The organism is Streptomyces sp. NPDC014801 (assembly GCF_043082085.1).
In the GTDB taxonomy this organism is placed as follows: domain Bacteria; phylum Actinomycetota; class Actinomycetes; order Streptomycetales; family Streptomycetaceae; genus Streptomyces.
In genome coordinates this window covers 56990-154112 of sequence record NZ_JBIBXG010000017.1, presented here as the reverse complement: position 1 = coordinate 154112, position 97123 = coordinate 56990, and the positions used below count along the sequence as shown (strand labels likewise).

Below are 97123 nucleotides of genomic sequence, written 5' to 3'. Positions count from 1 at the left end.
CGCCGATGCTCCGCATCGACTCCCTCCTCCGCCTTGCGATGCACGGCACCAGACGCCGCTCCCTGATCCGGCCTGATCGACGAGACACCCCCTAGCCCCCGGCGTTCCCGGCGTCTGTGGTCCCTGCCTCGCCGCGTCCGCCGTGTCCGCCGTGTCCGCCGTCCCGCGCCCTGCGACCTCTCGCACGACCTCCTGCTCGACGGAGTCGGCGAGCGTGTCCACGACCGCGCCCACGGCGGGGGAGAGGCCGGGCCCGAAGCAGGTCTCGGCGCCCTCCACGGCGTAGACCACGAGATGGTCCGGCAGCATGCCGAGCGCGGCGGCGAGCCGGACGGCCTCGCCCAGCCCCAGGCCGTGGGAGCTGGTGGCGGAGGTGCGGGCGAGGCTGTCGCCGTCGAGGGCGAGACGGTGCACGCGTCCCGGAGTGCCGGGGTGCGCGTGGGCGGCGTCCACGACCACGGCGAGCGCGGCGCCCTCCCACAGCCCGATCAGACGCCCGGGGTCGCCGTCACAGGTGGCCAGCTCGATGCCGGGCGGCAGCGCCCTCCCGGCGGCGCGTTCGCGCAGCCGGCGCACCACGGCCCAGCCCACGCCGTCGTCCCGACGGAAGTCGTTGCCGACCCCGATGACCACGACCCGTTCGCGCGCCTCCATGGCGCCGATCCTGCGCGGCCGACCGCCGTCCCCCCAGGGGCCGAACGGCCCGGCGCCGGACCTGGCGGCCCATGGCGGGACGGGCCGTCCGGCGCGACGCTGGAGAGGAGGAGTGGCGCGGCGCGGGCGGCGCACCGCGGCACCACAGGCACGGCGCGCGGAGCGCCCCGGCGCGGACAGGCGCCCCCGTCGGAGGCCCTGGCCGTGGAGCCGGACGAGCGGCCGATCCCGACACGACTGAAAGGCCGAACGCGATGAGCACGCCCACGAAGTACGTGTACGCCTTCGCCGAGGGCAGCCGGGACATGGCCGCCCTGCTCGGCGGCAAGGGGGCCGGGCTCGCCGAGATGACGCGGCTGGGCCTGCCCGTCCCACCCGGGTTCACGGTCACCACCGAGGCCTGCAAGGTCTATCTCGCGACCGGCGCGGAGCCGCCCGAGCTGGGCGTGGAGGCCGGCCGCGCGCTGGCGGACCTGGAGCGGACCATGGGCCGGGCCCTGGGCGCCCCCGACGATCCGCTGCTGGTCTCGGTGCGTTCGGGCGCCCGCTTCTCGATGCCGGGGATGATGGAGACGATCCTCGACATCGGCCTCAACGACCAGTCCGTCGCGGGACTGGCCAAGGTGTCGGGCGACGAGCGGTTCGCCTGGGACTCCTACCGGCGGCTGGTGCAGATGTTCGGCCACACGGTGATGGGCGTGGACGGCGACCTGTTCGAGGAGGCGCTCGCGGCGCGCAAGGCCCACCGCCGGCTGTCCGGCGACGACGAGCTCGACCCCGACGAACTGGCCCTGCTCACCGAGGAGTTCCGGTGCATCATCCGGCGCGAGACCGGTGAGGACTTCCCGACGGATCCCGCCGAGCAGCTCACCCGCGCGATCCGCGCCGTCTTCGACTCCTGGAACGTCGAACGCGCCCGCGTCTACCGCCGCCGCGAACACATCCCCGACGACCTCGGCACGGCCGTCAACGTCCAGGTCATGGTCTTCGGCAACCGCGGCCCCGACTCCGGCACCGGCGTCGCCTTCACCCGCGATCCGGCCACCGGCGAGAAGGGCGTGTACGGCGACTACCTGCCCGACGCGCAGGGCGAGGACGTCGTCGCCGGCGTCCGCAACGCCCTGCCGCTCACCGACCTGGAGGGCATCGACCCCCGCGCCTACGCCGACCTCCGCCGCCACCTGCGCACCCTGGAGGACCACTACCGGGACCTGTGCGACGTCGAGTTCACCATCGAACGCGGCACCCTGTGGATCCTGCAGACCCGCGTCGGCAAGCGCACCGCGGAGGCCGCCTTCCGCATCGCGCACGACCTGCGCGAGGAGGGCACCATCGGCGCCGACGAGGCCCTGCGCCGGGTCGACGGCACCGCCCTGACCCGGCTGATGTTCCCGCGCTTCGCCGTCACCCCGGACGACGTCCCCCTCGCCCACGGCGTGCCCGCCTCACCGGGCGCGGCCGTCGGCGCCGCCGTGTTCGACTCCGCGGAGGCGGTACGGCGGGCCGCCGCCGGCGAGGACACCGTCCTGGTCCGCCGGGAGACCACCCCCGACGACCTGCCCGGCATGATCGCCGCCCGGGCCGCGCTGACCAGCCGCGGCGGCAAGACCAGCCACGCGGCCGTCGTGGCCCGCGGGATGGGCAAGGTGTGCGTGTGCGGCGCCGAGGAACTGTCCGTCGACACCGCCGCACGCCGCTTCACCACCGCCGCCGGAGCGGTCGTCCACGAGGGCGACACCCTCTCCGTCGACGGCACCGCCGGGACCGTCCACCTCGGCGCGCTCCCGCTCACCGCCTCCGACGTCGGCCGCGCCCTGGAGACGGGCACCGCCGCGGGCCCGCTCACCGCGGCCGTCCTGGAGACCCTCGGGCACGCCGACGCCGTGCGCCGGCTGCAGGTGCGGGCCAACGCCGACACCCCCGAGGACGCCGCCCGCGCCCGCGCGCTCGGCGCCCAGGGCATCGGGCTGTGCCGTACCGAGCACATGTTCCTCGGCGAGCGCCGGGAGCTGGTCGAGGCGATGATCCTGGCCCGCGACGAGCAGGCGCGGCAGCACGCCCTCGCCGCGCTCCTGCCGCCGCAGCGCGCCGACTTCACCGGCATCCTCGCCGCGATGGACGGCCTGCCGGTCACCATCCGGCTCATCGACCCGCCGCTGCACGAGTTCCTGCCCGACCGTACCGACCTCGCCGTCCGCATCGCCCGTGCGGACCGGCCGGACCCGCACGACGAGGAACTGCTCGCCGCCGTCGAGCGCATGCACGAACAGAACCCCATGCTCGGACTGCGCGGCGTCCGCCTGGGCCTCGCCGTCCCCGGACTGATGGCCATGCAGGTGCGCGCGATCGGCGAGGCGGTCGTGCAACGGCTGCGCGACGGCGGCCGGCCCCACGCCGAGATCATGATCCCGCTCGTCGGGACGGTCGAGGAACTGCGCCTGGCCCGCGCCGAGGCCGAACGCGTCCTGGCCGAGGTCACCGCCGAGACCGGGACACCGCTGGACTGCCCGATCGGCACGATGATCGAGCTGCCCCGCGCCGCGCTCACCGCCGGACGCATCGCCGAGGCCGCCGACTTCTTCTCCTTCGGCACCAACGACCTCACCCAGACCACCTGGGGCCTGTCCCGCGACGACGCGGAGGCCTCCTTCTTCCCGCTGTACCTGGACAAGGGCGTCTTCGCCGTGTCGCCGTTCGACTCGCTCGACCAGCAGGGCGTGGGCCGCCTCGTCGAGGTCGCCGTGACGGAGGGCCGCGCCGTACGCCCCGGCCTGCAGACCGGCGTGTGCGGGGAACACGGCGGCGACCCGGACTCGATCCACTTCTTCCACCGCACCGGACTGGACTACGTCTCCTGCTCGCCGTTCCGCATCCCGGCCGCGCGCCTGGAAGCGGGCCGGGCGTCCCTGGCGGACGGCGACCGCGGCGGGAACGGATCCTCGTCGTGAACGACATGGCGGCAAGCCGCTTTCCCGCCGGAGTGGCTGTGACGCCGCCGCGGCGGAGCGAAGCGCGCGCGGGCGGGGAGGTGACCGAGACGACCAGGCCGATCGTCGTCGGCGTGGCCGAGTCGCACGGAGCCTGGGGAGCGCCCGACTGGGCGGCCAGAGAAGCCCTGCGACGCGATCTGCCGCTGCGGCTGGTCCACGCCTGGGAAGCGGGCCTGCCCGAGGAGACGACGCCGGCGGAGCCGGAGGCGTCCCAGGCGCACGCCCGGCACGTACTGCGCGGCGTGCGGAACCGGCTGCGCGAGCGGTACCCGCGGCTGGACCTCACGGCCGAGCAGGTGCACCGGCCGCCCGTGCCCGCCCTGATCGCCGAGGCGGAGAACGCCGAACTGCTGGTCGTCGGCGCCCAGGACCGCTCGGGCCTCGGGGGCTTCCTCTCCGGCTCCCTCGCCCTGGCCACCGCGGCCCGGATCGACCGGCCGCTCGTCCTGGTCCGCGGCGGCCAGAGCGCCGAGGACGAACACCTCCCGGACGCGGACGGCCGCCCCTCGCAGCGCACCCCGCTCCGCGATGTCGTGGTCGCCGTCGACATCGACGGCTCCTCCCACGAGGTGCTGCAGGCGGCCTTCCACGCCGCCGAGCTGCGCCGCGCGCCGCTGCGGGTCGTCCACGCCTGGCACGCGCCGTTCCCGCACGGCTACGACAGCGCCGCCGAACACCGGCGGGCCCGCGAGCGGGCCGACCGGGAGCTGGCCGAGCTGCTGGAGCCCTGGCGCGACCGGCACCCGGCCGTGTACGTCAAGGGTGAACTGCACGAGGGGCGTCCCGCGCACGTGCTCGTGCACGCGACCGCCGGGGCCGGTCTGGTCGTCGTGGGGCATCGCACCCGACGGGCGGGCACGGGACCGCACACCGGAGCGGTCGCCCACGCCCTGATCCACCACGTCCACGGCCCGGTCGTCCTCGTCCCGCACGGCTGACGTCCCATGGACCGGCTGACGTCGCATGAACCGGTTGACGTCCCGTGGACCGGACCGGCCTTCATGGCCTTCACCCCGCCACGTCACGCAGGGCGAGGCCCTTCGGGCCGGTCGGAAGAGGGAGGCCCTTCGGGCCGGTCAGCTGGCGGCCCGCCCCCACTGCGACGCGACCTTCCGCCATTCCGCGTCCCACGCCCGGCTGCGGCGCCGGTCCAGGGCCACGCGGATCCCGCAGAAGCCGGCGCCCGCCGCCGCGCCGACCGCGACGAACGAGGCCGCGCCGAAGAAGGCGGCTTGCAGGTCGGCTTCCGGCGCCGAGGGCGGTTCGGGCGCGAGCCGGTTGCGCGCGTCCGTCCAGACGGTCACCCGGTCCCCGGCCTTGCGGCCGCTGTCGACCAGGGTCCGTCCCGCCGAGGTCCTGCCGTCCGGCGCGGCCCAGCGCACGTCGGCGAAGACTCGCCCGTCGGTGGTGCCACCGCCGGCGGCGTTCGGGGCGTCGTGGACCAGTGTGGCGGTGGCCGGGTGGCGCTCGGCGCGCTGCCGGGCGAGTGTCTCCACGGTGGCCCGGGCGCTCAGCGCCCCGGCCAGCGGCCCCATCACCGCCACGATCAGGACGGCCGCGAGGAGCGCGCAGACCTCCCACACGTCCTCGCGGCGGCGCAGCGGACTGCGGCGCCAGCGCCGGGGGAAACGTCGTACCACTGCGCCGGTCACCATGAGGCCCACCTCCGGCCGTCTCGTACGGCAGCGATCCGTGTCGCGTCAGGAATCACGCGCCGGGCGGGCCGGGCCGTCCCAGGCTCCCGAAGGGGAAGGTCAGCTCCGCCGTCACGGACACCACCCCGTCGACACCGAGACACAGCCGCTCGACGACGGGCACCAACTCCCCGTTCTCCACATGGCCCTTGAGGCTGACGCGGCCCTCGCGGACGTCGACCGCCACATCGGTGGGCGCCAGCCCCAGGGTGGTGCCGAGGACGTCGCCGACGATCTCGTCGTGCAGCGCCTCGTCCCGGCGCAGGAAGACCCGCAGCAGGTCGGCCCGGCTGACGATCCCCACCAGGAGATCCGTCTCGTCGACCACGGGGAGCCGTTTGACCCCCTCCGAGTCCATCACCCGGGCGGCTTCCACGACCGTCCACTCCGGGCGCGCGCACACCGCAGGCTCCGACATCAGGTCCCCGGCCGTGAGACGGCCGTCCCCGGGCCGGCTTCCGTTGAAGCGCGGGGGCACGAGCGGCTGCCCCGCGGGGTCCGGCCGCGCCGCGACCGTCCGCAGCACATCGGCCTCCGACACCACGCCGACGGGGTGCCCGAGACCGTCGACCACCGGCAGGGCGGTCACATCGTGGTCCGCGAGCAGCTGGACGACCGCCTTGAACGGCGTCTCCCGTTCCGCCCGGACCACGCCACGGGTCATCAGATCTCCTACCGTACGGTGCCGCATGGCGCTCTCCCTTCGCTCCAGCGGCCGGCCGCGATGGTGAGGCTGCGGTCGTCCGGCTCCTCGACCTCTCCAGCCTGTCAGCGGACGCGGGCGCCGGGCTTGGGCCGTTGCGCAGGCAAGTGGGGCCGTCCCGCCCCGGGTCCCGGGGACGTTCGTCCCCTGGTGGGGGCCGGGTCTCGGGCCGACGCTGCGATGCAGATGCCGAGGAGGTGACGGCCATGTACGCGCACGTGGGCGACCGGCTGATCGTCGAGAGTCCCGTCACCGGGGCCACCCGGCGGGACGGGGAGATCGTCGGAGTGCCGCACGAGGACGGCACACCGCCGTACGACGTGCGGTGGTCGGACACCGGGCACGTCACCCGGGTCTTCCCCGGACCGGACGCACGGGTCCACCACTACGGCGGCAAGGCCCCCTTCAGGGCACACGAACCCGTCGCCGCGGCGCCGGGCGAGGGGGGAGCCGGCCTGGAGACGTGACATACCGACGGCCCGGAGACGGCCACGGCCGTCCCGCCGCCCCTGGTGTGCGCACGCGGCGGCCCGCCGCCGGGCGGTCACCCGGCGTGTGCGGTCACCCGGCGTGTGCGGTCGCCGGGCGGGCGCTCAGTGGGCCGGGTCCTTGTGCTGGCGGACGACGACGACGGGGCAGTCGGCGTGCTGGGCGCAGCGCTGGCTGACCGAGCCCAGCATCGCCCGGGCGAAGCCGCCCCGGCCGCGGGCGCCGACGACGAGGATCTCCGCCCCGTGCGAGGCCTGGATCAGCACCTCCGACGGGTCGCCCTCGACGAGGCGCTCCGTCAGACGCGCGGGGCGACCCTCCGGGAAGACGGCCCGCAGCTCCTCCGCGAACCGCTCCCTGGCCTGCTGCAGGTCGAAGTCGGGATCGATCGCGGGGCCGCCGCTCCAGCTGTGCTCGGAGGGGGTTTCCCAGGCGTGGATCGCCTCCACGACGCCGCCGATGAGGCGGGCATGGCGGTCCGCCCAGCGCAGCGCCGCGTAGGACGAGGGCGACCCGTCCACGCCCACGACCACTCGGGGTTCCGGCTCTGAGGTCTGCATGGTCACCTCGCTCGGGCAGTCGCAGTGTGCGCACTTCCACGCTGCCCGGCGGCGGGCCGCCGCGCCAGCCGGGACATCTTCGGGGCGGCCGGCAGGGGAGGCGCTGCCCGGCTGCCCGGCTGCCCGGCAACCCGGCTGCCCGGCACCCCGTCCGGCCGCTGGGCCCCTGGGCCGAAGGTCCCTGTCCGGGGCCGAACCGCTCCTGTCCGCGAGGGGCGCCCGGTGCGACGGTGAGAGTGAACACCCCTGCTGCCCGGTGGGGCAGCCCGAGAGAAGGCGGTGGGGTCATGGAACTGCCCCTGGTCGTGGGCGTCGACGGATCGGACGGCAGCCTGCTGGCCGTCGACTGGGCGGCGGACGAGGCCGCACGTCACGGTCCGCCGTTGCGCGTGGTGCATGCCTCCCCCTGGGAGCGGTACGAGGAGTCGCTGCCGACGGTGAGCCGGGACCGCTCCTCGCAGCGGGTGCTGGCCGAGCACATCGCCGCGTCCGCCGCGGAGCGCGCGCAGCGACGCCACCCCGATCTCAAGGTCTCGGCCGACACCCTGCCCGCGGATGCCGTGTCCGCGCTGCTGAGGGAGTCCGAGAACGCCTCGGTGCTGGTCACGGGCTCGCGGGGGCGGGGAGCCGTCAAGGGCGCCCTGCTCGGCTCGGTCGGGCTTGAGGTCGCGGCCCGGGCGGCCTGCCCGGTCGTCGTGGTGCGCGGTGACCAGGCCGGCCTGGCCGGCACGCACGAACGGGTCCTGCTCGGCCTGAAGGATCTCGGCACCAGCACGGAAGCGGTGTGGTTCGCGTTCCGCGAGGCCGAGGCCCGCGACGGCGAGCTCGACGTCGTGCACGCCGTGAGCGCCGACCCGGCGGAGCAGGCAGCGGGCGGCGACAAGCCCTCCGCGGCCTTCGACACACTGGTCGCGGAAGCCGCCGCCGAGCATCCGCGGGTACGGGTGCGCCGTACGACGGTCGCGGGCCCCGCCGGCAAGGTGCTCGCGGACCGCTCGGCCGCCGCCGACCTGGTGGTCGTGGGCGCCCGGCGCGACGCGGGCACCCACCGGCTCGGCGGAGTGCCCCGGCACCTGCTGCACCACGCGGCGTGCCCGGTGGCGGTCGTACCGCAGCGTGCCTGACGACCGGCCGCCGGCGCCCGGCGAGCGCGGTACGGCGCCCCCGGGAGGCGGCGGCCCGCGGCCCCCGCCCCGCACCACCGGCGGGGCGGGGCTTTGCGGGTGACACTGGACCGGCGGGCACCGACCGCCGGGGTACCCGCCCTCGCGAGCGGCGAAGGGGGCCACCGCGCATGACGGGCTGGACCTGGGAGTACGAGGGGTACGACCCCGCGGACGAACGCCTGCGGGAGTCACTGTGCACGCTGGGCAACGGCTGCTTCGCCACCCGCGGGGCGCTGCCCGAGTGCGCGGCCGACGACGTGCACTACCCCGGCACCTACGCGGCGGGCTGCTACAACCGGCTCACCTCCGTCGTCGCCGGGCGCCCCGTCGAGAACGAGGACATGGTCAACCTGCCCGACTGGCTGCCGCTGCGCTGCAGACCGGCCGGCGGTGACTGGCTCACCCCGGACACCGCGCCGGTCCTGGAGCACCGGCAGGTCCTGCACCTGGAGTCCGGGCTGCTGGAGCGCACCACCCGCTACGGCCTCGGCCCGGGACGCACCCTGTCCGTCCGCCAGGAACGCCTCGTGCACATGGCCGATCCCCATCTCGCGGCCCTGCGCACCGAGTTCACCGTGGAGGGCACGACGACCGAGCTGGAGGTCGAGGCGGCCCTGGACGGCGGCGTCACCAACGCCGGGGTGGCGCGCTACCGCGGCCTCGACGGACGCCACCTGACCCATGTGCACACCGGCAGCGCCGCCCCGCACACGGTGTGGCTGCGCTGCCGCACCCGCACCTCGGACATCCGCATCGGCATGGCGGCCCGGCTGCGCGCCGACGCTCCGGTCACCGACGCCCACGAACACCCCCGCGCCGTACAGCGGGCGCGTCTGGTGCTGCACCCCGGCCGTCCCGTCACCGTCGACAAGACGGTCGCGCTGCACACCTCCCGCGACCCCGCCATCAGCGATCCGCTGCAGGCGGCCGTGGACCGCGTGCGCGCGGCGCCCGGTTTCCAGGACCTCCTCAGGTCCCACCGCACCGCGTGGAAGCAGCTGTGGCGCCGCGCCCGGATCGACGTCCCCGGAGAGGAGGGGGCCATCCTGCGCCTGCACCTCTTCCACGTCCTGCAGACCCTCTCGCCGCACACCGCGGACCTCGACGTCGGCGTGCCCGCCCGGGGCCTGCACGGCGAGGCCTACCGCGGGCACGTCTTCTGGGACGAGCTGTTCGTGCTGCCCTACCTCGACCTGCACTTCCCCGAGGTCTCCCGGGCCCTGCTCCGTTACCGCCACCGGCGCCTGGAGCGGGCGTGCGCCGCGGCACGGGCCGTCGGCCGGCGGGGCGCGATGTACCCGTGGCAGAGCGGCAGCGACGGACGCGAGGAGACGCAGCGGCTGCACCTCAACCCCCGCTCGGGCCGCTGGCTGCCGGACCACACCCGGCTCCAGCTCCACGTGGGGTCGGCCGTCGCCTACGACGTGTGGCAGTACTGCGAGGCCGGCGGGGACACGGAGTTCCTGCACACCAAGGGCGCCGAGATGCTGCTGCAGATCGCCCGCTTCTGGGCGGACTCGGCCGTCTGGGACGCCGGCCTGAGCCGGCACCGCCTGCGCGGAGTGGTCGGCCCCGACGAGTACCACGACGCCTACCCCGGAGCGACGGCACCCGGCCTCGACGACAACGCGTACACCAACGTCACCGCGGCCTGGGTGCTGGCCCGGACCCTGGACGTCCTGCGCGACCTGCCCGAGCCGCGCCGGCGGGACCTCTTCGAGCGCACCGAGGCGGACGGCGGCGAACTCGAACGGTGGGAGGAGGTCTCCCGCACCCTCCACGTGCCCTTCCACCAGGGCGTCATCAGCCAGTTCGAGGGGTACGGCGACCTCGCCGAACTCGACTGGGACGGCTATCGCAAGCGCTACGACGACATCCGCCGGCTCGACCGGATCCTGGAGGCCGAGGGCGACTCCGTCAACCGCTACCAGGCGTCCAAGCAGGCGGACGTCCTGATGCTCGGATACCTGTTCTCACCGGCCGAACTGCGGGCGCTCTTCAAGCGGTTGGGCTACCGGCTGGACGACGCCACCTGGCAGCGCACCGTCGACCACTACCTGGCCCGCACCAGCCACGGCTCCACCCTGAGCGGCCTCGTGCACGGCTGGGTGCTCGCGCGCGCCCGGCGCAGCGAGGCGTGGGCGTTCTGCCTGGAGGCCCTGCGCGGCGACGTCGCCGACCTCCAGGGCGGCACCACGGGGGAGGGCATCCACCTCGGTGCGATGGCCGGCACCCTCGACCTGGTCCAGCGGGGCCTGACGGGCCTGGAGACCCGCGACGGGGCGCTCTGGCTGGACCCGGTCCCGCTGCCCGGGCTGTCGTCGTACGGCTTCTCGCTGCACTACCAGGGGCACTGGGACGTGCGGGTGCGGATGGAGAGCGAACGGCTGGAGATCACCGTCCCGCCCTCCGACCTCCCCCCGATCGACGTCCGCCTCCCGGACCGCACGGTCACCGTCGCACCGGGGACGACGAGCCGCCTGCTGCTGCGCGACTGACGCCCGGGCGGCCACCCGCGACACGGGCGACCGGCCCGGCGCCGAGAGGGCGGCCCCCCTCGGCACCGGGCCCCGGCCCGAAGGACGGGGCCCGGCCACAGACCGGAGCGTCAGGCCTCGACCGGACCCGCCGGCGCGACGATGTCGTCCGCGGCCACGTCGTGCGGACGGATCGCCAGGTCCTCCAGGGCACGGCTGGCGGCGAGTTCGTCGCCTATCCCGGGCCGTGCTGACGACGGGGGACACCGCGTATGTGACGGGCCGGGGTGCCGCCCGGCGCAATCCGGTCGACCGGCCGGTGCCGGAGTGCCGAACGGCCCTTGTCCCTCACGGCGCGAGGGAGAAGTAGCTCTCCTCCTCCTGCGCGAAGTGCAGGCGCAGCACGGTGTTCAGGCCGTACAGGCTCGCGCGCAGGTCGTCCAGCTGCGACGGCTCCAGGCCCCCGTGGGCGCGGGCCAGGTCCAGATGGGTGGCGACCCGGCGGGAGAGCCGCTCGATCTCCGCGTGGGCGCGGCTCATGGTCGAGGTGGCCTCGGGGCCGCCGAGCGCGGGCGCCAGCGCGGGGTAGAGCCGGTGCTCCTCGGCGTACTCGTGCGGCAGGAGCCGCTCGGTGAGCAGCCGGTGGGCCTCCTCGACGGCGGCCAGGGCCCGCGGACCGGGAGGACCGGAGAGCGCGTCGGCGGCGTCCCGCACGGCGTCCAGGACGTCCCGCAGATCGTCGTGCTCGGCGGCGAACCGGTGGATCAGCGCCTCGGCGTCGGGGGTGAGCGCCGCACGCGCGGTGCGGTCCGCCCGCAGCGCGCGCAGGGCGTTGAGGATGACGGCGACGTCGATGGCCTCCTGCAGCAGGGCGCCGGCGGCGGGCGGCAGCGCCCCCGCGGCGGCCGCGGCCATGGCCGCCAGGGACATCAGCATGCCGCCGAGCGCGCTCTGCACGGCGATGCGCCGGGCCCGCACCGCCAGGGCGACGGCATCACCCAGGCGGTCCACGCGATCGGTGGTCAGCACGATGCCGGCGGCCTCGGAGGAGGCGGTGGAGCCGCGCGCGCCCATGGCCACACCGACGTCGGCGGCCGCGAGGGCGGGAGCGTCGTTGACTCCGTCCCCGACCATGACGGTGACGGCGCGCTCCCGCTCGGCGCGCACGGCCGCCACCTTCTGCGCGGGTTCGAGCTCCGCGCGCACCCCGTCGAGACCGAGGACGGCGGCGACCTCCTCGGCCGGCGCGGCCCGGTCCCCGGTGAGCATCAGCAGCCGGCGGATGCCGGACGCCCGCAGATGGCGCACGGTGCGCGGGGCGTCTTGGCGCAGCGGGTCGCGCAGCAGGACGGCACCGGCCGGGGACCCGTCCACGGTGAGCCAGGCAACGGCGGCCCCGTCGAGCAGGGCGCGGTTCTCCACCGCCGCGGCCCAGCGCGGACGTTCGCCGGAGGTGTCGGCGCGGCCGACGCCGACGCGGCGTCCGTCCACCAGCCCCGCGGCGCCCCGGCCCGGCTCCTCCGTGACGTCCGAGGGCGCCGACAGCCTCAGGCCACGGTCCCCGGCCGCGGCGACGATCGCCTGGGCCAGGACGTGCGGCGAGTACTGGTCCACCGAGGCGGCCAGGCGGAGCACCTCGGCCGGTGTGAGACCGGGGGCGGCGGCCACCTCCAGCACCCGGGGGCGCCCCCGGGTCAGGGTGCCGGTCTTGTCGAGCAACAGCGTGCGGGCGTGGCCGAGGGTCTCCAGCGCCGCCCCGTCGCGGATCACCACGCCCATGCGGGACGCGCGCGAGAGACCGGAGACGATCGCCACCGGCGCGGCCAGCAGCAAGGGGCAGGGGGTCGCCACCACCAGCACGGCGACCGCCCTGACCGCGGAGCCGGCGGCCAGTCCGGCGGCACCCGCAACCACCAGGGTCAACGGCAGGAACCAGGCCGCGAACCGGTCCGCCAGCCGCACCACGGGCGCGGACTCCGCTCCGGCCTGCCGGGCCAGCCGCACGATCCCCGCGTACGTGCTGTCCCGAGCGGTCGCGGTGGCGCGCACCGCGAAGGCTCCGCCCGCGTTCACGACACCGCTGCGCACCGCCTCACCGCCGGCTCGCTCGACGTGCAGGGGCTCCCCGGTGAGCACGGACTCGTCCAGCACGGCGGCGGCGCCCTCCACCGTGCCGTCGACGGGTACCACCTCGCCCGGCCCCACCACCAGCAGGTCGCCCACGGCCACCTCGTCGAGCGGCACCGTGGCCACCCCGGCGCCCGTGCGGCGCCGGGCCGAGCGCGGCGCGTGTTCCAGCAAGGCGCGCAGGTCGTGGGAGGCGCGGCGCCGGGCGGCGGCCTCCAGGGTGCGGCCGGTGGCGAGCATCAGCGCGATCAGCGAGCCCGCCAGGTACTCGCCGACCGCGAGCGTGCCCCCCAGCGCCAGCACGGCGATCAGGTCCACGCCCGCGTGCCCGCGGCGCAACGCGGCCAGCACCCAGCCGAACGCGGGCACGACGGCCGCCACGGTGCCCAGCGCCCACAACAGGTCCGCGAGCCCGTCCGCCCCGAGGAGCAGGGCGAGACCGCCGCCGGCCAGCGCCGCGCCGGTCACCAGCAGGAGCGCCGGTTCCAGCCGTGCGGAGACGCCCGCCGCCGTGGTGCGGGGCGTGGCGTCGGTGCCGGACGAGCGCTGCACGGGGCCTCCGCCTCACAGGTGGGGGACCACGGCCACCGGGCAGGGCACGTCGCGCGTCACCGCGTGCGTCACGGGCCCGATGTGCGCGCCGGCCCGCCGGGGGCGGATCCCGCGGCCGACCACGAGCAGACACGCGTCGGCCGACGCGTGGAACAGCTGCTGCGCCGCCCTGCCGTAACGGACCGTCTCGCGCACCGCGACCGTGGGGTACTTCTCCCGCCACGGCCGCACCACCGCCGCCAGGGCCCGCTCGGCGGCCGCCCGCGAGGTGACCTCCGCCCAGGTGTCCGGGGTGCCCGGCGCGTGGCCGTAGGCCAGCCGCCAGGTGTGGACGATCCACAGGGGAGCGGACCGCAGCGCGGCGCTGTCGAAGGCGAAGGCCACGACCTCCTCGCAGGGGCCCGCCGGATCCACACCCGCCACCACGTGTCGGTGGGCGGCAGGGGAAGCCGAGCCGGGCGGAAGGGGCAGCCGCTCGTCCGCGGCCGTCACACCGGCGCGGACGAGGACGACGGGCCGGGTGACCCGGCCGAGGGCGGACAGCGCGACCGAACCGGCCAGCACCCCGCCGACGCCGCTGAAGGCCCGGCTGCCCAGGACGAGGAGCTCCGCCTCGGAGCACGCCGCGGCCAGGGCCTCGGCGGGAGGCCGGGCGACCAGCACGGCCGTCGTGCGCACCCGCGGGTGGTGTTCGGCGAGCAGCGCGGTGGCCTCGCGCAGGATCTGCCCGGCACGCTCGCGCGGGGCGTCGAGTTCGGGCAGGTGGGACGGGCCGGACGCCAGTCCCTCGACGGCGTGCAGCATCCGCAGCGGAACGCCGCGACGCTCGGCCTCCCGGGCCGCCCAGCCGGCGGCGGCGAGGCTCTCGGGCGAACCGTCCAGACCTACGACGACGGGGTGAGCCACGGCCGGCACCTCCCGGAGTGGATGTCCGCGCACGGCGGCGGGCCTGCACTCAGGATCCCCCTGCCCGGGGGACGGGCCCAGAGCCGCCGGACCCCGCCGACGGGGCCGAACGGCCCTGGCGGAACAGGGGCCGACGGCGGTGGGGGAGGTCGGCGGCCGGCGGTGGGGGAGGTCGGCGGCCGGTCGGCGCTGGGGGAGTTCGGCGGTCCGCCGATGGTGGGGACGCCGGCGGGTGCCTTTCGGGGCAGAAGGGCCTCCCCCGGCGGCAGCACCGGGTGCCCCTCGTCCGCCGGTGGTCCGGTGGGCCTCTCCGGAGCATGCGTCGCCGCCGGCTCGTCCTGGCCCCGACGGTGGCATGCGCCGCAGCCGATTCGCTCCCGGCCCTGACGGTGGCATGGAGGGGCGCCGCCCGGCCGCCCCGCCGAGGGGGAGGGGTCCCCGGCGCGACCGGAGCGTCCTCCCGCCCCCGAGCGAGGGGCCGTCACGGGCCGCCGCGGTCGAGGTGCAGGGCCAGGCGGGGGCATGCGGCGACGGCTCGCCGGGCGTGGCGGCGCAGCCGGTCGGGTACGGCCGGGTCCCGCAGGACGGGGTAGCCCCATTCGTCGAGGTCGACGAGTTCGGGTAGGAGCTCGGCGCACAGTCCGCGGCCGTCGCAGGCGATCCGGTCGACGCGCAGGGTCCGTCGCGGGCGGTTCATCGCCAGGTCTCCGGGGGCACGGCGGGCGGTACGGCCGTCGTCGCCGGGCGGCGGGCCCCGGCGCAGGGGAACCCGGCGAGGTGCCGGCCGGCGTCGTCGGCGAAGGTCCGCAGGGCGGAGGCGGCGAGGCGGGCGGCGCCGTCCGGATGGCGGCAGGCGCCCCGGTCCGGCAGCAGCGCGGTCCGCCGGTGCAGCCGGGCCGGCAGTTCCGGGTCGGTCCGCCCGGCGGCCAGCAGGGCGAAGTCCCCGGCCACCGCGGGCAGTCCCAGACGGCAGGGGCCGCACTGGCGTGCGCTCTGGGCGGCCAGATAGGCCAGCATGCGTGCGGTCTCGGCGAGGCCGCACGCCCCTTCGGGGAGGACCACCAGCACGCCCGCGCCCGGGGAGGCGCCCCACGGCGCGAGGTCGCGCCGGGTGAACGGCGTGTCCAGGGCTGAGGCGGGCAGCCAGGCGCCGGCGAATCCGCCGAGAAGGACGGCCTGCGGGGCCCGCGCGGCGCCTCCGGCCCGGTCGAGGAGCAGGGCGACGGGCATGCCCGTCGCGCTCTCCAGGACGCCGGGTGCCGCGACCGCTCCCGAGACGGTGACCAGGACGGTGCCCGGTTCCTCGCAGGTGCCCGCGCCGCGGAACCAGGCCGGCCCGTGCCGGGCGATCAGGGCGACATGGGCGAGCGTCTCGGCGTTGTGGACGAGCGTGGGGCGGCGGCCCACACCGCGTTCGTACGAGCGGGGCGGGGTGCCCCGCGGGCGGGCCGGACCGCCGTCGAGCCAGCGCACCAGGGACGTCGACTCGCTGGAGACGTAGGCGTGCGGGAGGGCGTGCAGCCGCAGCCGCACCGGGTCCAGGCGGGCCCTTCGGCGTTCACCGAGAGCGGCCTCGAGCCGGCGGAACTGGGCGGGCCGGGCGCGGGAGACACACACGTGGACGACGTCGGCGTCCACCGCCCCGGCGGCCAGGACGGCCCCGTCGAGCACGAGGTGCGGGGCGACGGCGAGCAGGACCGCGTCCTTGCGGCTGGCGGGTTCGCTCTCCATGGCGTTGACGACGACCACGGCACGGCGGGCACGGGCCGCCACCGAACGCAGCTTCCGGCCGGCCGGGAAGCCGGCGCCGCCGCGCCCGGTGAGCCCGGCCGCCTCCACCGCTTCCACCAGGGACGGCTGCGCGGGGAGCGGCCCATGGCGCCGGAGGTGGTCGACGAGCGCGTCCGCCCGCCCGGTGGCGTACCAGCCCGCCAGCAGCCGGGCGCCGGACCCGGACGCGGTGACGCCGGGCGACGGGAGCGCGGGGACGGGACGCGTCATCGTCCACCTCCCAGGAGGAACGCGGTCGTCGCGGCTCGGTGGGCCCAGCCCGGTTGCAGGGGCCCGTCGGCCAGGAACACGGTCAGCGCCACCGGTACGGCGGCCGCCGTCACGGCGGCGGTCACGCGGCCGGCGAGACGTCCCGGCCCGGCGGTCGCCAGGCGCAGGCCGACGGCTCCGGCCACCGCCGCCACGCATCCGGCGTAGAGCCACAGTTGCAGGGGCAGCCGGGTGTCGGTGCCCGTCCCGGCGGCGTGGAAGACGGCGAGCGGCCAGGCGGCGTAGGCCAGCCGGTGCACCGCTTTCCAGCGCCGCACGCCCAGCCGCCGGCGCAGCGCGGTGGTGATCAGCACCGCGAGCAGCAGGTCGCAGGCGACCGTGCCCAGCCCCAGCCACAGCGGACGGTACGACGCGGCGAACGGCACCACGGCCACCGCCCACCCCAGACGCACGAACGGATCGAGCACCGCCGTCACGACGTGCAGGGCGAGAAACGCCGATGCCAGCAGGGCGACGTTGCGGTGCAGCAGCCCGAGTTCGAACCGGCCGATCCGGCGCGGCGCCCCCCGGCCGCCCGCCACGATCCCGAGCACGACGGAAGCGGTGAGCAGCAGCAGGGCGAGCGTGCCGCCCGCCCGGGCGGCGTACCACAGCGGGCTGCCGGTCACGGCGAGGGCGTTCATCAGGAGCCTCCGAACGGTGTGGCCGCCCGGTCCCGGGGCCAGCCGCCGAGCGGGACGACGCGGCCGTCCAGGCGCACCAGACGAGCCGGCAGGCCCAGGGCGCGCAGCCAGGGGACGGCCCGGTCGCCGAGCACGATCGCGGCCGTGCCGGCGGTGTTGGCGTCCACGCAGGTGGCCGCCGCGACGGTGACGGTGCGCCACACCGGCGCGGCGGGCTCACCGGTGGCCGGGTCGACGATGTGGTGCACCACGCGTCCGCCGCGCCGCCAGGTGCGGACGCGGATGCCGGAGGTGGCCAGCGCCCCGCCGGTCACGGCGACGGCGGGCTCGCGGCCGGTGACGGGCCGGGCGTGGTCGTCGGCCAGGGCGATCCGCCAGCCGCCCTCGGGGGCCGGCCCGGCCGTCGCCAGGTCGCCCCCGAGGCCGACCAGCACTCCGCAGCCGGTGGCCGTGGCGGCGGCCCTCGCCGCGCGGTCGGCGGCGAGGGCCTTGGCGGTGGCGCCCAGGTCCAGCAGGGTGCCCCGGGGCAGGCACAGCCGGCGGGTGTGCGGTGCGAAGGCGATGTGCTGCCAGCCGCTCGCGGGGCGGGCGGTGGGCAGGGGCCGGGCGTCGTCGGGGCGCAGGGAGGCGAAGGTGCGGTCGTAGCCGAGCGCGATCACCGCGGCGCCCACGGTCGGGTCCACCGCGCCGGCGGTGAGCCGGGCGGCGCGCAGCGCGGCCTGCAGGGCGGTGGCGAAGTAGGCACTGACCGTGGTCGGGGTGCCGGCCGCGAGGTTCACCCGGCTCAGTTCGGAGTCCGGCCGGAACCGGCTGCAGGCGGCGTCCACGGCGGTGAGTTCGGCGCGCAGCACGGACCGTGCGGTGGACAGGGCGCGGGGATCGGTGACGAGCAGGACGGCCGTGGTGCCGAGGGCCGGGAAGACGGCCCGCGCGGGGGACGGCGCCGGTGTGCGGGTGGTCATGACGCCCCCGTCGTGGTGTGCGGTTGCTGTGTCGTCGTGGTGGGCGGGGCGATAGGTGCCTGCGGCGTGGCGGGAGCGGCGGTCCCTTCGCCGGCGTCGTCCTCGTGACCGGATGCCGAGCCGCCGTCGTCCCCCGAAGCGCCGGTGGGGGAGGACACCGCGGGCCGCGGCCCGGCGGGCCCGGCGGGCGCCGGGGCGGTCTGGCCGCCCGGCAGCAGGTGGGTGTAGAGGCCGCCCAGCGCTGCCGCGCCCGCGACGGCGCCGGCGGCGATCCACCGGGTGAGCAGGCGCACCCGGCGCAGGCCGCGGTCGCGCCCGGCGGGGGAGCGCTCGGGGCAGGGGGGCGGGGGCTGGGGGAAGTCGTCCGGCGGTGGTGCCATGGCGGTGGCTCCTGGTGTCGCGGCGGCCCGGATCGGCTGCGTGCATCTCCAGGCTGGTCCCCCGGCAGTCGGGAACCCGCTCACGTCTTCTTCAGAACCGGTAAAGATCTGGCGCCGCTGCCTGGTGTCCGCAACGGGTGAGGGGCCCGCCCCCGGTGACGCACCGGCATCTCCCGGCGTCACGACCACCGCGGCAGATCCAGTACGACGGTGAGGCCGCCGCCCGGAGTGTCCCGCAGCCGTGCCGTACCGCCGTTGGCGGTGACGAGCCGGTGGACGATGGCGAGCCCCAGGCCGGTGCCCCGGGCCCGCGGGTGGCCGAACCGCCGGAACGCGACCGCCTTCAGCTCGTCGGGCATCCCCGGCCCGTCGTCGGTCACGCTCACGCGGACCACGCCCGGCTCGGGCCGATGGCCGACCGTGACGCTCCCCCCGGCGGCGGCCGCCTCCACGGCGTTGGCGATCAGGTTGTCGAGGATCTGCTCCAGATGTCCGTGGCCCAGCGCCGCGCACACGTCCGGTCCGGCACGCGCGGCCAGCCGGACGCCGCGTTCCTCCGCCACCGGGGCCCAGGCCGCCACCCTTTCGGCGACCACCTCGCCGACCCGCACGGCGGCCGGGCGGGGCGTGGCCTGCTCGGCGCGCGCCACCGCCAGCAGCCCGTCGACCAGGCGGGACAGCCGCGCGACCTCCTCCTGGGCGGCCGCCAGCTCCGCGGCGGTGCCGCCCTGCGCCCCGGCGGCCAGCACGTCGAGCCGCAGCCGCAGCGCGGTCAGCGGGGTGCGCAACTGGTGGGACACGTCCGCGATCACGGCCCGGTGGCCGTGCAGCAGGGCCTCGGTGCGGGCGGCCATGGTGTTGAACGTGGCGGCCAGCCGGCGCACCTCCGGGGGGCCGCCGCCGACGTCGGCGCGTTCGTCCAGGGCGCCCTCGCCCAGCTTGCGGGCCGTGGTGTCCAGAGCCGACAGGGGGCGGCTCACCCAGCGGGCCAGCCGGACGGACAGCAGGACCGACGCGCCCAGCCCCGCGGCGGTGATCACGGCGGCCCAGCCCCAGATCGCGGCGACCCGGGCGTGGTACGGGGTCGCCGAGCGCGCCAGCACGACCGCACCGGCGGGCCGGTGGACCTCGCCGGCCGGTTCGGCGGTCAGCAGCCGGCCCTCGTTCTCCGGTCCCTCCGGCTCGTGCCCGGCCAGCACCCCCGTCACCAGCTCGCGCGCCTCCTCGCCGACGGCCGCGCCGCAGGACGTTCGGGCCACGAGCCGGGCCGAGGCGTCGTACACGGCGGCGCAGTCGCCCGCGCGGGCGGCGGCGGTCAGCTCCCCGCGCAGCGCGCCGGGCGGTCTGTGGTCGGACAGATGCTCCTCGGCGGCCGCGGCGATCACCCGGGTGGCTGCCCGCTGGCTGTCCCGGAAGGCGACGCGCTCGCGCGCCGTCAGCGACACCGCGAGGGGGACGACCGCCAGGACCAGCAGGACGGAGGTCAGGACCAGGAGTGTCCGGGTGATCCGGCGCGTCACGTCCGCTCCCGGTGCTCCCGGACCGATCCGAGCCGGAACCCGTGCCCGTAGACCGTCTCGATCAGCCCGGGCACCCCGAGCTTGCGGCGCAGGGACGCCACATGGACGTCCAGCACCTTGGTCGGCCCGTACCAGTGGGCGTCCCAGGCCCGTTCGAGGATCTGCTGCCGGCTCAGCACCCGGCCCGGGTCCGCGGCCAGGCACTCCAGGACACCGAACTCCTTCGGGGTCAGCGCCACCGGCCGGCCGTCCACGGACACCTGCCGGGTGCGCAGATCCAGGGTCAGCGGCCCGTGCCGCACGGTCTCCGGTTCCGCCGGGCGCCTGCGGCGCAGCACCGCGCGGATCCGGGCCAGCAGTTCCGCCAGCCCGAACGGCTTGACCAGATAGTCGTCGGCGCCCTGGTCGAGGGCCACCACCCGGTCCGCCTCCTCACCGCGGGCGGTCACCGCGATGATCGCGGCATCCGACCGGGCCCGCAGCCTGCGGCACACCTCGACGCCGTCCACGTCGGGCAGTCCGAGGTCCAGGAGCACGACGTCGGGGGTGGGCGCCGCCAGCGCCGCCCGCCCGGTGGGGACGCCCTCGGCCGCGTACCCGGCCTGGAGCAGGCCGCGCACCAAGGACTGCGCGATGCCCCGGTCGTCCTCGACGACCAGCACCCGCGTCCGTCCGCCCGTGCCGGCGGCGGCCTCGGTGTCCATGTCCCTGCCCGCCTCCCGGTCGGCGCGCCGCACGGCGCCGCCACTCCCAGCGTGCGATCTCACCCGGTGCCGGCGTCAGGGGCCGTTCGTCCCGACGCACGGCCGGAAGGGGCGGGCCGACCCCTCACGCCGCCCTGACGAGGCGGTTGGCCAGCGTCGACATCGTGTACGTGCCGATGCCGAAGACGACTTCCAGGGCGTTGCGCTCGGTGTAGCCGTGGGCCAGGAGGGCCTTGATCCCGTCGTCGTCCACGGCGCCGGCGGTGGCCAGGACGTCGAGGGTGAACGCGCGAAGGGCGGCGAGGCGTTCGTCGGCGGGAGCGCGTCCCTCGCGCAGGGCGGTGACGAGGTCCGGCGCCGCGCCGAGCGCGCGCAGCTTGCCGGTGTGCAGGGCGATGCAGACATGGCAGTCGTTGCGTACGGCGACCGTCATGACGACGGTCTCCCGGGACAGGGCGTCGAGGGTGCAGCTCTCGAAGCTCGCGCTCATGGCCAGGAAGCCGTTGAGGAGTTCGGGTGACGTGGCGAGCCGGGCCACGGCGTCCGGGACGGTCCCGTCGAACCGGGCGGCGACGGCCTCCATGGCGGGCCGGGAGTCGTGCGGGGCGCTTTCCACGGTGTGTGCGGCGAACATGGCGCTCCTAAGATGGTCAATATGGTTGACGACAAGATGGTAAACCAGGTTGTCGATATCGGCAAGGGGGCGGACGCGCCCTCCGCTGACGACGGCCGCCGCAGGGCCGGCTACGAGCTGCCCCTGCTGCTGTTCGCGGGCTTCCGCACGCTCATCGACGCCCTGCACGCAGAACTCGCCGAGCAGGGGCACCCCGAGGTGCGCCCCGCGCACGGCTTCGCCCTTCAGGCGATCGGCCTCGAGGGCAGCGCGGCCAGCGACATCGCCCGCCGGCTGGGCATCTCCAAGCAGGCCGCCGGCAAGACCGTCGACCGCCTGGTCGCCCTCGGCTACGCCGAGCGCGCCGACGACCCCACCGACGCCCGCCGCAAAGTCGTACGGCTCACCGCGCGCGGCATCGACGTCCTGGCCCGCTCGGCGCGGATCTTCGAGCGCCTGCGCGCCGACTGGGCCGCCCGGCTGGGCGAGGACCGGGTGCGCGCCGTCGAGGACGACCTGGCCGTCGTGGTCGCTCCCGGAGCGTTCCGGCTGGACGCGGCGGGATGGATCGGCGCCACGATGTGAAGGCGGCGGGCGCGGAGCCGCTCACCTCGCTCACGGACGCGCCGGACGGGGGCAGGGGGGCCACGCCTGCTTCCCGCCGCATGTGACACCTGTCGCTTACTGTGACCTTTGGTGGGATACGTCCCCGAAGGGAACGGAGTCGACAGCGTGCCGTTCGCGGAGCCGGCCCGGGGCGACGGGCCCGACGCCGCCCGGGTGCCGGCCCCGGGGTCCGGGCGGCGGTCCTGGGCGCCGCTGCTCGCGGTGTGCGCCGGGTACTTCATGGTGATCCTGGACGTCACCATCATCAACGTCGCCGTGCCCGTGATCGGGCGGGAGCTGGCGGCCTCGCTCACCGGCATCCAGTGGATCACCGACGGCTACACCCTCGTCTTCGCCGGTCTGCTGCTCACCGGGGGAGCGCTCGGCGACCGGCTCGGCAACCGCCGGGTCTTCTGCTCGGGCGTGGCCGTGTTCACCGCGGCCTCGGCCGCCTGCGCCCTCGCGCCGAACGCCGGCTTCCTGGTCGCCGCCCGGCTCGTGGAGGGGCTCGGCGCCGCGCTGATCGTGCCCGGATCGCTGGCCCTGCTCCAGCAGGCCTACCCCGAGCCGGCCGCGCGCTCGCGCGCCTTCGGGCTGTGGGGCTCGATGGCCGGCATCGCCGCCTCCGCCGGGCCGCTGCTCGGCGGCCTGCTCGTGTCCACGGTGGGTTGGCGCTGGGTGTTCCTCATCAACCTGCCCGTCGGCGCGGTGTGCCTGCTGCTGACCCTGCGCAACGTGGCCCGCTCGCCGCGGCGCGCCACCCGCTCCCTGGACTGGCCCGCCCAGTGCGCGGTCGTCGCGACGGTGGCCCTGCTCACCGCCGCGCTCAACGAGGCCGGACGGCGCGGCTGGTCCGACCCGGCGGTCCTCGCCGGGCTGGGCCTGGCCGCGGTGGCGGCCGCCGCCTTCGCGCTGCGTGAGCGGCTGGCCCGCTCACCCGTCCTGCCCCTGGGCCTGCTGCGCGCCCGCGCGATGAGCGGCGGCGCCGTTGTCGGCCTGCTGTTCAACTTCGCCTTCTACGGCATGGTGTTCACGGCCAGCCTGGAGTTCCAGCACCAGCGCGGCTTCAGCGCGCTGGCCACCGGGCTCGCCCTGTTCCCGGCGGTGGCCATGACCACGTTCGCCTCCGTCCTGTCCGGGCGGCTGAGCGGCCGTACCGGAGACCGCCCGCTCGTCGTGTGCGGCATGCTCCTGGCCGCGCTCGGGCTCGCGGGCTGGGCCGCGGCGGGCGACGACCCCGCCTACCCGCTGCTGATCGCCCCCATGATGGCCGCCGGGTTCGGCACGTCCTTCGCCCTCACCGGCTCCACCACCACCGTCATGGGCGCCGCGCCCCCCGCCTACGCGGGCGCCGCCTCCGCCCTGTTCAACACCACCCGCCAGATCGGCAGCGCCACCGGCGTCGCGCTCGGCGGCAGCCTCCTCGCGGCGGCCGCCGACTACTCCAGCGGGCTGCGCACCAGCATGGCCGTCGGAGCGCTGGCCTACCTGACGGCCGCGGCCCTCGCCTGGCGGAGCGTCCCGGTACGGGCCCGGCCGGCGTCGTAGGGCGGGCCGCGTCGGCGTGTCGTAGAACAGGGGGAGGAGGCGTCCCGCCGGGAAAGGAGCGCGGTGTGCGTGAGATCCTCCCGGCGCTGGACCGCTGGTACACCGCAGGTGCCGCCTTCGGGCTCGCCACGGTCGTCGCCGTCAGCCGCAGCGCGCCGCGCGGACCGGGCGCCGCCATGGCGGTGGGGCCGGACGGCGAGGTCGTGGGCAGCGTGTCCGGCGGCTGCGTGGAGGGGGCGGTGTACGAGCTCGCGCAGCAGGTCGTGGCGAGCGGCGAGGCCCGGCTGGAGACCTTCGGCTACGGCGACGAGGACGCGTTCGCGGTCGGCCTGACCTGCGGGGGCGAGATCACTCTGCTGCTGCGGCCGGTGACGCCCGCGAGGGACGCGACGTTCGGCGCGGTGGCCGCGTCCGTCGCCGCCCGTGAACCGGTGACCGTGGCGACCGTGACCGACGGACCCGCCCCGCGCGGAGCCACCCTCGCGGTGTGGCCGGACCGGGCGGCCGGCACCCTCGGGACGCCCGGGCTGGACGCCGCCGTCACCGCCGACGCGCGCGGCGAACTCGCCCTGGGCGCCACCGTCCTCAGGCACTACGGGCCGCGCGGCGAGCGCCGGGAGGACGACGTGGCGGTCTTCCTGCAGTCCTTCGCGCCACCCCCGCGCATGCTCGTCTTCGGCGCGATCGACTACGCCGCCGCCGTCGCCCGGATCGGCGACTTCCTCGGCTACCGGGTCACCGTGTGCGACGCCCGCGCCGTCTTCGCCACCCCCCGGCGCTTCCCGCCGGGCGTCGAGATCGTCGTCGCGTGGCCGCACCGCTACCTCGCCGGCACCGTCACCGACGAGCGCACGGTGATCTGCGTCCTCACCCACGACCCGAAGTTCGACGTCCCGCTGCTCCAGGAGGCACTGCGCCGGCCGGCCGCCTACATCGGCGCCATGGGCAGCCGCCGTACGCACGAGGACCGTCTGCTGCGGCTGACGCGGGCCGGCCTCACGGCGGACGAGCTGTCCCGGCTGCGGTCGCCGCTCGGCCTCGACCTCGGCGCCCGTACACCCGAGGAGGTCGCCGTGTCCGTCGCCGCCGAGATCGTCGCGCTCAGGTGGGGCGGCACGGGCACGCCGCTCGGCGCGACCACCGGGGCGATCCACCCGCGGCCGGGCGGCGCCGGCCGGGGCCGGGACCGGCGGGAGCGGCCCGAGGTCCCCGACCCTGAGCGGCCCGAGGCCCCCGGACCCTGAGCGGCCCGAGGCCCCCGGACCCTGAGCGGTCCGGGGGCCTCGGTGGAGCTGCCTCTCCAGGTCAGGCCGGGCGGGTCACGGCGTCGGAGTCTTCCAGATGCCGCGGCCGTGCGTGGCGACGTACACCTGGCCGCCGTCGGGGCTCGGCGAGAGGTAGACCGCCGGCGCGGTGGGCAGGTTCGTGCCCAGGCGCGCCCAGTGGCCCGCCGCCGTGCTGGTGAACACGCCCAGGTCGGTGGCGACCACCAGCGTGCCGTCCCGGGTGATCAGCGCCGCGTTGGCCGGGGCGTCCGGGAAGGAGTCCGTGGCCGCCGGGTCACCGCTGACGTCCGTCCAGGTCGCGCCGCCGTCGGTGGTCCGCCACACATGGCCGTAGCCGGCGCCGGGGCCCTCGTTCCAGTGCCGGGAGAAGCCGTTGACGACGGCGTAGACCGTCCTGCCGGAGGCGTCGGACGGGTCGATGGTCAGCCCGGAGATGTAGCGGTTCGGGAAGGCGGCGGGCAGGCTCACCTGGTGCCAGGTGCCGCCCTGGTTGGTGGCGATGCCGCGCCCGAACGTCCCGTCGACGGCGGAGCAGGTGCCGCACCAGGCCGCCCAGACGACATGGCCCCGGCTGGTGACCGCGGAGGCGGAGCGGCCGGCGCCGAGGTCGTACAGCTTGGTCCAGTCCGCTCCGGAGGTGCTGTGCCAGGTCTTCGTGTTGCCCCACACGTACTGCCCGCCCGCGACCCACAGGCCGTCGGGGTCGGTCTCGTCGGCGCCGAACGGGGCGATGAAGCGGGCCCCCGGGTCGCCGGGCGCGATGTCGGTGATCACGTCCTCGGCGCCGTCGTCGCTCGCGGTGTAGCCGCAGTTGTTCGTGATCTGCAGCGCGAGGTCGACGTACTCGCCGACGGTCTGGCAGCCGTTGGCCGGGTTGACCAGCTGGTCGCCGCCGTCACCACCGAAGGGGGACACCATCTCGCCGTCCGGGGCGAGCGGCGCGCCCTGGTAGGTGGCGCCCCGGGGCGCGAGCAGCGAGACGCCGTTGTCCTGCAGGCCGCCCCAGACGGCGTCGCCGCTGCCGTCGGTCATCCTGCCGGCCCGCACCGAGTAGTACTGCAGGGTGCGCAGCGTGCCCGACTCGTTGAGGTTGCGCCAGCCGGCGGCGGTCTGTGTCGTCGGGCGGGCGTAGGCGCCGCCGTCGTTGCCGACGAACACCTCCGGGGTGGTGCCCGGCCACCGGGAGATGGCGAGGGCGTGCTGGTCGGAGTGCATCACGTCGCCGTCGCAGGTGTTCTCGGCCGGGTCGTAGGAGAAGCACGGCATCCCGAAGTCCCAGTACCGGCCGACCGACTTCCAGGTCGCGCCGCCGTCGCGGGACTCGAACATCTCCTCCAGGCCGAGGTAGACGTGGTCGGGGTCGGCCGGGTCCACCGCGATGACCTGGTCGTACCAGGCCTGGGAGCCGGGCTGGTAGCCGCTGCCGATCTCCTTGATCTTCATCGCGGAGCCGGACGCCGACAGGGACGAGGAGGTCGCGAGCTGCTGGAACGGGCCGCCGGCGTCGCCGCTGCGGCTGACGTACACGCCCGCGAGGACCGAGTACACACCGGACCCGGAGGACTTGTTCAGCAGCTTCGGGGACTCCATCGAGACGTACAGCCTGCTGCCGTCGGCCGCGTAGGCGAAGGCCGCGTTGCCGATCTCGGCCGGGTTGATCGCGCCGGTCGGATTGGCGCGCTTCCAGGTGGTGCCGGCGTCGTCGGAGTAGTAGAAGCCGTTGTAGGCGGCGCCGCTGCGCCACGCCACGTTGGCGAGCAGCTTCCGGCCGCCGGTGCCGGGCTGGACGGCGATGTCGTTGGCGATGTCCGCGTACGCGGCGTTCACGCCGCAGGCCACGCCGCCGATGCCGACGCCGGCGCACGGGGCGAGGACCTTCGTCCAGGCGGTGGTGGCCCCGGCGGTCAGCGGGCGCCGGAAGACGCCGTGCGAGGAGGCCGCGAAGACGTACCCGGCGGCCTGGTCGAAGGTGAGGGTGTGGATCGAGCTGGAGTCCAGCTCCGTGCCGCCCACCTTGTCGCTCTCCGCGAACGTGCCCGTGACCGGGTTCGCGAGCCGGTACACGCCGCTGCCCAGGTAGTTGTCGGAGGCGGTGGTGGCCTCGCCGGTGGCGAGCCACAGCGCTCCGTCGGGCGCGACCGCGAGGGCGCCCACGGACAGGGCGGGCAGCCGGTCGGCGATCGGCGTCCAGGTCCTGCCGTCGTCGGTGGAGCGGAACACACCGCCGCCGGCGGCTCCCGCGTACACCACGCCCCGGTGCGCCGGGTCGGTGGCCAGGGCGGCGATACGGCCCGCGGAATGGCCCGCACCGCCACCGGAGTTGGAGGCGGAACGGTCGCGGTAGTGCAGCGCGTCCTCGTTGTACGGCGCGGTGGTGACCTCGCTCCAGCCGGCCGCCTTCACCGGCATGTTCTTGATGTGGGCCCAGGCACCGGCGTACGCGCCCGGCGCGATCCGGTCGCCGGGGGAGAGCCTCGGCTCGTCGAACGCGTCGAGGGACTCCATCAGTTCGTGGGACTCCTCGCCCGCCACCTCGTGGCGGCCGGTGCCCGAGTCGGCGTCCACTCCGTAGGCGGCGACGGGTACGGTCCCCGCTATCAGGAGTGCGGCGGCGACGACCGCGAGTGCCGGTCTGCCACCGCTCTCCGCGTCGCGGCGCGGTCTGCGCCGTGCGGAACTCACACGCATGCACTGTCTCCGGCTTCTTCGGAGCAGGGGGCGGCCGCCCCTACGGCCGCTCGTGATCTCCCACTGCCGAGCGCCGGAAACGTACTCCCGTCACCCCGTCGAGTCCCAGATGTTTACGGCGACTTTAGACTCTGACATAGGTAACGATTGCCAAAAATGGGTCCGTTGGCCGTCGTGCCGGGAACGGGGAAGGGAGTGCTCCCCCCTCTTCAGCGCATGCGAGCGGCCAGGTGTCACTCCCGACCCCGTCACTCCCGACCCCAGGGGACTGGGCCCCGGAGGCGCGGCACTCGGTACTGCACGCGGTGCGGGCACCCTGGGTGCGGGCCGTAGCGCTCTGGTCGCCCTGAGTGAAAGGAAAAGTACCCGTCTTCTTACTCTTAAGTACGGTTTAGGCTGATGTGCAGGCTTTTCGCGCGACCGGGCCCATGACGACCGGTCAGGCGAGGTGAGAGCGATGAACAGCCCGTGCGTCGCCTGTCGGCGCCCCACCGACACGGTGCTGCGCTTCCTGGGCGACGGGGTGGCGCTCGTGCGCGCGCTCACGGGCCTCGGCGTCCACCCGAAGGAAGCGCTCTTCCTGGTGAGCGACTTCCTGCAGTGCGAGCCCGTCCTCATCGTGGTGGCGCTGCACCGGCGCATCGAGGAACTGTCCGTCCACTGCTGCGGGCCGTGCGGCGCGCGCATCGGCGCCGGGGTCTCCGCGCACGCCGAGGAGTCCGTGTATCTCGTGACGAACTGACCCCCGTCACCGACCCGCGACCCCGCCCTGTCGCCACGCTGAATCGTTCGAACGGTCCGGTGCCTTCGGTCCCCGGTCGCTCACTGGCCCTGGTCCATGCGGGCCGCGATGTCCTCGACGCACTCGCGCAACGCGGGGACGTGCCCGCGCAGTTCGTCCGGTGTGGTGAGGATGACCGTCGCGGCGAGGGACACGGCGAGGGCGGGCGCCCGGTCCTCCGGGTGGGGGAGGGCCGCGGCGACGGAGCGGACGCCGACCTCGTTCTCCTCGTCGACCTCGGCCCAGCCCCGGGCGCGGATCTCGGCGAGTTCCGCGCGCAGGGCGTCCGGGTCGGTCGTCGTCCGGGCGGTCACCGCCGGCAGGGGCCCGGCGAGCAGCCGTTCCCGTGCCGGCTCCGGCAGGGCGGCGACCAGGGCCTTGCCGAGCGAGGTCGCGTTCCAGGGGTTGCGGGTGCCCTCGGCGCTGCGCAGCTGCAGGTGCTGGGTGCCCTGCACGGTCAGGACGAGCAGCACGTCGGACTCGTGCAGGATCCCGGCGATGGCGGGCAGCCCGGTGCGGGCGGCCAGCCGGCGCATGGGCGCGGCGGCGGCCGAGTAGCCGGCGGGGGAGCGCTGGAAGCCGCGGGACAGTTCCAGGACGCGGGCGCCGAGGGCGTACCGGCGGGCGTCCTCGTCGTAGGTGGCGAAGCGTTCCTCGACGAGCCGGTTGAGCAGCCGGTGGGCGCTGCTGACGGGGAGCCGGGCGGCGCGGGCGGCGGCGCTGACGCCGAGGCCGCCGGGGTGGTCGGCCAGCACGGACAGCAGCCGCAGGCCCCGGCCCAGCATGTCGTCGCCGGATGGTGTGGTCACCGCGTCGTGCCTTTCGTGCGCGCTTCGCTGCGGGGGACGGCCGCGGTGGCCGGCCGCTGAGCCGGCCACCGCCGTGTGGATCACCGTACCCGCACCGGCCGGGCGGCCGCGGGCTCGCGTACGGTCAGGGTCAGCGCCGCCGAGAGCAGCGTGCACGCCGCCATCAGGCCGAACGCCCCCGCGTCGCCGAACGCGGTGCCGCGGATCCAGCCGACGAGGTAGGTGCCGGCGAACGAGCCCAGCGCGCCGAGCGAGTTGACCAGCGCCACGGCCGCCCCCGACACCCCGGGCGGCGCCAGCGCGCTGACCAGCGCGAAGTACGGGCCGTAGGGCGCGTACAGGCACAGGCCCGCCACCACCAGCAGGGTCAACGCGAGCGGGAAGTGGCCGGCGGCCGCGTACGACCCGACCAGCGCCAGGGAGCCCGCTGTCAGCCACGGCCATACCGCGATCCGGCGACGGCCGCTGCGGTCGGACAGACGGGAGTTGACCAGCATCGCCACGGCGGCGCAGGCGTAGGGCACCGCGGTGAGCAGCCCGGTGGCGCCGATGCCCTCGCCGGAGCCCTTCTTGATGATCGCCGGGAGCCAGAAGACGAAGCCGTACATGCCGAACGACCAGAAGAAGTACTGCGCGGCCATGGCCAGCACGGCGGGGGTGCGCAGCACCCGGCCGTAGCGCTCGCGCAGGGTGCCGGCCACGGCGGGCGCGGCCGCGCGCTCGGCGGCCAGGTCGGCCTCCAGCAGCCGCAGTTCGTCCTGCGGCACCCGGGCCGCCTGCTCCGGGCGGTCCTTGATCAGGCGCAGGCAGCACAGGCCCCACAGCACCGACGGCACACCCTCGGCGACGAACATCACCCGCCAGTCGGACACCGACACCAGCCAGCCCGACACCGCCGACAGCCACATCACCGTGACCGGGTTGCCGAGGATCAGCAGGGTGTTGGCCCGCCCGCGCTCGGCGCGGGTGAACCAGCGGGTCAGCAGCATCACCATCGACGGCAGCACCGCGCCCTCGACGACGCCCAGGGCGAACCGCACCGCGATCAGCTGGCCCGGGCTGCTCAGCAGGCCCTGCACCACCGCGAGCAGTCCCCAGGCCACCGTCGACCAGGCCACCAGGCGGCGGGCGCTGCGCTGTTCGGCGTAGATGGTGCCCGGGATCTGGAAGAAGAAGTAGCCGAGGAAGAACGACGCCGCCACCAGCGAGTCGGCGCCCGCCGACAGATGCAGCTCCTCGGCCATGCCGCCGGCCGAGGCGATCGCGTAGTTGGACTTGTCGAGATAGGCGAGCGAGTACGTGACGAAGGCGACCGGCACCAGGTACCGGGCGCGGGCGGTCCGCCACAGGGCGGTGGCCGCGCCCGGGGCGGCGGCGGTCTCGGTGACGGGTGACGTCGCTGTCATCCCACACCCCCTGTTTTCCGTGTGATGGAAAGTGTTTCACTGGACGGAAAGCACGCTACGAGAAGGAGAGCGCGTTGACCAGAGGCCTGCACCACACCGCCACCGGAGTCCTCGTCCCGTGGCCCGACCTCGACCGGCGCCACGGCGCCTGGCCGCAGGGCGTCGACGTCCACGTCTGGGACGGCGTGACCCCGGGCAGCGAACCGTCCGACGCCGTGCTCGCGGACATCGGCCTGTGGGTCATGCCCTACGCCGTCCCCGACGCCGTACGCCTCCTGCCTCGGCTGCCGCGACTGCGCGCCGTGCAGTCGCTCAGCGCGGGGGTGGAGAAACTGCTTCCGCTGCTGCCGCCGCACGTCGCCCTGCACAACGGGCGCGGACTGCACGACGCGTCCACCGCGGAACACGCCCTCGGTCTGATCCTCGCCGCCCAGCGCGACCTGCCCCAGTGGGTCGCCGACCAGCACGCCGGGCGCTGGCAGCCCCACTTCACCCGCTCCCTCGCCGACGCCCGCGTCACGATCGTCGGCTACGGCTCCATCGGCGCCGCCCTCGAACAGCGGCTGCTGACCTGCGAGGCCCACGTCACCCGCGTCGCCCGGCGCGCCCGGCCCGGCGAAGGGGTCCACGCCGTCACCGACCTGCCCCGGCTGCTGCCCGAGACCGACATCGTGGTCCTCGTCCTGCCGGAGAACCCCGCCACCACCGGCCTGTTCGGCGCCGCGGAACTCGCCGCGCTGCCCGACGGCGCCCTCGTCGTCAACGTCGGCCGCGGCCGCACCCTCGACACCGCGGCCCTCCTCGCCGAGACCGCCACGGGACGCCTGCGCGCGGCCCTCGACGTCACCGACCCCGAGCCCCTCCCCGCCGACCACCGCCTGCGCCACGCCCCCGGCGTCCTCCTCACCCCGCACGTGGCCGGCGGCTCGGCGTCCTTCCGCCCCCGCGCGGAACGCCTCATCACCACCCAGGTCCACCGCTTCGCAACAGACGAGCCGCTGCTCAACGCGGTGCAAAGGGCCTGACCCGCCCCACTACCGGCCGCGCGAGGCCCCGGCACGGCGCCGGGGTGGGTTCCGACGGCGCGCAGCCGTCAACGTGACTGCGGGCGTGCGGTGTTACGACGGTCGTTTCGTCGCGGGGATCCTGTTCGGCGGGGTGGTCGCCGGTTCCTGGGGGCTCGGGGCCGTCGGGGGTGCGGGCTGTTGCGGGGTGCGTCCGCCGCGCCGGCCCGCGCCGGCGACCAGGCTCGTCAGGGCTCCCGCGAGCAGGCCCCAGAAGGCCGGGCCGATGCCCCAGATGGTGACGCCCGACGCGGTGGCGAGGAACGTGACGACGGCTGCCTCGCGGGAGGACTTCTCGGACAGGGCCGTCGCCAGGGAGTTCTCGATCGTCGCCAGCAGGCCGACGCCCGCGATCGCCAGCACCAGCGCGTGCGGCATCGCCGTGAGCAGCGAGGCGACCGTCGCCCCGAAGACGCCGACGCAGAGGTAGAAGATCCCGGCCCACACGGCCGCGACGTACCGCTTGGTGCGGTCCGGGTGCGCCTCCTCGCCGGTGCAGATCGCGGCGGTGATCGAGGACAGGTTCAGCCCGAACGCGCCGAACGGGGCGAGCACGACGTTGACCGCGCCGGTCCACGTCATCAGCGGGGACACGGGCACGTCGTAGCCCGAGCCGCGCAGGACGGCGACCCCGGGCAGGTTCTGCGAGGCCATCGTGACGACGAACAGCGGAACGCCGACGCTGACCAGTACCTTCCAGTCGAGGTCCGGGGCGGTGAAGACCGGCGTGGCCGCCGAGACGCGCAGCGCGTCGACGTGCCAGCCGCCCGCGACGACCGAGGCGACGACACCGCCGGCGAGCGCGACGAGCACCGCGTACCGCGCGGCGAACCGGCGGGCCAGGAGGTAGAGCGCGAACACCGGGAACGCGATCGCGAAGTTCCCCTTCATCGTGCTGAACAGACCGGTGCCGAAACGCAGCAGCACCCCGGCGAGCAGCGCCGCGGCCAGCGGCACCGGGATGCGGTTCATGGCGCGGGCGAACCACCCGGTCACGCCGGTCACCAGGACCAGCAGCGCCGAGAAGACGAACGCGCCGACGGCCTGCCCCATCGGCACGCCGGTCAGGCTGGTGGACAGCAGCGCCGCGCCCGGCGTCGACCAGGCGGTGACGACCGGCGCGCGGTACCGCAGGGAGAGCCCGACGCAGGTGACGGCCAGCCCGACGCCGAGCGCCAGCATCCACGAACCGATCTCCCGGGGGCCGGCCCCCGCGGTCTTCGCGGCGGTGAACACGAGCGCGGCCGAACTGGTGACGCCCACCGTGACGGCGATCAGCCCGGCGGCCACGGCGGACGGCGGGGCGGCCGCGCGTATGCGGCTGGTGAGGGAGGTCATGGCGGTCAACTTTTCCGAGGCGACGAGGCGGCACGATCGTTCCGTAAACGGAACGTTCTGTATGTGGAACACTAAAGAGCGGGGCCGAGACCCGTCAACCACGGCAGGCGACAGCGGGAGTGCGAACCGGCGATGGGGCTGAACGACGAAGTGGGGCGCAGACTCCGCGCGCTGCGCACGATGCGGGGACTGTCGCTCTCGGAGCTGGCCCGGCGCTCCGGCGTCGGCAAGGGCACCCTCTCGGAGCTGGAGAGCGGCACCCGCAACCCGACCCTGGAGACCCTCTACGCGCTGACGACGGCGCTCAACCAGCCGCTCGGCGCGGTCCTCAGCGACGACCCGCCGCACCCCGGGCAGCACGAGGGCGCCGTCTCCGGCAGCGCCGTCACCGCCGTCCTCGTCGAACGCCACGAGGACGACGACGCGGTCACCGACGTCTTCCGCATCACCATCGCCGCCGGGGCCACCCAGGAGTCCGCCGCGCACGTGGCGGGCACGAGCGAGACGCTCGTGATCCTCAGTGGTACGGCCGTCGTGGGCGACCCGGACGCGCCCAGCACCGTCGGGCCGGGCGCGTCCGTGTGCTGGCGGGCCGACACCCCGCACCTCTACAGCGCGCCGCACGGCGACGCGTACGGCATCCTCTTCGTCCGCTATCCGGCGGCGGCGCTCTGACACTCGCGGGCGCCGCCGCCCGTGCCCCCGCGGGAGGGGCGACGGCTCAGAAGGTGACCGTGGCGTGGAGGACCCGGTGGTCCGACAGCGCGGGGTCGACGACCTCGCAGCCGTACGCCGGGCCGGCCGGACCGAAGAGGTAGTCGATCTTGTTGGTGCCGTCCGTGGGCGCGCCGGTGTGCGGCGCGTCGGGGGTGGCCTGACCGCACTCCTGGTGACCGGTGTACAGGCCGTCCAGGACGGCGACGTCCGCCGTGGTGGTGTTCAGGTCACCGCCGTAGAAGGCCGTGTAGCCGTGGGACTGCAGGTCGTCCACGAGGGAGCGCAGCGCGGCGGCCTGCCGGGGGCGGTAGACGGCGTCCGGGTCGTCACCGGCCTGGTGGCCGTCGGCGTCGTAGTAGGAGCCGCTGCTGAAGTGGGCGTTGCAGTACACCGTCCCGGCGTCGGGGACGGTGGCGCACAGCGCCGGCCGCTGTTCCTTGCGGTCGGGGGAGGGCAGCGTGTAGCCGCGGTACCAGACGTTGGTGTCCTTGACCGCCAGCGCGATGCCGAAGGAGCCCCGGTCCACGCCGCTGGTGCTGTCGGCGCAGGTCTTCTGGGCCATGAGCAGGGGATCCGTCGTCCCGTCCGCGTCGACGACCTTGAAGTACGTCGGCGCGAACCGGACGTCCCAGGCGCCGCCGAGCCGGCTCTCCAGCTCCAGTTCCAGCGGCTTGACCGCCTTCTCGCAGATCTCCTGGAAGAAGATCGCGTCGGGCCGGTGGCCGAGCCGGCCGGACGGGGCGGGCGCCAGGGCGGCGGCGACGTCGGTGGCGACGGTGTCCGCGTCGGCGAACCGGAGCGTGCACGCGGTGCTCGGGTTGTTGTTGGCGCACACGTTCCACGAGGCGATGTCCTGGCGGCCGGAGGCGGTCACGGCCGACTCCGGGGGCGCCGTCGTGCTGCCGGTGCCGCCGACCTTCTCGAAGGTGAAACGCTCCCAGGCGCCGACGGAGGTGGAACGGGCGCGCAGCAGCCCCTGGTCGCTGCCGGAGTAGCCGAACTCGGCCGACACGTACAGGCCGTTGGCGGCGGACTTCAGCGCGTACTGGCCGTTGCCCTGTGGGACGACCGAGAAGCGTTCCCAGGAGCCGGTGTTGGTGCCCCGGGCGCGCAGCATGCCCTGCTGGGCCCCCGTGGCGCCGAGCTCGGAGGTGACGTAGAGACCGTTCTCCTCGTTCCGCAGCGTGACGGTCGTGCCGTACCCCACGCCGTCGACGGCGTCGGTGTGCAGGGTAAAGGTCTCCCAGCTGCCCACGGACGTCGACCGGGCCCTGAGTTCGCCCTTCTGGTCACCGGAGTCGTTCACTTCGGCGGCGACATACAGGCCGTTCACCTTCAGCGCCCAGCGCTGACCGGTGGACGACGGCGGTGTCGAGGCGGCGAGCGCGGACGTGGCCGGCAGGGCCACCACACCGGTGACCGCGGCCAGGACGGCCATCAGGAGAAGGCAGAGTCTTCGCATCGTGTGCTTCGTTTCCCTTGGTTCGGTGGGACGTTGAGGAAGTGATCTTGTCACTGGCCCCGTCCGGCCGCCCCGCCGGGTGCCCGCCTCCCGGCGACGTGACGAGGGGAACAAGCCGAACTCCCGTCGCACGGGGTTCGAATGCCATTCACTCGGCTAACATGATCGAACTTAAAGGGATCGTCCTTATATCTGACAAATCGGCTGAAACAAATTGATATCCAGACCATCGCGGCTGCTTTCGCGACAAGACAAAAGAATGATGTGGGCCGCGGTGGGAGCCGTGGTCCTGGCCTTCCTGGTCGCGCTGGAGATCGCCGCGCGGCATTATGGCGAGCCGGGGCCGATCACCAGCCAGGCGCGCGAGGTGATATGCGCGCCGAAATCCGGGCCCCTGCTGTACGCCGGTATGGCCTTGATGATGGTGGTGCTCACCTGGCGTGAACGATTCATCGCGCTGGGGGCCGCCGTCGGCATCGACGTGGTCATCTGGCTGGTGCGGTGGGCGTCCGGCCACCAGGTCACCGACGGCCACCTCTTCGGCAACGGCGCGCTGTGGGTCGTCCTGGGCGGCGGGGTCGTCGCGCTCACCCGCCGCACCGGCCGGGAACGCCTCCTGCTGCTCCAGGGCGTCGGGCTCGGCCTGCTGCTGGTGACCGGCCGCAAGACAGGGGACGCCTGGCTGCTGATCACGTCGAAGACGCGCCCCATGGTGCTCGACCAGTACGTGGCCCTGGCCGACCACGCGCTGGGCGACCCGTCCTGGCTGGTCGGCAGGATGGTCGAGGCGACCGGTCCGATCGGCGCCCATGTGCTCGACTACGTCTATGTGCAGCTCGCGGTGGCCGCGGTCGTCGTCGCGCTCTACCAGCTCCGGCACGTCGCCCGGGAGCGCCGCTTCCCGCGCCACCACCTGGTGCGCACCTTCCTGGTCATCGGACTCGTCGGGCCGGGCATCTACATGATCTTCCCGACGGTGGGGCCGATCTTCGCCTACGGTGACGGCGCGTTCGGCACGGGCGGCCTGCACTGGGCGGTGGCGGACCTGTGGCCGCACACCCCGCCGCCGGTCGGCACCCCGCACTTGATGGCCTACGACGAGATCACCCCGCGCAACTGCATGCCCAGCCTGCACACGGCATGGGCGACCGCGATCTTCCTGCATTCCCGCACCGGTCCGCGCATTCTGCGCTGGGCGGGGACGTTCTGGCTGTTCGCCACGCTCACCGCGACGCTCGGATTCGGCTATCACTACGGCGTTGATCTCGTCGCCGGGGTGGTGTTCACCTTCACGATCGAGGCGGCGCTGCGCTCCTTCGACCGGGGCTGGGAACGGTCCGGAATTCTGCTGGTCGCCTACGGAACGGCGGTATTCACCGCCCTGCTGGTGTCCTATCGCTTTCTGCCGATGCCGATGGCCCGTCACCCGTGGTTCTTCGGACCGCTTCTGCTGCTGCTGATGGCCTCGGTGGTCTACGGCTACGCGCGGACCGCGAGAATGTGGGAACCGAAGGCGGTCTGGGCGAATCAGCCGCGACCCCAGCCCGAACTGGTCTGAGGCACCAGGGCACTCGCCCCGGATCATTCGGGCACTTGGGCACTCGGCACTCGGGCACGAGACGAGTAGGCAACGACGAGGGCGGCCGGCGCGGACATTGCGCGCCGGCCGCCCTCGCGCATGCGCGCCTCCCCTGCCACGGCGGCGGCAGGGGAGACGGAGGGAATGCCTCAGGTGCGCAGATACGACGCCCCGTTCAGGTCGAGGATCGTGCCCGAGGCCCACTCGGCGGCCGGGGAGGCCAGCCACACGACGGCCTCGGCGATCTCCTGGGGCGTGGCGACGCGGCCGAAGGGACTCTGGGCCCGGATGGCGTCCCCCTCGGCGCCTTCGAGGCGCGGGGCGACCCGCTCCGTGGCGAAGAAGCCCGGCGCGACCGAGGCCACGCCGATGCCGTACGGGGCCAGCGACACGGCGAGCGACTGGCCCAGCGCGTGCACCGCGGCCTTCGTCGCGCCGTAGGCCGGGTGGTCCGGTTCGCCGCGGAAGGCACCCCGGGAGCCGACGTTGACGATGCGCCCGCCGGTTTGCTGGTCGATCATGCGACGGGCCACGAGGTGGCTGAGGTGCGCGGTGCCCAGCAGGTTCACGGCCACGTGCCGCTGCCAGACGGCCACCCACTCGTCGTAGCCGGTCTCCGGCAGGGGATGGCGGATGTTGACCGCCGCGTTGTTGACCAGGACGTCGACGCCACCGAGCCCCTCCACCGCCGTGTCCACCACGGCCGCCGCCCCGGCGGGGTCCGCGAGGTCGCCGCCGACCAGGACGTGCCCGGAGCCGGCGAGCGAGCCCAGGGTCTGCCGGGCCTCCTCGGGCCGCGAACCGTAGTGCACCGCGACGCGGTCACCGCCCGCGGCGAACGCCTGCGCCACCGCCCGGCCCAGGCCCCGCGACGCGCCGCTGACGAGGACGCGCCGGGGGGACGCGGGCGCCCGGGACTCGTCCGCCCGGGACTCGTTCGCCTCCGTCACTGGCCGACCCGGCCGTCCACGCACTCGCGCAGCAGGTCGGCGTGGCCGCAGTGGCGTGCGTACTCCTCGATCCGGTGCACCAGGAGCTCCCGCACGGCGATCTTCTCCCTGCCCACGCGCGCGCCGAGGTCGGGATGGGCGGCCAGCGCGGCGTCGGTCGCCGCCTGTTCGCGTTCGAGGTCGGCGAACGCGGCGTCGACGACGGACTGCTCGGCGACGGCCCCGTCGAAGTCGGCGTCCCGCGCGCCGTACAGCTTGGGCAGGGGGTCGCCGTCGGTGATCCAGTTCCGCCAGTCGCGTTCCACCTCGGCGAGGTGCCGGACCAGGCCGAGCAGGGACATCGTGGACGGCGGCACCGACCGGCGGGCCAGCTGCTCGGGGTCGAGGCCCTCGCACTTCATGCGCAGGGTGATCCGGTAGTTCGTCAGGAAGTCCTGGAGGGTCGGCAGTTCGCCGTCCGGACTGTTGCCCTCGCTGTTGCGGGGGTCGTCGTCCGGGTCCGTCCACATGTCGGGGTAGACGGTCGCCTCGGTCCATCGCTCGGGTCGGTCACTCATCCCCGCATGGTCGTCCGCCGGGGCCCTGACGCGCCACCGAGTTACGCGGCGGGTCGCCGCCACGGAGATCCGGGCGCAGCGGCGGGCGGCGGCGGAAGGACTCCGCCAGCGTCGTGTTGGCGATCACGACGACGGCGCCGGCCGCACCGGCGAGGTGATGTCCGACCCCGTACAGCGCGGCAGCTCCGCCGCCGAGGACCACCGCCTTGACCACGAGCACGACCGGCAGCCGTGGCCGCAGCCGTGCCCTCGGCGCCGCGAACAGAGCCCAGAGCACGACGGCCGCCAGGGGAAGCCCCAGACCGAGCAGCGCGGCCGTGGCCGGGGTGCCGCCGACGGTGAAGCCCCACCATCCCAGACAGAACAGAGCGGCCAGTTCGAGGAGGAAGGCCAGCAGTTCGTTGGCGGCGTACCAGGGCCGGGCGTCGACGGCCACAGGTCCGCCGGGGCGTGTGGGCACCGGAGCCGCTACGCCTTGCGGGCGAGGCCGGCGGCGATCAGGCGCTCCCAGACGCTGAGTTCGGGCTCCTCGTTCTTCCACGGGCTGTCCACGACGCCGTCGGGGCGCCACAGGGACGCGGGCACCACGCCCGGCTCGAGGATCTCCAGGCCCTCCATCAGGGCCTCGATCTCCTCGTCCGACCGCCACCGGCCGCGGCCGAACGTCTCCTGCAGGACCTTCTCGGCCTCCTCCGTCTCCGCGTTGTGGCCGGAGCGGAAGTGGCTGACGAAGAAGTAGCTCCCGGAGGGCACCTGCTCGCGCCAGTAGCGCACGAGCGCGGCCGGGTCCTCCTCGTCGTTGACGTGGTGGAGGATGGCGCTGAACATCACGGCCACGGGCCGGTCGAAGTCGATCAGCTCCACGGTGTCCGGGTGGTTGCGGATGTCCTCGGGCCTGCGGACGTCGGCCGCGACCACCCGTGTCCGGTCGTTCTCCTCCAGCAGCGCCCGTCCGTGGACGAGGACCTGGGGGTCGATGTCCACGTACACGACCCGCGTCCGCGGGTCGTGCCGCTGCGCGACCTGGTGGACGTTGTCGGCGGTCGGAAGACCGCTGCCCAGGTCGATGAACTGCCGTACGTCGGTCCCCGTCACGATCTCCCGCACCGCCCGGGTCAGGGCGGAACGGTTGGCATAGGCGATCGCCACGGAACCGGGAAGGTCACGTTTGAACACGTCACCGACCTCCCGGTCCACGGCGTAGTTGTCCTTGCCGCCGAGCAGGTAGTCGTAGACCCGGGCGATGCTCGGCTTGGTGGAGTCGATGGAGGAGCCTTCATGCGTCATGGCGTACATCATCACCCGTCCGGCGGCCCGCTGACCATCACTTCGGCACCACCGACAGGGTTTCAGGCGCGGTGGACGACCTCCCCGCCCACCATGACGAGTTCACACACCGTGCCCGGGACGGCCTCCGGTTCGACGGTGAGGACGTCACGGGAGAGGACGACGAGATCGGCGAACTTCCCGACCGAGAGCGAACCGCGCTCGTCCTCCAGGAAGTTGGCGTACGCCGACCCCATGGTGTACGCGTGCACGGCGGTCTCCATGTCCACCGTCTCCTGAGGCATCCACGCCTCGCCCCCGCCCAGCGGCCGGCGGGTCACCGCCGTGTACAGCCCCACCATCGGGTCCATCTCGGCGACGTTCCAGTCGCTGGAGAAGGCCAGCGTGGCCCCCGCCCGGTGCAGGCTGCGCATCGGCCACGCCTTGTGCCAGCGCTCCGGGCCCACGTTGCGCGCCCAGTCCTGGCCCGGTCCGGCGATCTCGGGGGCGCAGTGGCGCGGCTGCATGCAGGCCACGACGCCGAGTTCGGCGAAGCGTGGCACGTCCGCCGGGTCGCAGCACTCCACGTGCACGACCTGGTGGCGGGCGTCGCGGGGGCCGTTCGCGGCGCGGGCCCGGGCCACCGCGTCCAGCACCGTGCGGATGCCGCGGTCGCCGGTGGCGTGCACGAAGCACTGGAACCCGCGGGCGTCGAGCCGGGTCAGCAGCTCGGCGAACTCCTCCGGCGGGTAGAAGGTGTCCCCGCGGTGGTGCCTACAGCCCGTGTACGGCTCCAGCAGCGCGGCCGTGCGCGGCTCCACGACGTCGTCGATGTAGAGCTTGAGCGGCCCCACCCGCATGCGGTCGTCGTCGAAGCGCCGGGCCGCCTCGGCGAACGCGTCCAGGTCGGCCTCGGTGGTGCCGCGCGGATGGAACAGCGCGGCCACCAGCCGGGAGCGCAGGCGTCCCTCCTTGCGCGCCCGGGCGAACAGGTCCAGGTCGTCCAGGGAGTTCTGCGGTTCGACGACGGTGGTGATGCCGAAGCGGACCGCGTCGTCCAGGCTGCGCAGCAGCCGGCCGTACTGCCTGTCGGGGGAGGCCCAGGGCACGCCCAGCTCGCGCAGCGCCCGGTGCCCCGCGCGCGACAGGCCGCGGACGGCGAAGTCACGGACGAAGCCGGTGGGTTCGCCGGTGGCCGGGTCCTTCTCGGGCACGCCGAAGGGCAGGGTGTGCGCGTCGCGGGTCACGCCGAGGGCGGCCAGCGCGGCGCTGTTGAGCCACATCGTGTGCACGTCGTAGCTGAGCACGAACGCGGGGGTGTCCCCGGTCAGTTCGTCGAGGTCGCTCGCGCGCGGCATCCGGCCGCCGGGCAGGACGGAGTAGTCGAAGCCCTCCGCCTCGATCCACCCGGCTCCGGGGTGCCGGGCCCGCCAGGCGGAGATCCGGGCGGCGACCTCGGCCATCGAGCGCGCGCCGGCCAGCTGCACGCACTCCGCGTCCGACCCCAGCCGGACGTGGTTGTGCGCGTCCACGAATCCGGGCAGCACCCGCCGCCCGCCCGCGTCGATCACCTCGGTTCGCGGGCCGGTCCACCGGGCGGCGTCCGCGTCCGGGCCGAGCCAGACGATCCGGCCGTCCCGGACGGCGAGCGCCTCGGCCGAGGGAAGGTCCGGGTCCACGGTGTGGATGCGGGCGTTGCGCAGGACCAGGTGGGCGGGGGAGGGAGGCGTCACGATCTGTTCTCCGGTCGGGTGCGGGAAGGGAGGGGAGAGAGGTGTCTCGGCGGGCCGGGACGAGTCAGTCGTCGGCCTCGGGTGCCGCCACCTGCCAGCGGTCGTGGGGATGCCGGCGCAGGTACAGGACGTAGTAGAGGGCCGCGGCGGCGATCACGCCGCCGGTGATGGCGAGGTCGCGTCCGGCCTGCTGGTACAGCACATAGCCGACCGAGGCGAGGACGACGACGGGCGCGAGCGGCCACAGCGGCATCCGCCAGGCCGGGCGGCCGCGCAGGGGTGCCCGGCGGGCGGCCAGCGCGGCCAGGGCGAGCAGCACGTAGACCACGGCGAGGATCGCGCCGGTGGCCTCGTAGAGGGTCGACAGGTCGGCGAAGCAGGCCAGCGCGGCCCCGGGCAGGCTGATGGCGAGCGTGGCGACCCAGGGGGAGCCGAACCGGGGGTGCAGACGGGTCAGGGCCCGATTGACCGGTGCGGGCCAGGCGCGGTCCCGGCCCGAGGCGTACACGACGCGGGCGTTCTGCAGCACCATCACCAGGACGGCGTTGAGGATCGCCAGCGCGACGCACAGGTCGATCACCGTGGCGGTGGTGTCGCCCGCCCAGCCGCGTACCAGGTCGGAGAAGGTGGCGGTGGACAGCGCGTCGGTCGATCCGGTGCCGAGCACGGCCGCGACGGCGGGTACGACGATGACGGCGGCGCCGACGAACAGCGACCAGAAGACGGCCCGGGCCACGTTGCGCCGCGGCCGGTGGATCTCCTCCGCGAGATAGGAGGCCGTGCCGAAGCCGTTGACCACGAACATCGCGGCGGCGAGCCCGGAGACGAGCAGTCCCGCCGTGAACGCCGGTGCTCCGGCGGTGGCCTGGGAGACCTCGGGGTGGACGAGGACCGACGGGGAACGCTGCGCGTGGGCGAATCCGAGGACGGCGACCACGGCGGCGGCCACCACCTCCAGGACCAGGAACGCCCCGGTCACCAGGGCGTTGGACTTCACGTCCAGCACGGCCGTCGCGATCGCCACCAGCATGACCGCGCAGCCGGCGACCTGCGGGTCCACCCGCACGAGGTCGGCGAGGTAGTCGGCCGTGCCGAGCGCGATCACCGGCGGGATGACCACGAGCATGGCGATGGTCATCGCGAAGGTCACCCAGCCCAGGAACCGGCCCAGCAGCGCGTCCACCATGGCGTACTCGCCGCCGGAGCTGGGGGTGAGCGTGCCCAGTTCGGCGTAGCAGGCGCCCACCGCCACGGAGATGACGATGCCCACCGCGATGGTGAGCGGAGCGCCCGTGCCCTGCCCGGCGAACAACTCCGGGACGAGGATGAACAGCGACGAGGCGGGCGTGATGCAGGACAGCGTGAGCAGGACGGCCCCGACGGGACCGAGGACCCGTGCGAGCGCCGCCGGTGAACCACCGTCGTCCCGGGCGCCGGGCAGGGCGGCGGCGGCCGGTGCGGGCGCCGGGGGCGCGGCGGCGCCGTCCGGTGTGTCGGCAGGGGTGTGCGTCATGGGTGCTTCCCCGGGATTCGGGCGGCTGACCGCGGGCGGAGGGGGACGGGCGGAGCGCACTTCCTTGAACGACGTACAAGAAAGTTTGAACGCCATACAAGATGTGGACGGCGACATCGGACTGTCAAGAGGTCGCGGCGAACCTCCGAAGAAATTGATCGGCGTTCAAACTCGTCGGGGCGCGTGGCTACACTGGCCGCCGTGACGGCACCGGTGGCACGACGAAGGCGCGGCGGGACGGTCGCCCGCGAGCGCATGCTCGACGAGGCGATGCGCGCCATCGCCGAACAGGGCCTGGCCGAGCTGACCATGGCCGGCCTCGCCGAACGCCTGGGCACCTCCGGCGGCCACATCCTGTACTACTTCGGCAGCAAGGACCGGCTGCTCCTCGAAGCGCTGCGCTGGAGCGAGGACCGGCTCACCGGGGAGCGGCGCGCCCTGCTGACCCGGCGCACCACCGTCGCCCGCCGCCTCGACGCCTTCTTGCGGCTGTACCTGCCCGCGGGGCCCGGGGACGCCCGCTGGATGCTGTGGGTCGAGCTGTGGGCGCGTGCCGCCGGCAACGCCGAACTGGCCGAGGCCCAGGAGGAGTTCGACCGGGCCTGGCAGGAGGACCTGGAGCGGTTGCTGCTGCGCGGGGTGCACCAGGGACGCTTCCTCCTGCCCGAGGAGGAGGTCCCGGCCGCCGCCGACGAACTCCTCGCCCTGCTCGACGGACTCAGCACCAGGGTCGTGCTGGGACTGCGCGGAACCACCCGCGAAGGAGCGCTGGAGACGGCGCGCCGGGCGGCCCGCAACGCCCTGCGGCCCGCCCCCTGACCGGCGCTCCCGGCGCATGGCCCCGGCGCGGCCCGTTCAGTACGCGACGGTGGTGACGACCCGTGTCAGTGCCGGCTGCCGCGGAACGGAACCGAAACCGAAGCGCACCGGCGGGTCGACCGGTGCCGGCGCACCCAGGTCGCCGCCCTCGAACGACGCCGACAGCGCGGTGATCCGGCGCAGACCGCGCGCGCCGTACCACTCCCGGCGGCCCGGCATCGCGCTGCCGCGGGTCCGCACACCGCGCAGCATCAGCCGGGCGAGCGGATCGGTCACCCGCGCCCACGCCGCACTGCGCACGAGCGGCCCCGGCACCGCGGCGAGCAGCAGCCCCAGGGGACCGGGCCGGCCGGCCGTGAACCGCAGCCGCAGCGGCCCCGCCGTCACCGCCCACGCCGCGCCGGTGACCCGCACGTCGACCGGTACGACGCACACCGTGTCGAAGCGGTACGTCGCGGCGACGAAGTCGGCGACCCGCCGGGTGGGTGCCAGCAGCAGGCGCCGGCCGTCGGGCCGCTCGATCATCACGTCGCTGAACGGGCCGAACGGCGAGCGCGGCCAGTGTCCCAGCACGATCCGGGTCCCGGAGGAGGTGCCCAGGCCCGCGATCCAGCCGTCGAACCGCAGCCGGGTGCGCCCCTGTGGGGATTCCTGCCGAGCGCGCCCCCCGCGGGTCACGCACCCGCTCCGGAGCCCGCGCCGGGCGGACCGGACGGCCGGCTTCCCGGCGTACCGGACCGGTGGGCTTCCGGCGGACCGGACCCGTCGGGCGTCCACGGCCGGGGCGGGCCGAGCCGCACATGGCGGACCCCGTCCGAGAAGTGCACCACGGGCTCGCCGGCGGGCGGCGGCAGCCCGGCCGCGCCGGTCAGCGTCTGCTCGGCCTCCTCGACGACCGCGGCCCGCAGCGGCCACGGCTCGTGCTCGACCGGCGTCCGCCACAGCAGGCCGTACCGGCGGGAGTACGCCCGCCATCGCGACGTCAGCCACACGTCCCGCTCCGTCGGCCTGAGCGGAGCGCCCGGACGGACCGTCAGCCGGTAGGACACCCCACCGCCCCACCGGGTGCCCGTGTACGACACCACGTCCCCGTGCGCGGCCACGCGCAGGGTGCCCTGGTGGTAGGGCACGCCCACGGCCCACGCCGCGAGCATCAGCGGGCAGGCCACCTCGATGGTCAGGAACCACAGCCCGTCGCGCCCGTCGCGGTCCCGGACGTAGGTGCGCAGGTTGGTCTCCGCGAACGTCGGCAGCCCGGGCAGCGAGCCGGGGACGCCGGGCGGGCGCACCCCGGCCATGACGAACGGCGTCAGGCTCACCCACGCGGCGCCCTCGTAGGCGTCGACGGCGAGATTCCGGGGCAGCAGGGCCTGCACCGCCTGTGGCGGGTAGGGCCAGTGCACGAAGGTCTGCCGCACCCAGCCGGCCCGGAGCGCGGGGATCCTCACCCGTTGCTCGGCTCCGTACGCGACCATCAGCGGTCCGTGGCGCCCGGGGGCTCGGCCGGGGAGGGGTGCGGCTCCTGGTGGTGGTGCGTCGCCTCGGCGACCTGCTTCAGCGCCGACGCCGTGACCGGGTCACCGACCTTCGCCGGCTGCTCGTGGACGTGCTCCGCCGGATCGTCGTGGCGGAAGTGCGAGGCGGCGAGCTTGTCGCCCGGTCCGGGGGCCTGCAGGGTGGCGTCGGCGGCGTCCGTGGCCACCGGTCCGGGCGCGACGTTCTCGGTGGCGGGGCCACCGCCGTCCCGCACCGCGCTCTGCAGGTCCGCCGAGTCCGGCGTCGTTCCGGGGCCCGGCGTGGGGCGCGGCTGGGTCAGCCACGCGACGGCCGCGCCGGTGAGCGCCACCGGCCACTCCACCACCCCGGCGACGCCGAGCACACCGGCCCCGGTGTAGACGGCGATCCGGCGGCCGCGCGGCGAGATCGCGCCGATCCGCTCCAGCGCACCGTCGGCGAACCGGCCCACCTGCTCGGCACCGGGCACGCGCCGCAGCCCCGAGGCGACGAACCGCAGCGGCTGGGGAAGACCTGGCGAACTGGTTTTGACCTGGCTCATTTTCGAACTCCTCCCGCACGTCGTCGAGGGGCGGCCTCTGCTCCCAGTGTCACACTCACCCGGCGTCCCGACCCGGCCGGCGAGCGGTGCCGGACGGTCACACGAGCGTCGCCGCCGCCCCCGGGGCGAGGCGCACCCGGCCGCCGTGGCCGCACGCCACGACCCGGTCGCCGAGCCCGATCCGGTCGACCTCGGCGAGGAAGGCCGACAGCGGCGAGCGCATCACCGTGTAGTCGCCGTAGTGGACCGGCAGGATCCGCCGGGGGGTGAGGCGACGGGCGAGTTCCGCGCCCTGCGCCCCGTCCATCGTGACCACGAACCCGCCGGGAAGACGGGTGCCGCCGAGGTGCAGCACCGCCAGGTCGGCGGCCGGGAAGCGGACGGCGATCTCGTCCAGGCCGTCGTAGGGCAGGGTGTCGCCCGAGAGGTACAGCCGCAGCCGGGCGGGCCGCCCCACGGGGCCGAACTCCAGCATGCTGCCCATCACCGGCGGCAGCAGACCGCGCACCACCGGGTGACCGGCGTGCCGGGCGGGCAGCGCCGTGACCCTCACCTGCGCGTCGCCCCGCTGCAGGGTGAAGTACTGCCAGGTGCGCAGTCCGGCGGTGCGCGGGAAGCCGTGCACCACCCGCAGACGGCGCGCGGCGTGCGGGGTGGTGAGCACGGGTACGGAGCGGTCCAGGCCGCGCCGCGCCTGCCGGTCCCAGTGGTCCCCGTGCAGATGCGACAGCACGATCCCGTCGAGCCGGGGCAGTTCGTCCACGTCGACGGCGGGCTCGGTCAGGCGCCGGCTCAGCAGCCCGTAGCCGAGGTAGGCGTACTGCCCGCGGTGCAGGAAGTTGGGGTCGGTCAGCAGGGTGAGCGGCCCGTACCGCAGAAGGACGGTCGCGTTGCCGACGAAGTGGAGGTCGAGCGCGTCGTCGGGGGCGTCGCCCGTGGTCCCGTTCATGGTCGCCCGCCTCTCCCCGGCCTGGCGGCGAGACGCCACCGCGCGGGGCGCGTCTCCTCGGTCCGCCGCGGGTTCCCCTGCGGGCGGCCCGGAAACGGGCTACGGCGCCGGCGGCGGCCCGCTCAGCACCTTGAACGTCGCCGGTCCCAGCGTGATCACCCCGTCGCTGAGCGGCGTGCACCGGACGCCGCCCTTGCCCCGCAGGGCCCGCTGCGCGCCGGCCCCGATGGTCACGTCCATCCAGGCGCACGGCCGGGCGGGGCGGTTCACGGCGAGGACCACCGGCCCGGTGCCGCAGTCCAGGGCGATCGTGGCGCCGACGAGGGAGTCGATGTCGACGCCGCTGAGCAGGATGTTGCGCCGGGTGTGCCGCAGGTCGGCGGACGCGTCGATGTCCCTCGGGAGGTTCTCGGCGGACATGATCGTCACGGAGGCGTCCCGGTGGGCGGGCCGGCCGTAGTACCGGTCGCCGACCAGCCCCAGACCGCTGCGGACCTCGACCCGCTCCACCCGCTCGTCGTCCGGTCCCGCGGCGGGGCCGTCCGCCGGCCGCCCGGCCAGCCGGTGCGCGGGCGACACCAGCAGTTGCACCACCGCCACCTCGGTCATGCCCTCACCCTAACCAGGTCCGCAGTCCTCCCCGGTTCAGGGCGGCGGGTAGACCAGGTGCCCGTCGCGCACGCGCGCGTGTTCGTCGAGGACGGCCGGTTTCGTCGACGTCGGCGACATGATGTGGGCGACCTCGATGCCGGCGACGATCAGCGCGTCGGTGATCAGGCGCCGGTGGCACCGCCACGGCACCGCCTCGCTGCACATGATCGCGGGCCGCTCGTGTCCGGCCAGTGCGAGCAGTTCCTCCAGACCGGCCGCGAACTCCTCGCCGGCCATGTAGTCGGCGTAGTCCCGGAAGGCCTTGACCCGCCACGCGCCGTTCTCCGTCGGCACCCCCTTGGGGGTGTACCGGCGGCCGCCGAGCCGGGGGATCCACCGGTAGCCGATGTCGGACGGCAGGGCCGCGGCGAGCGTGGCCTGGTTCCACTGCGGGTATTTCCGCGACGACGGGAACGAGCGGACGTCGGCCAGACAGGTGACGTCGTTCTCGCGCAGCATCCGCACCAGCTCGTCGACATCGCGCGTCGAGTGGCCGATGGTACAGATACGGCTGGTCATCGCGCCGGGACGCCTTTCGTCCGGTCCTTTCGCCGCGCGGAAGCGCGCGTGAGGCGAGTGAAACACACCACGGCCCTCGCCGGCTCCCCGGACGGCCGGGGCGGGTAGGTTCCTACGGCGTGCGTCCACCCGGGAACGAGCCTGGTGGACACCCTTTGACAGCGGATACCCGTACAGCCTCCCCCCGAGGAGAACACGAGAATGTCTGCACAGGAACCCGCGCACCACCCGCCCCGGCGCATCGGCGTCGTCGCCGAGTCGCTCTCCGGGGAGACCCGCGTCGCCGCGACCCCCGCGACCGTGCGGCAGCTGCTCGGCCTCGGCTACGAGGTCGTCGTGGAACCCGAGGCCGGCGCGGCCTCCGGCTTCACCGACCAGGCCTACCGCGACGCCGGTGCCGCGGTCGGCGAGGCCTGGACGGCGGATGTCGTGCTGAAGGTGAACCCCCCGTCCGACGCGGAGATCACCCGATTGCGGCCCGGGGCGAGTGTCATCGCCCTGCTGGCGCCGGCGCAGAACCCCGACCTGCTCCGGGCGCTCGCCGAGGCCGGCATCACCGCGCTCGCCCTGGACGCGGTGCCGCGCATCTCGCGGGCGCAGTCCATGGACGTGCTGTCGTCGATGGCGAACATCGCGGGCTACCGCGCGGTGATCGAGGCCGCGCACGTCTTCGGCCGGTTCTTCACCGGGCAGGTCACCGCGGCGGGGAAGGTGCCGCCGGCGAAGGTGCTCGTCGCCGGCGCGGGCGTGGCCGGCCTGGCCGCGATCGGCGCCGCCTCCAGCCTCGGCGCGGTCGTACGGGCCACCGACCCGCGGCCCGAGGTCGCGGACCAGGTGAAGTCGCTCGGCGGCGAGTACCTGCCCGTGGACGTCGTCCAGGAGGCGAGCAGCGACGGCTACGCCAAGGCCACCTCCGCCGACTACGACCGCGCCGCGGCCGAGCTGTACCACGCCCAGGCGCAGGAGGTGGACATCGTGATCACCACCGCGCTGATCCCGGGCCGCCCGGCGCCGCGCCTGCTGACGGCCGCGGACGTGGCCGTGATGAAGCCGGGCAGCGTCATCGTGGACATGGCCGCCGCCCAGGGCGGCAACGTCGAGGGCACCGTGCCCGGGCGCGCCGTGGTCACCGACAACGGCGTGACCATCATCGGCTACACCGACCTCGCCTCCCGGCTGCCCGCCCAGGCCTCCCAGCTGTTCGGCACCAACCTGGTCAACCTGCTGAGGCTCCTCACCCCCGGCAAGGACGGCCGGCCGGTGATCGACTTCGACGACGTCGTGCAGCGGGCGGTGACGGTGGTGCGGGACGGCGAGGTCACCTGGCCACCGCCGCCCGTGCCGGTCTCCGCCGCACCGTCCGCCCCCTCCCCGGCCGCGCCCGCCACCCGCGAGCCCGCCGCGCCCGCGCCCGGGCGGCCCCGACTCACCGCCGCGGCACGCTTCGGCCTCATCGGGCTCGGCATGCTCGCGATGTTCCTGCTGGTGGCCTTCGCCCCGGCCCAACTCGCCGGGAACTTCACGGTGTTCGCGCTGGCGGTCGTGATCGGCTACTACGTCATCGGCAAGGTGCACCACGCGCTGCACACACCGCTGATGTCGGTCACCAACGCCATCTCCGGCATCGTCGTGATCGGGGCCCTGCTGCAGATCGGGCACGAGAGCACCCTCGTCACCGTGCTGTCCGTCGTGGCGATCCTGCTGACCAGCGTCAACATCTTCGGCGGTTTCGCCGTCACCCGCCGCATGCTGTCCATGTTCTCGAAAGGCTGAGCCGAGATGACGTCCCTGACGGCCTCCCACGCCGCCGACCTGGTCGCCGCCCTGTTGTTCATCCTCAGCCTGGCCGGCCTGTCCCAGCACCGCACCTCCCGCGCCGGTGTCGTCTACGGCATCGCGGGCATGGCGCTCGCCCTCGTCGCCACCGTCGTCGTCGCGTCGCGGAGCATCACCGCCGGGGCGGTCGCCCTCATCGTGCTGGCGATGGCGCTCGGCGCGGCGATCGGGCTGTGGCGGGCCCGCCGCGTCGAGATGACGCAGATGCCGGAACTGATCGCGGTGCTGCACAGCTTCGTCGGTCTCGCCGCCGTCCTCGTCGGCTGGAACAGCTACCTGGAGGTGGAGGCGCACGGCACGGCCCAGACCCGGATCGCCGGGGACCTGCTGGGCATCCACCACGCCGAGGTGTTCATCGGCATCTTCATCGGCGGTGTCACCTTCACCGGCTCGATCGTCGCGTTCCTGAAGCTGTCCGCGCGCATCAAGTCCCGTCCCCTGATGCTGCCCGGCAAGAACGCGCTGAACATCGGCGCGCTCCTCGCGTTCGTCGCGCTGACCGTCTGGTTCACCGTCAGCCCGGGCCTGCCGCTGATGATCGCCGTGACCGTGCTGGCGCTGGCGCTCGGCTGGCACCTGGTCGCCTCGATCGGCGGCGGCGACATGCCTGTCGTCGTCTCCATGCTGAACAGCTACTCGGGCTGGGCGGCGGCCGCGGCCGGCTTCCTGCTCGACAACAACCTGCTCATCGTCACCGGCGCGCTGGTCGGCTCCTCCGGTGCGTATCTGTCGTACATCATGTGCAAGGCGATGAACCGTTCCTTCCTGTCCGTCATCGCGGGCGGGTTCGGCATCGAGGCGCCCGCGAGCGGTGACGCCGAGCAGGGCGAGCACCGCGAGGTGCGGGCCGCGGAGGCGGCCGAACTGCTCGCCCAGGCCCGCTCGGTGATCATCACACCCGGCTACGGCATGGCCGTCGCCCAGGCCCAGCACCCGGTCGCGGAGCTGACGCGCCGGCTGCGCGAGCGGGGCGTCGAGGTGCGCTTCGGCGTGCACCCCGTCGCCGGGCGGCTGCCCGGCCACATGAACGTCCTGCTGGCGGAGGCGAAGGTGCCGTACGACATCGTCCTGGAGATGGACGAGATCAACGACGACTTCGCCGACACCTCGGTCGTGCTGGTCATCGGCGCCAACGACACCGTCAACCCGGCCGCCGAGGAGGACCCGTCCAGCCCGATCGCCGGGATGCCGGTGCTGCGGGTGTGGGAGGCCGAGCAGGTCGTCGTCTTCAAACGGTCCATGGCCTCCGGCTACGCCGGCGTGCAGAACCCGCTGTTCTTCCGCGAGAACACCGCCATGCTCTTCGGCGACGCCAAGCAGAGCGTCGAGGAGATCCTGCACGCGCTCGGCGCCGGCGACGACGCGGCGGCCACGGCCACGCGCCGGGCGACCGTGGCCGGCCGGTGAGGCCCGCGCCCGGCTGATCAGGACGCCTGCGCGCACGGAAGGGGGCGGGGGCGGCTCGCCGTCGGGCGGCCGCCCCGGCCCGCTGCCCGGCCCGCTGCCCGGCCCGCTGCCCGGCCCGCTGCCCGGCCCGCTGCCCGGCCCGCTGCCCGGCCCGCTGCCCGGCCCGCTGCCCCGGCCGGCGCGGCGGCTCGGCGGCGGGGCGTCGCAGGCGTACGCGGACGGCTCAGGGGAGTTCCTGCTCCGCCCAGATGATCTTGCCCTCGGGGGTGTACCGGACGCCCCAGCGGTGGGCGAGCTGGGCCACCAGGAACAGGCCGCGGCCGCCCTCGTCCGTGCTGCGGGCGTGCCGCAGCCGGGGAGCGGTGCTGCTGCCGTCGGCCACCTCGCAGGTCAGCCGGGCGTCGCGGAGGAGGCGCAGACGAATGGGCGCCGTGGCGTGGCGGATCGCGTTGGTGACGAGCTCGCTGACGACGAGCTCCGTGGTCATCGCCAGTTCCGGATAACCCCACAGCTCCACCTGACGGGTGGCGCGGGCCCGGACCTCGCTCACCGCCGCCGCCTCCGCGGCGACGTCCCACGAGGCGACCTGGTCGGGCCGCAACGCGTGGGTGCGGGCCAGCAGCAGCGCGATGTCGTCGGACTGGGGCCCGACCGCGAGGAGCTGCACGGCGGTCCGGCACAGGGCGTCGAGGTCGGCGCCGGGCCGCGCCAGGGCCCCGCCGAGGCGGTACATGCCCAGCTCCATGTCGCCGTCCGCGCCCAGCACCAGGCCGTCGGTGTACAGGGCGAGGAGCGAGTCCGCGGGCAGCTCTATCTCACCGGTCTCGAACCCGATGCCGCCGAGCCCGAGCGGCGGACCGGCGGGCGGCGCGGGGAAGTGCACCTGGCCGTCCGGTGCGACGACGACCGGTGGCGGATGGCCGGCCCGTGCCATCGTGCAGAGCCGGGTGACCGGGTCGTACACGGCGTACAGACAGGTCGCCCCGAGGAACGCGGTCGCGCCGTCGCCGGCCCGCGCGCCGGAGGTCTGCTCCTCGCTCAGCCGCAGCACCAGATCGTCGAGGTGCGCCAGCAGCTCGTCGGGCGGCATCTCCATGTCGGCGAGGGTCTGCACCGCCGTGCGCAGCCGCCCCATCGCGGCCGCCGCGGTGATGCCGTGGCCGACGACGTCGCCGACCACCAGGCCCACCCGCGAGCCGGACAGCGGGATCACGTCGAACCAGTCGCCGCCGACCCCGCCGGTCGGGTCCGCGGGCAGATAGTGCGAGGCCACGTCCAGTGCGGTGCCGCCGCTGAGGGCGTCCGGCAGCAGACTGCGCTGCAGGGTGACGGCCGCCGTGTGCTCCCGGGTGTAGCGGCGGGCGTTGTCGACGCACAGCGCGGCCCGCGCCACGAGCTCCTGGGCCACCAGCACGTCGTCGGTCTGGAACGGGACGGGGTTGCGCGACCGTATGAACGTCGTCAGGCCCAGAGCGGTGTTGCGGGCCCGCATCGGCACGGAGATGAGGGAGTGCAGCCCGAACTCCCGTATCCGGGCCGCCCGGGCCGGGTCCCGCGCGGTCCAGTGCTCGTCGTCCGCGTCGAGCACCGGCACGAGGGTCGCGGCGCCCCGCAGGAGCGTGCCCATGTCGCCGGGCGGCGGCAGGAAGTCCACCCGGTCCCCGACCCGCGCCACGGCCTCCGGGCAGCCCTCCCGCACCGAGCTCATCCCGGCCCGGCGCATCACCGGCCCCGCCGACGCCGGGCCGGCGTCCGGCAGCCACGCCCCGTGCCCCTCGACGCTGAGGACCGTCTCCAGCAGGTCCACGACGACGAAGTCCGCGAAGCGGGGGACGGCGAAGTCGGCCAGCTCCTGTGCCGTGCTCAGCACGTCGAGGCTTCTGCCGATGCCGGTGCCGGCCTCGTTGACCAGCGACAGCAGCCGGCGGGCGTTCCACCGCTCGGTGACGTCCAGGACCATGTAGCACACGCCGGTGACCGTGTCGTCCGCGTCGACCAGCGGGAAGAAGGAGGTCGAATAGGCGCGCTGCCGGTGCGGATCGGCCCAGGCCCAGCCCACGTACTCGTAGTCCGTGACCGGGACGCCCGTCTCCAGCACCTTGCGCATCAGCCCTTCCAGGGCCTCCGTCTGCAGTCCGGGCATGAGCTCGCTCAGCCGGCGCCCCAGCCGCTGGTCCCGCGGGACGCCGCCGATGCGTTCCAGGGTGTCGTTCAGCCAGATGAAGCGCAGCTGCCGGTCCACCACCGCCATGCCGACCGGTGACCGGGTGAGGAAACCGTCGAGGACCGACTCGCCCACCGTCCACCGCTCCTGCCGCTCCCGCGCCGAGAGCAGAAAGCACTCGTCCTCCCCGATGCGGAACGCGGCGGAGACCCGCAGATCCACCTCGACCCGGCGGCCGTCACGGTGCCGCAGCGCGACGACACCGCTCCACCCCCGGCCGGAGCGGCACCGCTCGGCGACCCCGGCGATGCGCACCGGGTCCTCGGGCATCGCCGTCAGGCACGCGGCGGACCGGCCGACGACCTCGGGCGCCGGATGGCCGAGCAGTTCCTCCGCGCCGCGCGTCCAGCCGAGCACCACGCCGTGGGCCGACAGCACGGCAGCCGCGTCGGAGGACGCGTCGAGAAGGGCGTGCGCTCCCGCTGCCGCCGGAGGATCCGAGCCGAACTGCGCAGCATTCATGGGTCCCGTCCTTTACACGACCATCGTCCTGCGAGTCCGCGCGATACGCACGACCGCGCCCCGCCGCCCCGCACGCCCTCCGGCGGTGCAGGGCGCCCTCGGGCGACGCGGCGCCCCGGCCCCGTCGAGCGCGCTGTGTCGCCCCCGCTCGGGACCGGAGAGAGCATGGAAGGGCCGGGGGCGAAGCCGTGCGCGGATCCCGGCGCAGCCCGGAGGCCCTCGCCGTCCGGCACCGGAGGATCCGTCCGGCACCGGAGGACCGGGCGGCACCGCGGGATCAGGCCGGTACAGGAGGACAGGTATGAAAGCCCACCCCGTCCCGTCCGACCGAGACCCGTACGGCGAGGACGAGCCCCGCCGGACCACCCTGCTGGACGTGCTCAGCGTCGCCGCGCTCGTCCTGGACACCGACGGGCGCATCGTGTTCTGGACCCCGCAGGCCGAGGAGCTCTTCGGCTACTCCGCGAGCGAGGCGCTGGGCCGCCCGGCGGCCCGGCTGATCATCCACCCCGAGCACTTCCAGGCGGTCATCAGGCTGTTCGCGGAGGTCGTGGAGACGGGCCGCAGCTGGGCCGGCGCCTTCCCCGTGCGGCACAAGGACGGCAGCACGCGCCTGATGGAGTTCCGCAACATGCGGCTCCTGGACGACCTCGGGGACGTGTACGCCCTGGGCCTGGCCGCCGACCACAATCTGCTGCAGCGCGTCGAGACCGACCTGGCGCTCTGCGAGCGCCTGATCAACCAGTCCCCGATCGGCCTCGCCCTCCTCGACCCCGACCTGCGGTACCTGCTGGTCAACCCGGCGCTGGAACGCATCGACGGCATCCCCGCGGAGGACCACATAGGCCGCCATCTGCGCGAGACCCTGCCCTTCCCCGACGTCGACACCATCGAGTCCGCGCTGCGCCAGGTCCTCACCACCGGCACCCCGCTGCTCGACCAGTACCACGTGGGCCGGCCCCCCTCGGACCCCGAGGACGAGCGGGCCTGGTCGCTGTCCTTCTACCGGCTGGAGGACCCGGGCGGGCGGGTGCTGGGCGCGGCCACGTCCGTCGTCGACGTCACCGAACGGCACCGGGCGGCCGCAGAGGCGGACCGGGCCCGGCGCCGGCTGGCCCTGATCGCCGACGCCTCCACCCGCGTCGGCACCACCCTGGAGGTGGAGCAGACCGCCGCGGAGCTGGCCGAGATCGCCACCTCGGCGCTCGCCGACGTGGTCGCCGTGGACGTCCTCGACTCCGCCCTCGCCTGCCGCCGCGTCAGGGAACCCGACAACGGGCCCGAACTCTTCCGCGCCCTCGCCCTGAAGGCGGCCCACCCCACGGTCGCGCTGCGCGCCGCCGACACCCCCGGCGACCTCGCCGCCTACGAGGGCGACCGCCTGGTCACCCTGTGCGTGCACACCGGCCGGCCCATCCTGGTACGGCACGTCGGCGCCCGCGACCTGCCGCGCATCGCCCGCGACGACGAGGCCGCCGCCCTCCTCGAACGCGCCGGCGTCCACTCCTACCTCGCGGTGCCGCTCATCGCCCACGGCGAGGTCCTGGGCGCTCTCGACCTCAAACGTACCGACAACCCGGAGCCCTTCGACGAGGACGACGTCGTCCTGGCCGCCGAGCTGGCCGGCCGTGCCGCGATCGCCATCGACAACGCGCGCTGGTTCCAGAGCGTGCGCAACACCGCGCTGACCCTGCAGCGCAGCCTGCTGCCCGACCACGCGGCCCACCACACCGGTCTGGAACTGGCCTCCCGCTACCAGCCGGCGCAGGCCACCAGCGAGGTGGGCGGCGACTGGTACGACGTGCTCGGCCTGAGCGGCGACAAGACCGCCCTGGTGGTCGGGGACGTCATGGGCAACGGCATCGACGCCGCCGCCACGATGGGCCGGCTGCGCACCGCCACGCGCGCGTACGCCGACCTCGACCTGGACCCGGGGGAGGTGCTCCAGCACCTGGACAAGATCACCTGCGATCTGGAGCACTACATCGTCACCTGCCTCTACGCCGTCTACGACCCCGAGACGCGACAGTGCTGCATCGCCAACGCCGGCCACATGCCGCCCGCGCTGGCCCGCCCCGGCCAGGCTCCCACGCTGCTCGACCTGCCCGCCGGCGCCCCGCTCGGCGTCGGCGGCATCGCCTTCGGGGCCACCACCGTCGAACTGGCCGCCGGCGACCTGCTGGTGCTGTACACGGACGGTCTCGTGGAGACCCGGCAGCACCCGATCGACGACCGCCTCGACGCCCTGCTCGGCTTCCTCGACGAACCGCGGCGGCCGCTGGAGGAGACCTGCGACCTCCTCCTGTACGGCCTGAGACATCCCGACGACCACGACGACGTGGCCCTGCTCGTCGCCCGGGCGCTGTAGGTCACACATCGTCGGGAAGCGACCGCCGACGCCGCTGGTGGGGGCCGTCACACCGCCCCGCGCCGCGATCGTCCGCGCGGGGGCGGGGCCGGCGGGGTCGGCCTAGCATGAGGGGAGGGCCGGGCCGGCGCGCCCAGCGGCCTGGAGGCGATGCGTCATGAGCGTGGACTGGCAGCTCAGACAAACCGGGCCGGCCGACGGCCGCGACACCGTGCTGCTGCTGCCCGGCGGCATGTGCAGCGCGAGGTCGTACGCGGACGTGATGGCGCAGCCCGGCCTGGCGGGACTGCGGCTCGTCGCCGTCACCCTGCCCGGGCAGGCCGGAACGCCCCCGCCGGACGACTGCAGCGTCGAGCGGTACGCCGAACTCACGGCCGAACTGGCGGACGAGGTCGGCGCCGACGTCGTCGTCGGCTTCAGCATGGGGGCCGTCGTCGCCCTGGAGATGATCGTCTCGGGGGCGTTCACGGGACCGGCGGTACTGCTCGGGGTCAGCATCTCCCCGGCGGACGAACCGGCGTTCTTCCGCGCCCTGGCACGCGCCGGCGACGTGCTCGGCGGACTGCCCGCCGCGGTGCTGGCCAAGGGGGCGGCGGCGATGGCCGGCCGGGCCGACCTGCCCCCGCAGCGCCGGGCCGAACTGCGGGCCGACTTCGCCAAGAACGTGCCGCGGCACGTGCAGCCCGGGCTGCGGGCATACCTGCGGTGGCTGCACCGGCACGAGCAGCGGGCCGAGCGGCTGTGCGCGGCGGGCGTCCCCACCTGGGTCGTCCACGCGGAGAAGGGCGACGGCGGCCTCACCGACGAGGAGCGGCGCGTCCTGACGGCATGCCCCCACATCCGGGTGGTGACCCTCCCCGGCGCGGTGTTCTTCCTGCCCAACGAGGTCCCCGGCCGGATCGCCGACATCATCCTGGAGGCGGCGGCCCGCGTACGCCGCTGAGCTGTGCCCCGGTCGAGCACGGGCAACCGGCCGGTGCGCGGAGGAGCTTGGCGGCATGCGGGGGAGAGCCCACGGGGTGGACGCCGCCGCCGGTGCGGGTCACCGCTGTGAAGTACGCCCGGTCTGCCGGGGCAGGGCGGCGGTGGCGGCGGGGCGCCGGCCTTCGAGGTCGAGGCGGATCGCGTCGAGGACCTCCGCGGTCCGCTCGTGCGGGAAGAAGTGGCCGCCGTCGAAGACCCGTGCCGTCACCGGAGCGGCGATCTCCGCCCAGCGGGCGACCGACTCCGGCGGGGCCACCGGGTCCGTCCGGCCCGCGTACACGGCGGTCGGCGTGGTGACGGGGGAGCCGTCCCACACGTGGTCGCGCAGCGCTGCCAGGTCGTCGAGCAGCATGGTGACGGCCAGTTCGCGCATCGTGGGGTTCTGCAGCACCCGGGCGGGCGTGCCGCCCACCGTGCGCAGGAACTCCACGGCCCGCGCCCGCGCGTCGGTCCCGTCCGGCACGGGCAGCGGCCGGCCCAGCTGGGGCGGGTTCGTGCCGCAGACGACGAGCAGTGCGGGCAGCGCCTCGGGGGCGTGCCGCCGCAGCTGAAGAACCGTTTCGGCGGCGAGTGCGCCACCCATGCTGTGCCCCAGCAGCACATACGGCCGGTTCAGCGCGGCCAGCGACTCGGCGAGTTCCCGGCTCCGCCCCCGCAGGCTCCGGCGCTCCGGCGGGTCGGTCGGCTTCGCCGTGCGGGTGCCGAAGAGCGCGAACCCGCGGGCGTGGGCCGCCGCCGTCCACGGACGGAAGGCGGCCGAGGTTCCGCCCGCGTGCTGCACGGCCACGAGCGGCATCCCGTCCGGCGGTTGCCGGCCCGCACGGCCGGCGGTCAACCGGAAGACGACGGAGCTCATGCGGCGAGCGCCTCGCCGGGAGCCGGGACGCCCGCGCGGCGGCCCTGCGGGCGCGGCCACGAGCGGCCGGCCTCGCCACGGACCGGGCCGGGGCCGTCGTACTCCGGAGGAAAGCCGTCGCGGATCTCCACCTCGCCGATGATCATGCGCCGAGTTGATCACCGCGTCAGCGGGCATGTCAATCGCCCACGACCGCCGGAAGCCGGGAGCCCCGGGAGGCGGCCCGGCCGGACCGGACGGGTGCGCCCTGCGGGCCGGTCCGGCAGGGCGCACACCCCTGCCGGCGGACGGGCACGCGGCCCGGCGTGCTCCGCCGGGCCGCACGGGGTCATCGGCACGCCGCCCCGTGGCCCGTGTGCTCCTCGGGCTCGTCGGGGTCGCGGCGGTCGCTGTTCCAGGACGGCTTCATGGGGCTCTCCTCACTGCGTGAGTCCGCTGCCTACGGTGGTCGGAAAGCCCTGCGCAGGTTCCGGCCCCCGTTGTAGGGCCGCGCGGGACGGCCCGGCAACGCCCTGCGCCGCAGGTCGGAGGAACCCCGGAAAACCGGAAAACGCCCGCCCTGGTCGGCGCCCCTCAGCCGCCCCCCTTCCCGGCGCCTCGCCGACGGTTGGCCAGCCCCAGCACGAGCGCACCGGACAGCAGCACGTTGCTGCCGTAGAAGACCGGCCCGGGCCGGACCGCGCCCGGCTGGGGGTGGATCCAGTACGGCGCGCACACCAGCCACGAGGTGAGCGGCACGACCACGACCGTCCAGATCGCGACGTTCCGGGTGCTGCGCGCCGCGGAGCCCACGCACCGGCGCAGGCCCTCGCCGCTCCACAGCGACCAGGCCAGCGCGGCGGCCGCGTACCCGAGGAGCGGTGCGAGCAGTGCGCCCGTCAGATCGGTGAGGGCGCCGCCGTCCCGGTAGGCGTTGCCGTCGGCCGCGAAGGACCAGGCGCACACCAGTTGTGTCCCGAGCAGCGCGGGCGGGACGACGAGGACCCGCAGCGAGCGCAGCAGGGCGCCGCCGCCCAGCAGTGCCGCCTGGCCCAGCACCTCCAGCGCCCGGACCACGGCGGACACCAGCAGCCGTGTCACGGAGACGAGACCCCGCCAGAGCAGGTTGGTCAGGGCCACCAGGGAGCGCAGCATCAGCTCCGCGGCGAGGACGAGGATGTCCAGGACGATGCAGCCCAGCGCCACCGCGGCCGTGAGCAGCAGATCGGCGAGGGCGCCCACGACCTGCACGAGCTGGTCCAGCGGCCCGGACCCGTTCGCCGGGCGCTGCCGCCAGCGGGGCCGGGGCACGTCCAGCAAGGGCAGGTCCGCCGGGCGTCGGAGCAGCGGCGTCACGGCCGCGTCGAAGGTGCGCACGCCATGGACGAAGCCGGCCAGGACGGCGGTGAGCAGGGCACCGAGCACGGCGAGCCACGGGGTTCTGCCCAGCCACAGCCGGATCACCTGCGGCGGGTTCCAGAGCCAGTCGTCGGGGCAGTACCGCAGTGCCGCCTCGGCCATCAGCGCCGGCAGCGCGCCCGCCGCCGCGCCGAAGGTCAGCGCGCCCGGGAGCATCCACGGTTCGTGCCGGTCGCGGACGGACCGGTCGGCCGGGTCCACGGCGCCGGGCCCGCGGGCCGCCGGCCGCGCCGCGAGCCCGCTGTGGCCGCCGTGCCACGCCATCCGGCCCGCGCACCAGGCCCACAGCAGAGCGACCACCGCGAGCACCGACGTCAGCGCGACCCTGCGCGCCGTCGTACCGCCCCAGTGGGCCACCGCACCGACCACGCAGGCGAGCACCAGCAGCAGCGCCGCGATGCCCCGAGTCGTCGGGTAGGGCCGCAGCGGGGCCAGCGTGAACAGGGCCGCGCACCCCAGCGCCGGGACCAGCAACGGCAGCGGGCTGTCCCAGCGGGCGCTCAGCGTGACAGTGCTCGGCAACAGCAGCGCCAGCAGCGACAGGACGAACCGCCGAACGCCCGGCGAGGCGCTGCCGAGGAGGACCAGGCCGCCCTCGGGGCAGAACAGGTCCGTCGGCGCGGCGTCGTCCGCGGCGCGCTCCGCGCACGCCGGGTGGCAGACGCGCGGGGAGGTCACCGCCCGTTCCGCGCCCCAGCGCAGATACCAGGGCCGGGTGTCCCGGCGGACGGGGGCGGCGGGCGGCGGCGCGGGGTCCCGCAGGTCCCAGGTGGAGGTGCTCATCTCGGTTCCCCTCTGCGCCCCCATCGGCGCACGCGGCTCGGGATCGAAGGAAGGCGGACGGCCCGGCGCCGGGCCAGGGACACGGCGTAGCGGGCGAGCAGCCGGAATCGGTGCCAGGGCGCGTACTGCACCGACCGGACGTGCATCCGGTACTCGCGCGGCCCGAACACCCGGTCCGCGCCGGGCAGCAGAACGGTGCGGGCGGCGCCCGCCTGGGAGCCGAGCAGGGTGTAGAACGCGGTCAGCTCCCGGTAACGGGTGGTCAGCTGCTGTTCGTAGGCTCGCAGTTCGGCGTCGGTGGCACCGGGCGGGGGCGGCCGGTGCGTGTCGCGGAGGAGCCGGTGCCGGTAGCTCACCCAGGCGAGCAGGTTCCCCGCCTCGAAGACCGTCTCGGCGGGTCCCCGGGTGGCCTGCTCCCCGCGCGGCTCGCCGGCGCCGATCCGGCGCAGGCTGTCCTGCAGGTCGCTGCGGGTGGCGAACAGTGAGGCGCCGACATCCCGCGACAGCTGCCGGAGATCGGCGTGGTGCCGGCGGGCCAGCCGCCGCCCGAGCGGCCGGAGTTCCGGCGTGTAGGTCATGTGCTCGACCACCCGGCCCGCGGTCTCGCTCAGCATCAGGTACTCCGCGCCGCCCCGGGGGAAGCGCCGCCGGTACGCGACGAGCCAGGCGTACGCGGGCAGCAGCCGGCCCTGCACCCACAGGGTGGCGCCGATGCGTTCCGCGCGGGCGGCGGCCAGCGGCCCCCGTGCGCCACCGGGCGTCGACCGGCGCCACATCCGCCGCAGGTCGCGCCAACGGCCCTGCTCCCACAACGACTCCGAGCGCGCCCACCACAGCTCTTCCTCGGACACGGCGGTCAGCCGGGAGCCGTCGGCGAGCATCTCCTCCAGCCGCCGGTGCAGCCCCAGCTCACGGCACAGCACGAAGGTGCACGCACTGCGCAGGGGGTCGTCCGGGGACAGGGAGAGGAGGGCGGGGGCCGAGGGGGGAGCGTCGCCCGGGGCCGGGGCAGGTGTCGTACCCGCGGTCGGCGCGGAGACCCGCTGCGGTGGCGCACCGAGGTCCCAGCGGTCCCGCAACACCGGGTACAGCCGGCCGGTGTGCCCGCACACCACGGTGACCCGCGCGCCCGCCGCCGCCAGCAGCCGCACCAGCCGGGGCACCGACTCGTCGCCGTGGGAGACCTCGTGCCAGGGGTGGCCGGGCTCGGTGTGGTGGGCGATCCACACCACGCGCAGCCCGGACAAGGTCCCCGGCGGCCAAGCCGCCACCGTGGTGTCGACGTCGAAGAAGTCGCTGCCCGAGTAGCCGGCCACGACCAGGAGCGCGTGCTCGCGCAGGGTGCGCTGGAGGGCGTCGGCGTGCGCCGGGTCCAGGCCGCCCTGGATGCTCGCCAGGGTCGCGCCGAGGCCGTCACCGTCCGGGTTGCCGACGAAGGAGTGGTGGAAGTGCTGCACCATCCCGTCACCCGGCAGGCCGCCGGTCAGTTCCCGGAAGCACGCCTCGATGCAGCCGTCGAAGTTGGCCGTGATGTGCCGCCCGCCGGCGATCAGATGCCGGGCGAAGAGGTCGTGCGCGGCGTTGGGGACGGCGTCCCGCACGTCCGCGAGCACCTCCATCGGCCGGACCAGGGTGGGCGCGCAGGCCCGCACAGCGGCGCCCAGCAGGGTCTCCAGCCGGGGCTGGGCGGGTGGGCGCGGGGCGCGCGGGTCCCGGTCGAGCGGGCAGCCGGGCGGCGCCCGCCAGCCGAGCGCCGCGTGCAGCGCGTGGATCTCCGCCGGCAGGCCGGGCTCCAGGAACGCGTCGCAGACCCGCCGGGTCAGGGCCGGACCGGAAGGCAGACACGACGGCGGGTCCATGGAGATGCCCGCGCCGGTCAGGAAGACGGTGCCGCGCGGCCCGGCGCCGGCGACGAGATCCGCCACCGCCGGGAAGCCGTCGGGCACGCCGGACACGGCGGGACGGCGGCCGGCGGGGGCGTCGCCGGCCGCGGGGACGGTCACGACGCCTCGTCCGGGGCGTCCGGCCGGGCGGCCTTCCACAGGGCGTCGTACCGCTGGACCCAGTACTCCAGCCAGCGCGGCGACTCGTGGCGGGAGATGCGCAGATGCATCCGGTCGGCGATGTTGTCGTCCTGGAAGCCGTGGAACTCCACGATCGCGTAGCCGTCCGCGCGGTGCGCGTTGACGATCAGCAGACTGAACCCCGGGTTCACCGGCAGCCTGCGGAACTCGAACCGCGGATGCTCCCGCGCGAGCCGCCGCAGGATCTCCACCGAGTGGGCCAGCGTGGTGGCGAGGTCGACGCTGTCGTCGAGTTGCAGCGCGGCGCCCGCGACCGCCTCCGCGTCCGGCGCGAGCACCACGCACCGCACCGCACCGCCCTTCGCCAGCACGAGTCTGCGGAGGTCCGCGTTGTGCAGCAGGACGTGGGCGGCCGTCGGCCCGTAGATCCGCAGGTCCTCCACGCCCGGCAGCAGCGCCCCGAACGGCTGGAACGCCTCCCGCCCGCGCAGCACCCGGTCCAGGGACGGGCCCTGCTCGCCGCTCGCGCGCCGCGAGGTGAACAGCAGGACGTTCACGCCCAGCAGCAGGGCGGCCAGTTGGTAGCGCAGCGCGACGGCGTCGGCCAGACTCAGCGCGGCGACCGCGAGTCCCACCAGGAACACCGTGTACGCCTCGATGTTGCGTTGCTGTCTCACGTCCGCGAAGAACGACGTCACGGCCCGCCGCAGCCGCCGGGATATCCCTGTCATGCCACCTTCCTCGTCCGGTCGTCGGGCGCGGTCCGCTGCCTGCGCGGCCGGGTCGCGAACGGCCCGCGCCACGTCCCGCGAAGGGGTCCGCGCAGCCGGGCCGCGTACGGCCCGTTGTCCCGCGTAGGCGGTAGGAGACAGCACCCCGGGCCCGTGGCGAGTGATCAAGCGAGAAGGCGCGTGATACCCGCGAGTTCTCGCGGGCCCGACCGCCGGCCCGAGCCTCCGGCTCACCATGGGGACCCCGCCGAGGGGCACCGGCGTCCCGCCCGAACGCGCGCCGCCGTTCGGCGTACGCCTTGTGCGCGTGCCCGCGCCGTGCACCCTGGGAGCACACGGCCCCGCCCACCGATGGAGGAACCGCGTGGCACACCGCCCGTTCGACCACCCCGAGGCCACCCGGCAGTTCATCGGCGAGTGCCTGACGGTCCTGCGCGGACAGCGGCGGCCGGCCGGCGCCGCCGCGATCGGGGAGGCGCTCGGAATCCCCGAGAGCACCGCGCGCGGCTACCTGAACGGAAGCACCGACGCCGTGCCGGCCGGTTTCTGCGTGGAACTCGGCCGGCTCGCGCAGATTCCCGCCCACGACGTCCTGCGGGCGCTCGGGCTGCTGCCGCCGGGGCCGCCCGAGGCGCCGGCGAGCTCCGTCCTCGGCGCCCCGCTGCGCGCGGTGGAGGCGCTGCTGCACGATCCTGACGGCGCCGAGCGCTTCGACGCGCGTGTCTTCCGGGTCTTCTCCGGGCACCGCTACCGGTGCCCCAGCCACGAGGTGGCCCGCTTCACCCTGCGCCCCGGGCGCACGCCGCTGCCCTACGACGTCGCCGAGCGGCTCGCCCGGCTGTCCGGAGTGGACGGGCACCCCTCGGAGGAAGCTGTGCACCGCGACCCCGGTTACTGGTCGCTCCGCCTCGAACTGCGGGCGCGCGTCGAGGCGGTGCTGCGTTCCGCGGGGGAGCACAGCTGGCAGGGAGAGCCCGGCACCGATCTGTGGAACGCGCTGCGCAGCGCGGACGGCCGGGCGCCCCAGGTGCTCGTCCAGGACCCGATCGCCGGCTTCTCGACCGGGCCGGTCACCGACCCGGACGGCACCCTGCCGACCCTGCTCTTCGTGGGCGGGCGCCAACTCGTCGGCACGGCCGCGGCGCTCCTCGCCCAGGCGCTGGGCCGGCAGTACGTCCTCGTGCGGTCGCTGACCGAGGTCGCGCAAGGCGGCGTCCTCGTTCCCGTACGGCGCGACCTCGTCGGCGGGCGCACCACCGCCTGGACCTCCGTGGCGACGCACCTGCGCGAACAGCACCTGGCGGGACGGCCCTGGCCCGCGGTGATCGTGGTGCGGCCCTACGCCTTCACCGCCCAGGGCGGCCTCGACGAGACGGCCCTGGACCATCTGCGGCACACCCCGGCCCGGATCGTCTTCTGCCGCCCGTCGTCCGCGATGCTCGCCTGGTGGGCCATACGGCAGGAACGGGCGGCGGGACGTGCCCGCTACCACGGCCGGTCCCGGCAGGCCGAGACCGAACGGGCGCTGGACGCCGTGGCCGCGGTGATCCGCGAACGTGAGCGAGGCGACGACCTGACGATGCGGCTGCCCGAGCCGCACAGGGAACACGACGGGGGAGCGGCACCCGAGTTCGAGGCCGAGTTCCCGGCGGCCGTGGCCGACCTCCAGCCCAGGGTGGCGTGGTGGGTGCTGCGGCGGCTCAGCGAGACCGACCCCGGGTGCCTGCCCCGGCAGCTCGTGCCCACCAGCCGGCTGGCCCGGTGGTCCGAACTCCTCGCCGCAGACCCGCGCGCCCTGTCCCCGGCCCCCCTGTGACCGGGTCGGCGGAACCGGTGGACACCGTCCACCCTCACCCGGACAATGTCGGGCATGCCGCCTCGATCCGGGGGGAATGCATGGCGCGGCCCGAACAACGACTCGTGCGTGACGGCACTCCGCTGCGCGAACTGGCCTTCTGGCTGCGCGACCTGCGCACCGGATCGGGCCTGACCTACGCCCGGCTGGCTGCCCGCTCGGGCTACTCGGTCAGCACCCTGCAGGAGGCCGCCGCCGGACGCAGACTGCCGACCCTGGCGGTGACCGTCGCCTTCGCCCGCGCCTGCGGCGCCGACCAGGCGGCCTGGCATGGGTACTGGACGCAGGTGCGCCGGGCCGTGGACAGCGGGAGCCCGGTGGCTCCCGTACCGCCGTGGGGCGCGGGCACGGCCGGGACACGGGAAGAGACGGAGCGTCCGGGAAGTCCGGCCATTCCCGAACAGCCGCGCGTAATGCGTGAGTTGGAGGCCTCTCACGAGTCACGAGGCCCCGGTCCGGGCGAGTTGGTGGGTGCCCGCGAGTTACGGGGCCCGGGCCCGGACGAGTTACCGGGTCCAGACGCGTCCCGGCCTACGAGTCACCACCCCGCTACGGCCGGCGACGTGGACGAGTTGGGCCCGCCGCAGTCGGCCGTCCCACCCCGCTCCAAGGCCCGCACGGTCCGGATCGCCGCCGCCTCCGGCCTGCTGCTGATGGCCGTCGGCGTCCCCGGCGGACTGTGGCTGGCTCTGTCGCCCGACCGGCCGGCGCACCGCGACTTCGCCTCCGTCGTCGTCCAGAACAAGGTGGCCATCGGCCCGACCGCACTGGTGGAGGACAAGACCCCCGCCTACCTGTCCAGCGAGACGATCTCCCACTGCGCGGCCCGTGGCTGCAAACTCGTCGGCACCGAGATGTGGAGCGGCGCCAAGCTGGTCGTCTTCTGCTGGACGCGCGGGGAGAAACTCACCAACGAGGACATCACCTCGGCGGGCATCACGTCCAACAGAGGCGGTGTCACCTCCGACCTCTGGTACCGCGCCAAGTGGAAGGACGGCCGCTCGGGTTACTTCCCGGAGGTGTACCTCGCCCCGGCCGGCCGGGGCGGCTCCGGCCTCGCCCACTGCACCGGCTGAGAACGGGCCGGCGCACCGGAGCGGCGGTGCGTAGCCGGAGGGCTACGGCGCGCGCCCGCCCGCCCCTATGCTGAGCCCGTTCCGCTGTCGGCCACACCTCGGGGGAGTCACCTGTGAGCAACTGGAACCCAGGCGGGCAGCCGCCGCCCGGCCCGCCCGGCGGGTACAACGCGCCGCCGCCGGGACCGCCCCACCCGCCCGGCGGGTACAACGTCCCGCCGCCCGGCCCCTACCCGCACCCCGGACCGTACCCGCCCGGCCCGTACCCGCAGCCCGGACCGTACCCGCCCCAGGGCAACGGCGTTCCAGCGCCGCACGTTCCGCATCCGTACCCGCCCCACCCCGGCTACCCCCACCCCGGCTACCCCCAGCCCGTGCGGCCGCCCGGCCCGTTGAGGCGGCTGCTGCGGCGGATCGGGCCGATCAACACCGCCCGCCGCGTGTTCAAGCCGTCCCGGCCCGGGCTCGTCGCGGACGAGGCCGTCGCCCGCATGCAGAAGACCCGTACGGCGGTCGGTCTGTGCGCCGTGGCGTGGGTGTCCCTGTCGTACAAACTCGCCCCGTCCCTCTCCGACGTGGCCAGTGACCGCGCCAACCAGTCGTGGATCACCGTGCTGATGCTGGCGGTGACCCTCCCCGTGGCCCTGGGCGTCCTGCTCGCGCTCACCGCCCCGGACGCCCGGCGCGAGCTGCTGCGCCGGGCCCTGCGGTGCCTGGGCGCCATGGTCGCGCTCATTGCCGCCGCCGCCGTCTTCCCGGCGAGCGTGCTCACCGGCTTCGTCGAAGGACGGCTGGCGACCAACCCGGTGATGACCGTCCTGACGTACGCCGGGCTGCTGGTCACCTTCGTGTGGGTGCTGCCGTTCGTCCTCGCGGGCGTCGGGCTGGCCCTGATGCACGTGTTCCGCACGGCCGACATCCACCAGACGGTGCCGCCGCTGCTGACGATGATCGTGGCGTGGGAGATGACGCTCGTCGACCTGTTCACGGGCGCCTACGCCGGCGTGCCCGGCCCGGTGCGCGCCCTCATGGTGCTGGGCGCCCCCGCCTCGGTGACCGCCGTCGGCCTGTGGGAATTGCACCGGCTGCGCGTGCACTACGGCATCGCCGTCCGCGGCATGCTGACGCGCTAGCCCCGCCGCCCCCCCCCGGCGACGCCGGGCCGGGTGCGACCGACCCCGTAGACGTGTCAGCGCCTGTCGACGTGCCTGACCCCGCCGACGGGCCCGCGCCCGTCGCGCGACCGGTGGCCGCCGGGGAGCATGGGGGTGTGGACGCGTACCCGGAGGCCGGCGGTGCCGTACCGGTGGAGGCGCTCGAGGTGGCGCCGACGCCCCGGACGGCGGTGGCGTGGCTGCCGCCGGCGGAGCTGTGGCCGGCGATCCAGGACATCCGCCGGGAGCACGACCCGCAGATCCGGCGGTGGCCACCGCATGTGAACCTGCTGTTCGGCTTCGTACCCGAGGAGGACATCGCGCGGGCCCTGCCGCTGCTGTCCGCCGCGGCGGCACGGGTCGCGCCGTTCCGGGTCCGCCTGTCCGGCGTGCGCTCCTTCCGGCACCGGCAGTATGCGACCGTGTGGCTGGATCCGGCGGCCGCCGGCGCGGCGCCCTGGACCCGGCTGTACGAGGAGCTGCTGTCGCGGTTCCCGCTGTGCCGCGGCCGCGGCGGCCCGTTCACCCCGCATCTGTCCCTCGGCCGCACCCGGGAGCCGCGCCGTCTGGCGGCCGAGTGCGCGGCCCGGCTCGGAGCGCTGCCGGCGACGGTCGACGAGGTCGTCGTGCTCGCGCGGCGCGGCGACGAACCGATGTGTCCGCGCGCCGTCATCGCCCTGGGTACGGGCTCCGTGGAGCGCCTTCCCGCGCCGTTCCCCGATTCCTGACCGACGCGCACGGAATGCGGAGCGAACCGGGACGTGGCGGACGAGCAGGGTGTATCGGGTGAAATAGGCTCGGTGCGCCATCGCAGCATCCAGTAGGGAAGGCGTGATGCCGTGCTCGCCGTAGCGGTTATCGCGGGAATCCTGTTCGTGTGGTCGCTTCTCGCGCACCGGCTCTCCCGGTGGAGCATCACCGCGCCCATCGCCATGATCGGCACGGGGGTCGCGATGACCGCGGGCTCGGACCCGCCGCTGCACTTCGACCTCGACACGACCGTGTTCGAGCACGCGGTCGAAGTCGTCCTCGCCCTGCTGCTGTTCGTGGACGCGGTCGAGGTCCCCGGATCCGTCATCCGGCGGGAGAGGAGCCTGTTCGTGCGGCTGCTGGCGGTCGCCCTGCCGCTCACCCTCTGCGCCGCGTTCGCCGTCGGCTACTTCTTCTTCCCCGATCAGCCCCTGTGGCTGCTGGCCCTCCTGGCCACGGTCGTCGTCCCGCTCGACCTCGCGCCCACCGCGACCGTCGTCCGCGACCGCCGGATCCCCTCCCGCCTGCGCGACGTGCTGAACATCGAGGGCGGACTCAACGACGGCATCCTCTCCCCGGTCTTCCTGCTGTGCATCACCATCGGCGTCGAGTCGCACGCGACCCACTCCGACTACACCGACGCGCTGCTGACGGCGGTCGTGGCCTCCGCCTGGGCCCTCGGCACCGGCTTCCTGGTCGGCTCGGCCGGCGGATGGCTCCTCGGCAAGTCCTGGACCCACGGCTGGACCAGGGCGACCGCGGTGCGGCTCGGCGTGTTCGCCGTGCCCATCGCCGCCTACACCCTCTCCGTCGCCCTGGGCGGCAACGGCTTCGTGGCCTCGTTCGTGGCCGGTGTCTGCTTCGCCCCGTCGATGCGGCACCTTCCCGAGAGTGCCGTGTACATGGCCGACGACCTGGTGACGCTCATGGCGCTCGCGCTGTGGTTCGTCTTCGGGCAGATCATCAACGAGGCGTTCACCGTCGACATGCCGGCCTCCGTCGTGCTCTACGCGCTGCTCGCGGTGACGCTGGTCCGTCTCGTCGCCGTGCTGATCGCCCTGACCGGCAGCCGGATCCCGTGGGGGGACAAGCTGTTCCTCGGCTGGATGGGGCCGCGCGGGGTGACCACGATCGTGTTCGGGACGCTCGCCGTCATCGACCTGCCGACGCGGCAGGCGGACTTCATCGCCCAGGTGATGGTGATGACCGTACTCGCCAGCATCGTCCTCCACGGCGTGAGTGCCGAGCCGCTCGCCCGGCTGTATGCCCGCGCCGGCCGCGCGAGCCCGGTGAGGTCACCGGCCGGCTGACGCCGCGTCCGCGGGGGAGCCGGTCACCACGAGGTCGCCGTCGGGGGTGCGCCGCGCGCGGACGCCGGTGCGCAGATGGCCGTCGGCGGTGAAGGCGCGCGCGTTGTGCTCGGGCGCCCGGTAGTAGCCGCGCACGACGGCCGGGCCGCGGGCCAGCAGTTGGCCCGTCTCCCCGTCCGGCACGTCCTCGCCGTCGGCGCCGACGATGCGGATCTGGTCGTCGGGGGAGAGCGGACGGCCCTGTGTGGTGAAGGCGGCCTCGTCCGGATCGCCGGGCCGGGTGAGCGTGAGCGGCCCCTCGGCCAGGGCGAAGACCTGCTGCGGACGGCAGCCCAGTTCCTCCCGCACGCGCAACGCGGTCGCCCGGTCCGGCGGCCCGCCGCCGAGCTGCACGAGCCGCAGACTGCTCACATCGGCCCGCACGGTGGGCAGTACGTCGAGCCAGTCGCGGACGACGGCCGGCGTCACCGAGGTGAGGGTGACCCGCTCGCGCGCGATCAGTGCGAGGCAGGCGCCCGGGTCCGGGTCCTCGGCCAGGACGACCGTGCCGCCGGCGAAGAGGGTGCCGACGATGCCGGGGCAGCCGAGCGCGAGGGGGGACTCGGCGGGCAGCGCGGCGAGACAGACGTCGTCCTCGGTGAGCGCCACCGCCTCTGCGGCGCCCCGGACTTGACAGGCGTAGTCGTCGTGGGTGCGCGGAACCAGCAGCGGCTCCGCGCCGGTGCCCTCGGCCGTCAGGAAGAAGGCCACCTGGTCGGCGCCGCGCACCAGCGGCCGCTCCGGCGGGGAGTCGACGGAGCCCAGCGGGAAGTAGTGGCAGCCCGACGCGTCGATGCGCAGTCCGCCGTACGGGGAGGACGTCCCCGCAGGCTCGTAGAGGAACGCCCGTCGCAGGAACGGCCCTTGACCCGCGATCTCCGCCACCCGCGCGATGTGGTCGACACCCCCGTGCACCGCGGGTCCGACGTAGCCGGCGGCCTCGGCGATCCGCACCACGCGGCACACCTCGGCCGTGCCGTGGGACAGCGGGCACAGCACGGGGTACGTGCCGGCGCGCATCAGCGCGAACACGGTGACGACGAACTCGGGGACGGATGGCAGCTGGACGACGATCCGCTGCCCGGGCCGCAGACCGCGCAGCCGGAACCCGGCCGCCATGCGCTCCACACGCCGGTTCAGCTGCGCGTAGGTGAGCCGGGTCGCGCCGTGCACGAGCGCGGTCCGCGGCCCGTACCGCACGGCCCGGTCGCGCAGCAGGTTGTCCAGCGTGTGGCCGCGCCACTGCCCGGCCGCCCAGTACCGGTCGACGAACACCTCGGGCCAGGGTGTGCAGCCGTCGAGCATGGGATGTCCCTCGCTTCCCTCGGTACCGGTCCGCCGCGTCGGAGGCCGCCGCGTGGACGGCGTTCCGACCCGGTGATCCAATCCGCCGGCGTCTCCACCGGCAATGCGCCGTCCCCACGACAGCGGCGGGACTCGCTCGGCGGAACGTCCAAGGCGTCCCGTGACACGCGTGCGGTGCCGACGACCCGGTGAGGGCGGCGGGGCCGTTGCCGTCAGCCGCGGCGCAGTGCTGCGAGCGTGGTCGCGAGGTCGGCCGGGCGGGGGCGGTTGTGCGGGAGCCGGGCCAGCAGGACGGCCATGCCGCAGGTGTCGGTGAGCGCGGACAGGGCGAGGCCGGCCGCGACGCCGGCCGCGAGGAGCTGGAACGCCGGGTGCAGCAGGAGTCCCAGGACCAGGCCCAGCAGGACCAGCGTGCCCGCGGTGAACCGGACCTGCCGTTCCATGCTCCAGCCGGCGCGGGGGGAGCGGGCGGCGGGCCGCCGCAGGTCGTGCCCCTCGGCGGCCCAGGCGGTGGTGCCGCCGGCGAGGGTGGCCGCCGTCACGCCCTGCTCGGCGAGGATCCGGCAGGCGTTCTCGGAGCGGGCTCCGGACGCGCACACCAGGAGAAGGCCGCGGCGGGCGGCCGCGTGCCGGAGGTCGGGCAGCGCCTGGCGGATCCGGTCGAGGGGGATGTTGAGGGCGCCCGGCAGGTGCCCGCCGGCGTACTCGCCGGGGGTGCGGACGTCGATGACGGTGACGTCGTGGAGGCGGGCGTGGGCCTGGGGGACGTCGAAGGTGACGGGAGTGGTCATGGCAGAGGTGATCCTTGGTGTTCGCCGCCGTCCCGAACCGGGACGTACAGTACCCCTAGGGGTATCTTCGGAGGAGTGAGCGTGGAACTGGAGCTTGAGGGCGAGTCCCTGCGGTCCGTGCTGAACCGGCTGCGCCGTGCGCAGGGTCAGATCTCCGGCGTGATCCGGATGATCGAGGAGGGCCGGGACTGCGAGGACGTCGTCACGCAGCTGGCCGCCGCGTCACGCGCCCTCGACCGGGCCGGGTTCGCGATCATCGCGACCGGCCTGCAGCAGTGCGTCGCCGACATCGAGTCCGGCCGCAAGAACGGGGAGGACACCGAGGCGATGCGCGCGCGGCTGGAGAAGCTGTTCCTGTCGCTGGCGTGAGGAGCCGGGCGGTCATCGCAGCACCGCGTCCACCAGCATGAAGGCGGCCACGGCCAGCAGGACGACGGCGAACACCCGCTGGAGCGCGGGTCCGGGCAGTTTCGCCGACAGGCGTTTGCCGTCCCAGGCGCCCAGGACCGCCGCCGCGGTGAACGGCGCGACGACCGCCCAGTCGAGGCCGTCGGCGGTGCCCGCGCGCATCACCAGCGCGGCCAGCGAGTTCACCGTGATCACCAGCAGACTGGTGCCCACGGCCTCCCGCATCCGGATGCCGAGGACGCCGACCAGCGCGGGCACCGCGAGGAAGCCGCCCCCGACGCCGAGGACACCGGTGACCGTGCCCAGACCGGCACCCGCGGCCGCCGCCCGGCCCGGCCGCACCTCGACGGGTTCCGCGACCGAGCCGCGTGCCGTGAGCATGCGCATCGCGGCGGCGGCCGCGACCCCCGCGAACGCCACCGTCAGCACACCCGCCGGCAGACGACTGGCGAGCGCGCCGCCCAGCATCGCCGGGCCGGTCCCGGCCGCCGCGAAGAGCAGCCCCGTGGACCAGCGGACCTGGCCCTCGCGGCCGTGCGCGACCAGGGCGACGACGGAGGTGACGGCGACGATCAGCAGGCTCGCGGTGGTGGCCGCGACCGGGGTGAAGCCCAGCAGGTAGATCAGCGCGGGCACGGCCAGCACGCTTCCGCCGCCCCCGAGGGCCCCGAGCGCCAGGCCGATGACCGCGCCGGCGGCCAGGGCGAGGACCACCGCGCTCACGCGACGCTCCCGTCGCCGCCGGCCAGGGCGGTGAGCGGCGGATGCACCGCGCCGGGGACATGCCCCGCCCGCCACTCGTCCCGCTCCCGTGTGTCCCGCAGTGCCCAGGCGTTCCCCGCCTGCCCCGTCCGGGCGGCGGCCTCGGGCGCGGTCACCGGGCCGGGGCCGCTTCGGCCGCGTCCGGCAAGACGCATGGCTCTTCCTCGCTCCTGTTCGCTCTCTCGGGTGCCGTGGTCCTCGACGCCGGCCATCAGCGGGTACGGATGGTGAGTCCGGCCTTCCCGGCCGCGTCGAAGGAGTCGTCGACGGCGACCACGTCACGGCCCGCGGCGTCCAGCAGTGAAGCGGCGATGGCGGCGCGCATGCCGCCGCCGCAGTGCACCCACACCTGGCCCCCGGGCACCTCGGCCAGGCGGCCGGGCAGGGTGTGGAGAGGGATGTGCACCGACCCCTCGACGTAACCGCCGCTGCGTTCGGCGTCCCGGCGGACGTCCAGCACCACGACGCCGGGCTCCGGGTGTGCCGCGAGGTCGGCGAAGGTGGCCCGGGGGAACGAGGCGAGGGCTTCGCCCCGGCGCACCCACTGCTCGGGCCCGCCGGTGGCCGCGGCGGCCGGGCGGTCGATCCCGACCCGGGCCAGCTCGCGCTGCGCGGCGGCGAGTTGGCCGGGCGACTCGGCGAGCAGGGTCACCGGCTTGCCCCAGGGGATCAGCCAGGCCAGGTAGGTGGCGAGCTGCCCCGCGGCCTCGAAGTTGAACGAGCCCGCCACGTGCCCTTCCGCGAAGGCGAGGCGGTGGCGCAGGTCCACCACCCACTCCCCGGCGGCGAGCCGGGAGGCGATCTCCTCGGCGTCGGCCACGGCCGGCGGGGTCAGGTCGACGGGCGCGGGTCCGGCGGCGTTGGCCGGGCCCATGTGCGTGTAGTAGGCGGGGATGTCGTCCAGGCCGGCGAGCAGGTCGGCGACGAAGTCGTCGGCATCGCGCAGGAGCGCCTCGTTGGAGGCCTTCTCCTTGCCGATCGTGCTGGACGCGCCCTGGGCCTGGCCGGAGGAGCAGAAGCTGCCGAAGCCGTGCGTGGGCAGCACCTCCGTGCCGTCCGGCAGCTCGGCCGCCAGCCGGTGCGCGGAGGCGTGCTGGGCCCTGGCCAGCTGTTCCGTCAGGCGCGGCTCGACCAGGTCGGGCCGGCCGACCGTGCCGATCAGCAGGGAGCCGCCGGTGAACACCGCGACCGCCGTGCCGTTCTCCTCCAGGACGTAGGAGGTGTGGTGCGGGGTGTGCCCCGGCGTCGCGAGCGCGCGCAGGGCCAGGCCCGCGGGGGTGTCGATCGCGTGGCGGTCGCCGTCGTGCACGGCGACGCGCCGATAGGACACCCGGGCCCCGGCCGGCACGAGGTACGCGGCGCCCGTGACGCGCGCCAGCTCCAGCCCGCCGGTGACGTAGTCGTTGTGGAGGTGGGTCTCGACGACATGGGAGACACGCACCCCGCGCCGGGCCGCCGCGGCGATCACCCGGTCGATGTCGCGCGGCGGATCGACCACCACCGCCGTCCGCTCACCGCCTGCCAGGTAGCTGCGGTTGCCGAGCCCGGCGACCTCGATCGTGTCGACGAAGAACACGGGTACTCCCTTCCGGTGTCATTACCCCCCGGGGTATACATCGACCGTAGCACGATTACCCCCGGGGGTATTTAGGAGGCCCGGAGAGACCGCGCTCACGGTGACCGTGGCCCGCCGGATCAGACACCCTCGGCCCGACCGCCCGACCGCCCGACCGCCCGACCGCCCGACCGCCCGACCGCCCGACCGCCCGACCGCCCGGCGGTGGCTGTTCGACCCGGGCGACCGCCCCGGCGGCCCGCCGGGTCAGGCGCCGCGGAAGCCGATCGCGCGTTTCGCCGCCCTGCGCAGCGCGCGGTCGGCGGCGTGCAAAGGCAGCCGCTCGCGGTAGTACAACGGGGAGGGGAACTCCTCCGTCCCGAAGGACTGCTTGAACCGGGCGAGGGACGCCCCTTGCGCGGAACCGCCCATGTCGTAGCGCCGGCAGCCCGCCTCGCAGGCCTCCTCGATCGCCAGGCGGTGCAGCAGATGGTTGGCCCGCGTCGGGTGCGCCAGGTCGCGGTTCATGGCGGCACGCCAGAACAGCGCGTGCCGGCCGTGGCGCAGCACCACGATCGCCGCGGCCGGCTCCCCGGCGTGCCAGGCCATCCAGATCGCGCACGAATCCCCGAGCCGGGCGGCGACCGTCTCCAGCCGGTGCCGGGGAAAGGCGTGGGTGCGCCGCCACTGGGCGAGCGCGAGCGGTTCGTGCTGCCGGGCGGCCCAGCGGACGATCGACTGCTCGAACAGGTCGTAGAACGCCGGGACGAGACGCCCCGTGCGGTCCACCTCCACCTGGAGACCGGAGCGCTCGGCGCGGCGCACTCCGCGCCGCACCCCCTGGTCGAAGCGGCGCTCCCAGACGGCGCCGAACCCGCCGTCGAGATCGAGGACATGCGCCCGGTGCTCCTCCAGCCGGAACCCCGCCGGTGTGCAGCGCGCCCACAGGTGAGCGTCCTCGGGGCGAAACCGCACGGCGACCCTCAGGGCGGGGCGGGCCGCGAGGTCCGCGAACACGGCCGCGGCCTGCGTGGGACCGAAGTCCCCCGCCGTCACCGGGCCGCCGATGCCCCACTCGCCCGGCCAGGAGGCCTCCGTCGCCCAGCGCCACGGCGGTCGGCGGTGCGCGACCAGCGGCAGCACCGCGCGTCCGCCGTCCGCGAAGTCGTACAGCCGGCTGACGTCCCGATAGGGCCCCGTCGCGCAGACGCAGTCGAGCCAGGCCGGGGTCTGGGTGGCATGGCTCGCCGGATCCCCGTCGGCCAGTTCCCACCAGGTCGCGCGGGGTGCCGGGGTGGTGATCCGCGCGGGACCGACCGGCGTGTCGATCAGGAGTACAGCGGGTGCGTTCACGGCTCCTCCCCGCCCGGGACGGACTCCTTGGGCCGACGGTATCCGGACTAAGGTCACGCATCAATGTTTACGGTGTAAAGTTGCGACAGAAACTTAAATCGTTGACATGTGCGACAGAGGCTGTCTAGGTTGTTATCGCCGTTGTCGGCGAAAGGGGTCTTCGGTGTCCTCGGACCAGGCAGCCGGCTGTCCGGCTCTCCCCGCTTCCCACCCGCTGCCGCGGGTGTTCGACTGGCCGACGCGCTCCTCGCGGCGGTCCCACGTCACCCCGCGCCGCCGGCCCCGGGTGACCAGCCACTGTCTGCCGCAACCCGCCGGTGCCGACGACGAACCGGGCGACCAGGCCTGCGGCCACCACCGTCAAGGGGCGACGCCCGATGGTGTTTGAGCTCACCCGGCCCCCGGTGGACCTGGAGCTGATCGTCCCGGCGTTCAACGAGGAACGGCGGCTCCCGTCCACCCTGAGGGTCACGATCGACTATCTGGCCGCACGCCCGTGGAGTTCGGCCGTCGTGGTCGTCGACAACGACAGTGCCGACGGCACGCACGACGTCGTGCGCCGCTTCGCGGACTCGCCCGTGCGCGTCCACATGATCGGCTGCAGCGACCACGGCAAGGGAGCCGCGGTCCGCCGCGGCATCGCCACCTCCTCGGCCCGGTACGTGGGCTTCGCCGACGCCGACTCCGCGACGCCCATCGAGACCCTCGACCGCGTCATGGCGCTGCTCGACCAGGGCCACCGCGTCGTCATCGCCTCACGCCGGGCGCCCGGCGCATGCTACGAGGTCGAGCAGTCGGCGCTGCGGCGTTGCGGCGGCTGGATGTTCCGCCGGCTGGCCCGGCTGACCGTGCCGGACGTCGCCGACACCCAGTGCGGTTTCAAGGTCTTCGACGGCCCGCTCGTCCGCGAGGTCCTGCCCGACTGCCGCATCGACGGATTCGCCTTCGACGTCGAGATCCTGGCCAGCGTCGTACGGCGCGGCCACCGGGTGACCGAAGTGCCCGTCGCCTGGTCCGACGTACCGGAGTCGACCTTCTCGGCCCGCCGGGACGGTCTGCGGTCGATGGCCGACCTGATCAGGCTCTCTCTTTCCCGGTGACCGCCATGACTGCTCTCGAGGACCTGGCACGGGCCGACATCCTGTTCCTCAACTGGCGCGACCCCACCCACCCGAAGGCCGGTGGAGCCGAGGCGTACTGCTACGAGATCGCCCGCCGGTTCAGCGCGGCGGGCGCGCACGTCACCGTCTTCACCGCGCGCCACCCCGGCGCCACGCCCTTCACCGAATACGAGGGCATGCGCATCCTGCGCGGCGGCGGCACCTACGGCGTGTACGCCGCGGCGGCCTGGCACATGCTCCGCCACCGTCATGCCTACGACGCCGTCATCGACCTCCAGAACGGCATCCCGTTCTTCTCACCGCTGTTCACCCCGCGCTGGACGGCCGACGTGTGCGTCGTCCACCACGTCCACCAACAGCAGTTCGACCTGCTGATGCCCCGTCCGCTCAACCTCCTCGGCCGGGTGCTGGAGAAGCACGTCAGCCGGCTCGTGTACCGCGGCCGCCCGATGATCGTGGTGTCCCCGTCCACCCTCCAGGGGCTGCGGCGCGAACTGGGCTTCCGCAACCCCGTCCACATCGTGCCCAACGGCAACGCCACCGGCCCGGACCGGTCCGGCCACCGCGAGGCCGCCGAGGAGACCGTGACGGCCGGGCCCACCGGCAGCGGGCCCCGCGAAGCCGCCGAGCGGGCCGCCGACCGGACCCCGAGGATCGCCGTCGTCAGCCGGCTGGTGCCGCAGAAGCGCCTGGACCGCCTGGTGCGGGCCATGCCGGAACTGGCCCGCACGGTGCCGGGCGTCCACCTCGACATCGCCGGCGAGGGCAGCGAACTCACCCACCTGCGCGACCTCGCCCGCAGGCTGGGCGTCGCCGACGCCGTCACCTTCCACGGGCACGTGAGCGACGCCCGCAAACAGCGCCTGCTCGCACGGGCCTGGCTCACCGTCGTCCCCTCGGTCGCCGAGGGCTGGGGCCTGACCGTCATCGAAGCCAACGCCGTCGGCACGCCCGCGCTCGTCCACGACGTGCCCGGACTGCGCGACGCGGTGCTCGACGGCCGCACCGGCTGGCGGCTGCCCCCGGACGCGGACCTCGCCGCCGGCGTCGCCGCCGCTCTGCGCGAACTGCGCGACCCCGCGACACGGGAGCGCACGGCGACACGGTGCCGGGCGTGGGCCGAGACCTTCTCCTGGGACGACAGTGCCCAACGGCTGGCCGCCGTGGTGCTCGAGGAGATCTGGCGCACCCGGCGCCACCGCCGCTCGCGCCGACGCTCCAGCGACCTCGCGGTCATCGGCCGCTTCCGGTCGACGAACGGCAACGAGACCGAGAAGCTCATGCGGCGCGCCCTGCGCCTGACCGACGCCTGGGCCCGCCACGGCGACACCTTCCACGTCCTGCTCAAGGGGTGCGACGAGATGCGCGCGCAGCGCGTCCTGCGCCGCCTCGGCGTGCACCCGACCACGCTCACCCTGGCCAGCCATCGCGACGTCCTGGTGGGCACCGGCGAGGACACCGACCAGGACGACCCGCAGACCGGTGACCCCTCGCCCGGCGAGCCCGACGCCGCACGCCGGCCGGGTGAGCCGCAGACCACGCCCCCGCACGGTGAGGACCACGACACGCCTGCGCGAGGCGAGCCGCAGGCAACGCCTTCGCCAGGTGAGCCGCAGTCCATGCCCGTCCGAGGCGAGCCGCAGGCAACGCCCTCGCGAGGCGGTCCCCACACCGGTGGCCCCCACACGGCACCAGGGGCCGGTGAGCCGCTTGCCACACCCCCGCCCGGTGAGCTCCACCCCGCGCCCCCGCACGCCGCACCCCCGCGCGGCACGCCCCACGCCGCTCCTCCGCCCGGGGCGCCGGCCGCCCCGGCGGCTGCCCACCCCAGCACCGGGGGAGCCACCTCCCGTCAGAGCGGCCAGGCCCCGGCATGACCTCGGTACGTCCCTCCGTCGCCCTCGATCCGGCCCGGCCGGACGACGGGGCCGCGGTGCGCGGGGCCCGCTGGGTCACCGCCGCCTGGCTCGCCGTCGGAGCGCTCAACTACGGCTACGCCCTGGTGCTGACCCGGCTGCTCGACGTCGGCGCCTTCTCGACCTTCGCCGCCGGGCAGGGCCTGCTGCTGTGCGCCGCGACGGTGGCCGCCGTCGCCATCCCGTGGGTGCTGGCCCAAGCCATGGCCCGCGCCACCTCGCCGGAGGCCGCCCGCGAGGCGATCAGGTTCGCCATGGTGGTCGCCGCGGCCGGCGGTGTGGTCGCGGGCGGGATCGTCGCCGCCGTGGCGGCCCAGTTCGCCACCGCGGGCCCGGTCGCCGTCCTCGGCGTCGCCACCTTCCTGGTCTTCCTGACCCGGGTCAGCGCCGGCCGGCTGCAGGGCAGCGAGCGGATGAGGACGCTGTCCTGCGCGCTCACCGGCGAGGCGGCCGTGAAGGTGCTCGTCGGCCTGCTCTTCGTCGCGGCGCTCGGCCTCGGCGCCACCGGAGCCCTGGCCGCGTTCGGCGTCGCGGCGGCGTCGCTGCTGATCTGGTGGCCCGTCCGGGCGATGCGGGGAGGTTCGGGGCGGTGGATCTCCCCGGGGACCCAGCACGATCTGTGGCGCCGGGCCCTGCAACTGGGCACCGTCCAGGGCCTGGTGGCGATGATGGCCACCCTCGACCTCGTCGTGATCACCCTGCTGCCCGCGGGCGGCCCCGCCACGGCCAGCTATCAGGCCGGCGTGATGGTGGGACGGGCCCCGCTGTTCGTGGCGAGCGCCCTCTCGGTGGCGTTCTTCCCGGCCCTGTCCCGGCAGCGCGGAGGGACGCCGCTGGCCGCCAGCGCCGTCCGCATGTACCTCATCGTCGCCCTGCCCCTGACGGCGGTGTGCGCCACCGCTCCCGGCGCCGTCCTGCACGTGGTCTTCCCGCCCGGGTACGAGGCGATGGGCCGGCTGCTGATGTTCACCGCCGTGTCCGGGCTCGCCGTCGGCGGCATCAACCTCGTCTCCACGTTCTTCCAGGCGGTCAACGACCAGTCCTGCGTCCCCCGGCAGGCGATCGGCGTCCTCGTCTTCCTCGGCGCCGTGCTGGTCGGCTGGCGGCTCGGCGGGGTGCAGGGCTTCGCGCTCGGCGGGAGCGTCGGCGCCATGGCCGCCCTGCTGCTGCTCGTGCACCTGCTGATCCGGCGCCAGGGCAGCGGCGCCTTCGCCGAGCCGTCCCTCGTCGAACCCCTCCTCGTCGCCTGTGTGCTCGTGGCCCTGCGCCCCGTGCCCGTGGTCTGGCTGGTCGCCGCGGTGGCCACCAGCGCGCTCGCGGCCGTCCGGTTCCTGCGCCACCGCGCGCACCCGCCCACCGCCCGGGCCTCCGCACGGACGGCGGCGGACGGCCCCGCGCCCGGCGCCGGCGACGACGATGCCGTGGGGCTGCTGCTGGACGCCGTGTGGCACCACGCGCCGCGCCCCGCCGGGGACGAGGAGCTGCACCGCGCTCTCGCCGTCGCGCGCCGCAGCGGGACCGAGGGTCTGCTCGCCCTCGCCTACCCCGGGCAGCTGGCCGAGACCGCCGCCGAGGTGCGGCGCAGGGACGCGGCCTTCCGCGACACGGTGTGCCGGGCCCGGCAGCGGCTGCACGACGCGGGCATCGACAGCGTGCTCATCAAGGCGGACGTGCCCGGCCCCAACCTGGTCGGCGACGCCGACGTCGTGGTTCCCGACGGCCGGTGGGCGGCCGCCGAGCGGGCCCTGTCGGCCTGGTGCGGCGGACCGCGCGACCGCTACTGGCTGGAGCGGAGGTCCAAGGTGTTCCTGCGGCCGCCGAGCGGACCCGAGATCCATCTCCACGCGTGCGTGTCCTGGTTCGGTGTCCCGGTGCTGCCCAACAGCGCTCTGTTCGCCCACGCCGTGCCCGCCGACGGACGGCCCTGGCCCGAACCCCGCCCCGCCGACCGGCTGCGGATCTGGCTCGCCCACGCGCTGTTCCAGAACCTGTCGCTGGACCTGTCGGAACTGCTCGCCATCAGGCCGCTGCTGGACGAACGGGTGACGGAGCAGGCCCGGCGGGAGGCCGTACGGGAAGGCTGGGGCCACGCGTACGAGCGGGCGCTGCGGACGGCCCGGGAAGCCGTCGAGCGGCTCGACCGGGGAGAGCGCGTCCCCCTGCCGGTGCGGCTCACCGTGCCCGTCTCGCTCGGTGTCGCGGTGGAGCACACCCCTCATCTGCTCCGTCAGGGCCGCGTCGGGGCCGCCGCGCGCGAAGCGGCCCTGCGGATCCCCCTGGTCGTCGCCAAACGGCGGAAGAAGGAGGACGCGTGACAGTCCGGCAGCTTTCCGCACCGAGGCCGTCGGGCGGCACCGCAGCCGCCGGCCGGCTCCCGTGGCGGCGGCGCCCCCGGCCCGCGGGCCCGCTCCTGGTGGCGGTCTCCGGCCCCGACGGCACCGGCAAGAGCACCCTGGTCCGGCAGGCCGTGTCGGCGCTGCGCGGGCACGGGTACACGGTCGCGCGGACGTACTGCTACGGCTGTGTCCTGTGCCGCCGCTACCCCGGCCGCCCGAGGTCCCTGCGCAACGCGGGACCCGCGCCCCGCCCCGAGCGCCGGATCGACGCCCTGCACGCGCGCGTGGACGCCGCCGAGACCGCCCTGAGGCTGGCCGTGGCCCGGCTCCTCACCGCGCCGCGCGGACGCCGTCCCGCCGTGATCCTCAGCGACCGCGGCCCGCTGGACAGCCTGGCCAAGTTCGACCCGCCCGTCGAGTCCCGCACCGCCGCCCTCTTCGAACGGCTCGCCCGCGCCTACGACCTGACCCTGCTCCTCGGCGTGGACGGCGACGCCTCCGCCGCCGAGAGCGACCGCGACGCCCCAGCCGCCGCCGCTGCCGAGAGCGACCGCGACGCCCCAGCCGCCGCCGCTGCCGAGAGCGACCGCGACGCCCCAGCCGCCGCCGAGGGAGACCGCGACGCCCCAGCCGCCGCTGCCGAGGGCGACCGGGACGGCGGACGCGACCCGCTCGCCCCGTACCACCGCTGGGCGAGCCGGCACGGCGATGTCGTCCCCTTCCACCGCTGGGACGCCCGCCCGGTGGCCGGCGCGGACCCGGCCCTCCGGCTCATCGCGGCACGGGCCGACGCCCGGCGCGACAGCACCCCCCGCCACACCATCGCCCCGGGCCAGGTCCACGACCGGTCCCCGGGCGCCCCCCGGCGCGGACGCGTCGTCGTGTCGATCTTCGACGACGCGGACAACACGGAGTACCGCGGCGGAGGAGCGGTCGTCATCGAGCAGGTGGCGCGCCGGCTCAGCCGCGACCACGACGTCACCGTCGTGACGGCCGCCCGGCACGGGGGCACACGGACACGGGACGGGGTGCGCTACCGCTTCGTGCCCGTCGGCCGCGCCGGGCCCCGGGCCGGGCAACTGCTCTTCCAGGCGGCGCTGCCCTTCCTCGCACGCCGCGTGCCGCACGACGTGTGGCTGGAGAGCTTCACCCCGCCCTTCTCGACGAGTTTCCTGCCCCTGTTCACCCGCAGGCCCGTCATCGGCATCGACCAGGGCAGGGGCAGCGAGGTCGTCTGGCGGAAATACCATGTGCCGACCTTCCTGGTGGAACGCCTCGGTCTGCGCCTGTACCGGCACCTGGTCGTCGTCAACGAGGCCGACGCCGCCGACCTCCGGCGCGCCGTCCCGAAGGCGGCCGTGCACCTGATCGAGAACGGCGTCGAGGTGCCGGACGCCGCCGGCATCGCGTGCGGCGAAGGCCGGTACATCCTGTACCTGGGCCGGCTGGAGATGCTGACCAAGGGTCTCGATCTGCTGCTCGCGGCCTACGCGAAGGCCGGCGTGGACCTGCCGCTGTACATCGCCGGGCACGGCACCCGGGCCGAGGAGCGCAGGGTCAAGGCGCTGATCGAGCAGACCCCGGGCGACCTGCGCTGGCTCGGCTACGTCACGGGCGAGGACAAACGCCGTCTGCTCGCCGGCAGCGCCTTCATGGTCATGCCCTCGCGGTACGAGGCGTTCGGGCTCGTCGCGCTGGAGAGCATGACCTACGGCAAGCCCGTCCTCCACTTCGCCCTGCCGTGGCTGCGCTGGATGTCGGGCAAGGGAGACGTCGCGGTGCCGCCGTTCGACGTGGACCGGCTCGCGGAGGAGATCCGCCGCCTGGCCACCGACCCGGACCTGCGCCGCACGCTCGGCCGCACCGCCCGGCTGGCCGCCGAGCGCTACACGTGGGAGGCGATGACGGCCCGGTACCTCGCCGTGGTCCGGGAGGTGCTGGCGACGGCACCGGCAGCGAAGGGGACCGCCCGTCCGCAAGGAGTGCCGCCGTGACCGCCGACCCCCTCACCGCAGCCCTCGACCGAGGGGCCCCGCTCGTCGTGCTCTCGCCGCATCTGGACGACGCGGTCCTCTCCTGCGGAGGGCTGATGGCGTACGCCCGGCGGCGCCGCGTCCCGGTCACCGTCGTCAGCGTGTTCACCGAGGGCTCCGGTCCGCCGTACACCCTGTCGGGCCGGCGCTGTCTGCACCTGGCCGGGATGGGTGACGCGCGGGCGCTGTACGCGGCGCGCCGCGCCGAGGACCGGGCGGTACTGTCGGACATGGGCGTCCAGGGACGCCAACTGGGCCTGCCCGAGGGGCTGTTCCGCCGCAAGCCGGGACGCGACGGCCGGGTGAGCCGGCTGCTGCCCGAGCGGGACCACGTCTATCCCACCTACCGCGGGCATCTCGTCGCCGGCCGGATCTCCCCCCACGACCGGGACCTGCTCGACCGCGTCACCCGCGCCGTCACGGCCCTCGCCACCCCGGACGAACCCAACGACCCGGACGACCGGGGCAGCCAGGCACCGCCGCCGTTGCTGCTGGCGCCACTCGCCGTCGGCGGACACGCGGACCACCTGCTGGTCCGGGAGGCCGTGCGGCGCAGCGGGCGGCCCGCCGTCTACTACAGCGACTTCCCCTACAACCAGCGCCAGGACGCCGACCCCGCGTTCGTCCGGCGCCGTGCCCTGTGCGGCCCACTCGTGTGGACCCGGAATCTGCACGACAAGGTGGACTGGATCCTCGGCTACCGCACACAGGCCCGCTCCCTGTTCCCGACCGGGCAGGTCCCGCTCGCCCCCGAGCACTATCTCTACCCCGGAGACCTCCCATGACCGCCGTCGAAACCGATCGCGAGCAGGCCGGAACGCGGGCGCGGCGCCGGGAGGTGCCGGTCGCCGTCCTGGCCGCGGCCGTCTTCCTGCTGTCGGCCGCGTTGCGCATGGTCAACCTGGGCCGCTCCGGCGACCTGTTCGTGGACGAGCTGATCTACCGCCAACTCGGCGTCAGCGCCGGGCAGGGCCAGTTCCCGCGGACCGCCGAGGGCACCTTCTTCCTCCACCCCCCAGGTTTCTTCTTCGTCGAGGCGGGCTGGGGCAAGATCGTCGGCCTCGGCCCGGACCTGGTCACGGGCGTGTACCACGCCCGCCTGCTGAACGCCGCCCTGGGCGCGCTCACCGCGGTCCTGGTGTTCCTCGTCGTCACGCGGGCCGGATCGCGCGCCGCCGGTGTCGTGGCGGCCCTGCTCTTCGCCGTGGACCCCTACATCCTGCGGCAGAACGACCGGGTCATGCTCGACACCCAGACCATGCTGCTGGTGCTGGCCGGCTATCTGCTGCTGCTGACCGTGGCCCGTGAGCCGCTGCCCGGCCGGCCCCGCCTCAGGGCGGCCGGCGCCGGGCTGCTCTTCGGGCTCGCCGTGCTCACCAAGGACCCCGCGGCACTCATCACCGTGCTGCCGCTGCTGCTGGCCGTCGCGCTGGGCTGGGGCCCGCCCAGACGCCTGCTGCTGATCAGCACCGCGGCCACGCTCGTGCCGTACGGGCTGTACATGGTGTTCGTGGCCGGCTTCGGCCACCTGGACGCCTTCTGGTACGCCAAGTCCCACGGCATCAGCCGCCTGTTCGGGACCGCGCAGGAGACCGGGTTCAACGCCCCCGGCGCTCCCTCGCTCGCCGAGCGGCTCGTCGACCAGACGACGACGTACGCCTTCACGTACGCCCTGCTGGCCCTCGGCCCCGTCGCCCTGGTGCTGCTGCTCCGACGCAGCCGCGACCCCGTGATCAGGATGCTGTCGCTGTTCTACGTCTGCGCCGGGCTCACCCTCGCCTTCGCGCTCGCGCAGGGCACGCTGGAGGAGCAGGCGCTGTATCTGCTCATCGTGCCCACGGTGGTGGTGCTGGGCGCCGTGCTCGCCGTCCTGACGCAGCGCTCCCGGCAGCGGCGCGGCACCGGTTCCGCCACGCGGCGGCGGGTCGCCCTGACGGCCGGCGCCGCCTTCCTGACAGCGGTCGTGACCTTCGCCGGCGTGTCGTACGTGACCACGCGCACCGAGCCCGACGACGGATACGCCCGGCTCCGCGTCTACCTGCGCGAGCACGTCCCGCCGGGCAGCGCGATCTCGTCGGTCGACGGCGGCATCTCGTCCTGGGCGCTGCGGGACCACTACCGGCTGGGGACCTGGGTCACGCCGGACAGCAGGCTCTTCGTCCGCGCCAGGTACCTGGTCGTTCCGTGGAAGGTGGTCGAGCAGGGCTACGGGTCGGTCGGCGCCCCCGTCACCCGGCGCCTGGCGGACCAGGGGAAGCTCGTCTTCGCCGTACACGGGCGCACCTACGGTGAACTGGCCCTGTACACCCTGCCCCTGCCCCACCCGGCGCCGGTGGACCGGCATCCGCCGGCCGCCGCCCCGCCGGAGGCCCCACGTGGCCACTGACCGGCGGCCCCGGGTCCTGCTGCTCACCAGCGGGCCGCTGGACGGCCGGCGGGGCGCGGACACCGACCTGGCGATGGCGCTCGTGGAGAGCGTGCACGAGGTGCGCTACTGCTGGTTCCGCAAGTGGCCCCGGCCCGACGAGCGGGTGCGGCACCTGACCGGCCGGCCGGTCCCCCTCGCCTCCCTGGACGGTGTGCCCCACCTGAGCGAACGGCTCCAGGCGGCCACTCACGGCCTGGTCCGGGCCCGCCGGTGCGACCTCGTGCACGCCGTGCTGACCATCGGCGCCGGCTTCCCTCCCTTCTCCCGTCTGTGGCCGTACCTCGCCGGCGACGCGGCTCCCGTCCTGCACACCGTCCCCGGCGTCATGGACCCGGCGCTGCTCGCGCGCACCCGCCCGCTCGGTGTCACGGTGGCCCTGTCCGGGGCCACCGCGACGGCCCTGCGCACCGCGGGCTTCGACCGGGTGCGGGTCGTCCCGCCCGTCGTCCGCACCGCCGACTGGCCCCGGCGCCCCCGCCCGGCCGCCGACCCGCCGACGGTGCTCATCACCGGGCACCACGACCCGCAGGGCGGCATCGCCGACGCCGTCGCCTCCGCCGCGGTGGCCCGCCGCGAGGGCGCCCGCTTCCGGCTGGTGCTGGCGCTGCGCGCACGACCGGGGCAGAACGTGCGGGCGCTGGAGCGGGCCGTGCGCGCGCAAGCCGCCCGCGAGGGCCTGCCCGACACCGAGGTGCTCGGCCACGTCGAGGACATGCCGGCCCGCGTCGCGGCCGCCAGCGTCCTGCTGTACGTACCGCGGTCCCTCGGCGGCAAGGCCGACGTGCCCCTCACCGTCCTGCAGGCGCTGGCCACCGGACGGCCCGTGATCCTCAGCGACCTGCCGCAGTTCGAAAGCCTGCGTAACGTGGTGCTGAGGGCGGCGCCGGGCGACCGCGACCACACCGGCCGGCTGCTGGCCCAGGTGCTCGCGCGGCCCCGGTGGTGGCAGGAGCTGGCGGACCGGGGCCCCGCCGCGGTCGAGGAACGCTTCGGCGAGAAGCGGTTCGCCTCCCGCTACCTGAGCCTGTACGAGGAGCTGATGCGATGAGGGACCGGCACCGGCCCGGCCGGGGCAGGTGGCGCCACGGCGGTCACCGGCCGGCCGTCTTCGCGGCCCTGGTGACCGCGGTCGTCGCCGTGACCCTCTTCGCGGTCTCCCAGCAGGACGGCCGCGCGGCCCCGTCGTACTTCTTCGGCACCCTGCAGACCGGCCCCGGCACCGCCCGCCAGGAGCGCGACAAGGGCATCGGCGTCGCCCACCTGCCCATCTACTGGGACCGCGTCGAACCGGTCCGCGGGCACATCGACACGGGGTACGTCGCCGGCGTGAAGGACGCCCTGCGCACCTTCCAGGACGCCGGGATGAAGGTCGAGGCGGGGCTCGGACTGAACCACCCGCCCGGCTGGGTCCTCGACCGGCACCCGGGCAACAGTTACACCGACCAGAACGGCAGGGAGTACACCGACAGCCCGAACCTCGCCTTCAGCCAGGAACTGCGCAACGAGGCGCAGGGATACCTGCAATGGCTGGATCGGGACATCGGGCTGCGCAACTTCTGGGCGATCCGGATCGGCGTGAACGACACCGGCGAATACGCCTACCCGCCGCCCGGCGACGGCGAGCGGACGGCCTTCTGGGCCTTCGACCGGCACGCCCAGGCGAGCGGCCGGGACCCCGGACGGCCCGCGACCGTCCCCCCGAACCCGTACCCGGACTGGCGGCCGGGGCAGCAGACCTATCGCGGCGAGCCCTTCACCCCGCAGCAGGCCGACCGGTGGTACGCCTGGTACCTCGGCGCGCTCGCCGACACCGTCAACTGGCAGATCCGGCAGTTCGACGCGCTGCACTACCCGGGGATCCTCAAGGTGCTGATCCCCGGCGGCGGACTGCAGCCGCGCGACCTGTCCGCCGCCCTGCGCGTGCGCCTCGCCCCCACCGCCCAGGGCGGCCTCGTCGGCCGCGGCTCGGCGTACTTCCGCACCATCCCGATGATCCTGCACCACGGCAACGTGCAGCTGGTCTCCACCGCGCTCGTCGACGGCTCGGGCACCCCCCGCAACAACGTGTGCCGCCCGCAGGACGCGGCCGTCGACGTGCGCGCCCTCGCCACCGGAAGCGGACCGGCGGACCTGGTCGGCACCTGGTCGTCGGTGCGCTGGGTGGCGCGCATCGCGGCCGAGACGGGCTTCCCCGTCAGCGGCGAGAGCGCCGGCCCGGAGGTGGAGAGCTACTACCCGGGCGTCATGAACGACGCCGCGCGGCAGATGACGACCTGCGGGCTGAAGGGACTGATGTGGGCCTTCGACCGCAACCTCTACGACGGAACCCCGGGCTCCTCGCTCGAGGACTACGCCGCCGTCATCGCGCGGCTGGACAAAGGATCCACCCCATGAGGACGACCGTGCTCCCCCCGGACCTCCTGGGCCCCGCGGACGTCGCCGCATGGCGCACGCTGCAGCAGGCCGACCCCGCGCTGGCCAGCCCCTTCCTGTCACCGGAGTTCGCCCGCGCCGTCGGCCGCCGCCGGCCCGAGGCCCGGGTCGCGGTGCTCTCGGACGGGGCCGGGCCCGTCGGCTACTTCCCCTACGAACGGCACCCGTTCGGCCTGGGCCTGCCGATCGGCACCGGTCTGTGCGACGCCCAGGGACTGGTGCACGCGGCGGGAGTGCACTGGGACCCGCGGGAGCTGCTGCGGGCCTGCGGGCTCCAGGTGTGGCGCTACGACCACCTGGTCCGCGGCCAGACGCCGTTCGACGGGGGAGCGGTGCGCCGGGCGGCCTCCCCGGTCGTCGACCTGACGCGCGGGCCGGACACCTACCGGGCCGAGCTGCGCAGACGGTCGGCCGAGCGGTTCCGGCAGTGGAAGGTGAAGGAGCGACGGCTCGCCCACCGTCTGGGCGAGGTCCGCCTCGTGTACGACGACCCAACCCCCGCGCACCTGGACACGCTGATGCGGTGGAAGTCCGCCCAGTACCGGGCCACGGGGCAACTGGACCTGTTCGCCCGCCCGTCGGTCGCCGCCCTGCTGTGGGACCTCGGCCACGTACGGTCCCCCACCTGCACCGGCACCCTCTCGACGCTGTACGCGGGGGAGCGCCCGGTGGCCCTGCACTTCGGGCTGCGCTCCCGGAGCGTCCTGCAGTACTGGTTCCCCGCCTACGCGCCGGAGGCGGCACGCTTCTCGCCCGGGATCCTGCTGCTGCTGAAACTCGCGCAGGCCGCGGCGGACGACGGGGTCGACCTGCTCGACCTCGGCAAGGGCGGCGAACGCTACAAGCAGGAGCTGAAGACAGGCGATCTGACGCTGACCGAGGGATGGGTGGCGCGGGACACCCTGCCGGCGGCTCTGCTGCGCACCCGGGCCGAGTCGGTGCGCCGGGTCCGGACGGCGGTCTCGGCGCACCCGGGCATGCGCAAAGCCGCCTCCCGCCTCCTCAACGCCCGCTGGACCAGGCGGCTCGCCGCGCCGGCCTGAAGGGATCCGACGGGGCACACCCGACCACGGCTGCCGCGGGCCCGCCCACGGCAGGACCGCCCCCCGACTGCAACCGTCCGCCCCCCGAACGGACCCGTCCGGCCCCTGGCATGATCGGCGGGTGACTGGTGAACCCACGCGGCCGGACCGCGCGCAGTACGTCCTGTTCGACGTCGACGGCACGCTGATCGACGCCGTGCACAACCAGCGCGAGGTCTGGCACACCTGGGCGCGGCAGTACGGGCTGGACCCGCACGAGGTCCACCAAGTGGCCCTGCGAACCCGGCCGATGGAGACGTTCGCCCAGGTCGCGCCGGACCGGGATCCGCACGCGTGCCTGGCCCTGCTGCACGCACTGGAGGACGAGGACGTCCGCTCCGGCGTCTACGAGGCCTTCGACGGTGCCGCGCGGCTGCTGCACGCCCTGCCGCCGGGCTCCTGGGCGCTGGTGACGTCGAACTACGAGCACCGGGTGCGCGGCCGCTTCCTGCGGACCGGACTGCCCGTGCCGGACGTGATCGTCGACGCGGCCGCCGTGGCGGAGGGCAAGCCCTCACCGGTCCCGTATCTGCGGGCCGCCGAACTGCTGGGAGCCGAGCCGGGCGACTGCCTGGTCATCGAGGACGCGCCGTCCGGGGTGCGGTCCGGGCTGCGCGCCGGGATGACGGTGTGGGGGGTGAACACCGCCGTCGCGGTGGACGGCGTGCACCGCCACTTCGCCAGTCTGCGCGAGGCGGCCGCGGACATCCTGGCCTTCGCCTCGGCCCCGCACGGGACGGCCGCGGCCTGAGCCGTCGCGCCTGCGCCGGTGCGGAGCGACAGCTTCGATCACGTCTGGTCAAGCGATCGGGAACGATACCGTGGCGCCCTCTTCCGTGGCGTGCGAGGGAGGCGCCGGGTGCCAGGAGGGCGACCGACGGCCTCGGCGGCCGAGCAGCAGCAGCGCGCCCCGCTCAGCGGGCGCCCCGGCGCGGCGGCGGCGCCGTGCTGTCGCGCACCACGAGCCGGGTCGGCACCAGCGTGGTGCCGCGTTCGGCGCCCTCGCCGCGCACCTTGCGCAGCGCGGCCCGGACGCAGAGCCGCCCCACCTCCGCGAAGTCCTGGTGGACGGTCGTCAGCGGGGGCAGGAAGTGCGCGGCCTCGGGGATGTCGTCGAAACCGACCACGCTGACGTCCTCGGGGACGCGCCGGCCGCTCTCGTGCAGGGCGCGCTGCAGCCCGAGGGCCATCTGGTCGTTGGCCACGAAGACCGCCGTGCACTCCTCCCGCCGCGCGAGTTCGCGTCCCGCCCGGTAGCCGGACTCCGTCGACCAGTCGCCCTGGACCAGCGGCGGCGGGACGCGTCCGGCCTCGGCGAGGACCGCGCGCCAGGCGTCGGTGCGGCGCTGCGCGGCGAAGGAGCCCTCGGGGCCCGCGAGGTGCCAGACGGTGTCGTGCCCGAGGTCCAGCAGGTGCCGGACCGCCGCGCGGGTGCCGCCGGCCTGGTCGGTGTCGACCACCGTGTAGCGGTCGCCGGCGTCGGAGTCGACCACCACCACCTGCACGTGCGGGGGCAGGGTGATCGTCGCCGCGTCGAGGAGGTGGACCTCCATGATGACGATCACGGCGTCGACGGCGAGTTCCTCCAGCCGGGAGAACGCGCCGCGCACCTCGTCCTGGGTGGGCACGGCGACCGGCAGCAGCGTGACCGCGTACCCCTCCTGCGCGGCCGAGGTGGCGATCGCCTCCAGGGTGCGGACGTTGCCGGTGGTGGCGAGGGTGAACGTGATGACGCCGATGGTGCGGAACTCGCCGCGCTTGAGCGCGCGGGCCGCGCTGTTGGGGCGGTAGCCGAGTTCCTTCATCGCGGCGAGCACCGCGCGGCGGGTCTCCTCGTTCACCCCGGCGTAGCCGTTGGACACCCGGGAGACCGTCTGGGAGGAGACGCCGGCGAGCCGGGCGACGTCCGCCATGGAGGCGGTGCGCGGGCCGCGGCGGGAGCGTCCGCGGCCGCCGGCCGTGCTCGTGCCCTCGGTGCCGCCGGAGGCCGCGGCGGCACCGGAGCCGTGCGTGTCGGACGAACGTGTCGTAGCCATGTCCACTGGCCGTCAGCCGCCTTCCGTCGTGGTTCGAGTGACGGTTCACCGTGGCGGACCACTCGACCGCCACTGACGCCGCAGTCTCGCAGGCATCAGGGGATGTTTACGTAAACATAACATTGCCGGGGTCGCGCGGGACAAGTGCGTCACGACGGTCGCGAACCCTACGGCCCACGGGGGCAGGGGAGTTGAGCGCGTCGGCGACCGCCGGGAAGCCGCTGCCCTCCCGCCTGCCCCGCGCTCTCGCTCACGACCGGACCCTTGACCGGTGTCACCCGACGGGGGTAGACATGCCGCCGTCGGATGTTTACGTAAACATAACAGCGCGGAGTCGCGCCGCAACGTGACGTTCACGTACACCCCGCGGGCCTCGGGCCCTGGACCCGAGCCGGTCCACCGCCGCTTGCTCACCACCCCGAAAGTGCGAGGAACGACATGACAACGCTGCAACCGCCGGCGGCTGCCGCGCCGCAGCTGGCACCACCCCCGACCAGACGGGACCGTCGCTCCTGGGCGGGCTGGGGCTTCATCGCCCCGTTCGTGATCGTCTTCGCCCTGGTCTTCCTCGCGCCGATCGCCTACTCGCTCTACCTGAGCCTCTTCCGTGACCAGCTCATCGGCGGCACCACGTTCGTCGGCCTCGACAACTACACCGCGGCGCTGCAGGACAAGAACTTCTGGGCGGCGCTCGGCCGGGTCTCCCTCTTCCTGTGCGTCCAGGTGCCGGTCATGCTCGGCATCGCCCTGCTCGTGGCGCTCGCGCTCGACAGCGGACGCCTCTACGGCAAGAACTTCTTCCGCATCTCGATCTTCCTGCCCTACGCGGTGCCGGCCGTGGTCGCCACCCTCATGTGGGGCTTCATGTACGGCACCCGCTTCGGCCTGGTCGGCGACATCGACGACGCCTTCGGCCTGTCGCTGCCCGACCCGCTCTCCCCGGACCTGGCCCTCGCCTCCATCGGCAACATCGTCACCTGGGAGTTCGTCGGCTACAACATGCTGATCTTCTACTCGGCGCTGCGGGTCGTCCCGCAGTCCCTCTACGAGGCCGCCGAGATCGACGGAGCCGGGCAGATCCGCGTCATCACCGCCATCAAACTGCCGGCCATCCGCGGCGCCCTCGTCATCGCCACGATCTTCTCCATCATCGGCAGCTTCCAGCTCTTCAACGAGCCGAGCGTGCTGCAGAAGCTCGCCCCCAACGCCATCACCACGGACTACACCCCGAACTTCTACACGTACTCGCTGTCGTTCTCGGGCCAGCAGCAGAACTACTCCGCGACGGTCGCCCTGGTCATGGGCGTGATCACCATGATCGTCGCCTATGTCGTCCAGCTGCGCGGCATGCGCAAGGGAGCGTGAGGCAGCGATGACCGTCACCACCACCGACGCCTCGTCCGGCACCGCGACCCAGCGGCCGCGTCCCGTCAAGACCGTGCCCCGCCTGCGCTCCGCCCGCCGCCCCGCGGCCGGCCGGCCCCGGCGCAGTGTCCTGCTGACCGTGCTCACCGCCCTGGTCCTGCTCTACAGCCTGGTGCCGCTGCTCTGGCTGGTCATCAGCGCGACCAAGACCCAGGAGGGGCTGTCCCGTTCCTCCGGCCTGTGGTTCGACGGCGACTTCGCCCTGTGGGACAACATCACCGAGACGTTCACCTACGACGACGGCGTCTTCACCCGCTGGCTGCTCAACACCGTGCTCTACGTCGTGGTGGGCGCCGGCGGCGCCACCTTCCTCGCGGTGCTCGGCGGGTACGCGCTGGCCAAGTTCGCCTTCCCCGGACGCCGTGCCGTCTTCGCCGTGGTCATCGGGGCCGTCGCCGTACCGGGGACCGCGCTCGCGGTGCCGACCTTCCTGATGTTCAGCAACCTGGGTCTCACCAACACCCCGTGGGCCGTGATCATCCCCTCGCTGATCTCGCCCTTCGGCCTGTACCTGATGTGGGTCTTCGCCGGCGAGGCCATCCCGACGGAGCTGCTGGAGGCGGCCCGCATGGACGGCGCGAGCGAGATCCGCATCTTCTTCCAGGTGGCCCTGCCGCTGCTGGCACCCGGCATCGTCACCGTCTCGCTGTTCACCATGGTCGCCACCTGGAACAACTACTTCCTGCCGCTGATCATGATCAAGGATCCCGACTGGTATCCCCTGACCCTCGGGCTCAACAGCTGGAACGCGCAGGCCGCGACCGCCGGCGGCCAGCCCGTGTTCAACCTGGTCATCACCGGCTCACTGATCACCATCGTCCCGCTGATCGCCGCGTTCCTGATGCTCCAGAAGTACTGGCAGTCGGGACTCGCCGCGGGCAGCGTCAAGGAATGAGCCGCGCCCGGCCCGGCCGCTTCGCCTCTCACCTTCCCGTCCTTCGACCCTCATCCGCCGGTGCTCCGGCAAGAAGTGGAAGTACGTCCATGCGCAAGCACTCCCGCCGCCTGCTGAGCGGCATCGGCCTCCTGACCGCCCTGGCCCTCGGCGCCACCGCCTGCGGCGGCTCCGGCGACGGCGGTTCGGACGCGAAGAAGTCCGTCTCCGCGGCCGACGTCCAGGCCGCGCTGAAGAAGGGCGGCACCCTCACGGTCTGGGCGTGGGAGCCCACGCTCAAGCAGGTGGCCGCCGACTTCGAGAAGGAGCACCCGGGCGTCAAGGTCAATCTGGTCAACGCGGGCACCGGCAACGACCAGTACAAGGCGCTGCAGAACGCCATGTCCGCCAAGAAGGGCGTGCCGGACGTCGCCCAGGTCGAGTACTACGCCATGGGCCAGTACGCGCTGACCAAGCAGCTCACCGACCTCAAGGGCTTCGGCGCCGACAAGCTCTCCGCGTCCTTCTCCCCGGGCCCCTGGAACGGCGTGAAGGCCGGCGGCGACGGCATCTACGGCCTGCCGATGGACTCCGGCCCGATGGCGCTGTTCTACAACAAGAAGGTCTTCGACAAGTACAAGATCAAGGTGCCCACCACCTGGGACGAGTACGTGGCCGCGGCCCGCGCCCTGCACACCGCGGACCCGAAGGCGTACATCACCAACGACACCGGCGACGCGGGCTTCACCACCAGCATGCTGTGGCAGGCCGGTTCACGCCCCTACAAGGTCGACGGCACCAAGGTGAAGATCGACTTCGCGGACGCGGGCGCCAGGAAGTACACCGGCACCTGGCAGAAGCTCCTCGACGACAAGCTGCTCGCCCCCGTCACCAGCTGGTCCGACGCGTGGTACAAGGGCCTCGGCGACGGCACCATCGCGACCCTCGCCATCGGCGCCTGGATGCCCGCCAACCTCGCCTCCGGCGTCAAGAACGGCGCCGGCGACTGGCGCGTCGCCCCGCTGCCGCAGTGGACGGCGGGCGCCCACGCCAGTGCGGAGAACGGCGGCAGCGCCCTCACCCTGCCCGAGCTCGGCAAGAACGAGGCACTGGCCTACGCGTTCGTCGAGTACGCCAACGCCGGCAAGGGCGTCGACACCCGCGTCAAGGGCGGGGCCTTCCCGGCGACCGTCGCGCAGCTGAACTCCCCGGCCTTCCAGAACACCGCCTTCCCGTACTTCGGCGGACAGCAGGCCAACAAGATCTTCGCCGAGTCCGCCGCGAACGTCGCCGACGACTGGTCGTACCTGCCCTACCAGGTGTACGCCAACTCCATCTTCAACGACACCGTCGGCAAGGCCTACGTGTCGCACACCCAGCTGGCCGACGGCCTGAAGGCCTGGCAGGACGCCTCCGTCAAGTACGGCAGCGAGCAGGGCTTCACCGTCGAGAAGTGACCGCCGGCGAAGCAGGGCTTCACCGCGAGAAGTGACCGCCGCGCGGCGCGCCCGGCCCTCCGGGCCGCCCGCGGCCCCCTCCCGGAAGGACCACCATGATCTCCACCCTCCTGTCCCGGACGCACGGGACGGACGGTGACCGCACCCCCCGCCTCCTCTACGGCGCCGACTACAACCCCGAGCAGTGGCCCCGCTCCGTCTGGCAGGACGACGTACGCCTGATGCGCGAGGCCGGCGTCAACCTCGTGTCCGTGGGCATCTTCTCCTGGGCCCGCCTCCAGCCGGCCCCGGACACCTGGGACTTCGGCTGGCTCGACGAGGTCATGGACCTCCTCCATGAAGGCGGCATCGGGGTCGACCTGGCCACGGCCACCGCCTCCCCGCCGCCCTGGCTCACCACGGCCCACCCCGAGATCCTCCCGGTCACGTCCACCGGCGAGACCCTGTGGCCGGGAGCCCGTCAGCACTGGCGCCCCACCTCGCCCGTCTTCCGCCGCCACGCGCTGCGCCTGGTGCGGGAGCTGGCCACCCGGTACGCCGGCCACCCGGCGCTGGTCGCCTGGCACGTCAACAACGAACTGGGCTGCCACAACGTCTACGACTACTCCGACGACGCCGCCCGCGCCTTCCGCGACTGGCTGCGCGCCCGCTACGGCACCCTGGAGGCGCTCAACCACGCCTGGGGCACCGCGTTCTGGTCGCAGCGCTACACCGAGTGGGAGCAGATCCTCCCGCCGCGGCTGGCCGCCTCGCACCCCAACCCCACCCAGCAGCTGGACTTCAAGCGCTTCTCCTCCGACGCGCTGAAGGACCATCTGCGCGCCGAGCGGGAGATCCTGCGGGAGATCACCCCCGACGTCCCCGTCACCACCAACTTCATGGTGATGGGCGGCACGAAGGGCATGAACTACCCGGACTGGGCCGCGGAGATCGACTTCGTCTCCAACGACCACTACGTCCACCCGGGCCCCCAGGACCGCGACGAACTGTCCTTCTCCGCCAACCTCACCAGCGGCATCAGCGCCGGCCGGCCCTGGTTCCTGATGGAGCACTCCACCAGCGCCGTCAACTGGCAGCCCGTCAACGTGGCCAAGCGGCCCGGCGACCTGGCCCGCGACTCGCTGCTGCACGTCGCGCACGGGGCCGACGCGGTCTGCTTCTTCCAGTGGCGGCAGTCCGCGGCCGGCGCCGAGAAGTACCACTCCGCGATGGTGCCGCACGCCGGCGAGGACAGCGACCTGTTCCGCGCGGTCCGCGACCTCGGCGCCACCCTGAAGGCGCTCGCGCCCCTCGCCGGCAGCGAGCGCGAGGCCGCCCCCGTCGGCATCCTCTACGACTGGCAGTCGTGGTGGGCGAGCGAGCAGGACTCCCACCCCACCTCCCTGCTCGACTACCGGCAGGAGGCGCTCGACTGGTACTCCGCCCTCCTCGCCCTCGGCATCCGCGCCGACCTCGTCACCCCGCACGGCGACCTGCACCGCCACCAGGTGCTGATCGCCCCGGTGCTGCACGTGGTCCCGGCCGACCTCGCCAAGTCCCTCACCCGCTACACCGAGCAGGGCGGCCACCTCGTCACCACCTACTTCTCGGGCATCGTCGACGAGAACGACCACGTGTGGCTCGGCGGTTACCCGGGCGCCCTGCGCGACCTGCTCGGCATCCGCATCGAGGAGTTCGGCCCCCTGCTCGCCGGGGACGAGGTCGCCCTCGACGGCCCGGCGACCGGCACGCTGTGGACCGACCGGATCACCGTCACGGCCCCCGACACCGAGGTCCTCGCCCACTACCGCTCCGGCGCCTACCGGGGACGCCCCGCCGTCACCCGCCGCCCGACCGGCAGCGGCTCGGCCACCTACGTCTCCACCCGGCTCGGGACGCGGGGCCTCACCTCGCTCCTGCCGCGCCTGCTGGAGCCGGCCGGCGTGCACAGCGACCTGCCCGCCGAGGCACGCGGACTCGTCGAGACGACCGTGCGCCGCGGCCCCGACGCCGCCTTCCGCTTCCTCGTCAACCGCACCGACGACACGGTCACCGTGCCCGGCCTCACCGGTGACGCCTTGCTCGGCACCCTGGCCGCCGACGGCACCCTCACGCTCGCCCCCCGGGCCGTCGCCGTACTGCGCCAGCCGCTCGCCTGACCCATCCCGCCCGCTCGCCCGCGAGGACGCACGCCCCTCCTCACGGGCCATGCCCTCCTGCCCCGACACGGCGGGAGGGCCCACCTCAGCGCGACCACCCTCCAGTTGGGAGCACACCGATGGCACGCCGCACCCGCAGCAGACGGCTCACCGCCGCCGGCCTCACCGCCCTGGCCACCGCAGCCGCCCTGGTCTCCGTACCGGGTCCCGCCCGGGCCGCGGACACCCCCTCCGTCACCGTCCGGCTCGACCCCTCCTACCAGCAGCAGCCGTTCGAGGGCTGGGGCACCAGCCTGGCCTGGTTCGCCAACGTCACCGGCGGCTACCCGCCCGAGATCCGGGAGAAGCTCGCCTCCCTCCTCTTCGGCGACGACGGCCTCGGCCTGAACATCGCCCGCTACAACATCGGCGGCGGCAACGCCCCCGACGTCAAGGACTACCTGCGGGCCGGCGGCGCCGTCCAGGGCTGGTGGAAGGCCCCCGACGGCACCACCCGCGCGGACACCGACTGGTGGAGCGCCGACGACCCGGCCGACTGGAACGTCAAGGCCGACGCCACCCAGCGCTGGTGGGTCGACCGCATCAAGAACGACATCACCCACTGGGAGACCTTCAGCAACTCCCCGCCCTGGTTCATGACGGTCTCCGGCTATGTCTCCGGCGGCTTCGACGCCACCGCCGACCAGCTCAAGACCGAGTCGGTCGACGACTACGCCGCCTACCTGGCCGGCGCCACCCGGCGACTGGAGCAGGCGCACGGCATCAAGGTGAAGACCGTCGACCCCTTCAACGAGCCCAACACCCCCTACTGGGGAACCCGCCTCGGCACCGACGGCAAGCCGGTCGGCGGCCGCCAGGAGGGCGCCCACATGAGCCCCGCGATGCAGCGCAAGGTGCTGCAGGCGCTCGCACCGGCCCTGCGCACGGCGAAGACC

The 97123-nt window shown here is 74.6% G+C and carries 80 protein-coding genes and 3 pseudogenes (1 of these 83 only partly in view); 38 read left to right on the top strand and 45 right to left on the bottom strand.

What is annotated here, in order from left to right:
• Positions 1-180 precede the first annotated feature (180 nt).
• Positions 181-654: pseudogene (locus ACF1AL_RS35325) on the bottom strand (hydrogenase maturation protease); the annotation flags it as partial.
• Positions 655-908: 254 nt separating this feature from the next.
• On the opposite strand from ACF1AL_RS35325, the gene ppdK reads away from it, so the two are divergent.
• Positions 909-3602, top strand: a complete 2694-nt coding sequence (gene ppdK, locus ACF1AL_RS35320) for a pyruvate, phosphate dikinase (protein ID WP_391828558.1) — start codon at positions 909-911, stop codon at positions 3600-3602.
• 80 nt (positions 3603-3682) lie between these two features.
• Positions 3683-4582: a universal stress protein gene (locus tag ACF1AL_RS35315; RefSeq protein WP_391777698.1), complete on the top strand. Its 900-nt coding sequence runs from the start codon at positions 3683-3685 to the stop codon at positions 4580-4582.
• Positions 4583-4720: 138 nt separating this feature from the next.
• Here the strand turns inward: ACF1AL_RS35315 and ACF1AL_RS35310 are convergent, their stop codons facing one another.
• Together ACF1AL_RS35310 and ACF1AL_RS35305 are read right to left on the bottom strand one after the other, a co-directional pair.
• A complete protein-coding gene (locus tag ACF1AL_RS35310) occupies positions 4721-5299 on the bottom strand; it encodes a hypothetical protein (protein WP_391777699.1) in 579 nt (192 codons plus the stop codon).
• A 52-nt stretch (positions 5300-5351) separates the two neighbouring features.
• A complete protein-coding gene (locus tag ACF1AL_RS35305) occupies positions 5352-6029 on the bottom strand; it encodes a CBS domain-containing protein (RefSeq protein WP_391777700.1) in 678 nt (225 codons plus the stop codon).
• A gap of 218 nt (positions 6030-6247) precedes the next feature.
• Here ACF1AL_RS35305 and ACF1AL_RS35300 point away from each other — a divergent pair.
• A pseudogene (locus tag ACF1AL_RS35300) lies at positions 6248-6463 on the top strand (DUF1918 domain-containing protein); the annotation flags it as partial.
• Between the two features lie 171 nt (positions 6464-6634).
• Here the strand turns inward: ACF1AL_RS35300 and ACF1AL_RS35295 are convergent.
• Positions 6635-7090, bottom strand: coding sequence for a universal stress protein (locus ACF1AL_RS35295; protein ID WP_366837425.1), 456 nt, complete (start codon positions 7088-7090; stop codon positions 6635-6637).
• Between the two features lie 287 nt (positions 7091-7377).
• On the opposite strand from ACF1AL_RS35295, the gene ACF1AL_RS35290 reads away from it, so the two are divergent.
• Together ACF1AL_RS35290 and ACF1AL_RS35285 are read left to right on the top strand one after the other, a co-directional pair.
• Positions 7378-8214 (top strand): universal stress protein, encoded by an 837-nt coding sequence (locus ACF1AL_RS35290; RefSeq protein ID WP_391698614.1) that lies wholly within the window; start codon positions 7378-7380, stop codon positions 8212-8214.
• Between the two features lie 170 nt (positions 8215-8384).
• Complete coding sequence (locus ACF1AL_RS35285) at positions 8385-10754, top strand: glycoside hydrolase family 65 protein (protein ID WP_391698616.1); 2370 nt, start codon at positions 8385-8387, stop codon at positions 10752-10754.
• Between the two features lie 110 nt (positions 10755-10864).
• Here the strand turns inward: ACF1AL_RS35285 and ACF1AL_RS35280 are convergent.
• The 11 genes and pseudogenes from ACF1AL_RS35280 to ACF1AL_RS35230 all read right to left on the bottom strand — a co-directional run.
• A pseudogene (locus ACF1AL_RS35280) lies at positions 10865-10990 on the bottom strand (dsRBD fold-containing protein); the annotation flags it as partial.
• A gap of 91 nt (positions 10991-11081) precedes the next feature.
• The gene (locus ACF1AL_RS35275) at positions 11082-13412 is read right to left on the bottom strand and encodes a heavy metal translocating P-type ATPase (protein WP_391777701.1); all 2331 of its coding nucleotides are present in this window, start codon (positions 13410-13412) and stop codon (positions 11082-11084) included.
• 12 nt (positions 13413-13424) lie between these two features.
• Positions 13425-14318, bottom strand: coding sequence for a universal stress protein (locus ACF1AL_RS35270; RefSeq protein WP_391777702.1), 894 nt, complete (start codon positions 14316-14318; stop codon positions 13425-13427).
• Positions 14319-14799: 481 nt separating this feature from the next.
• Positions 14800-15015 (bottom strand): ferredoxin, encoded by a 216-nt coding sequence (locus tag ACF1AL_RS35265; protein ID WP_386420104.1) that lies wholly within the window; start codon positions 15013-15015, stop codon positions 14800-14802.
• Positions 15012-16319 carry an NADH-ubiquinone oxidoreductase-F iron-sulfur binding region domain-containing protein gene (locus ACF1AL_RS35260; protein ID WP_391777703.1) on the bottom strand — a complete coding sequence of 436 codons (1308 nt, stop codon included), beginning with the start codon at positions 16317-16319 and terminating at the stop codon, positions 15012-15014. Before ACF1AL_RS35260 ends, ACF1AL_RS35265 begins: the two co-directional genes overlap by 4 nt.
• Positions 16316-17002, bottom strand: coding sequence for a ferric reductase-like transmembrane domain-containing protein (locus ACF1AL_RS35255; protein WP_391777704.1), 687 nt, complete (start codon positions 17000-17002; stop codon positions 16316-16318). The genes ACF1AL_RS35260 and ACF1AL_RS35255 overlap by 4 nt, the downstream gene beginning before the upstream one ends.
• Positions 17002-17964 carry an FAD:protein FMN transferase gene (locus tag ACF1AL_RS35250; protein WP_391777705.1) on the bottom strand — a complete coding sequence of 321 codons (963 nt, stop codon included), beginning with the start codon at positions 17962-17964 and terminating at the stop codon, positions 17002-17004. Before ACF1AL_RS35250 ends, ACF1AL_RS35255 begins: the two co-directional genes overlap by 1 nt.
• The gene (locus tag ACF1AL_RS35245) at positions 17961-18344 is read right to left on the bottom strand and encodes a hypothetical protein (protein WP_391828556.1); all 384 of its coding nucleotides are present in this window, start codon (positions 18342-18344) and stop codon (positions 17961-17963) included. Before ACF1AL_RS35245 ends, ACF1AL_RS35250 begins: the two co-directional genes overlap by 4 nt.
• A gap of 179 nt (positions 18345-18523) precedes the next feature.
• Positions 18524-19864 (bottom strand): sensor histidine kinase, encoded by a 1341-nt coding sequence (locus ACF1AL_RS35240; RefSeq protein WP_391777706.1) that lies wholly within the window; start codon positions 19862-19864, stop codon positions 18524-18526.
• A complete protein-coding gene (locus tag ACF1AL_RS35235; RefSeq protein WP_366837437.1) occupies positions 19861-20568 on the bottom strand; it encodes a response regulator transcription factor in 708 nt (235 codons plus the stop codon). The genes ACF1AL_RS35240 and ACF1AL_RS35235 overlap by 4 nt, the downstream gene beginning before the upstream one ends.
• Before the next feature lie 124 nt (positions 20569-20692).
• A complete protein-coding gene (locus tag ACF1AL_RS35230) occupies positions 20693-21202 on the bottom strand; it encodes a carboxymuconolactone decarboxylase family protein (protein ID WP_391698632.1) in 510 nt (169 codons plus the stop codon).
• A gap of 12 nt (positions 21203-21214) precedes the next feature.
• On the opposite strand from ACF1AL_RS35230, the gene ACF1AL_RS35225 reads away from it, so the two are divergent.
• The 3 genes from ACF1AL_RS35225 to ACF1AL_RS35215 all read left to right on the top strand — a co-directional run bounded on the left by ACF1AL_RS35225 (position 21215) and on the right by ACF1AL_RS35215 (position 24579).
• The gene (locus tag ACF1AL_RS35225; protein ID WP_391777707.1) at positions 21215-21766 is read left to right on the top strand and encodes a MarR family winged helix-turn-helix transcriptional regulator; all 552 of its coding nucleotides are present in this window, start codon (positions 21215-21217) and stop codon (positions 21764-21766) included.
• 147 nt (positions 21767-21913) lie between these two features.
• Positions 21914-23335, top strand: a complete 1422-nt coding sequence (locus ACF1AL_RS35220; protein ID WP_391777708.1) for an MFS transporter — start codon at positions 21914-21916, stop codon at positions 23333-23335.
• Between the two features lie 65 nt (positions 23336-23400).
• Positions 23401-24579: an XdhC family protein gene (locus tag ACF1AL_RS35215; protein WP_391777709.1), complete on the top strand. Its 1179-nt coding sequence runs from the start codon at positions 23401-23403 to the stop codon at positions 24577-24579.
• Between the two features lie 75 nt (positions 24580-24654).
• Here the strand turns inward: ACF1AL_RS35215 and ACF1AL_RS35210 are convergent, their stop codons facing one another.
• On the bottom strand, positions 24655-27303 hold the full coding sequence (locus ACF1AL_RS35210; protein ID WP_386584681.1) for a WD40/YVTN/BNR-like repeat-containing protein: 2649 nt from the start codon (positions 27301-27303) through the stop codon (positions 24655-24657).
• A gap of 463 nt (positions 27304-27766) precedes the next feature.
• Between ACF1AL_RS35210 and ACF1AL_RS35205 the strand changes: the two genes are divergently transcribed.
• The gene (locus tag ACF1AL_RS35205) at positions 27767-28051 is read left to right on the top strand and encodes a hypothetical protein (protein ID WP_366837444.1); all 285 of its coding nucleotides are present in this window, start codon (positions 27767-27769) and stop codon (positions 28049-28051) included.
• 80 nt (positions 28052-28131) lie between these two features.
• On the opposite strand, the gene ACF1AL_RS35200 is transcribed toward ACF1AL_RS35205, so the two are convergent.
• Positions 28132-28899, bottom strand: coding sequence for an IclR family transcriptional regulator (locus ACF1AL_RS35200; RefSeq protein ID WP_366837445.1), 768 nt, complete (start codon positions 28897-28899; stop codon positions 28132-28134).
• 80 nt (positions 28900-28979) lie between these two features.
• On the bottom strand, positions 28980-30305 hold the full coding sequence (locus tag ACF1AL_RS35195; protein ID WP_391698640.1) for an MFS transporter: 1326 nt from the start codon (positions 30303-30305) through the stop codon (positions 28980-28982).
• 74 nt (positions 30306-30379) lie between these two features.
• On the opposite strand from ACF1AL_RS35195, the gene ACF1AL_RS35190 reads away from it, so the two are divergent.
• The gene (locus ACF1AL_RS35190; protein WP_391777710.1) at positions 30380-31330 is read left to right on the top strand and encodes a 2-hydroxyacid dehydrogenase; all 951 of its coding nucleotides are present in this window, start codon (positions 30380-30382) and stop codon (positions 31328-31330) included.
• 93 nt (positions 31331-31423) lie between these two features.
• Here the strand turns inward: ACF1AL_RS35190 and ACF1AL_RS35185 are convergent, their stop codons facing one another.
• A complete protein-coding gene (locus ACF1AL_RS35185) occupies positions 31424-32707 on the bottom strand; it encodes a benzoate/H(+) symporter BenE family transporter (RefSeq protein WP_391777711.1) in 1284 nt (427 codons plus the stop codon).
• 132 nt (positions 32708-32839) lie between these two features.
• Here ACF1AL_RS35185 and ACF1AL_RS35180 point away from each other — a divergent pair, with 132 nt between their 5' ends.
• Entirely contained in the window at positions 32840-33382 is a 543-nt protein-coding gene (locus tag ACF1AL_RS35180; protein WP_366837449.1) for an XRE family transcriptional regulator, read from the top strand.
• 46 nt (positions 33383-33428) lie between these two features.
• Here the strand turns inward: ACF1AL_RS35180 and ACF1AL_RS35175 are convergent, their stop codons facing one another.
• Positions 33429-34886 carry an endonuclease/exonuclease/phosphatase family protein gene (locus ACF1AL_RS35175; RefSeq protein WP_391777712.1) on the bottom strand — a complete coding sequence of 486 codons (1458 nt, stop codon included), beginning with the start codon at positions 34884-34886 and terminating at the stop codon, positions 33429-33431.
• 259 nt (positions 34887-35145) lie between these two features.
• Between ACF1AL_RS35175 and ACF1AL_RS35170 the strand changes: the two genes are divergently transcribed.
• On the top strand, positions 35146-36444 hold the full coding sequence (locus tag ACF1AL_RS35170; RefSeq protein WP_391777713.1) for a phosphatase PAP2 family protein: 1299 nt from the start codon (positions 35146-35148) through the stop codon (positions 36442-36444).
• A gap of 170 nt (positions 36445-36614) precedes the next feature.
• Here ACF1AL_RS35170 and ACF1AL_RS35165 read toward each other — a convergent pair whose 3' ends face one another.
• The 6 genes from ACF1AL_RS35165 to ACF1AL_RS35140 form a co-directional block, all read right to left on the bottom strand.
• A complete protein-coding gene (locus ACF1AL_RS35165; protein ID WP_391658360.1) occupies positions 36615-37415 on the bottom strand; it encodes an SDR family NAD(P)-dependent oxidoreductase in 801 nt (266 codons plus the stop codon).
• Positions 37412-37972, bottom strand: a complete 561-nt coding sequence (locus ACF1AL_RS35160) for a DinB family protein (protein ID WP_391777714.1) — start codon at positions 37970-37972, stop codon at positions 37412-37414. Before ACF1AL_RS35160 ends, ACF1AL_RS35165 begins: the two co-directional genes overlap by 4 nt.
• Entirely contained in the window at positions 37965-38432 is a 468-nt protein-coding gene (locus ACF1AL_RS35155; protein ID WP_391777715.1) for a YrdB family protein, read from the bottom strand. The genes ACF1AL_RS35160 and ACF1AL_RS35155 overlap by 8 nt, the downstream gene beginning before the upstream one ends.
• A gap of 8 nt (positions 38433-38440) precedes the next feature.
• Positions 38441-39259, bottom strand: coding sequence for an SAM-dependent methyltransferase (locus tag ACF1AL_RS35150; RefSeq protein WP_384205147.1), 819 nt, complete (start codon positions 39257-39259; stop codon positions 38441-38443).
• Positions 39260-39321: 62 nt separating this feature from the next.
• Positions 39322-40971 (bottom strand): amidohydrolase, encoded by a 1650-nt coding sequence (locus tag ACF1AL_RS35145; protein WP_391777716.1) that lies wholly within the window; start codon positions 40969-40971, stop codon positions 39322-39324.
• 64 nt (positions 40972-41035) lie between these two features.
• On the bottom strand, positions 41036-42484 hold the full coding sequence (locus tag ACF1AL_RS35140) for an APC family permease (RefSeq protein ID WP_391777717.1): 1449 nt from the start codon (positions 42482-42484) through the stop codon (positions 41036-41038).
• A 255-nt stretch (positions 42485-42739) separates the two neighbouring features.
• Here ACF1AL_RS35140 and ACF1AL_RS35135 point away from each other — a divergent pair, with 255 nt between their 5' ends.
• On the top strand, positions 42740-43303 hold the full coding sequence (locus tag ACF1AL_RS35135) for a TetR family transcriptional regulator C-terminal domain-containing protein (protein WP_391777937.1): 564 nt from the start codon (positions 42740-42742) through the stop codon (positions 43301-43303).
• A gap of 36 nt (positions 43304-43339) precedes the next feature.
• On the opposite strand, the gene ACF1AL_RS35130 is transcribed toward ACF1AL_RS35135, so the two are convergent.
• The 6 genes from ACF1AL_RS35130 to ACF1AL_RS35105 form a co-directional block, all read right to left on the bottom strand.
• Positions 43340-43981 (bottom strand): hypothetical protein, encoded by a 642-nt coding sequence (locus tag ACF1AL_RS35130; protein WP_391777718.1) that lies wholly within the window; start codon positions 43979-43981, stop codon positions 43340-43342.
• Complete coding sequence (locus ACF1AL_RS35125) at positions 43978-44778, bottom strand: YqjF family protein (RefSeq protein ID WP_391777719.1); 801 nt, start codon at positions 44776-44778, stop codon at positions 43978-43980. The genes ACF1AL_RS35130 and ACF1AL_RS35125 overlap by 4 nt, the downstream gene beginning before the upstream one ends.
• Positions 44778-45359, bottom strand: coding sequence for a hypothetical protein (locus ACF1AL_RS35120; protein ID WP_391777720.1), 582 nt, complete (start codon positions 45357-45359; stop codon positions 44778-44780). Before ACF1AL_RS35120 ends, ACF1AL_RS35125 begins: the two co-directional genes overlap by 1 nt.
• Positions 45360-45456: 97 nt before the next feature.
• Positions 45457-46308, bottom strand: coding sequence for an MBL fold metallo-hydrolase (locus ACF1AL_RS35115; RefSeq protein WP_391777721.1), 852 nt, complete (start codon positions 46306-46308; stop codon positions 45457-45459).
• A gap of 99 nt (positions 46309-46407) precedes the next feature.
• Positions 46408-46917, bottom strand: a complete 510-nt coding sequence (locus ACF1AL_RS35110) for a molybdenum cofactor biosysynthesis protein (RefSeq protein ID WP_366837464.1) — start codon at positions 46915-46917, stop codon at positions 46408-46410.
• A gap of 36 nt (positions 46918-46953) precedes the next feature.
• Positions 46954-47478 carry a DUF488 family protein gene (locus ACF1AL_RS35105; protein ID WP_391698670.1) on the bottom strand — a complete coding sequence of 175 codons (525 nt, stop codon included), beginning with the start codon at positions 47476-47478 and terminating at the stop codon, positions 46954-46956.
• 201 nt (positions 47479-47679) lie between these two features.
• Between ACF1AL_RS35105 and ACF1AL_RS35100 the strand changes: the two genes are divergently transcribed.
• On the top strand, positions 47680-49251 hold the full coding sequence (locus ACF1AL_RS35100; protein ID WP_366837466.1) for a Re/Si-specific NAD(P)(+) transhydrogenase subunit alpha: 1572 nt from the start codon (positions 47680-47682) through the stop codon (positions 49249-49251).
• 6 nt (positions 49252-49257) lie between these two features.
• Complete coding sequence (gene pntB / locus ACF1AL_RS35095) at positions 49258-50721, top strand: Re/Si-specific NAD(P)(+) transhydrogenase subunit beta (RefSeq protein ID WP_384205131.1); 1464 nt, start codon at positions 49258-49260, stop codon at positions 50719-50721.
• Between the two features lie 223 nt (positions 50722-50944).
• Here pntB and ACF1AL_RS35090 read toward each other — a convergent pair whose 3' ends face one another.
• Entirely contained in the window at positions 50945-53407 is a 2463-nt protein-coding gene (locus tag ACF1AL_RS35090) for a SpoIIE family protein phosphatase (RefSeq protein ID WP_391777722.1), read from the bottom strand.
• A 301-nt stretch (positions 53408-53708) separates the two neighbouring features.
• On the opposite strand from ACF1AL_RS35090, the gene ACF1AL_RS35085 reads away from it, so the two are divergent.
• Together ACF1AL_RS35085 and ACF1AL_RS35080 are read left to right on the top strand one after the other, a co-directional pair.
• Entirely contained in the window at positions 53709-55775 is a 2067-nt protein-coding gene (locus ACF1AL_RS35085) for a SpoIIE family protein phosphatase (RefSeq protein WP_391777723.1), read from the top strand.
• Positions 55776-55932: 157 nt separating this feature from the next.
• The gene (locus ACF1AL_RS35080; RefSeq protein WP_391777724.1) at positions 55933-56718 is read left to right on the top strand and encodes an alpha/beta fold hydrolase; all 786 of its coding nucleotides are present in this window, start codon (positions 55933-55935) and stop codon (positions 56716-56718) included.
• 99 nt (positions 56719-56817) lie between these two features.
• On the opposite strand, the gene ACF1AL_RS35075 is transcribed toward ACF1AL_RS35080, so the two are convergent.
• The 5 genes from ACF1AL_RS35075 to ACF1AL_RS35055 form a co-directional block, all read right to left on the bottom strand.
• Complete coding sequence (locus ACF1AL_RS35075) at positions 56818-57615, bottom strand: thioesterase II family protein (RefSeq protein ID WP_391777725.1); 798 nt, start codon at positions 57613-57615, stop codon at positions 56818-56820.
• Positions 57612-57761 carry a hypothetical protein gene (locus ACF1AL_RS35070; protein ID WP_386913526.1) on the bottom strand — a complete coding sequence of 50 codons (150 nt, stop codon included), beginning with the start codon at positions 57759-57761 and terminating at the stop codon, positions 57612-57614. Before ACF1AL_RS35070 ends, ACF1AL_RS35075 begins: the two co-directional genes overlap by 4 nt.
• 427 nt (positions 57762-58188) lie before the next feature.
• Positions 58189-59796: a hypothetical protein gene (locus tag ACF1AL_RS35065; protein WP_391777726.1), complete on the bottom strand. Its 1608-nt coding sequence runs from the start codon at positions 59794-59796 to the stop codon at positions 58189-58191.
• Positions 59793-61799, bottom strand: coding sequence for a hypothetical protein (locus tag ACF1AL_RS35060; RefSeq protein ID WP_391698683.1), 2007 nt, complete (start codon positions 61797-61799; stop codon positions 59793-59795). The genes ACF1AL_RS35065 and ACF1AL_RS35060 overlap by 4 nt, the downstream gene beginning before the upstream one ends.
• A complete protein-coding gene (locus ACF1AL_RS35055; RefSeq protein ID WP_391698685.1) occupies positions 61796-62551 on the bottom strand; it encodes a hypothetical protein in 756 nt (251 codons plus the stop codon). The genes ACF1AL_RS35060 and ACF1AL_RS35055 overlap by 4 nt, the downstream gene beginning before the upstream one ends.
• 364 nt (positions 62552-62915) lie before the next feature.
• On the opposite strand from ACF1AL_RS35055, the gene ACF1AL_RS35050 reads away from it, so the two are divergent.
• The 5 genes from ACF1AL_RS35050 (at position 62916) to ACF1AL_RS35030 (ending at position 68696) form a co-directional block, all read left to right on the top strand.
• The gene (locus ACF1AL_RS35050) at positions 62916-64367 is read left to right on the top strand and encodes a hypothetical protein (protein WP_391777727.1); all 1452 of its coding nucleotides are present in this window, start codon (positions 62916-62918) and stop codon (positions 64365-64367) included.
• 104 nt (positions 64368-64471) lie between these two features.
• Positions 64472-65482: a helix-turn-helix domain-containing protein gene (locus ACF1AL_RS35045; protein WP_391777728.1), complete on the top strand. Its 1011-nt coding sequence runs from the start codon at positions 64472-64474 to the stop codon at positions 65480-65482.
• Between the two features lie 113 nt (positions 65483-65595).
• Positions 65596-66615 (top strand): hypothetical protein, encoded by a 1020-nt coding sequence (locus ACF1AL_RS35040; RefSeq protein WP_391777729.1) that lies wholly within the window; start codon positions 65596-65598, stop codon positions 66613-66615.
• Between the two features lie 137 nt (positions 66616-66752).
• Positions 66753-67364 carry a 2'-5' RNA ligase family protein gene (locus tag ACF1AL_RS35035; RefSeq protein ID WP_391777730.1) on the top strand — a complete coding sequence of 204 codons (612 nt, stop codon included), beginning with the start codon at positions 66753-66755 and terminating at the stop codon, positions 67362-67364.
• A gap of 111 nt (positions 67365-67475) precedes the next feature.
• Complete coding sequence (locus tag ACF1AL_RS35030) at positions 67476-68696, top strand: cation:proton antiporter (protein ID WP_391777731.1); 1221 nt, start codon at positions 67476-67478, stop codon at positions 68694-68696.
• Here the strand turns inward: ACF1AL_RS35030 and ACF1AL_RS35025 are convergent.
• Together ACF1AL_RS35025 and ACF1AL_RS35020 are read right to left on the bottom strand one after the other, a co-directional pair.
• Positions 68682-70040, bottom strand: a complete 1359-nt coding sequence (locus ACF1AL_RS35025) for an AMP-binding protein (RefSeq protein ID WP_391777732.1) — start codon at positions 70038-70040, stop codon at positions 68682-68684. The genes ACF1AL_RS35030 and ACF1AL_RS35025 overlap by 15 nt on opposite strands.
• A 212-nt stretch (positions 70041-70252) precedes the next feature.
• Positions 70253-70831, bottom strand: coding sequence for a rhodanese-like domain-containing protein (locus ACF1AL_RS35020; protein WP_391777733.1), 579 nt, complete (start codon positions 70829-70831; stop codon positions 70253-70255).
• An 81-nt stretch (positions 70832-70912) separates the two neighbouring features.
• Here ACF1AL_RS35020 and ACF1AL_RS35015 point away from each other — a divergent pair, with 81 nt between their 5' ends.
• Positions 70913-71200: a metal-sensitive transcriptional regulator gene (locus tag ACF1AL_RS35015; RefSeq protein WP_366837479.1), complete on the top strand. Its 288-nt coding sequence runs from the start codon at positions 70913-70915 to the stop codon at positions 71198-71200.
• 12 nt (positions 71201-71212) lie between these two features.
• On the opposite strand, the gene ACF1AL_RS35010 is transcribed toward ACF1AL_RS35015, so the two are convergent.
• The 4 genes from ACF1AL_RS35010 to ACF1AL_RS34995 form a co-directional block, all read right to left on the bottom strand.
• A complete protein-coding gene (locus tag ACF1AL_RS35010; RefSeq protein WP_391777734.1) occupies positions 71213-71962 on the bottom strand; it encodes a sulfite exporter TauE/SafE family protein in 750 nt (249 codons plus the stop codon).
• Entirely contained in the window at positions 71959-72156 is a 198-nt protein-coding gene (locus tag ACF1AL_RS35005) for a rhodanese-like domain-containing protein (RefSeq protein WP_391777735.1), read from the bottom strand. Before ACF1AL_RS35005 ends, ACF1AL_RS35010 begins: the two co-directional genes overlap by 4 nt.
• Positions 72157-72212: 56 nt before the next feature.
• Positions 72213-73577, bottom strand: a complete 1365-nt coding sequence (locus tag ACF1AL_RS35000) for a rhodanese-like domain-containing protein (RefSeq protein WP_391698705.1) — start codon at positions 73575-73577, stop codon at positions 72213-72215.
• A 246-nt stretch (positions 73578-73823) separates the two neighbouring features.
• Positions 73824-74909 (bottom strand): GNAT family N-acetyltransferase, encoded by a 1086-nt coding sequence (locus ACF1AL_RS34995; protein WP_391777736.1) that lies wholly within the window; start codon positions 74907-74909, stop codon positions 73824-73826.
• Positions 74910-75286: 377 nt separating this feature from the next.
• On the opposite strand from ACF1AL_RS34995, the gene ACF1AL_RS34990 reads away from it, so the two are divergent.
• The 10 genes from ACF1AL_RS34990 (at position 75287) to ACF1AL_RS34945 (ending at position 89009) form a co-directional block, all read left to right on the top strand.
• Entirely contained in the window at positions 75287-76009 is a 723-nt protein-coding gene (locus tag ACF1AL_RS34990; protein ID WP_391698708.1) for a glycosyltransferase, read from the top strand.
• A 5-nt stretch (positions 76010-76014) separates the two neighbouring features.
• The gene (locus ACF1AL_RS34985) at positions 76015-77907 is read left to right on the top strand and encodes a glycosyltransferase (RefSeq protein ID WP_391777737.1); all 1893 of its coding nucleotides are present in this window, start codon (positions 76015-76017) and stop codon (positions 77905-77907) included.
• Complete coding sequence (locus ACF1AL_RS34980) at positions 77904-80261, top strand: hypothetical protein (protein WP_391777738.1); 2358 nt, start codon at positions 77904-77906, stop codon at positions 80259-80261. The genes ACF1AL_RS34985 and ACF1AL_RS34980 overlap by 4 nt, the downstream gene beginning before the upstream one ends.
• The gene (locus ACF1AL_RS34975) at positions 80258-82276 is read left to right on the top strand and encodes a glycosyltransferase (RefSeq protein WP_391777739.1); all 2019 of its coding nucleotides are present in this window, start codon (positions 80258-80260) and stop codon (positions 82274-82276) included. Before ACF1AL_RS34980 ends, ACF1AL_RS34975 begins: the two co-directional genes overlap by 4 nt.
• On the top strand, positions 82273-83100 hold the full coding sequence (locus ACF1AL_RS34970; RefSeq protein ID WP_391777740.1) for a PIG-L family deacetylase: 828 nt from the start codon (positions 82273-82275) through the stop codon (positions 83098-83100). Before ACF1AL_RS34975 ends, ACF1AL_RS34970 begins: the two co-directional genes overlap by 4 nt.
• A complete protein-coding gene (locus tag ACF1AL_RS34965) occupies positions 83097-84701 on the top strand; it encodes an ArnT family glycosyltransferase (RefSeq protein WP_391828554.1) in 1605 nt (534 codons plus the stop codon). Before ACF1AL_RS34970 ends, ACF1AL_RS34965 begins: the two co-directional genes overlap by 4 nt.
• Positions 84691-85791, top strand: a complete 1101-nt coding sequence (locus tag ACF1AL_RS34960; protein WP_384205080.1) for a glycosyltransferase — start codon at positions 84691-84693, stop codon at positions 85789-85791. Before ACF1AL_RS34965 ends, ACF1AL_RS34960 begins: the two co-directional genes overlap by 11 nt.
• On the top strand, positions 85788-87137 hold the full coding sequence (locus ACF1AL_RS34955; protein WP_391777742.1) for a hypothetical protein: 1350 nt from the start codon (positions 85788-85790) through the stop codon (positions 87135-87137). The genes ACF1AL_RS34960 and ACF1AL_RS34955 overlap by 4 nt, the downstream gene beginning before the upstream one ends.
• Positions 87134-88219, top strand: coding sequence for a GNAT family N-acetyltransferase (locus ACF1AL_RS34950; RefSeq protein ID WP_391777743.1), 1086 nt, complete (start codon positions 87134-87136; stop codon positions 88217-88219). The genes ACF1AL_RS34955 and ACF1AL_RS34950 overlap by 4 nt, the downstream gene beginning before the upstream one ends.
• A gap of 121 nt (positions 88220-88340) precedes the next feature.
• Entirely contained in the window at positions 88341-89009 is a 669-nt protein-coding gene (locus ACF1AL_RS34945; RefSeq protein WP_391777744.1) for an HAD family hydrolase, read from the top strand.
• Positions 89010-89172: 163 nt separating this feature from the next.
• Here ACF1AL_RS34945 and ACF1AL_RS34940 read toward each other — a convergent pair whose 3' ends face one another.
• The gene (locus tag ACF1AL_RS34940; RefSeq protein WP_391777938.1) at positions 89173-90171 is read right to left on the bottom strand and encodes a LacI family DNA-binding transcriptional regulator; all 999 of its coding nucleotides are present in this window, start codon (positions 90169-90171) and stop codon (positions 89173-89175) included.
• A 561-nt stretch (positions 90172-90732) separates the two neighbouring features.
• On the opposite strand from ACF1AL_RS34940, the gene ACF1AL_RS34935 reads away from it, so the two are divergent.
• The 5 genes from ACF1AL_RS34935 to ACF1AL_RS34915 form a co-directional block, all read left to right on the top strand.
• Entirely contained in the window at positions 90733-91659 is a 927-nt protein-coding gene (locus ACF1AL_RS34935) for a carbohydrate ABC transporter permease (RefSeq protein ID WP_391777745.1), read from the top strand.
• 7 nt (positions 91660-91666) lie between these two features.
• On the top strand, positions 91667-92614 hold the full coding sequence (locus ACF1AL_RS34930) for a carbohydrate ABC transporter permease (protein WP_391698725.1): 948 nt from the start codon (positions 91667-91669) through the stop codon (positions 92612-92614).
• Between the two features lie 89 nt (positions 92615-92703).
• Positions 92704-94050, top strand: a complete 1347-nt coding sequence (locus ACF1AL_RS34925) for an ABC transporter substrate-binding protein (RefSeq protein WP_391698727.1) — start codon at positions 92704-92706, stop codon at positions 94048-94050.
• A gap of 95 nt (positions 94051-94145) precedes the next feature.
• The gene (locus ACF1AL_RS34920; RefSeq protein ID WP_391777746.1) at positions 94146-96188 is read left to right on the top strand and encodes a beta-galactosidase; all 2043 of its coding nucleotides are present in this window, start codon (positions 94146-94148) and stop codon (positions 96186-96188) included.
• Positions 96189-96307: 119 nt separating this feature from the next.
• Positions 96308-97123, top strand: the 5' portion of a protein-coding gene (locus ACF1AL_RS34915; RefSeq protein ID WP_391777747.1) for an RICIN domain-containing protein. 1230 nt of this gene lie beyond the right edge of the window; 816 of the gene's 2046 nt are visible here — the first part of the coding sequence; the start codon lies at positions 96308-96310; its stop codon lies beyond the right edge, outside the window.

What these genes read in the sequence shown, in the direction of transcription:
- ACF1AL_RS34980 (WP_391777738.1), top strand. Translation starts at nt 77,904, where the DNA reads ATGACCTCGGTACGTCCCTCCGTCGCCCTCGATCCGGCCCGGCCGGAC.
- ACF1AL_RS35205 (WP_366837444.1), top strand. Translation starts at nt 27,767, where the DNA reads ATGAACAGCCCGTGCGTCGCCTGTCGGCGCCCCACCGACACGGTGCTG.
- ACF1AL_RS35185 (WP_391777711.1), bottom strand. Translation starts at nt 32,707, where the DNA reads ATGACCTCCCTCACCAGCCGCATACGCGCGGCCGCCCCGCCGTCCGCC.
- ACF1AL_RS34920 (WP_391777746.1), top strand. Translation starts at nt 94,146, where the DNA reads ATGATCTCCACCCTCCTGTCCCGGACGCACGGGACGGACGGTGACCGC.
- ACF1AL_RS35115 (WP_391777721.1), bottom strand. Translation starts at nt 46,308, where the DNA reads ATGAACGGGACCACGGGCGACGCCCCCGACGACGCGCTCGACCTCCAC.
- ACF1AL_RS35160 (WP_391777714.1), bottom strand. Translation starts at nt 37,972, where the DNA reads ATGAGTGACCGACCCGAGCGATGGACCGAGGCGACCGTCTACCCCGAC.
- ACF1AL_RS35140 (WP_391777717.1), bottom strand. Translation starts at nt 42,484, where the DNA reads ATGACGCACACCCCTGCCGACACACCGGACGGCGCCGCCGCGCCCCCG.
- ACF1AL_RS34985 (WP_391777737.1), top strand. Translation starts at nt 76,015, where the DNA reads ATGACTGCTCTCGAGGACCTGGCACGGGCCGACATCCTGTTCCTCAAC.
- ACF1AL_RS35150 (WP_384205147.1), bottom strand. Translation starts at nt 39,259, where the DNA reads ATGACGCATGAAGGCTCCTCCATCGACTCCACCAAGCCGAGCATCGCC.
- ACF1AL_RS35110 (WP_366837464.1), bottom strand. Translation starts at nt 46,917, where the DNA reads ATGACCGAGGTGGCGGTGGTGCAACTGCTGGTGTCGCCCGCGCACCGG.
- ACF1AL_RS35175 (WP_391777712.1), bottom strand. Translation starts at nt 34,886, where the DNA reads ATGCGAAGACTCTGCCTTCTCCTGATGGCCGTCCTGGCCGCGGTCACC.
- ACF1AL_RS35005 (WP_391777735.1), bottom strand. Translation starts at nt 72,156, where the DNA reads ATGCGTCTTGCCGGACGCGGCCGAAGCGGCCCCGGCCCGGTGACCGCG.
- ACF1AL_RS35020 (WP_391777733.1), bottom strand. Translation starts at nt 70,831, where the DNA reads ATGACCACTCCCGTCACCTTCGACGTCCCCCAGGCCCACGCCCGCCTC.
- ACF1AL_RS35125 (WP_391777719.1), bottom strand. Translation starts at nt 44,778, where the DNA reads ATGGTCGCGTACGGAGCCGAGCAACGGGTGAGGATCCCCGCGCTCCGG.
- ACF1AL_RS35180 (WP_366837449.1), top strand. Translation starts at nt 32,840, where the DNA reads ATGGGGCTGAACGACGAAGTGGGGCGCAGACTCCGCGCGCTGCGCACG.
- ACF1AL_RS35055 (WP_391698685.1), bottom strand. Translation starts at nt 62,551, where the DNA reads ATGACAGGGATATCCCGGCGGCTGCGGCGGGCCGTGACGTCGTTCTTC.
- ACF1AL_RS35090 (WP_391777722.1), bottom strand. Translation starts at nt 53,407, where the DNA reads ATGAATGCTGCGCAGTTCGGCTCGGATCCTCCGGCGGCAGCGGGAGCG.
- ACF1AL_RS34950 (WP_391777743.1), top strand. Translation starts at nt 87,134, where the DNA reads ATGAGGACGACCGTGCTCCCCCCGGACCTCCTGGGCCCCGCGGACGTC.
- ACF1AL_RS35310 (WP_391777699.1), bottom strand. Translation starts at nt 5,299, where the DNA reads ATGGTGACCGGCGCAGTGGTACGACGTTTCCCCCGGCGCTGGCGCCGC.
- ACF1AL_RS34935 (WP_391777745.1), top strand. Translation starts at nt 90,733, where the DNA reads ATGACAACGCTGCAACCGCCGGCGGCTGCCGCGCCGCAGCTGGCACCA.
- ACF1AL_RS35120 (WP_391777720.1), bottom strand. Translation starts at nt 45,359, where the DNA reads ATGAGCCAGGTCAAAACCAGTTCGCCAGGTCTTCCCCAGCCGCTGCGG.
- ACF1AL_RS35080 (WP_391777724.1), top strand. Translation starts at nt 55,933, where the DNA reads ATGAGCGTGGACTGGCAGCTCAGACAAACCGGGCCGGCCGACGGCCGC.
- ACF1AL_RS35295 (WP_366837425.1), bottom strand. Translation starts at nt 7,090, where the DNA reads ATGCAGACCTCAGAGCCGGAACCCCGAGTGGTCGTGGGCGTGGACGGG.
- ACF1AL_RS35195 (WP_391698640.1), bottom strand. Translation starts at nt 30,305, where the DNA reads ATGACAGCGACGTCACCCGTCACCGAGACCGCCGCCGCCCCGGGCGCG.
- ppdK (WP_391828558.1), top strand. Translation starts at nt 909, where the DNA reads ATGAGCACGCCCACGAAGTACGTGTACGCCTTCGCCGAGGGCAGCCGG.
- ACF1AL_RS35290 (WP_391698614.1), top strand. Translation starts at nt 7,378, where the DNA reads ATGGAACTGCCCCTGGTCGTGGGCGTCGACGGATCGGACGGCAGCCTG.
- ACF1AL_RS34930 (WP_391698725.1), top strand. Translation starts at nt 91,667, where the DNA reads ATGACCGTCACCACCACCGACGCCTCGTCCGGCACCGCGACCCAGCGG.
- ACF1AL_RS34990 (WP_391698708.1), top strand. Translation starts at nt 75,287, where the DNA reads ATGGTGTTTGAGCTCACCCGGCCCCCGGTGGACCTGGAGCTGATCGTC.
- ACF1AL_RS35170 (WP_391777713.1), top strand. Translation starts at nt 35,146, where the DNA reads ATGATGTGGGCCGCGGTGGGAGCCGTGGTCCTGGCCTTCCTGGTCGCG.
- ACF1AL_RS35065 (WP_391777726.1), bottom strand. Translation starts at nt 59,796, where the DNA reads ATGAGCACCTCCACCTGGGACCTGCGGGACCCCGCGCCGCCGCCCGCC.
- ACF1AL_RS35100 (WP_366837466.1), top strand. Translation starts at nt 47,680, where the DNA reads ATGTCTGCACAGGAACCCGCGCACCACCCGCCCCGGCGCATCGGCGTC.
- ACF1AL_RS35260 (WP_391777703.1), bottom strand. Translation starts at nt 16,319, where the DNA reads ATGACGCGTCCCGTCCCCGCGCTCCCGTCGCCCGGCGTCACCGCGTCC.
- ACF1AL_RS35225 (WP_391777707.1), top strand. Translation starts at nt 21,215, where the DNA reads ATGGTCAATATGGTTGACGACAAGATGGTAAACCAGGTTGTCGATATC.
- ACF1AL_RS34940 (WP_391777938.1), bottom strand. Translation starts at nt 90,171, where the DNA reads ATGGCGGACGTCGCCCGGCTCGCCGGCGTCTCCTCCCAGACGGTCTCC.
- ACF1AL_RS35135 (WP_391777937.1), top strand. Translation starts at nt 42,740, where the DNA reads ATGCTCGACGAGGCGATGCGCGCCATCGCCGAACAGGGCCTGGCCGAG.
- ACF1AL_RS35085 (WP_391777723.1), top strand. Translation starts at nt 53,709, where the DNA reads ATGAAAGCCCACCCCGTCCCGTCCGACCGAGACCCGTACGGCGAGGAC.
- ACF1AL_RS35230 (WP_391698632.1), bottom strand. Translation starts at nt 21,202, where the DNA reads ATGTTCGCCGCACACACCGTGGAAAGCGCCCCGCACGACTCCCGGCCC.
- ACF1AL_RS35235 (WP_366837437.1), bottom strand. Translation starts at nt 20,568, where the DNA reads ATGGACACCGAGGCCGCCGCCGGCACGGGCGGACGGACGCGGGTGCTG.
- ACF1AL_RS35305 (WP_391777700.1), bottom strand. Translation starts at nt 6,029, where the DNA reads ATGCGGCACCGTACGGTAGGAGATCTGATGACCCGTGGCGTGGTCCGG.
- ACF1AL_RS35105 (WP_391698670.1), bottom strand. Translation starts at nt 47,478, where the DNA reads ATGACCAGCCGTATCTGTACCATCGGCCACTCGACGCGCGATGTCGAC.
- ACF1AL_RS35265 (WP_386420104.1), bottom strand. Translation starts at nt 15,015, where the DNA reads ATGAACCGCCCGCGACGGACCCTGCGCGTCGACCGGATCGCCTGCGAC.
- ACF1AL_RS34965 (WP_391828554.1), top strand. Translation starts at nt 83,097, where the DNA reads ATGACCGCCGTCGAAACCGATCGCGAGCAGGCCGGAACGCGGGCGCGG.
- ACF1AL_RS35255 (WP_391777704.1), bottom strand. Translation starts at nt 17,002, where the DNA reads ATGAACGCCCTCGCCGTGACCGGCAGCCCGCTGTGGTACGCCGCCCGG.
- ACF1AL_RS35285 (WP_391698616.1), top strand. Translation starts at nt 8,385, where the DNA reads ATGACGGGCTGGACCTGGGAGTACGAGGGGTACGACCCCGCGGACGAA.
- ACF1AL_RS35075 (WP_391777725.1), bottom strand. Translation starts at nt 57,615, where the DNA reads ATGAGCTCCGTCGTCTTCCGGTTGACCGCCGGCCGTGCGGGCCGGCAA.
- pntB (WP_384205131.1), top strand. Translation starts at nt 49,258, where the DNA reads ATGACGTCCCTGACGGCCTCCCACGCCGCCGACCTGGTCGCCGCCCTG.
- ACF1AL_RS34925 (WP_391698727.1), top strand. Translation starts at nt 92,704, where the DNA reads ATGCGCAAGCACTCCCGCCGCCTGCTGAGCGGCATCGGCCTCCTGACC.
- ACF1AL_RS35025 (WP_391777732.1), bottom strand. Translation starts at nt 70,040, where the DNA reads ATGCTCGACGGCTGCACACCCTGGCCCGAGGTGTTCGTCGACCGGTAC.
- ACF1AL_RS34955 (WP_391777742.1), top strand. Translation starts at nt 85,788, where the DNA reads ATGAGGGACCGGCACCGGCCCGGCCGGGGCAGGTGGCGCCACGGCGGT.
- ACF1AL_RS35245 (WP_391828556.1), bottom strand. Translation starts at nt 18,344, where the DNA reads ATGGCACCACCGCCGGACGACTTCCCCCAGCCCCCGCCCCCCTGCCCC.
- ACF1AL_RS35250 (WP_391777705.1), bottom strand. Translation starts at nt 17,964, where the DNA reads ATGACCACCCGCACACCGGCGCCGTCCCCCGCGCGGGCCGTCTTCCCG.
- ACF1AL_RS35070 (WP_386913526.1), bottom strand. Translation starts at nt 57,761, where the DNA reads ATGATCATCGGCGAGGTGGAGATCCGCGACGGCTTTCCTCCGGAGTAC.